Below are 113,051 nucleotides of genomic sequence, written 5' to 3' on the forward strand. Positions count from 1 at the left end.
CGGTCATCGTCACGCTGTTCCTGGTCCTGTCTCGCCCTGCATCAGATCAAAGAGACGTGCACCTCATCGGTCTCACCGGAGTCTGACAGACAGGGCCGGCGCGTCCGTCGTCCTCACTGTGCTCCGTGACGGCGATGCGGTCGCGGAGGTCATGTCAGATGCCATCGGCCGGCTCGACCACGACGCCGTCTGGGTACAGGCGAGCACCGTAGGGCCACGGAAAGCCGACGCGCTGGCCGGTCTGGCTCGTGATCACGGTGTTGCGTACCTCGACGCACCGGTATCGGGAAGCACCGCTCCCGCACGGCAGGGCAAGCTTGTCTGGCTGGTTGCCGGCCCCGAGGACGTCCTTGAACGGGTGCGTCCGCTGCTCGACGATCTCGGTTCGTCCGTGCTCCACGTCGGGACGGGGGTTGAGGGAAACGCCGTCAAGCTTGCGGTCAACGCCTGGATGGCCGCCTCGACGGTTGCCATGAGCGACGTCCTTGCGCTGTGCGACGATCTCGGCGTGGACCACGCGACGTTCGTCCGGGTGCTTGAGGCGGGCCCGCTCGCCATGCCGTACGAGTTGCAGAAAGTGCGCGTCATGGACGATGCCTCGTACGCGCCCGGATTCGCGGTGCAACTCGCCCTGAAGGACATCGAACTGGCCGCGGCAGCCGCCGCCCCCAGCCCTCTGCTCCAGGCCGTCCGAGAGCGCCTGGAAGCAACCGTCGCAGCCGGCCACGCCCACGACGACCTCGCCGCCGTCGACTACCTCAGGAAGCCGCCGTCGTAGTCCGCCTGCGAATCCTTGCTCACCGGCCCCTTGCCGGCCGTATACCGCGTCCGGCCGGTCAGCTGCGGGGCCGCATCGTTCGAGCCGTCTTCCAGGATTGAGGTACAGAAATGACGATTGCCGCCCAGAACCGCCCGCGTATCGGCTGGATCGGTGTCGGCCGCATGGGCTTCCAGCTGGCGGCCCGGCTGCTGGACGCGGGGCACGACGTAGCCGTCTACAACAGGGCCCGTGCCAAGGCCGAACCGCTGGCTGAACGGGGAGCGACGATCGCCGACCGGCCGGCTGATCTGGCCGACCGGGACGTCGTCTTCACCATGGTGACCGCCTCGACCGCCCTGGAGGCGGTCACCACAGGCCCCGGCGGCGTGCTGACCTCGTCGGATGCCGCGCCGGGGGTGCTGATCGACTGCTCCACGGTGTCCACTCAGGGGTCCGCGCTGATCCGGAACGAAGCCGCCAAGCGGGGGACCGACTTCCTGGCCGCCACGGTGAGCGGGAACCCGAAGGTGATCACCGCGGGCAAGCTGACGGTCGCGGTCTCTGGCTCACCCGAGGTGTTCGGTCAGGTTGAGCCGTTGCTGGCTCTGCTGGGGCGTGGGGTGACCTATGTCGGTGAGGGCGAAGTCGCCCGTCTCGTCAAGATCGCGCACAACGTCTTCCTCGGAGTCGTCACCCAGTCGCTCGCCGAGATCACCGTCCTCGCGGAGAAGGGCGGTGTCAGCCGTGCCGCATTCCTGGAATTCCTCAACGACTCCGTGATGGGCTCGGTCTTCACCCGTTACAAGTCGCCCGCACTGGTCAACCTGGACTTCACCCCGACGTTCACCATGCCGCTGCTGCGCAAGGACTTCGACCTGGGGCTCTCCGCGGCCCGCGAGCTGGAGGTCCCGATGCCGCTCGCCGCCACCACGGCTCAGCTCATCGCGGGTGCCATCGGCGCAGGGCATATCGAAGAGGACTTCGCCTCCTTGATCCTCGAACAGGCCAGGAACTCCGGCATCACGCTGGAGGCCCAGAACGTGCCAGTGGATGACGGCCTGTCACCGCAGACCTGATGATGACGGTGTCGCCGCGGTCGGCGAGTCGATGTGCCAGAACGCGTCCCGGGGGAGCCGCTTACTCGGACGATGATCGAGGTGGTCACGAGTCAGGGGCTCCCTTCGACGGACATGCAGCCACTCAGGGGTCTCATGAAGACCACCTTCAGCTCACCGCTCCTCCTCCCAAGGCACCCAAGGCATAAGTCACCGCTTATGCCGCGGCAACAATGAGCAGTTGACGCGCTGCGGTCCAGGCCACCCGGCGACGACCGGAACCGATGCCGAGAACCGCGCCGACGGCAAGCGAGGCGAGTGCTGTCACAGCCACGGAGGCGGCCACCGCCGGGCCTCCAGCGGTGAAGAACCAGGGCAGCAGCGGCACGATCGCGCCGACCGCGAACAGGAGCAGCGAACTCACTGCGGCGACCACAGGCGAACCGGCTTCCTCGGCGCTGACGCCGAACAGGATGCGCAACGCCGTCTCCCGGTTGGTGCGTTTGGCCGTGGCGACTCCCCAGCTGGCCCGAGTTGCGGTCTCGGCGTCGAGGCCACGGTCACGTATATCTTGCGCCATGTGTGCCAGCACAACAGGCGGTGAATGTGTCCACGCCCGGTGCAGCGCATCCTCCATCCCTCCGGCGATCTCCCGCTGACCATGCAGGGAGACCCACTCACCAGCCGCCATCGACAGCGCACCGGCGAGCAGACTGGCCAGTCCCGACAGTCGTACCGTGCCTGCACCGGCATGTGCGCAAGCCAGGCCCAGGATCAAGCACAGGTTGGTGACCAGGCCGTCGTTGATGCCCAGTACGGCAGCCCGGATGCCGCCACTTGGTGTGCCGGTGTGCCGGCCTCACGTCCACCGTTCCGGCGGCCGCCCGCGCGCGGGGCGGCCGCCGTCGGGCGGCCAGGCGGTGTCCGACACCGCCTGGCCCACGCCTAGCCCCCGACAAGCCTGATGTCCTGCTCCTGTACCGCGTGGAAGCGGGGCAGCGGCAGGCCGGTGGCACTCAGCTCCATCAGGGTGGCCTGGACGTGCGCCCGGCCTGTGGTGTACGCCTCCTCGACGGTCTCCGAGTTGGTCCAGCGGTGCTCGGCGCCGTCGCAGACCGCCAGGGTGCCGCCGACACCGTGGCGCACGCGGGTGTCGCCCTGGGACACCGAGGAGGACACGAAGACGGGGCCGCTGCTGCGAAGACAGCGGTAGGTGCCGGAGAGGGTGATGGTGCCGTCGGCCGTGAGGTGTCCGGTCGGGTCGACGGTCACCTCGTCGTACGGACCGGAACGGGCGCCCGCGGCGGGGGCGGCGGACAGGAGCAGGGCGGCGCCGAAGACCACCCCGAAGACCTGGCGCACGGACATGGAGTACCTCCTGGAGTGGGGGGAATCCACACGTACCGGGAGGCGGTGCCGAGGGGCGTGATCTTCACCCCTTCGTGGCGAGTCCGCACCGACCGTCTTCGGCGTGTCCGGGGGTTGTCCGCGTGGTGTCACGCTTTTCGGCAGGCGGTTCCGATGAGTCGGCGGGCGGAGCAGGGTCTTACTCGACGAGGCGACAACCGGCCGCCCATCCCTCATTCGGAGGTGCGCCATGTGTTCCCATCAGCCGACATGCCCGTCGTCCGACACCACCGTCGCGCACGTGGTCGCCGCTCATCCGGAGCAGGGTTGGAACCTTCTCTGCAACGGCGTGATCGTGTTCGACGACACCGGCGAGCTGCTCCCCGACGGCAGCGTGGTCGCTCCGCACCGCGTCCCGATGGAGCGGCTCGCCATGGCGGCCTGACACAGGGCCGCCGCGGGGGTCACGGGAGCACGGCGAAGCCGTCCAGTTCCACGAGGGCCGCCTCGTTCCAGAGGCGGGTGATTCCCACGACCGCCATCGCGGGGTAGTCGCGGCCCGCCAGGTTCCGCCAGATGCGGCCGAGTTCGGCGGCGTGGGCGCGGTAGTCGGCGACGTCGGTGGCGTAGACGGTGACGCGAGCCAGGTCGGCCGGGGTGCCGCCGGCGGCCCGCAGGGCGGTGAGCAGGTTGGTGAGTGCCTGCTCGAACTGCTCGGGCAGGGAGTCGCCGGCCACCTTCCCGTCGGCGTCCAGGGCTGTCTGACCCGCCAGGAAGACCACCCGCGACCCGGTCGCGACGACGGCGTGCGAGAAACCGGTGGGTGCGGAGAGGGTGGGCGGGTTGATCCGTGAGAGCTCGGGGGGGTCGCTGCGCTCAGTGGTCACGGGGCCTCCACGGTGGCGTACAACTCCTTGGCGATGATGCCGCGCTGCACCTCGCTCGCGCCCTCGTAGATCCTCGGGGCGCGCACCTCCCGGTAGAGGTGTTCGAGGAGATGGCCACGGCGCAGGGCGCGGGCGCCGTGCAGCTGGACGGCCGTGTCGACGACGTACTGCGCGGCCTCGGTGGCGAGCAGTTTCGCCATGGCGGCGCGGTGCGGCACGTCCGGTGCGCCTTCGTCGTACGCCGTCGCCGCCGCGTACACCATGAGGCGGGCCGCCTCGGTGCGCAGGGCCATCTCGGCGACCTGGTGGGAGACGGCCTGAAGGTCCTTCAGCTTGCCGCCGAAGGCGTCCCGCCCGGCCGTGTGTGCGAGCGTCGCGTCGAGGGCCGCCTGCGCCATGCCGACCGCGAAGGCGCCGACGCTGGGCCGGAAGAGGTTGAGGGCGCCCATGGCGACCCGGAAGCCGCGGTCGGGTTCGCCGAGGACGTCGTCCGCGGTCACGGACACGGCGTCGAAGGCGAGTGTGCCGATGGGGTGCGGCGAGAGCATGTCGAGGGGGGTGCCGGTCAGGCCGGGGCGGTCGGCGGGCACCAGGAAGGCGGTCACGCCACGGGCGCCGGCACCTGGGGTGGTACGCGCGAAGACGGTGTAGAAGTCGGCCTCGGGGGCGTTGGAGATCCAGCACTTCTCACCGGTGAGCCGCCAGCCCGACGGGTGGTCGGACTCGGCCGTGAGCGACAGCGCCGCCGCGTCCGAGCCCGCATCCGGCTCGGTCAGGGCGAAGGCGGCCACCGTGGTGCCGGCGCGGACGCCGGGGAGCCAGCGGGCGCGCTGGGCCTGCGTGCCGTGCGCGTGCACCGGATGCGCACCGAGGCCCTGCAGGGCGAGCGCCGTCTCCGCCTCCGTGCAGACGTACGCCAAGGACTCCCGCATCAGGCACAGGTCGAGCGCGCCCGAGGTGAACAGACGATCGATCAGGGAGAGTTGACCGAGTTCGACGACGAGTTCCCGGTTGACGCGGCCCGGTTCGCCCTTCTCCGCGAGCGGGCGCAGCCGCTGCTCGGCCGCCGTACGCAGCTCCGCGCACCAGGCGGTCTGTGCGGGATCGAGCGAGAATGCGGTCATGGCCGGTCCCCTCTCCCTGACGGCGAACCCGGGCCGGGCGAGCTGTCCACCCGACCGTATCGCGGACCGTTGACTGTCGTCACCAACACGATACGCTCGATGCGCGAGCCCACCACGACAAGGGGGCGAACCGCCATGGACCAGAGGGACGCCACAAGCTGTACGGACCCCGAGAGCGCCGCGGCCTCGGCAGGCCCCGCCCCCACCGCCCACCGCGACACCTTCGCCCGCGACCACCTCCCGCCCCGCGCACAATGGCCCGAGCTCCGCTTCGATCTGCCCGAGCTGCGCTACCCCGAACGGCTCAACGCCGCCGCCGAACTGCTCGCCCGCACGGATCCCGGCCGCCCGGCCTTCCGAACGGCGGACGGCGACGTGTGGACGTACGGTCAGCTGCGCACCCGGGTCGACCGGATCGCGCACACGCTCACCTCCCGCCTCGGCGTCGTCCCCGGCAACCGCGTCCTGCTGCGCGGCCCCACCACCGCCTGGCTGGCCGCCTGCTGGCTCGCGGTGCTCAAGGCGGGCGCGGTCGCCGTCACCGTGCTCGCCCAGCAGCGCCCGCACGAGCTGCGCACGGTGTGCGAGATCGCCCGGGTCGGCCACGCCCTGTGCGACGCGCGCGCGGTCGAGGACCTGGCGAAGGCCGACATCCCCGGGCTGCGCATCACCCCCTACGGCGGCGGCTCCCCCGACGACCTGCTGCGTCTGCCGGCACCCGAGAAGCCGTACGCGCCCGTGGACACGGCGGCCGACGACGTGGCGCTGATCGCCTTCACCTCCGGCACCACGGGGCGGCCCAAGGGCTGTATGCACTTCCACCGCGACCTGCTCGCCATCGCGGACACCTTCTCCAAGCACGTGCTGCGGCCGCGGCCCGACGACGTCTTCGCAGGCAGCCCCCCGCTCGGCTTCACCTTCGGGCTCGGCGGGCTCGTCGTCTTCCCGCTGCGGGCCGGAGCCAGCTCCCTGCTGCTGGAACAGGCGGGGCCCAGACAGCTGTTGCCCGCGATCGCCGAGCACCGCGTCTCCGTGCTCTTCACCGCGCCGACCGCGTACCGTGCGATGCTCGACGAACTGGACGGTCACGACACCACGTCGCTGCGGCGCTGTGTGTCGGCCGGCGAGAACCTGCCCGCCGCGACCTGGCGGGCCTGGTACGAGCGCACCGGGCTGCGCGTCATCAACGGCATCGGCGCCACCGAACTGCTGCACATCTTCATCTCCGCCGCGGACGACCGGATCCGCCCGGGAACCACGGGAGTTCCGGTACCGGGCTGGCACGCGCGCGTGCAGGACGCGAACGGCGCACCCGTGCCCGACGGCGAGCCCGGGCTGCTCGCGGTGCGGGGCCCGGTCGGCTGCCGCTATCTCGCCGATCCTCGGCAGAGGGAGTACGTCCAGGGCGGCTGGAACGTCACCGGCGACACCTACGTCCGCGAACCCGACGGCTACTTCCGCTATGTCGCACGCGCCGACGACATGATCATCTCGGCCGGGTACAACATCGCCGGGCCCGAGGTCGAGGACGCCCTGCTGCGCCATCCCGACGTGGTCGAGACGGCGGTCGTGGGACGGCCCGACGAGGCGCGCGGACAGGTCGTGGTGGCGTACGCGGTCCTCAGGGCGGCCGCGCCCCGCGACCCGGAGGCACTGCGTGCGTTCGTGACGTCCGAACTGGCGCCCTACAAATGCCCGCGCGAGTTCGTCTTCCTGGACGCGCTGCCGCGTACGGCGACGGGCAAGCTCCAGCGCTTCCGGCTGCGCACGCACCTCGTCGCGGACGCGGCCCCGGACGCCGTCGCCGGCGTCACCTCCGCACCGGCAGAAGGTGATCTTGAGTGACCCGAACGATTTAGAGTGATCAACGTGTCCGATCCGCACGCTCCGCGGTCCCTCATCGTCACGTTCTACGGCGCCTACGGCCGCTTCGCCCCCGGCCCGGTGCCGGTGGCGGAGTTGATCCGACTGCTGGCCGCGGTCGACGTGGACGCGCCCTCCGTACGGTCGTCGGTGTCGCGGCTGAAACGGCGCGGACTGCTCGTTTCGGCCCGTACGGCGACGGGCGCGGCCGGCTACGCCCTGTCGCCGGACGCACGGCAACTGCTCGACGACGGCGACCGGCGCGTGTACGCGACGACGCCGCCCAAGGACGAGGACTGGGTGCTCGCGGTGTTCTCGGTGCCGGAGTCGGAGCGACAGAAGCGGCACCTGCTGCGCTCCCGGCTCGCCGGCCTGGGCTTCGGCTCCGCGGCTCCCGGGGTGTGGATCGCCCCGGCACGCCTGTACGAGGAGACCCGGCACACCCTGGAAAGGCTTCGCCTCGACCCGTACGTGGACTTCTTCCGTGGTGAGCATCTCGGGTTCACGCCGACGGCTGGAGCAGTGGCCCGCTGGTGGGACCTGGCCGCGATCGCCGAACACCACGAGGCGTTCCTCGACCGGCACGCGCGTGTGCTGCGCGACTGGGAGGCCCGTGAGGACACCCCGCTCCAGGACGCGTACCGCGACTATCTGCTCGCCCTGGACTCCTGGCGTCATCTGCCCTACGTCGACCCGGGGCTGCCCGCCGAGCTGCTCCCCGAGGACTGGCCGGGTGCCCGCTCTGCCGCCGTCTTCCGGGCGCTGCACGAACGGCTGCGGGACGCGGGAGCGGTCTTCGCGGGAGTGTGATCCCGCCGGCCTTTCCGGGGCGGTGATGCGCGTGCATCCGTCCGGCGAGACCTCCGTGACCACCGGCATCGATGTGCTCGGCGGTCCGGCCGGACGCCGTCTGCGCGCCCGAGTCGATCAGCGTCCGTCCTGCCGATCAGCGGGACGTCTCGCGGGGCCACGTGATCACCTTTGGGGCGGTCGGCCGGATGGCCGACCGGCCCCGCAGAGTTCAACGTCCCAGCGTGAGCCGCGGCTTGGGAGCGTCCGTGCGTCCCGTCTGAGGGCGTCGGCTGCCCGCCCGGTAGGGCGCCGGCCACTCCACGCCCGGGCCGCTGTACCCCTGCTCCGCCGCCGCGTGCAGCGTCCAATGGGGGTCGTACAGATGCGGGCGGGCGAGGGCGCACAGGTCCGTGCGCCCGGCCAGGATCAGTGAGTTGACGTCGTCCCAGGACGAGATGGCACCCACCGCGATCACCGGGATGCCGATCTCCTGGCGGATCCGGTCGGCGTACGGCGTCTGGTAGGAGCGCCCGAACTCCGGCTGTTCCTCCGCCACCACCTGCCCGGTCGACACGTCGATCGCGTCGGCGCCGTGCGCGGCGAAGGCACGGGCGATCTCGACGGCGTCCTCGGCCGCGGTGCCGCCCTCGGACCAGTCGGTCGCGGAGATCCGTACGGTCATGGGCCGCTCCTCGGGCCACACCGACCGTACGGCGTCGAAGACCTCGAGCGGGAAGCGCAGCCGTTTCGCGAGCTCGCCGCCGTAGGCGTCGGTCCGCCGGTTGGTGAGCGGCGAGAGGAAGCCGGAGAGCAGGTAGCCATGGGCGCAGTGGAGTTCGAGCAGGTCGAAGCCGCTGCGCGCGGCCCGCCAGGCGGCCGCGGTGAACTGCTCACGGATGTCGGTCAGTTGGGCACGGGACAGCTCGCGGGGCGTCTGGCTCCCGGGCTTGTACGGGATCGACGAGGCAGCAACGAGCCGCCAGTTGTCCTCCTCCAGCGGCTCGTCCATGCCCTCCCACATCACTTTGGTCGAGCCCTTGCGGCCGCTGTGCCCGAGCTGCACGCCGATCGCGGTGCCCGGTGCCCGGGTGTGCACGAAGTCGGTGATCCGCCGCCACGCCTCCACGTGCCGACCGGTGTAGAGGCCCGCGCAGCCCGGGGTGATCCGGCCGTCGGCGCTCACGCACACCATCTCCGTCATGACCAGGCCGGCGCCGCCGAGCGCCCGTGCGCCCAGGTGGACGAGGTGGAAGTCGCCCGGGACGCCGTCCTGTGCCGAGTACATGTCCATCGGCGAGACCACGACCCGGTTGCGCAGGGTCAGGCCGCGCAGCCGGAAAGGGGTGAACATCGGGGGTGTGCCGGGCGGGCAGCCGAAGTCCCGCTCCACCGCCTCGGTGAAGTGCGCGTCGCGCAGCCGCAGGTTGTCGTGGGTGACCCGGCGGCTGCGGGTGAGCAGGTTGAAGGCGAACTGCCGGGGGGGCTGGTCGAGGTAGAGCCGGAGGTTCTCGAACCACTCCAGGCTGGCCCGGGCCGCGCGCTGTGTGGAGGCGACGACCGGGCGCCGCTCCTCCTCGTAGGCGGCCAGGGCCTCCCGCAGCGAGGGGTGCTCCTCCAGACAGGCGACCAGTGCCAGCGCGTCCTCCACGGCCAGCTTCGTACCGGAGCCGATCGAGAAGTGCGCGGTGTGCGCGGCGTCGCCGAGGAGGACCAGGTTGCCGTGCGACCAACGCTCGTTGACGACGGTGCGGAAGGTGGTCCAGGTGGAGTTGTTGGACCGCAGGGGCCGGCCGCTGAGCGCGTCCGCGAAGATCTTGGCGCAGCGCTCGATCGTCTCGGCGGTCTCCGACTCGGCGAACCCGGCGGCCCGCCACACCTCCTCGCGCATCTCTACGATGACGGTCGAGGCGTCGGCCGCATACGGATAGCCGTGCAACTGCATCACACCGTGCTCGGTCTCGGCGATCTCGAACCGGAACGCGTCGAAGGCGAAGTCGGCGGCGAGCCAGATGTAGCGGCAGCGGTGCTCCTCGGCCGAGGGCCGGAACACCTCGGTGTACGCCTCGCGCGTGCCGCTGTGCACGCCGTCGGAGGCGATCACCAGGTCGTACGACTCCGAGAGCCGGGCGGGATGCGGGGCCTCGGTGCGGACGCGCAGGTCGACCCCGAGCGAGCGGCAGCGCTCGTGCAGGATCTCCAGCAGCCTCCGCCTGCCGAGAGCGGCGAACCCGTGGCCGCCGGAGGTGTGGCACACGCCCCGGTGCACGATGTCGATGTCGTCCCAGCGCACGAACTCGTCCTTCAGCGCCGCGTAGACGACGGGATCGGCGTGCTCGATGCCACCGAGGGTCTCGTCGGACAGGACCACACCGAAGCCGAAGGTGTCGTCGGGGGCGTTGCGCTCCCAGACGGTGATCTCACGGGACGGGTCGAGGCGCTTGAGAAGGGCGGCGGCGTACAACCCGCCGGGTCCCCCGCCGATGACGGCGACGCGCAGCGGCCTGTGGGCGGACACAGGCCCCCGGTCACCGACCCGCGGACACGTCCCCACCTCCGACACGGGCCCGGCCTGCCGCTCCACCCCACGCTCCGGCACGGGCCCGGCCTGCCGCTCCACCCCACGCTCCGGCACAGGCCCGGCCTGCCGCTCCACCCCACGCTCCGGCACAGGCCCGGCCTGCGCCTGCGCCGGGGGCCCACACGTAACCACCGGCTCCGCCCGCGCCACGACCCCGCGCGCCGCTACAGACCCCGCCCCCTCCATCAGCCCGCGCACCACCACAGACCCCGCCTGCACCACCCGACCGGACCCAGCCCCCGCCACGACCCTGCGCGGCCCCGTTCGTCCACCCCGCGCGCACTCCCTCGTCGGCCCCGCTTGTCCCTCCGGGTCGCAGGCCGCCCTCGGTCGCACCCGCTCCTCCGGCCGAGCCCGACTCTCGTGTGCCGCCGTCATGGCTACCTCCCCCGCCACTTGGGCGGCCGCTTCTCCATGAAGGCGGCGTGGAACTCGGCGTAGTCCTCGCCGTTCATCAGCAGTGCCTGCGTCGAGGCGTCCAGTTCGACGGACGCGGCCAGCGGCATGTCCAGCTCGGCCGTGAGGAGCGCCTTGGTCTGGGCGTACGCGAGCGCCGGGCCGTCGGCGAGGCGGCGGGCCAGCGCCTGGGCCGCCTCGTCGGCGTGGCCCTCCTCGGTCAGCTCGCTGATCAGCCCGATCCGTTCGGCCTCGGGCGCCCGCACGGGCTCACCGAGCATGAGCAGCCGGGTCGCGTGCCCGAGCCCGACGACCCTCGGGAGCAGATAGGCGGCACCCATGTCACCGCCGGAGAGCCCCACCCGGGTGAAGAGGAACGCGAAGCGGGCTGAGGGATCCGCCACCCGGAAGTCCGCGGCCAGCGCGAGGACCGCGCCCGCCCCGGCGGCCACCCCGTGCACCGCCGCGATCACCGGGAAAGGGCACTCCCGCACGGCCCGTACGACCTGCCCGGTCATCCGGTTGAAGTCGAGCAGCTGGGCGGTGTCCATGGACAGTGTGGCGCCGATGATCTCGTCGACGTCGCCGCCCGAGCAGAAGCCCCGGCCCTCACCGGCCAGCACCAGGGCCCGGACGGACTTCTCCCGCGACAGCTCGGCGAGCAGGTCGCGCAGGTCGGCGTAGGCGCCGAAGGTGAGCGCGTTGAGTTTCTCGGGGCGGGCCAGGGTGACGGTGGCGACCCCGTCGGCGTGGACGCATCTCAGGTGACGCCAGTCGGCGGTGCGGGCGGCTGAGCCGGTGAACGGACTCATGACGTGCGGCCTCCTCGGACGGGGGCGGCTGTCTGCACTGGTGCTCTGTGACGAAGTTATCACTCATTCGTGACTGTCGTCACGATAGCGCGATAGTACGAGGCGGCAGCCCCGCCGGGCGCCGTGTGACAGCCGCCCAGCTCGCGTCACACCTCGTCGACAGGCCGGTAACAACGGGCTCTGCCACGCGAGGCCGGGCGCCGCCCGGGGTAAGCAGCCCCGTACCGGGCCGGTGCCGGGGCCGAAGGAGGTCCCGGGCAAAGCCCGCCGACGGCGCCGCTCGGGGCGCGCCGTACCATGCCTCTTGTTTGAAAGCAGGACGACCTGCGCCATGAACGGACCCGCCTTGTACGAACCTCCCGCACCCGCCTCCTGGCGCGTCGCGCTGCCGCAGACCGCCGCGGCCGTGCCGGTGGCCCGCGCACTGGTCCGTACCGCGCTGGCGGAGCAGCAGCACGCGGCCGACAGCGACACCGCGGAACTGCTCACCGCGGAACTGGTCGCGAACGCCGTGGAGCACGCTGCGGGCGAAGGACCGATAGAGCTGGTGGTCGAGCTGCTGCCGACGGGCTGCAAGGTCGAGGTGCACGACCCCGACCCGGCGCCGCCCGGCACCCTGACCCACCCGGTCGTGGAGGCTCCCGACCCCTGGCAGGAGCACGGGCGGGGCCTGCTGCTGATCCGCAGCCTCAGTTCGTCCTGCGGTCACCGCCCCACCGCGTCCGGCAAGGCGGTGTGGTTCAGACTGCCTGTGGTTCCACGACAGTGGCGTCCGGCGTGACGGCACCCGTCACGAGCCGTGAGCGCCGGCGACCGTAGGGCACGTACACCAGGCATCCGGCCGCCAGGAACACCGCGAACTGGACCCAGGTCGCCGGGCCCGTCTCGTACATCAGGTAGAGACAGAAGCCGATGCCGAGCAGCGGCACCACGGGATAGAGCGGCACGCGGAAGCTACGGGCGAGGCCCGGTTCGCGGCGGCGCAGGGCGATCACCGCGACGTTGACCACGGCCATCGTGGCGAGGGTGCCGATCGTGCACAGGTTGACCACCGCGTCCAGCGAGGCGAAGGCCGCCGGGACCGCGAAGACGACCGCCACGATGAGGGTGCCGGCGACCGGCGTCGAGGTCTTCGGCGAGACGCGCTCGAAGACGCGCGGGACGAGGCCGTCGCGGGACATCGACATCAGGATGCGGCTCTGCCCGTACATCACCGCGAGGACGACCGAGGCGATGGCGACGACCGCACCGAAGGCGATGACGCCGCCTCCGATGGCGGAGCCGGTCACCTGGTTGACGACGTACGACAGCGCCGCGGGCCGGCCACCCACCTCCGGACCGCCGATGGCGCCGATCGCGGCGAGCGCGACCGCGCAGTACAGCACTGTCACGAGGCCGAGGCAGACGAGGATCGCCACGGGGATGTTCCGGCGGGGGTTCTTGGCCTCCTCGCCGGCGGTGGTGATCGCGTCGAAGCCGATGTACGAGAAGAAGGCGGCGGTGGTGCCGGCACCGATGCCGCCGAGCCCGGCCGGGGAGAACGGGGTCAGGTTGCCGTGCTTGAAGGCGGTGAACCCGATGGCGCAGAAGACGACGAGGATGGCGAGCTTGAGCACGGCCATGGCGGCGGTGGCCCGGGCGCTCTCCCGGACACCGCGCACGAGGAGCATGGAGGCCATGGAGATGACGATCACGGCAGGGAGGTTGACCACCCCGCCGTCGCCGGGTCCGGCGCAGAGCGCGGCGGGCAGCTGCCACCCGACGAGGCTGCGCAGCAGTTCGTTGACGTACTGGCTCCAGCCGACCGCGACGGCCGACACGGACACGCCGTACTCCAGCAGCAGGCACCAGCCGACGAGGAAGGCCGTACCCTCGCCGAGGCCCGCGTAGGCGAAGGAGTAGGAGGATCCGGAGACCGGTATAGCGCCGCCCAGCTCGGCGAACGCCAACGCGGTGAAGACGCAGGTGAGGGCGGCGAGCACGAAGGAGACGACGACGGCGGGACCGGCCTGGGCGACCGAGTCGGAGAGGCCGACGAAGATGCCGGTGCCGACGATCGCACCGACGCCGAAGCAGACGAGCTGGAACAGCCCCATATGGCGCTTGAGGCCGTGACCTGCGAGATCGGCGCCGGCCTCGGCGACGAGCAGCTCGGGGGACTTGATGCGGAACGGGTTGGCGGAACTGCCGGGCATACGGATGGTGCTCTTTCGGTGGTGCGGAAGCGACGTGGGGGTGCCCCCCTGCTCGAGCGAAGCCGAGAGCTTGGGGGAGGGTCGCAGCGACGGGCCGCGGAAGGGGTGGTTCCGGGCCCGTCGAGGATCGTACGGGAGGTTTCCGGGTCGGTACGGCGGCGGCGGACGCGCCGGTCAGGCGAGGGTGGCCACCAGGACGGCCTTGATCGTGTGCATCCGGTTCTCCGCCTCGTCGAAGACGACGGAGTGCTCGGACTCGAAGACCTCGTCGGTGACCTCGAGCTCGGTGAGCCCGTGCCGCTCGTGGATCTCGCGCCCGACGTCGGTGCCGAGGTCGTGGAAGGCCGGCAGGCAGTGCAGGAACTTCACGTCGTCGTTGCCCGTGGCGCGCAGCACGTCCATGGTCACGGCGTACGGGCCGAGCAGCGCTATGCGCTCGTCCCAGACCTCCTTGGGCTCGCCCATCGACACCCACACATCGGTGGCGACGAAGTCGGCGCCGCGCACGCCCTCCTTCACGTCGTCGGTGAGCGTGACACGGGCACCGGAGACGGCGGCGAGCTGCCGGGCCACCTCGATGATCGTGGTGTCGGGCCACAGGAGCCCGGGGGCGACGATCCGGACGTCCATGCCGAGCAGGGCGCCGGTGACGAGGTAGGAATTGCCCATGTTGTATCGGGCGTCGCCGAGGTAGGCGAAGGCGATCTCGCTCAGCGGCTTGTCGCTGTGCTCGGTCATGGTGAGCACGTCGGCGAGCATCTGAGTGGGGTGCCACTCGTCGGTGAGGCCGTTGTACACGGGAACCCCGGCGTACGCGGCCAGCTCCTCGACCACGCCCTGTCCGTGCCCCCGATATTCGATGGCGTCGAACATCCGGCCGAGCACCCGGGCGGTGTCCTTGACGGACTCCTTGTGCCCGATCTGCGAGCCGCCCGGGTCCAGATACGTCGTGTGCGCACCCTGGTCGGCGGCCGCGACCTCGAAGGCGCACCGCGTGCGGGTCGAGGTCTTCTCGAAGACCAGGGCGATGTTCTTGCCCGTCAGACGGCGCGTCTCGGCCCCGGCCTTCTTGGCCGCCTTCAGCTCGGCCGCCAGCTCGATCAGAGAACGGAACTCCTCCGCGGTGAAGTCCAGCTCCTTGAGGAAGTGACGTCCGGCGAGGGCGGTCGGGAGTGTCGCCATGGGGGCGCTCCAAAAAGTGCGAGGGGGCGGGACGAACAGGAGGACGAATGAAAGTCTATACGATGTCCCACATTTCTATACGGATGCTTCGGCCGACATCAGACCCGTTCCCTCTCCACCGGACAGCTCATGCACCGAGGTCCGCCCCTCCCCCTGCCCAGCTCACTCCCCGGAATCTCGATCACCTCGATCCCCTGCTTGCGCAGATGGGTGTTGGTGGTCGAGTTCCGCTCATAGGCGATGACAACGCCCGGCTCGACGGCGAGGACGTTGCACCCGTCGTCCCACTGCTCCCGCTCGGCCGCGTGCACGTCCTGTGTGGCGGTCAGCACACGAATCTCGCTCAGGCCCAGCGCGGCGGCTATCGCCCGGTGCATGTGCTCCGGCGGATGGTCGGTGACCTTCAGCTCCTTCTCGCCGGCGCCGGGCTCGATGGTGTACGAGCGGAGCATGCCGAGCCCCGCGTACTGAGTGAAGGTGTCACCGTCGACCATGGTCATCACGGTGTCGAGGTGCATGAGCGCGCGCCGCTTGGGCATGTCGAGGGCGACGATGGTCCGGGCCGAGCCGGCGGCGAAGAGCTTGTGCGCGAGCATCTCCACGGCCTGGGGCGTGGTGCGCTCGCTCATACCGATGAGCACGGCGCCACTGCCGATGACCAGGACGTCCCCGCCCTCGATGGTGGACGGATAGTCGGCCTGCCCCTGGGACCAGACATGGAAGTCCTCGCCGCGGAACAGCGGATGGTGCCGGTAGATCGCCTCGAAGTGGACGGTCTCGCGCTGCCGCGCGGGCCAGCGCATCGCATTGATGGAGACGCCGTCGTATATCCAGGCGGAGGTGTCGCGGGTGAAGAGGTGGTTGGGGAGGGGGCGCAGGAGGAAGTCGTCGAGCTCCATCACATGGAACCGCACGGAGGTCGGCTCCGGATGAGCGTCGAGGAACTCCCGCTTGGTCATGCCGCCGACGAGGGCCTCGGCGAGCTCGGCCGCGGGCAGCGCCTCGAAGGCGGCGCGGAGGTGGTCGGTGGCGAGCGGCCCGTACTCCTTCTCGTCGAAGACCCGGTTCAGGACGAGCGACCGGGCCGCCGGGATCTCCAGGACCTCGGTGAGCAGATCGCCGAAGAGATGGACGACGACCCCGCGGTCGCGCAGCACGTCGGCGAACCCGTCGTGCTCGGCGCGCGCCCGGCGCACCCAGAGCACGTCGTCGAAGAGGAGCGCGTCCTTGTTGCTGGGGGTGAGCCTCTTGAGCTCGAGGTCCGGCCGGTGCAGGATGACGCGGCGCAGCCGCCCGGCCTCGGAGTCGACATGGAATGCCATGTCTCCATCCTGACCATTCGGGTGCGGGTTCACCCTTCGTTCGCGGCGAACCGGAACGTGCGAGGCGGTGATTTCGTCCTCTTGACGATAAGCGGATGCCCTCATTACCGTCTGCATGACGAAAATTGAAGGGCCTACGGGCTCTCGGTACGAGGGGGCATGGGACACATGGCCGCGGGCGGCGCGGACGTGGACGAGCTGACCATGGTCGAGGTCGTTGCGGACGACGCGCAGCGGCTGGTGGCCCTCAACGAGATCTACCTGGGCGCGGCCGGTCACCAGACGGCCCGCTACCGCCTGGGCCTCGACGGCGACGGGGGTGTCGTCGAGGCCCAGGCCTCGTCGGGGGTGCTGGTGGGCACGGGGACCGGTGCGACGGGCCGGCTTCGGTCGGTGTGGCAGGAGCGGGGCGGGCGGCTGCCGCTCCCCGCGCCCACGGAGGACCGGCTGCTCTGGTTCGTCCGCGAGGGCTGGCCCTCCCCCGCCACCGGAACCTCGTTGGTGGCGGGGGAGCTGCCGGCGCCACGACAGCTCAGCATCACCGTCGGTCGGAGCGCCTGATCGTCTTCGGAGACGGGATGGAGGCCGACTCCCTGGAGCTGACCTGGGGACAGTCGGTCCGGGTGGGCGTGTGCGGAGAGCGGCTGCGGCTGGTGGGCTGACGGAATCCCCGTCACAGCCGGGGATCCACCGGCTCCGACTCCAGCGCCAGCACCCCGAAGACCGCCTCGTGCACCCGCCACAGCGGTTCGCCCTCCGCGAGCCGCTCCAGTGCCTCGAGGCCGAGCGCGTACTCGCGCAGTGCGAGCGAGCGCTTGTGGTTCAGGAACCTCTGGCGCAGCCGGGTGAGGTTCTCGGGGCGCGTGTACTCCGGGCCGTAGATGATCCGGAGGTACTCGCGGCCACGGCACTTGATGCCGGGCTGCACCAGTCGGCCGGCAGCGCTGCGCACCACCGTGTCCGCCGGTTTGACGACCATGCCCTCGCCACCGCGCCCGGTCATCTCCAGCCACCAGTCGACACCGGCCCGCACCGACTCCGGGTCCCCGGTGTCCACGAACAGGCGCCGCGTCGTCTGCAGCAGCCCACTCCCGTCGTGTTCGACGAGCCGGTCGATCAGGGCGAGCTGCTCGTGGTGCGACATGGCGGCGAGGCTCCGGCCCTGTACCGCCAGGATCTGGAAGGGCGCCAGACGGACGCCGTCCAGACCGTCGGTCGTCCAGCAGTACCGGCGGTACGCCGCCGTGAACGCCGCCGCGTCCGACGCTCGTTCGCGCTGGCGCGCCAGCACTCCGGTCATGTCCACACCGCGCGCCGCCGCGCCCTCCAGCGCTGCCAGCACCCCCGGGAACACCGCCCCCGACGCCGCGCCGACCGCCGCGTACTGCGTACGCAGGAGCCCCGACGCCTTCACCGACCACGGCATCAGCTCGGCGTCGAGCAGCAGCCAGTCCGTCTCCAGCTCGGCCCAGAGGCCCGCCTCGGTGATCGCCGAACGCAGCCGGTCGAGGATCTGCTCCGTGACCGCCTCGTCGTCGAAGAAGGGGCGTCCGGTGCGGGTGTAGAGGGAGCCGGTCGGCCCTCCCCCGCTCTCGGCCGCGCTCGAGCCGGAGGTAACCCCGACCCCGAACCGCTCGCGTGCCGCCTCCGCGTCCCGGCACACCAGCGCCACCGCCCGCGAGCCCATGTGCTTCTCCTCGCACACGACCCGCGCGACCCCGTCCTCCTGGTACTGCGCGAAGGCCTCGGCCGGGTGCTCCAGGTAACCGTCGACGTGCGAGGTCGCCGTCGGCGCCATGGTCGGCGGGAGGTACGGCAGCAGGCGCGGGTCCACGGCGAAGCGGCTCATGACCTCCAGGGCCGCCGCCGCGTTCTCCTCGCGGACCGAGACCCGGCCGGCGTGCCGGGTCTCCACGACGCGGCGGCCGTACACGTCCGCCAGGTCCAGCGGCCGTCCTTCGTGCCCGCCGGGCGCCTCGGTGGCCAGCGGCCGGGCCGGCTCGTACCAGACCCGCTCCGCGTATACGTCGACCAACTCCCGCTCCGGCCAGCGCAGCGCGGTGAGCTTGCCGCCGAAGACGGCACCGGTGTCCAGGCAGATGGTGTTGTTGAGCCAGGTCGCCTGGGGGACCGGGGTGTGACCGTAGACGACCGCCGCCCTGCCCCGGTAGTCCTCCGCCCAGGGGTAACGCACCGGCAGGCCGAACTCGTCCGTCTCCCCCGTGGTGTCGCCGTACAGCGCGTGCGAGCGGACCCGGCCGGAGGTGCGGCCGTGGTACTTCTCGGGCAGACCGGCGTGGCAGACCACCAGCCGGCCACCGTCGAGAACGTAGTGACTGACCAGTCCGTCGATGAACTCCCGTACCTGCTGCCTGAACTCCTCGCTCTCGCCCTCCATCTGCTCGATGGTCTCGGCGAGCCCGTGCGTGTGCTGGACCTTGCGGCCGCGCAGATGACGCCCGTACTTGTTCTCGTGGTTGCCCGGCACGCACAGTGCGTTGCCCGACGCCACCATCGACATGACCCGGCGCAGCACGCCCGGGCTGTCGGGGCCGCGGTCCACCAGGTCGCCGACGAAGACGGCCGTACGCGCCTCCGGGTGCGCACCGTCGATGTATCCCAGCTTGCCCAGCAGCGCCTCCAGTTCGGACGAGCAGCCGTGGACGTCGCCGATGATGTCGAAGGGGCCGGTGAGGTGGGTGAGGTCGTTGAAGCGCTTCTCGGTGACGACCGTCGCGTTCTCGATCTCCTCCACGCCCCGAAGGATGTGCACCTTGCGGAAGCCCTCCCGCTCCAGATGCCTGAGCGAGCGGCGCAGTTCGCGTCTGTGGCGCTGGATCACCCGGCGCGGCATGTCGGCCCGGTCGGTGCGGGCCGCGTTGCGCTCGGCACACACCTCCTCGGGCACGTCGAGCACGATCGCGATGGGCAGCACGTCGTACTGCTTGGCCAAATCGATCAGCTGACGGCGGGCCTCCTGCTGCACGCTGGTCGCGTCGACCACAGTGCGGCGGCCGGCCGCCAGGCGCTTTCCGGCGATGTAGTGCAGGACGTCGAAGGCGTCCCGGGTGGCGCTCTGGTCGTTCTCGTCGTCGGAGACCAGACCTCGGCAGAAGTCGGAGGAGATGACCTCCGTCGGCTTGAAGTGCCTGCTGGCGAAAGTGGACTTGCCCGACCCCGACGCGCCGATGAGGACCACGAGGGAGAGGTCGGTGACGGGCAGGACCCGTCCCGTGCGGGTCTCGGTCATGCGGCCTTCGCCTCCTTCTCGTTCGTGGCGGTCCTGATGCTGAACACGGCCATCTGGGTGGGCGCTCCGACCTCAGGGTCGTCCGGGCCGACGGGGACGAACTCGACGTCGTAGCCGTGCCGTCCGGCCACGGTCGCCGCCCAGGTGCGGAACTCCTCGCGGGTCCACTCGAAGCGGTGGTCGCCGTGGCGTACGTGTCCGGCGGGGAGCGTCTCCCAGCGGACGTTGTACTCGACGTTCGGGGTGGTCACGAGGACCGTGCGGGGGCGCGCGTGCCCGAACACGGCGTATTCCAGGGCGGGCAGCCGGGGCAGGTCGAGGTGCTCGATGACCTCACTCAGGACGGCGGCGTCGTAGCCCTTGAGCCGGTTGTCGGTGTAGGCGAGCGAGCCCTGGACGAGCTGCACGCGGGCCGCCTGACGCTCGCCCATGCGGTCCAGCCTGAGCCGCCGGGCGGCGATGGTGAGGGCCCGCATCGAGACGTCCACGCCCACGATCTCCGTGAACCGCACGTCCTTGAGGAGGGCCTGGACCAACTGTCCCTGCCCGCACCCGAGGTCGAGCACCCGGGCGGCACCGGACGCGCGGAGGGCGGCAAGGATCGCCTCCCTGCGCTGCACGGCGAGCGGCGCCGGCTTCGCATCCGCCTCCGGCGACTCCGCCTCGGCCGAGTCCGCCTCTTCCGACCCCGACTCGACCGCGCCGCCGGTCACCTCGACCGCGCCGCCGGTCTCCTCGACCGCGTCGTCGATCTCCTCGACCTCGCTGTCGTCGGCCTCGGCCAGCCGCACCAGTTCCAGCTGCTCCATCGCCTGCCGGGTCAGCGACCAACGGCGGGACAGATACCGGCTGGTGATCAGCTTCTGCTCCGGGTGACCGGGCAGCCAGCCCTCGCCGGCCCGCAGCAGCTTGTCGACCTCGTCGGCGGAGACCCAGTAGTGCTTGGCGTCGTCGAGGACCGGCAGCAGGACATACAGATGACGCAGCGCCTCGGCCAGGGTCAGCGTCTCCGCCTCCAGGACGAGGCGGACGTAGCGCGAGTCGCCCCACTCCGGGAACTCGGTGTCGAGCGGGACCGGGTCGGCGGTCACGGTCCAGCCGAGCGGTACGAAGAGGCGTCGTACGAGGTCGGCGCCGCCGTGGGCGGGCAGGGCCGGTACCTCGATGCGGAGGGGAAGCGGCGTGGCCGCGCGCTCCGGGCGGGCGTTGCACACCCCGCGCAGGGCGCTGGAGAACACGCCGCTCAGCGCGACCGCGAGCAGCGAGGAGGCGGCGTAGGGGCGGTCGTTGACGTACTGCGCGAGCGCCGCGTCGGGCGCGCCGCCACGCCCCTTGCCCTTCCCCCGCCGGACCAGCGCCACCGTGTCGATCTCCAGCAGCAGCGCTGCCGTGCAGCGCTGCTCGTCCGCCTCGGGGTAGAACACGTGGGCGGTGCCGTAGGACGTGGAGAACCGCTGCGCTTTGTCGGGGTGCTTGTGCAGCAGGTGCCCGAGGTCGGTGGCCGGGCGGGCGGCTTCGCCGCTCGTGGAGATCGTCAGGAACACATGTCCGAGTCTCCCGGGCTCAAGACCCGGTGACCACCGGTTTTCGATCGGCAGGCCGCCCGCCGGTTCCGCTAACGGCCGGTGTCCTCCTTCTTCCACGGGCCGACGCCGAGTCTGCCTGTGGTGCCGAGGTCGAGCTCCGGTGTCACGATCACCGGGCGGGCACCCGGCTTGGCCCACACGCGCACGTACGGGGCGTCGACGGGGCTGAGGCCGTCTCCGGCTTCGGTCGTGTTGCGCCATGCGAGGACCGCATAGGCGCGCTCGCCGGGGGCGAGGGTGAGGGGCTGGGGCGTGCCGTCGGCGCCGGTGCCGGTGGCGATCTCGTCGCCGCGCACGATGCGCACGCCCGTCACGGGTTCGTGGTCGGCGTCCAGGATCTGGAGCGCGGGGCGGCCGTTCAGGCTGTACGGGCGTGTGCCGCAGTTCTCCAGGTGCAGGCTCACCGCGCGCAGTCCCATGGCGGCGTCGCCCTGGTCGGCGTCGACGCGCACCCCGGAGGCCGGGCAGGGCCCGCCCGACGAGGGGACCTCGTCCACGGGGACAGTCCTCACCTTCTCGATCGCCACGCCCGTCACGGCCGGGGCCTGCACCGGCAGTTCCCCGGTGTCGGCGGTGCTCTTCACCGTCTGCCCCGGCAAAACCACGGCAACGGTCTTGTCCACGGTGTCGACGGCGCCTCGGGACGCCGACAGGAAGCCGAGGGTGACCGTGTAGGTCATGGCCGTCCTGGCGTGGTTGGTGACCGTGAAGTCGGCGGAGAACCGGGCGGGCGCGCAGTCGTGGCCGGACGTCCAGCCGGACAGGCCGGTGATCCGCACACCGCCCTTGGCCGCCTGGGTGCCGGTGGGCAGCGGAAGCGGGGTCCAGGAGGGCTGCGGAGCGGTGCTCGCGGGTGACGGGCCGTCGGTCGGGGCGGCGCCGTACCGGGGCATGCCGGACGGGCACAACGGGTCGGCGCTGACGGCCCCGGGGCCGCCTCCGAGGTGGGTTCCGTCCCTACGCGAGCCGGGCTTCTCCGCACCGCAGCCGGTGAGGACCAGGACCGCCGCCGCGGCGGCGGTCACCGCGGCGCTCGTGGTACGGATCGCCCTGCTCATGACGCCTTGCCGATGATCGTCCGGGCGTTCCTGACGGCCCGCTCGTCCGCTGCGCGCATGTCGTCCAGCTCCTTCCTGCGCTTGCTGATGGCCGCCTTCTGAGCGCGGGATTCGATGGTGTTGAGGTGGCGGGCCTCGCCGGCGGCACCGTCATGACCGGCGAACTGGCATGCCGACAGGGCCAACAGGCCGGTGAGAGCAAGAGGGAGCACTTTACGCACCTGATCATCCGATCAGGCGTGGATCATGTGCGCTGTGATGGAGCCCGCAGTTCCGGCACATGGAGTTCACGTGCCGAGCACATCATCGCGGTCCCTGTGATCGTCGGCCCCGAGTCGCGCCCTAATGGAGGGAGCCCGGGAACACCCGGCCCCCGGCATCACCACGCTCGGCCCCGGCGTCATGGCTCGCCGGCCGGCTCCGGCTCGCTCCGGCCGCGGGACACCCCTCCCGGTCGTCACCGCCGAGGGCCACGGAGGCCGGGCGAGCCACGACGGACGTGTTGATCCAGAAGCAGACGGGACTGCTCGGGTGGGTGCCCCCGTCACAGCCCGGTCACGGCGCGGGCCTGACCTCCCCGCCCGACGGCCCGGGCGGGGAGCCGGGTGACTCGGGCCGTACCGGCTGCGAGCCGTACGGCCGGTACGTACTACGACAGTTGCGACTGGACCCGGGTGGAGATCAGTTCCAGGTGGTCCAGGTCGTGGAGGTCCAGGATCTGCAGGTAGATACGCCGGGAGCCGATCTCGGCGTACCGACCGATCTTGTCGACGACCTCGGCCGGGGTGCCCGCCAGGCCGTTGGCCTTCAGCTCGTCGACCTCGCGGCCGATCGCGGCGGCGCGGCGGGCCACCTCCTGGTCGTCCTTGCCGACGCAGACCACCACCGCGTTCGAGTACGTCAGATCGTCCGCGGCACGCCCGGCATCCTCGGCGGCGGCACGGACCCGGCCGAACTGGCGCTCGCTGTCCTCGATGGAGGCGAACGGGATGTTGAATTCGTCGGCGTACCGCGCGGCCAGCCGCGGGGTGCGCGTCGCGCCGTGGCCGCCGATGAGCACCGGCACCTTGGCCTGGGTGGGCTTGGGCAGGGCAGGCGAGTCGGTGAGGTGGTAGTACTCCCCGTGGAAACTGAAGGTCTTGCCGACCTCGGTCGCCCACAGCCCGGTGACGATCGCCAACTGCTCCTCGAGGCGGGCGAACTTCTCCTTCGGGAACGGAATGCCGTACGCCCTGTGCTCCTCCTCGAACCAGCCCGCGCCCAGGCCCAGTTCGACACGGCCGCCGGACATCTGGTCGACCTGGGCGACCTGGATGGCGAGGACACCGGGGAGACGGAAGGTGGCGGCGGTCATCAGCGTGCCCAGGCGGATGCGCCTGGTCTCGCGGGCGAGGCCGGCGAGGGTGATCCAGGCGTCGGTGGGGCCGGGCAGGCCGTCCACGGTGCCCATCTTCAGGTAGTGATCGGAACGGTAGAAGGCGTCGAAGCCCAGGTCTTCGGTGGCCTTGGCGACGGAGAGGAGGGTGTCGTAGGTAGCCCCCTGCTGGGGCTCGGTGAAGATGCGAAGATCCATGCCTCCATCCTGCACGCTCGAACACCGCTCAACCCCACCTGTCCCACCCACCCCTCCTGACTCCGGTCGGGTGAAAAATCCGTCAATCCGACGACCGGGTGAGCGGCACGGTGACCGGGTCCCTGGGTGATCGTTGCGGGTGCGGAGCCGGACCGCCCGGCACCTGTCGCCGGCGGCCCTGTTTTCGGGCGTCGCCGTGTCCGCGCCTCGGGGGGCACCCGGGCCGAGGAAGCCGTCATGTCGCAGGAAGCCGTGTCCCCGCACAGGGGCCGCAGCAGGAGGCCACCGTCAGCCTCGGAGAGCGACCGCACCTGAGTCTTCCCCGCCTGGGGCTCAGCCAGGAGCCCTGTGTCGTTCCCGTATCTCGCCGTCCCTCGTCGACAGTCTCCGCAGCATCTCCCTGACCCGGTCCCTCGACTCGTCCGCCGCGTCGATGGCCTCCATGCACTGCCAGTAGGTGCCCTCGTCGTCCGCGGCGCTCGCGACCGCGATGAGAGCCATGCCCAGTTCCATGAGGAGCGTGCCGAGGTCGAGGAGGGCTCTGCGCGCGTCACCCAGGTCCGTGAGCTGGGCGGCGCGCAGGTCCGCCACGTCGATGGAGGGTGTGTCCAGGACGCCGCAGCCCCTGCCCGCCAGCTCCGTCAACCCCAGCGCCTCGCCGCGCAGTTCGGGTGGTCCCGAGACCGCCAGCCGACTGCCTATCGCCTGTGCCAGGGCGTACGCCTGCCACGCCTCCGTCATGACCCTGGGCCCGTCCTCGCTCCCCACGAGGGCACGCCTGCTCGTCACGATGAGCCGCACCGCGTCCATGCGCTGCCCCCGCTCTGTCCTGACGTACTACCGCACGTCTGCCCGAACTCCGTTGTTCACTACCCACAGTGAAGGCAGTCCGGACGAAAAGCCAGAGGTAGTCCGAAATCTGTGGACAACCTAAGGGGAGAGGACAACTCCGACAACTCCGGAGAGTGACCATGGGGCTCCCGGTTCCGCGGCGGCACGCCGGCCCTCCCGCGGGGACGGGTTCGCCTCACTCGGCTCCCGGCGGCGGGAACCTCTCCTCGTTGCGGTCGATCTTCGCGTCCAGCGCCGCCAGCGCGTCGATGCCGAGCACCTGGCACAGCTGGAGCAGATAGGCGAGCACGTCCGCGACCTCGTCGGTCACCCGGTGGGCCGTGTCCGGGTCGTCCATCACCCGAGCCGACTCCTCGGGCGTCAACCACTGGAAGATCTCGACCAGTTCGGACGCCTCCACGCTGAGAGCGGCCACCAGATTCTTCGGTGTGTGGTACGGCTGCCAGGCGCGAGCCGCGGCGAACTCCGCGAGCCGCCGCTGCAGCCGCGCCACGTCAAGGTCCTCGCGCTGCCCGGGTTCCTCTGTCACGGCCTCAGGTCTACCACCGTCACGCCGTCCACCCCCGCCGCCCAGGACGCCTCGCTCATCGCGCCCACCAGCCTGATGTGGCCCCGCTCGCACATCCGGGCCGCCAGCTGGAGCAGTTCCCGCGCCTGCCGCCGGTCCATGCATCGGTCGAAGTCGTCCGCCAGCACCGTGAGCGTCTGCAGCGCCGCCGGCACCTCTCCCACCGCGTCGACTTCCAGGACGCCCGGCCCGGTGAGGAGGACAAGGGCAAGCGCCAGATACCGCAGCTCGCCGTCGCCCAGCAGCTTCAACGGCGTGCGCAGTCCCTCGCCCCGGTCGAGCAGCGCGCGGACCGTGCCGTCAGCCAGCGGCTCCGCCACCAGATCGACGACCCGTCCCGCGCACCCGGCCCCGGCCGCCGCGGCCAGCAGCGCGTGCCGCCGGCCGCACTCCGCGCGGGTGCGCAACAGCACCTCCGCGAGGTTGTCGCAGCCCGGCAGCAGCCGGCCCGCGCCCAGCGGAACCGGGGCCCGCATCCAACGGGGGCTCGGGTCGCAGGCGAAGACCGAACGCAGTGCCACCACCATCTGCTCGGCCCCGGCGAGCACCCTGCGCTGGCCGTCCGTCCTGCCGGACACGCGCAGCGGCAGCAGGGCGGTGCCGAGGCGGTCGTCGGGCAGCGGGCCCCGGGTCACTGGGGAGGAGCCCGCCGTGTGCCAGGCCGCCTGCACCGCTCGGCGGTGCGGGTCGCGCAGCGCCGTCTCCAGCAGGACGAGGCCGTCGGACGTCAACCGCTCGCCGACGATGCGCAGTTCGGGCTCGGCCTGGACGGCGATGTCGAGCCGCACAGGTCCCTCCGGGCCGTCGGCCGTGCAGCCGATGCGGAAGCCACGCCGCCGCTGGGCGTCGGGCCGCGCCCGCTCGGGCACGCAGACCACCGGGTCCGGGAACGCCTCCTCGAGCTCCGCTCCGCCCCCGAGCCGCGCCAGCGCCTCGTACGCCTGCAGCGCCCGCGACTTGCCCGAGCCGCTCGGCCCGGTGAAGAGGGTCAACGGCCCCAGCGTGAACCCGGCCCGCCGATGCCCGGCGAACGCGGACAGCCGCAGCTCGGTGACGCACGGCCGGTCGGAGCACGGGTCGGTGGCACCGGCTCGGTCCGGCGGGCACAACGCAGGTGACGCGGTCATACCCGGGACCGTAGGCCCGAGGCGTCGCGGCGAACCGTTTCACCCTCGCGCGCTTCCCACGATCGGGCGACCGGCCGACGGGCGCGGCGACGACCCGCGGTACCGGCCCGCCCGTCGGCCGGGCCTCAGACGCCGGGCACCCCCGCGCCCTCCATCAGGCCTCGCACCTCGGTCCCCGGCGGGGTCAGCAGGAAGACATTGCGGTCGACTCGGTGCATCCCGCTGGAGCGGCCGAAGACCACTCCCGTACTGAAGTCCAGTACCCGCTTGGCGACCTCGGTCTCCGCACCCGTGAGGTCGAGCAGGACGGGCACCCCCGCCATCAGCGTCTCCGCGACCTCGCGGGCGTCCGCGAACACGTTGACCCGCAGGACCACGAAGCGCCGTCGCGCCTCGGTCTCGGCCTCGGGTATCGAGCGGTGGTCGACGGCGGACGGCCAGGCGTCCCGGCCGCGCAACGGAACGACCTGAGCGAGCCCTTCCCACTGTTCGTCGGTGACATCGCGGCTGTTCACCGGTCCTCCCCGCGCTGGCTCGCACTCAATGTCTGCACCGGGCAATTCTTACGCATGATCACCCGTCCGGCCCAGCAGCGACACGGACCGCGACGCCCCCGGTGGTCACCTCGGCCGCACGGCCCCCCGCACGGAGGAGACGTCTGTCCGGCGGATACGCATGCCCCCGGTCGGCCCACCCCCTGCAGGCGGTTCTTACCGCTCTCACACCGGAGTCTTCACCTCCAGAGGCTCGGCATTCATCATGTCCCGTTACGTTCCGGTCGTGCAGTTGGCAGAAGTGAGGCCGTCGACAAGCGGCCGCCGGACACGCCCCCTCGTGGCGCAGGACGAGCCGGACCGGACCCCAGCGCAGTGGCATCGCATCCTGACGCTGCTCGCGGACATCAGTCTGTTCATCGGCACGCGCGGGGTGTGGTCCACCGCCGCCAGCCACCGGCTGGTGATCGCCGCGATCATCTCCGTCTGCTACGCCTCGATCCTGATCACCGGCGTTCTCACGCTGGTGGTGCGGAGCAGCCGCTCGCTGGCGCGCCTCGATCTGATCGTCCTGGTGACGGCGGTCACGCTCGCCTACTGCGCGGTATCCGTGGCACACGACTTCAGCGACGAGTCGATCCTCACCATGCAGGCCGCCCGGGAGCTGCTCCACGGTCACGCGGTGTACGGGCAGCCGTGGCCCTGGCTGTTCGAGCACCACGGCGGCGTCGCCTACACCCCGACGGTGACCGGCGGCTACGACTACACGTACGGCTATCCGCCGCTGACCATGCTGCTGACCGCGCCCCTGTTGTGGATCGGCCACAGCGCGCTGCCGGAGACCCTGGTCACCACGAGCGCGATCGTGGTGGGCGCGATCGTCATGTGGAAAATGCTGCCGACGCCGTGGCGCTCGGCGGCCACCCTGGTGTGCCTGGGCTTCGGCATGATCCCGACGTACGGCCGGCTCGGCTACCCGGCGGTCGTCGCCCTCGCCTTCCTCATCCCGGTGGTGGTGCGCTGGACGCGCATGGGTGCGGGTGGCCTGGCCGACTGGGCACGGGCGGCCTGTCTGGGCGCGGCCTGTGCCAGCCAGCAACTGCCGTGGTTCCTGACGCCGTTCCTGCTCGCCGGGGTCTTCGCTCTGCGGCGCGGCGAGCTGGGGACGCGCGGGGCCGCCCTGGCCGTGGCACGGATCGTCGGCATAGCCGCCGGCACCTGGTTGCTGATCAACGCGTACTTCGTCGTGAGCGAGCCGCGCACCTGGCTCTCGGGCATCGCGCTGCCGATCACCCAGGGTGCGGTGATCCATGGTCAGGGCCTGGTCGACATCTCGCTCTACTTCACCGACGGCAGCGACCGCCTGAGCTGGTACTCGCATGCCAGCATGCTGCTGGCGGCCGGTCTGCTGGCGGTGTTCGTGCTGTTCGTGCGGCGGCTGGGGCCGGCCGCGACCGTACTGCCCTGGTGCGCGTTCTTCCTGGCCACCCGCTCGCAGGACGGCTACTACCTGCTGATGACGCCGCTGTGGCTGGCGGCCGCCGTCACCGTGCCGCCCAGCGCCTTCACCACCGCCTGGCAGCCCCGGCTGCTGGAAGGACGGCGGGCGGCCCGCATGGTGGTGGCCGCGGCCCTGCTGGCCCCGGCCTTCGTGGCCGTGACCGTGGCGGCGACCGGCAGACCGCCGCTGCACCTGCAGGCTGCCGCCGCCTCCCGGACGTCCGGGGCGGTCAGGACCCTCACGGTCAGCGTGAGCAACACCGGCGACGCTGCTCTCCAACCCCACTTCATGGTGACCACCGGGCAGGGCATGAGCCGGTACTGGAAGGTGCTCGACGGACCCTCGTCCGTCGCCGGTCATGGGACGGCCACCTACCGGATCGAGGCGCCGGGGGGCCGCTTCGGCCTGCCCGACAAGAACACCCGCATCCGGCTGCGTGCCTTCTCCGCGTCACCGATGACGCTGTCGAGCCAGGACATTCATCTGCAACGCGAGCCGGCGCCCTCGAAGTGACCGTCCGTCACGTCACCTGTTTCAGCAGCTCCAGTACCACCGGGTCGATCAGCCGGTAGCGGACGACCCGTCCCTCCTTCTCACCCGCGACCATCTCCGCCGTCCGCAGCAGCCGCAACGCCTGCGAGACGGCCGGGTCGTTCATGCCGGTCGCCACCGCGAGGTCGGAGACCGCGAGCGGTCCGGCCCGGTGCAGGGCGAGCAGCAGAGCGAGCCGGCCGGGGTCGGCGAGCAGGGAGAAGCGGTCGGCCCAGGCACGTACGGCCTCGGGTGCGCCGATGGCCTCGATGGCCTCGCAGACCCGGTGGCCGTCGATGGTGCGCCTGCCGGCGCGGTCGGCGGGGACGAGATGCATGCGGGCATTCTCCCAGGCACCTCTGTGTGATCTTCGATACCTCCGGACACCTGCGCAACTGTGCAGTCTTGCAGGCGTTCCCCGCCCGCCCTAAGGTGGGCGGGCCGTGGTGTTCGGGAAGACCGGTGAAAGCCCCCAGGGGCTCAGGCCGGAGCGGCCCTCGCCACTGTGATCGGGGAGTTCCCGTCCCGTGCCACCCGTCCTCGGGTGGCGCCACTGGTCGAGTGTCGACCGGGAAGGTTGGGGCGGGCGCGGTGATCCGTCAGCCAGGAGACCGGCCACGGCATCTCACGAAGTGATCCACGAGGTGCTGGAGCGTGATCGTAATGACCCTGCCCGATCCTGCGTCCTTTCAGTGGCGGCGCGAGGACACCCTGCGGACCGCCGGACTGCTGGCGGTGATCGCGGCCCTGCACGTCGTGGCGTTCGGGGTACTGTTCCTGCTGGTGGTCCCGGAGCACTACGAAGTCGGTTCCAAGGCGTTCGGGATCGGACTCGGCGTCACCGCCTACACGCTGGGCATGCGGCACGCCTTCGACGCCGACCACATCGCCGCGATCGACAACACCACCCGCAAGCTGATGGCCGACGGCAAGCGGCCGGTGTCCGTGGGCTTCTGGTTCGCGCTCGGGCACTCCAGCGTGGTGGTCGTGCTCGCCGCGCTGATCGCCGGAGGCACCCAGCTCGCCGGACGCCTCATGAACGAGACCTCCGGCACGCACCAGGTGCTCGGGGTGATGGGGACGACGGTCTCGGGCTCCTTCCTCTACCTCATCGCCGCCCTCAACCTGGTCGCCCTCAGGGGCATCCTGCGAGTCTTCCGGGCCATGCGGGCGGGCACGTACGACGAGAAGGAACTCGAACAGCACCTGGATTCCCGGGGGTTCATGAACCGCGTCCTCGGCCGCTTCACCAGGTCCATCAGCCGCCCCGGGCAGATGTTCCCGCTCGGCTTCCTGTTCGGCCTGGGCTTCGACACCGCGACCGAGGTCACGCTGATGGTGATGGCCGGCAGCGGGGCGGCCGCCGGGCTGCCCTGGTACGCGATCCTGTGCCTGCCGTTGCTGTTCGCGGCCGGGATGAGCCTGTTCGACACGCTCGACGGCACGTTCATGAACTTCGCCTATCAGTGGGCCTTCTCGAACCCGGTGCGCAAGGTGTTCTACAACCTCACGATCACCGGTCTGTCGATCGCGGTGGCCTTCGTGATCGGCACCATCGAGCTCGTCGGCGTCCTGCACGACAAGCTGGACCTCGGGGACGCGGTGACGGGCTGGATCGCCGGACTCGACCTCGACAACGTGGGCTTCATCATCGTCGGTCTGTTCGTCGTCGTGTGGGCGGCCGCGCTCGCGTACTGGCGGCTGGCGAGGGTCGAGGAACGGTGGACTCCCCGCCCCGCGGACGGGAGTTGACGCCGACGGGGCGGGGCCCCGGTCACTCGGACGCCGACGTGCGGGTGCGGCCGCGGGCGATCGCGAAGCCGGCGGCGGCCAGGCCCAGGACACCGACGACCAGGCCGGCGATGCCGAGCTCCCGGGCGGTGGAGTCGCTGGTGGCGGCGGCCTTGGTCGTGGAACCGCTCGGCTTCTCCTGCGCCGTGCCGGTGGAGGAGGATGTCGCCGTCGAACCGTTGCCCTCGGCCGCGCCCTCGGCGGTCAGATGGAGGACCGGCGCCGGGTTCTCCGGTTCCTCCGCGCCGTTCTGGGTCTCCTCGATCCAGCGGACGACGTTCCCGTCCGAGTAGGTCTGCAGCGTCTTGAAGGTCAACCGGTCGGTGTTGTCCGGGAGCTGGCCGAAGGCGACGTCGAAGTCCTGGTACTGGCCGTGCCGGATGCGCCCGCCGGTCCAGGTGATCTCCGAGACGGCGTCGGTGATGTTGCCGTCGTCCGTCTTGACCGGTGTCTTGAGCTTGGTGGTGGTCACCTGCGCGGTCCAGCCGTCCTGCGGGCTGACCAGCACGCCCAGGATCGGGTGGTCGGTGGGCAGGAAGACCTGCACCTTGGTGGTCGCGGCGGTGTCCTCCTCGTTGGGGACCCGGAAGGTCAGCACGCCGTCCGTGGCGCCCTTGGCGTAGCTCTCGGGGTGCACGGTGACGTGCGCGAAGGCCGCGCCCGCCGCGGTGAGAACGCCGGCGGCGGTGAGAGCGGCGACGATGCCGGCGCGGCGCAGGGTGGTACGCATCGGGGACATGGGTGGGATGGCTCCGTACTCGTGCTCGGTGTCGGGGGGTCAGATCGCGTACGGGGATCCCCGGGGCGGGCCGCGCCGGGACAGGGCGTACCGGAGGAGCGCCTGCCGGAGGAGGTGCTGCCGGTGGGCGCAGGCGGGCAGCGGCCCGACGTACACGGGCAGCGGCGCCGTACGCCACCAGGCGGCGAGGCCCGGGACGAAGGCGGCGGCCTTGCGCAGCAGCGACCACAGGGCGGCCTCGCCGCACCGCAGGCACCAGGCGGCGACCAGGGCCGCGGCCAGGTGCGCGGCGACGGCATGAGGGCTCATCGCGTGCGGCTGGGCGGCCATGTGCATGCCCGCCATGTGCATCGGCGGTTCCGGCGGACCCGCGACGTCGAAGGCGAGGTGGAGTCCGCCCTGTACGACGAGCATCGCGACCGTGATGCCGGGGAGCGAGCGCTCCCGGCCGGCGAGCGCCGTACCGCCGGCGAACACGGGCAGGAACCCGGCCGCGTCCACCCACAGCGGTGGAACGGAGCCGGTGGCCAGCGTGTGTCCCCCGGCGGCGAGCAGCACACACACGACGGCGAACACCGCCGCGCGAACGCTCCGTACCGTCCAGGACACACCCATCGCGTGGGATCCTGCCATGCGGACCCGGCGGCCACCTCTATTTCCGCAGACACGGCGTGTGGGGGCCTGCGGGCCGCGGTCGGGCGGGGGCGGTGCGGGAGCCTATCGTGGCGCCCATGCAGTCCTACACAATCGGCCAGGCCGCCCGTCTGCTGGGAGTGAGCCCGGACACCGCGCGACGGTGGGCGGACGCGGGCCGGGTGGCGACCCGGCGCGACGAGAACGGGCGGCGCGTCATCGATGGCAAGGACCTGGCCGCGTTCTCGGTGGAGCTGGCACGCGGCGGCAGCGGTGATGAGGAAGCCCCGTCGTACACCTCGGTGCGCAACGCCTTCCCGGGCATCGTCACCGCCGTGAAGCTCGGTGACGTGGCCGCCCAGGTGGAGATCCAGGCGGGACCGCACCGCCTCGTCTCGCTGCTGACCCGGGAGGCCGTGGAGGAACTGGGCCTGGAGGTCGGGATGGAGGCCACCGCACGCGTGAAGTCGACGAACGTACATGTCGACCGGACCTGAGCCGGGGCACCCGCCGGGTCAGGTCCACGGGCGGTAACGGCCGTCCACCCGTATCGCGTTGATGCCGCTGACGTACCGCGCCCCGCAGCGGTCCTGCGGCAGCACGAGCTGGGGTCCGGAGCGGTCGAGCGGGGTGTCGTCGATGCCGACCGCCAGGAGCACGGGCGCACGGCCGAAGTCCGGGTCGATCTCGGCCCAGGACAGCAAGGCGTGGTGGCCGTCCGCACCCGTGACGGCGATCAGGAAGCGCAGACGGTCCTTGCGCCGGGCGGGCTCGAACACAGGACCGGCGGCCGACAGCACATCGTGCAGCAGCGGGCCCTTGAACCGGTGGTGCTGTACGCCGCTGGTGGCGCACTCGAAACTGACCCGCACCCGGTGCTGAGGCCAGCCCAGCAGGTCGGGCACGGTCAGCCGCGTCGGACGGGCGAGGTCCCCGGTCAGCGTGAGCTCCGCCGGCACGGCGGCGTCGGCGACCGGTTGCGTCAGGGACTGGCCCACAGGTCACCACCTCCCGGATGACGGTACCCGGGCGGTACCCCCGGGCAAACGCACATGCGACTCTCACTGATCAAAGAGCCAGCTCATGCGATGACACAGGAGGCTTCCGGCTGGCATCTGCGTCAGTATGATCGGCGTATCGGAGGGGTCCGGGAGATCCCTCCCTGCCGAACAGAGGGAGTGGACCCGTGATGACCCGTTCCGCGCGCCGGACCCGCCGGACGCTGCAGGTGACCGGCGCGGGGGCCGCCGCGCTGCTGGCCCTGAGCGCCTGCTCCTCCTCGTCCGACTCGAGTTCCTCCCCCAAGTCGGACTCCTCGGCGTCCTCGGCGTCCTCGGCGCCGAAAGTGTCCGGCACCGTCACCGTCTTCGCCGCCGCCTCCCTCAAGGAGAGCTTCACGACCCTGGGCAAGAAGTTCGAGAAGGAGCACCCGGGCACGAAGGTGTCCTTCAACTTCGGCGGCAGCGACACCCTCGCCGCGAGCATCACCAGCGGCGCCCCGGCCGATGTCTTCGCCGCCGCCAGCCCCAAGACCATGGCCGTCGTCACGGACAAGAACGACGCGGCCGGCACCCCCGCCACCTTCGTGCGCAATCAGCTGGAGATCGCCACTCTGCCCGGCAACCCGGACAAGGTCTCCTCTCTGAAGGACCTCACCAAGTCCGGACTCAAGGTCGTGCTCTGCGACAAGACGGTGCCGTGCGGGGCCGCCGCGCAGAAGGCGCTGGACGCAAGCAACCTGAAGCTCACGCCGGTGTCGTACGAGCAGGACGTCAAGAGCGCCCTGACGAAAGTGGAGCTGAAGGAGGCCGACGCCGCGGTCGTCTACAAGACCGATGTGAAGGCGGCGGATGACAAGGTGGAGGGCGTGGAGTTCCCCGAGTCGGCCAAGGCCGTCAACGAATACCCGATCGTCCTGCTCAAGAACGCGCCGAACGCCGAGGGGGCCGAGGCGTTCATCGCGCTGGTCCGGTCCGACGAGGGCCGCAAGGTCCTGACCGACGCCGGGTTCCTCCAGCCATGACCCGGATCGACATGTCCGACGCCGCTGCCGACACCCTGGCGGGCGGGCCGCTGCACGGGCGTGTCCGCCGCCCCGGGGTGCCTCTGCCGCTGCTGCTGCCCGCGCTGGCCGGCCTGACGTTCCTGCTGCTACCGCTGGTCGCCCTGCTCGTTCGGGCCCCGTGGCGCAGCCTGCCGCACCAGCTCACCAGTACGGAGGTGTGGCAGGCGCTGCAACTGTCCCTGGTGAGCGCGACCGCCGCCACCGCGGTGAGCCTGGTGCTGGGCGTACCGCTGGCCTGGCTGCTGGCCCGGACGGACTTTCCGGGACGCGGCCTGGTACGGGCCCTGGTGACGCTGCCGCTGGTGCTGCCGCCGGTGGTGGGCGGTGTGGCGCTGCTGCTGGCGCTCGGACGCAACGGGGTCGTGGGGCGGTGGCTGGACGCCTGGTTCGGGATCACCCTGCCGTTCACCACCGCCGGGGTGGTGGTGGCCGAGGCGTTCGTGGCGATGCCGTTCCTCGTCATCAGCGTCGAGGGCACGCTCAGGGCCGCCGATCCGCGCTACGAGGAGGCCGCCACGACGCTCGGCGCCTCCCGCTTCACCGCGTTCCGCAGGGTCACGCTGCCGCTGATCGCACCGGGCATCGCGGCCGGCGCCGTGCTGGCGTGGGCGAGAGCGCTCGGCGAGTTCGGGGCCACGATCACCTTCGCGGGCAACTTCCCCGGCCGTACGCAGACGATGCCGCTGGCTGTCTATCTGGCCCTGCAGAACGACCCGGCGGCGGCGATCGCCCTGAGCCTGGTGCTGCTGGCCGTCTCGATCGCGGTCCTGGCGGGGCTGCGGGAGCGTTGGATGAGGGCGTCATGACCCACACCGACCAGATCAGTACCGACAGCGCCCCCGCCGACATGGGTGGCGAGGGGCTCGATGCGCGGGTCGTCGTCGAGCGCGGCTCCTTCCGCCTCGACGTGGCACTGACCGTCGCGCCCGGCGAGGTCGTCGCGCTGCTCGGGCCCAACGGCGCCGGGAAGACCACCGCCCTGCGCGCACTGGCCGGGCTGGTCCCCCTCTCCGGCGGGCATCTGCGGCTCGACGGCGCCCCGTTGGACCGAACGCCGCCCGAGTCGCGTCCCGTGGGCGTCGTCTTCCAGGACTATCTGCTCTTCCCGCATCTGAGCGCACTGGACAACGTGGCCTTCGGCCCGCGCTGCCGGGGCGCGTCCAAGGCCGAGGCGCGGGCGGTCGCGTCCGCGTGGCTGGAGCGCATGGGACTCGCCGACCACGCCCGCGCCAAACCGCGCCGGCTCTCCGGCGGCCAGGCCCAGCGTGTGGCGCTCGCCCGCGCGCTCGTCACGCGGCCCCGGTTGCTGCTCCTGGACGAGCCGCTCGCCGCGCTCGACGCCCGTACCCGGCTCGAGGTGCGGGCCGGACTACGGCGCCACCTCGCCGAGTTCGAGGCGGTGGCGGTGCTCGTCACCCACGATCCGCTGGACGCGATGGTGCTCGCCGACCGGCTGGTGGTCGTGGAGCACGGCCGGGTGGTCCAGGAGGGCACCCCGTCGGGCATCGCCCGCCGTCCGCGCACGGACTACATCGCCCGGCTCGTGGGGCTCAACCTGTACCGGGGGGTGGCGGAGGCGCACACCGTGCAGCTCGACGCCGGCCCCGCGATCACGACCACTGAGGACCTGTCCGGAACCGTCTTCGTGGCGTTCCCGCCGAGTGCCGTCACACTTCATCGGGACCGGCCCAGCGGCTCCAGCGCGCGCAACCTGTGGCGGTGCGAGGTCGCCGGTCTGGAGACGCACGGCGACCAGATCCGCGCCGACCTCATGGGTGAGCTGTCCCTGGCCGCGGACCTGACCACCGTCGCCGCGGCCGAGCTCGGCCTCCATCCGGGCGCCCCGGTCTGGGCGGCCGTCAAGGCGGCGCAGACACACGCGTATCCGGCCTGACACGCCGCGCGGGTACGGCCCGTGAATCCGGCCGCCGTGGGCTCAGCATAGGGACAGAAAAGGACATACCCTACGTCCCGCGAGGCGCGCCCATGAATCTGAGCATCCGCAACCAGATCCCCGGCACCGTGACGATCGTCCTCCCGGGCGAGGTCATGGCGGTCGTCAAGGTCAGATTGACGGGGGGTCAGGATGTCACCGCCGCGGTCACCGCGGAGGCCGTCGACGAGTTGAACCTCGCGCCGGGCGCCTCCGTGCACGCCCTGATCAAGTCCACGGAGGTCGCGCTCGCCACCGCGGCGGTCGAGGGCGTTTCCATCCGGAACCAGTTGCCGGGCACCGTCGACCGAGTCACCACGGGCGGGGTCATGGCATCGGTCAGGATCACGATCGTGGGCGGTGCGCTGACCGCCGTGATCACGAGGGTCGCCTTGGAGGACCTCGGCCTGGCACCCGGCTCATCGGTCGTCGCCCTGATCAAGTCGACGGAGGTCTCCCTCGCCACGGCCTGACCGCTCGCCGCGGCGGGCCGCTGCCGGATAAGGCAGCGTTCACCCGAAGCAGTGATCACGGGAACGTTCGTCACCCGGTTATCGTCTACAGTGCAGCAGACGGTCTACACGATTGTAGTCAGCCGCCGGGTGACGCCACGTCGCGCCCGGTCTCCCGCATGGAAGGGCTCGCGACGATGGCCACACCCTTGTCACTGGGATCACAGCTCGCGGTGAACGTGCTGGACGCCCAGTCCCTGCTCGCGGCCTTCGGGGTGCTGGGCGTGGGCGTCGTGATGTTCGCCGAGACGGGCCTGCTCATCGGTTTCTTCCTGCCCGGCGACTCCCTGCTGTTCACGGCGGGCCTGCTGTGCACCGGCTCCGGCCGGCACGGTGTGCAGCTGTCACTGCCACTGCTGCTGGTCGCCGCGGCCGTCGGCGCGCTCGCCGGGTCCCAGTGCGGGTATCTGCTCGGGCGCAAGGCCGGCGGCGCGCTGCTCGCCCGCAGCCGCTCGGCCCGGTTGAAAGAAGGCGCACAGCGCGCCGAGGAGCTCCTCGACCGGTACGGACACGCGAAGGCGATCGTCCTGGCCCGCTTCGTCCCCGTGGTGCGCACCGTGCTCAACCCGATGGCCGGCGCGCTGCGGGTGCCCGTGCGGACCTTCACGCTCTGGCAGGTTCTCGGCGGCCTCGTGTGGAGCCTCGGCCTCACCCTCGCCGGGTACGCCCTCGGCTCCTCGGTGCCGAACGTCGACAAGTACCTGCTCCCGATGATCGCGGTGATCGTCGCGGTCTCGCTGGTCCCGCTCGCCCTCGAAGTCCTGCGCTCGCGCCGGGCCGCGAAGGACGGTGTCGGCGGATGATGCACGCCTTCGACGGTTCGTGCATGGACGGCTTGGCCTAGCCAGACGGGCGTGGTGGGCCTGGCACACCGCGCCTCCTCCCGGCTGGACTCCTTGATCTACGGCTTGTCCGCGTACTTGTCCGCGTACGGGCTCGGGCTGTTCGCCGTGCTCAGGCCCTGAGCTGGTGGAGCGCGCCACAGCGGCTTCGACACCGCGTCGGTCGCCCTGGCCGGACGGCCGAGCGACGAACGCCGGCGGTGCCCTGGTTTCCCTCGTGAGCACCCCCGGCCGCTGCTGCTCCTCACGGTCCCGGCCGTGGCAACGGTCGTGTGCGCGTGCGCCCGCCTGTCCGGCATCGTCCTGCTGACCGCTCCTCCCCCCGCCGTACGGTCACCAGGAACGTGAAGGTGGTGGGCGCGCCGACCGTGCGGTCAGAGCGCCTTGCGCCGTACGAGCACGCCGAGCACCACGAGACCGGGGACCAGCGGCAACCACACCGTCAGCAGCCGGTAGCCGAGGACCACGGAAGCCGCCGCGCTGCCGGGGGCACCGGCGAGCGCGAGCGCGAGGGCGAGCGCGGCGTCCAGGGAGCCGAGGCCGCCGGGGGTGGGCAGCAGGACGGCCGCACTGCTCGCCGCGAGGTAGGCAAGCGCCACCTGCCCGGGTGGCAGCGGCAGGGCGAGGGACCGGGTGACCGCGATCACCACCAGCGAGTGCATCGAGGCGAAGGCCAGCGACCCGCCCCACAGGGCGGCCGCCCGGCCGGGGAGCCGATGTACGGCCCGCACCTCCGCCAGCACCGCCCGCACGGCACGCCGCAGCGGTCCGCACAGCAGCATCGCAAGCGCCCCTGCCGCGAGGAGCGCGACTGCCACCGTGACCGCGGAGACGCGCGGGAGGCGCAGGAGCCCGGGACCGGCGAGCGCGAGAAGGGCGATCAGCGCGCCGCGCGACACGGCGCCTGCGGTGGCCTTCACCGCGAGCGCGGTCGCCGAGCGGGTCACGGGCAGCCCGCAGCGGGTCAGGAAGCGCAGGTTGACGGCGCCCGCGCCGACTCCCGCGGGCAGAACGTGGTTGGCGGCGGAGGCGGCGAACTGCGCGGCCACCAGGCGCCCGCCCGGCAGCGGCTCGGTCACGGCACCCTGCTGGGCGAGCGCCGAGCACGCCCAGGTCGACACGGTGGCCGTCGCTCCCAGCAGCAGCCAGCCCGGGTCGGCGTCGGCGAGGCGGGCGACGCCCGCCTCGATGACCGGCCAGTGGTGCCTGGCGAGTAAAGCGGCGCAGACGAGGACGACGAGGCTGACGGCCGCGTGCCAGGGGGCGCGCCCGCGCAGTCTCGCCGCCCGGGCCGCCCGGGCCGCCCAGGTCGCCCGGGCCGCCGGTGCAGCGGGGGCGGCCGGTGAAGCGTGTGCGGCCGGGGCCACCTCGGTGGTCGTGGTCGAAGGGGTCATCCGCGTCCGTCCTCGGCCGCCTTGGGGGCGACGTAGATGCGTACACCGTCGAAGGAGTGGGGAATCCAGCCGCGTGCGTACGACGGCGGACGTCCCGCGGCGGTGTCCAGGTACGCGACGGGCATGCGCCGGGCGGTGCGCGCGATGCCGTCGGGGGTGCTGTTCTCGTTGCTGCCGCTCGTCGCCGCCGAGGAGCAGCCGGTGTAGAAGGCGATCGGGACGGCCTCGTTGCCGGTGAGCAGACAGGGCGGCCGGAGGCCGAGGCGGTGCAACTCGGCGGCGGTGCGGGACCAGGCGCGGCGGTCGGCGGTGGTGCGGTCCACCGTGCGGTGCAGCACCGCGTACTGCACGGCCAGATGCCCGGCGAGCCCGATCGCCACGAGTGCCGTGGTGACCGGCCGCCACCGGCCGTCCGGCGCGGTGACGAGGTGGAGGAGGGCGTCGGCGACGGGGATCGCGAGCAGGGCGTAGGCGGGCAGCAGGAAGCGGGGGGCGGCGTACCCGATCAGGAAGAGGTACGGGAAGGCCGCCGTCGCCGCGCAGGCCAGCGGCACCAGGGTGCGGCCCGGGAGCGCCGGGCGCCGGGCCCGGAACGCGATGACCACCGCGAGCACGGCGAGCAGAGGCAGCACGAACCACCAGGCGGTCACCGCCGGGCTCGGCATGGGGCCGGTGCACGGACGGCACAGGGTGCGCCCGCCGAGGCTGCGCACCTGGTCGCCGACGGCAATGTTCCAGCCCAGGCCGCCCTGTATCCGGGAGCCCTCGGAGAGGCGTTGCAGGAGCCCCCCGTAGGTGCGGTAGGCATCCACGATCCACTCGGCCGCTCCGACCGCCAGCCCGCCCACCAGTGCGAGCAGCAGCGGCAGGCGCCGCCATCGGGGCAGGAACATCACCAGGAACAGGAGCGGGGCGGCGGTCCAGACGGCGTCGGTGGGCCGCATCCATGCCATCAGCGCGACGCTCACCGCGACGCCCCACAGGGCCGGCCGGTCGGCGCTGTCCGCGTGGGCACGCAGGAACCAGCCGGTGCCGGCCAGCGCGCCGATCGCGACCCAGTAGTTGGGCATGGCCTGCGGACCGTAGAAGAGGGTCACCCACAGGCTCGCGAACAGTGCGCCTCCGAGGGCGAGGACGCGGACCGGGAAGAGGCCCCGCCAGGCGCTCAGGGCGAAGAACAGGGCGGCGCCGGACAGCACCGCGAGATAGGCCCTGAGCAGTGCGGTGGAGGAGGACCACGAAGTGACCGGGGCGACCAGCAGCGATATGCCCCTGGCGCGCGGCGCGCTGAAGTACGCCGCGGGGGCGTGGGCGCTGACCTGGCTGACGTACACCGTCTCGTCCCAGCCGAGCCCCATGCCGGGCCGTACGAGGAGGAGCTGGGCCAGCGTGAAGACGCCCGCCACAAGGGCTATCAGGCCCTGGCCGCGGTCGCGCCACGACATGCCGGCCACCGACGGCCCGGCGAGCCGGCGGACCCCTGCGAGCGCGGTGTTCGAGCTGTTGGCCATACCCATCCCTCACCCCCTACGGACTGTAGGGGCATCACACCCTACAAGCTGTAGGGGCCGACGGCGGAAATCAGGAAAGAAACAGGTAAAACACGGACAAGCTAACGCGGGCGACCCGGGGATGCAGCGCGAGACGGGCGCTCACCCGGCCGCCTCGCCACCCCGTTACGCCGGTCGAGTGGACCGGGCCCGCTCCGACCCGCGGACGGCCGCTCCGCCGTCGGCACCACGGCTCCCCTACGCGCTGTAAGGTTGCGGGCATGGCTGGCACAGGCCCCCAGGGCAGGGCGGAACGACGCAGCGCCGGTGAACTGGAGAGCGAGGTGCTCGCCACGCTGTGGGCCACCGACCAGGCGCTCACGCCGGCCGAGATCCAGACCGAGATCGGCGGCGGGCTCGCCTACAACACCGTGCACACCATCCTCAAACGCCTGTACGACAAAGGGCTCGTCCTGCGCGACGTGGACGGGCGGCGCGGCGCGTACCGGCCCGCGAAGAACGCGGCCGAACTGACCGCCGACACCATGCACGAGGCGCTCGACCGCGGCCCCGACCCGGTCGCCACGCTCCAGCAGTTCGTCTCCGGCCTCAGCCCCGAGGAGGAGCAGGCCCTGCGCGACCTCCTCGACGGGCGGCCACTCCCCGGCGGACCCGGCGCATGAAGATCGACGTCTATCTTCCGATCCTGCTCTCACTGCTGCTGAGCGCCCTCAGCCCCCTGGTCGGCAGGCGGGTGGCGCCCGCGCTCGCGGCCCGGGTGCTGACCGCGTCCGCCGTGTTCACCGCGGCCGCCACCACCTGGTCGCTGTTCCTGCTCGCGGTCACCCTGGTCAACCAGGCGCCGCCGGTCGTGGCGGACGCCCGCGACGACGGACGCCGGCTGCCCGACCCGGTCCCGGAGGCGATAGCCGTCGCCGCGACCCTGGCCCTCGTCCTGGTCGCCGTGCGCGTGTACCGGGCCGCCCGCGCCGAGCGGGTCACGCGTCGGGCGCTGCGGACCCTGGGCGCCGGTCATCCGCCGGACACGGAACTCGTCGTCGCCGCGTCGCCCGTGCCGCAGGCGTTCGCCATCCCGGGCGGCGGCGGAGCACCGGGCCGGATCCTGGTCACCTCGGCGATGCTGAGCGCCTTGGAACCGGTGGAGCGCCGGGTGCTGCTGGCCCACGAGCGCGCCCATCTCACGCACCGGCACGCGTCCCTGGCGACCGCCGTGGCGCTCGCCGCCGCGGCCTGCCCGCTGCTCGGACCCGTCCGGGTCACCGTCACCTTCCTCGTGGAGCGCTGGGCGGACGAGCAGGCGGCCGACACGGTCGGCGACCGTTCCACGACGGCCCGGGCCCTGGCGCGCGCGGCGCTCAGCGCGCGGCGCCGCCCACCGGCCTGCGCGCTCAACTTCACGGAGCACGCGGTCACCCGCCGTATCGCCGCCCTGCAGGCCGGCCCGCCTCCGCACCTGTGGCCGCTCGCGGCGACGACGCTCGCGCTCGGTGCACTGCCGGGCGTGGGGGCGGCGGACGCGACGGGGGATCTGCTGCAGTTGCTGGAGCATGTGCTGGTGTGAGCGGGCGCCGGCGCGGTCGTACGTGTCCTTCGTGACGATCGCGCCCTCCTCACCACCCGGACCATGCCCCGCACGCGGACGGTCCGGGCCGACCGCAACGACTCGGCGACGCCGGCCGCGCGGGCCGGGCGCACGAGAGGCGTAGATTCGGTGATCCACTCGAACGGAGGAGGCACATGAGCGACGTCATCGGGTTCGCCGGCTCGTTCAAGGACCTTCCCACGACCACCCTCGCCGACCTGCTCGGCCGCGATCAGATCATGGACATCGGCATCCGCCCGCTGTGGCCCTCGACCCCGCGCGTGGCGGGACCGGCGTTCACGGTCCGCTGCCGGCCCGGCGACAACCTCATGCTGCACGCGGCGATCCACCGCGCCCCGCCCGGCTCGGTCATCGTCGTCGAGTCGGGAGACGCAGCAGGTCCAGAAAGTCGTGCCGGTCCACCAGGAATCCGTCGCCTTCAAGGCGCCTGGCGAGGGCATCGCCCGCCCCGTCGTGCCCCGCACCCACACTCGCCGAGATGATGGCGATCCGCCGGCCGGCCGACTCGTCCTGGCTGAGGCGCTGAAGCGGTGACAGCATGCTCGCCCTCGCCGAATTGTCGGAACCGGACACAGTCGATCAGTCTCCTCATTGGCCGGCGCGCCTGGCAGTGGCCATCCTGCTGGAGGCCGTGGTCATCCGCTGCGGGCGAGGGCCGGCGCGTCTGTGGTGCGTTCTGCGGCCAGCCACTGTGCGGCGCTGTCGCGGCGGGCTGCGGTTGCGGCGGTCACCTGGGCGTCCTTGATGCGGGTGCCGGTGGGCAGGGCGAGGGAGGCAAGGAGGCTGTCGGCGGTGCGGTCACCGAGCGCGACGAGCGGGCGCAGGCAGTGGACCCGCACGGTCAGCTCCGGAGCGGACCATTCGTGTACGACCGGTGCGCCGGCCGTGGCGTCGTCGTACTGCTGTGCGGTGAAGGACCCGCCGTCGCCCTTGAGGCCCAGATGCTCGGCGAGGGAGGCCAAGGCGGCGTCGCGCAGCCGCAGCGACTGCCACAGCAGCCGTGCCTCAAGCACGGGAGCGCCGGCCTGGCGCGCCACGCCGTCGAGGGCGTCCAGCGCGTAGGCCGTCGCCAGCCGGCGCTGAGTGCACCGCTCCGCGTCGATCGTCTCCTTGTCCCCCTTGGGGATGTTCGCGGGCGTACCCCGGTCGATCAGCGAGAGGTCCGGGGCGCGGCGTACCTCGGGCGTAAGGGCACCCTCCGCCCACGCGGTGAGCTGCGAGAGCTGGTGTGCCATGAAGCCGGTGCCCACGTCGTGCCGGCCCATCGCGGTGCGGTGCAGGACGCCGGCCCGGGCGTCGTCGCGCAGCCAAGACGCAGGGTCGGTCAGGATCGCGTCGGCGTGCGGGAAGGGCTCGCCCAAGCGCAGCCCGGCGAGCATCGCTGCGGGGCCGCCCGCGCGCCACCGGTCGGCAAAGCCGCCCTTCTCGCCCAGATCCTTGTCCCAGTAGCGCTCCAGATGGGCGATGGCGAACCGCTTGCTGCGCGGCGTGCCCGGCAGGAACGGCCTGTGCGGACGCAACAGTACGGTGGTGCTCGCACCCCACGGGAGGTGCAATCGGCCCGTCTTGGCGCTGGTACGAGTGGCCCAGCGGCGCACCGACCAGCGGAGGTTGAAGCGCGGCAACGGGTCGAACGGCACGCTGGCGGGGTTCTCGCGTCACGCCGCGGCCGGCTCCCGTCGGGTCCGGCGAGGCGGTCGTCGGCCTATTCGAACTGCGTCAGAAGCCGGCCCGCATGAGCATCAGGGCGACCTCGCCCGCGTTCCCCGACAGCGGGCTGACCGCCAGCGTGGTGATCCCGGCGGGGAAGTCGCCGAGTTCCCCCTCGTGCGACCGGCGCCAGGTGACGTTCATGGCGGAGAAGGGGTAGACGGCGCCCCTGCGGCGTCCCGTCGTGCCGCGCGAGTACACCACGAGCGCGATGTCCTGCTCAACCGGTGGTCGCCCCCGCCCTGACCAAGCCCCAGCGAGACCTGCTCGCGAAGCTGGAGATCCCCTCCCCCAAGCAGGTCATCACGCTTCAGCCCGCACCTCGTTGAGCAGCAAGAACACCACCGCCCAGAGAAACGTCCTCCAGGCGGACACACGTATGTCCGCCCTGGTCAGACTCCAGATTCGCCACTCCAGGCCGCCCAATTACGTCGAACCCGGGTCGAAGGCCGGGCGCCGGAGTCGGCCGAGCTCGTCCGCAGCCACCTCGGCGAGGACCTTCCTCGGCCACCCGGTCGGGACTGCCGTGATCGCTCGGCTGTGTCACGTCTGGGTGGAGGGCGCCGGGGCGCCTGGGGACTCGGTTTGGAGCTGGGCCACCGACTCCAGGATCTCGGTGCGCCCCGCGTAGACGCCCGCGGTGCGGGGATAGTGGACGATCACGTCGGTAAAGCCCAGCTCGCACGCCCTGCCCCGCATGTCGTCGAAGCGTGCTTCGCTGGTCAGCGAATAGCCCGGGCAGGAGTCGAGGGAGAGGTGCCGCTGGAATCGGCGGGCGGCTGGAGCTCGTCCATCTGCGCAGCCAGGTTCTCGACCCCTGACCACCAGTCCCGCTCGTCGCCCGCGCCCGCGGGGCCGATCGTGACCCATCCGTCCCCGAACCGGCGGGCGAGCCGCAGGGTGCGTGGCCCGCTGCCCGCGACGATCAGCGGAACCCGGGGCTTGCGCACGCAGCCCGGCGCGGTGCGGGCGTCCTTGGCCGTGAAGTAGGTGCCTGCGTAATCGACATGATCCTGCGTCAGGAGACGGTCGAGCAGCTCGACGAACTCGGCCATGCGGTCGACGCGTTCACGTGGCGGCAGCACCGGGCGGCCCAGCATGGTGGCGTCGACGTCGGTGGCTCCCGCCCCCACGCCGCACAGGAACCGACCGCCGGATATGTCGTCCAGTGCCATCACCTCGCGCGACCAGGGCACCGGATGACGGAAGTTGGGCGATGTGACGAAAGTGCCGAGACCGATGCGGGACGTGCAGGTCGCAGCCGCCGCCAGGGTTGCCGCCGTGCCCAGCCACGGTCCGCCCGCCAGCGTCCGCCATGCCATGTGATCGTAGGTCCAGGCGTGGTCGAAGCCGAGCTCCTCGACCGCACGCCACCTCGATCGGGCCTCCGGCCACGTGTGTTCGGGGAGGATGACTACGCCGATGCGCACCGGTCACGTCCTTCGCCATGGTGAGTGCTGTGGTGGTGATCACACGTTCAGATACGCCAGTACGGCCAGCACCCGGCGGTGGTCGTCCGGTGCCTGTGGCAGGTCCAGTTTGGTGAAGATGGCGGCGATGCGCTTGGAGACGGTGGCCTCCGTGACCACGAGCCGACGGGCGATGGCAGCGTTGGAGCGGCCCTCCGCGATGAGGCCCAGAACCTCCCGCTCCTTGGGACTGAGCCGCTGCAACGGGTCGTGATGGCGGCTCAGCAGCTGGCGCACCACCTCGGGGTCCACCACCGTGCCGCCCCGGGCCACGGTGTCCAGCGCCGAGACGAACTCCTCGACCTCACCGATGCGGTCCTTGAGCATGTACCCCATTCCGGCGCCCTGCCGGTCGGAGGCGAGGAGCTCGGAGGCGTAGCCCTGCGAGACGTACTGGCTGAGCACCAGCACCGCCAGACCGGGATGGTCGGCGCGCAGCCGGCGGGCAGCGCGCAGTCCGTCGTCGGTGTTGTCGGGGGGCATGCGTACGTCGACGATGACGGCGTCCGGTTTGTGTTCGGCCACCGCGGCGATCAGCGTCGGGGCGTCGCCGACCGAGGCGAGCACGGTGTGTCCGAAGCGTTCCAGGAGCCCGACCAGCCCCTCGCGCAGCAGGACGGAATCCTCCGCGATGACCAGCCTCAGTGGTTGCACGGAATCTCCACTCGCAGGACGGTCGGCCCACCGACCGGTGAATGGAGGAACATTCTGCCGTTGAGAACCGCGAGACGGTCCGTGATGCCGACGAGTCCGGTGCCTGCCTCCGCGTCGGCACCGCCGACCCCGTCGTCCCGGATCTCCACCACCAGCTTGCCGTCCCCGAGCCGGCCGCGGACCCAGACGCGGGTCGCCTTGCTGTGTTTGGCGACGTTGGCGAGGGCCTCGCACACCACGAAGTAGGCAGTGCTCTCCACCTGCGCGAAGAGCCGCTCGGGCAGGGCAATGTCGACCTCCACCGGGACCACCGAGCGGCCGGCGACGTCCTGGACCGCCGGTTCCAGACCGCGGTCGGTGAGCACCTGGGGATGGATGTTGTGGATCAGCTCGCGCAGTTCCGTCAGGGCCTGCTTGGCCTGGTTCCGTGCCTCCCGCACCTGCCCGGCGGCGAGCGAGTCCGGGGGCAGATCCAGCTCGGCCAGGCCGAGCTTCATGGACAGGGTGACGAGCCGCTGCTGCGCACCGTCGTGGAGGTCGCGTTCGATACGGCGGCGCTCCACCTCGAAGGCGTCCACGAGACGGGCGCGGGACTCCATGACCTGGGTCAGTTCGCTGTCGTGAGGATCCAGTACGGCGACGGCCATCGCGGCCCGCACGCCCGCCCAGGCCGCGATCGGATACGCCGCGATGGGAAGCAGCACCACGCCGGTGAGCGCTCCGGCCCAGCCGACGGCCGAACTGGCGGTCGGCTGGAAGGGGGCGGTCATCAGGAACAGCGGAATCCCCAGGGACACCAAGGCGATGCCAATGTCCGTCCACCACAGCACCAGCAGCGCGACGAGTCCGTAGCCGAGTTCGCGCAGACCGCCCGCGGCGCGCAGGCGTTCCTTGAGCCTGCTCCACAGCGGAAGGTCCCGCTGCTCGTCGGCGTCGGCCGGCGGCACGGTCATCACGAGCCGCAGGCGCCAGAGTTCGTAGCGCGACACGCCCCCCGCCACGACGGCCGCGGCTGCCAGCAGTACCACGACGGCGAGCGGCCCCAGGACGTCCCACAGGCCATACAGCAGCGCCCCCAGCCCCGCGACACAGGCTCCCATGGCGACGCTGGACAGCAGATAGCCGAGCGACCGCCACGGCCAGGACGAGGTGAGGAAGCTCAACGGGCGTTGCGCGAGGGCTTCCAGCGTATTGCGCGCGATCACGCTGCGACCGTAGCGGTTGACGTCACTCATCGGCATGGGTGCCAGGTCTACTTCTGCTGTCCGGACAGCCCCCAGGCGCGGGCCGTTCCGGTGGCCTCCACCACCCGTGGCCCGGCGGTCGGCCGCTGCCCGCGCCGGACCAGGAGGACGCTCTCGCCGCGCCCGAGCGGGACCCGCACGGCGTGTGGGCCGCTGGGCTGCCAGGGCCTGGGCCTGCCGTTCTCGTCGAGTACCTCGAAGGGGGCTTCGATGCCGTGGTCGAGCAGGAGCGGCTCGCCGGCCTCGCTGCGCACGCGGACCCAGTCGGTACGGCCGTGGCTGCGCGCGGCGTCGACGAGGAAGGCTCCGGGCGCGCGCAGGCCCGCCACCATCGCGTCCGGCCATTCCTGTGGGGTGGCCGGAAACACCCGCAGGGTGCCGCCCCAGGAGTCCAGCAGGAGGTCGACGGCTGCCTGCCCGGCAGCCAGCGGCACGGACACCGCCGTCTCGCCGACCGTCTCTCCCCCGCCCCCGCGGTAGAGCGCTCCGCCGCCCAGGTCCCCCAGGAAGTGCCTCAGGTGCGACAACGCCTCGCTCGCCTCACCCACCGCCGCGGCGAGGCCTGCGGCGGTGACGTAGGAGGAGCCGTGCCAACTGTCGCGCATCGAGGCCCATCGGGCGTAGCTGCGCCGTGCCGGTTCGCTGCGCGCCTGCGGGAGCCCTTCCCGCAGCGGGTGGAGCCACAGCAGGTGCGAGGCGTACGGGTGGGAGCGGGCGAGCGGGGCGCCGCGGCCGATCAATACGCCGTCGGGGCCGGTGGGGTACGGGGTGAGGCGGGCCACGATGTCGCGCCAGCGGTCGAGTTCCGTTTCCTCGAGGCCGAGCCGCCGGGTGGAGTCGATCAGCCCGGAGAGTGCCCAGCGCAGCAGCGCCAGACTGTGAGAAGCGTCGGGCACATCGGCGTAGTGCGGCGAGTGGGTGGCCGGAAGATGCAGCCGCCCGTCGGGCTCCGCCACGAGGAAGTGCGCGTAGAAGCCGACCGCCTTGCGCAACGCGGGGTGCAGCCAGTCGCGGAGGATGCGCTCGTCCATGCTTCTGCGGTACGCCGCCTCGACGGCCGGCAGTCCCCACGAGCTGATGGGGTCGGGGGCCCGGCCACCCTTGGAGCCGACGCCGGGCAGTCCGCCGTACAGATGGCTGTGGCTCGCCGTGCGCGGGCGGTACCCCGTGGCCGCGACCACCGGGTCGAGTCCGAGGTGGTCGGTGGTGCCGAGCAGGGGGTGGCCGAAGCCGGTGACGGGGGTGTCCCGGCGCAGTGCCGCCGCCGACAGATAGATCTGGGTCCAGTAGAACCGCTGCACGGTGCGGTCCGGTACGGAGAGGAAGCCGCGGCGGTAGTGGTCCTGCCACCAGCGGCGGTGCTCGATGTCGAGGCGTTCCGGGGCGGCGAGCGCTCGGCGGACCGCTCCGGCGTCGGCGCCCGCGACCAGGACCCGGGCCGGTCCGCGGGTCTCCTCCTGATACGGGAGCGGGTGGCCGGCGCGCGCGGCAGGCGTCCGCTGCCAGGCGGCTGCCGACTCCGCCCCCTCGGTGGTCAGACGGACCACCAGGACCGCGGCCGCACGGCACGAGAGCGGTGAGGTGCACCCGGCCGCGTGTGGTGGTGATGGTCGCCCTGAGCTCCGCGTGCCACAGGTCCAGCTGCCAGTGGTGCGCGGTGGGCGTCCCCGCGAGCCGCAGGACGATCCCGTCGGCCGGCGACCGCCATGCGTCCGACGTGCCCCGCACCTCGAACGCCAGGAGGTTCGGGGAGTCCCCGCGGCGGACCTGTACGCGCAGGGATCCGTCGCCGAGGCAGGGCGCGTCCTGCCAGTGCTCGGGCGGACGGTCCCAGATCATCCGGGCGTCCCGTACGGACTCCTCGTAGGGGTCGGTCCGTCGGGCCACGTCCGCGGCCCGGGCCGGTGCGCCGCCGAGTCCGACGGCTCCCGCCGCTCCCAGGCCGACGGCCGCCGTTCCCTGCAGGACCGTCCTTCGGCGCGGGGCGGTCATCGGTCACGCCCCGGAACGTTCCGCCCTTCCAGGGCGAGTTTCTCCAGTACGTCGACGGCGGCCGCGGGGCCGTTCAACCGGCCCATACGGGCGGAGAGTTCGTCCAGGGTGCGGCGGATGCCCTGGTCGGTCATCACCTCTTCGAGGGCGGTGACGAAGCGCGGTCCCTCGCTCTCGGCCGGCACGACGACACCCACGCCGGCGGCGGCGAGCCGACGGGCGATCTCCCGCTGATCGGCCGCCCGGGGCACGAGCACCATGGGCTTGCCGAGCGCGAGCCCCTCCAGGGCCGAGTTCATCCCGCCGTGCGAGAGGAAGGCGTCGCAGCGCCCCAGGACGGCGGACTGCGGCACGTACTGACGGGCGATCACGTTTTCCGGCAGCGGCCCCAGTTCGGCCGGGTCGGTGTGCGAGGTGGCGAGCACCACCAGCCAGCGGGTCCCGGCGAAGGCGTCGGCGATCTTGCGGAAGAACTCCGGTCCCCTGGTGAACATGGTGCCGGTGGACACGTACAGGGAGGGCTCGCGCTCGATACGGTCCCAGGGGAGGTCGTCCGAGTAGCCTGCGGCGGACCCGTCGGTGCCCACGGGTTCACGGCGCAGCGGTCCGACGAAGTGGAAGCGCTCGTCGAACGACTCCCGGGCGGGCTGGAGTTCGGGCACGGTGTTGACCAGGGCCTTCGCGGCTCCCGCCGTGACCCGTCGGCGCAGCCCGGGCTGGATCCGTGCGATGCCGAGCAGTTTGACCAGGGTGGCCGCGCGGGGGCCGAGGTGCAGGCGGACCTCGTCCAGGAGCACCTCTTCGCTGATGGCGTAGGTCACGTAGAAGGAGACGAAGGGCACGCCGGCCGCTTCGGCGGCGCGGATTCCCCAGATGGCCATGATGTCGGTGACGACGACGGCCGGATCCCAGGCCGGCCAGCGGCCGACGAGTTCCCTGGTCAGCCGCCGCTGCTCACGGAAGACGTCCCGGATCCGGCGGATCCGGCGCAGGCGGTGACCGAACGTCGGCTGTTCCGGTACGCCCCCCCGGGTCGCTCTCGTGCCGCAGGTCGACGGTGTGGAAGGGCAGTTCGTCGTCCCTGGGGGTCTGCCAGAGCCCCTCGGCGTCCTCGGTGAAACGCATGCGCACGGTCTCGGCCTCGGCGGAAGCCCGCCGCACGGCGTCGTGCAGGGCGGCGACATCGACGGCGCCGTCGATGTCGAAGCACACCCCGCAGTTGTAGAGCGGCTGCCCCGGCTGCAGTTGCTGGGCCACCCAGACGCCGAGCTGGGCGGCGGTCGCGGGTCGGCCCGCCTCGCGTATGTCAAACACCTTCGGCCCGCTCCTTCTCCAGTTCGCCCAGCACGAAGTCGACGAGCTCGCCGATGGTCTGGTGCTCCAGTGCCACGGTCGGCTCGAGCGGAACGCCGAGCCCGTCCTCCAGGTCCGCGGCGAGGGTCACCGCATACAGCGAGTCCAGCCCGTACTCGGCGAGCGGCACGTCCGGCAGAACCTCCGTGTGCGGCAGCCGGGCCTGCACGGCCACGTGCTGCACGACCCACTGCCGCAGCGCGTCCGCGGACCGCGGAAGGCGGGTGTCCTGAGCGCTTTCGGGCACGGTCATGTCGGGCCAGCTCCTCTCCACAGCCCGGTCCAACGGGCAGGGATCACAGGGGAGTTGGGACGTACCGGGAGGGGCGGCGGCTGCCGCCCGGGTCAGCCGGCGTACTCGGGACGCAGTTCTCCGGCGAGCCAGAGCCGGCGCATCTCGGCGCGCTGGATCTTGCCGCTGGTGGTGCGCCGCACCTGGCCGCGACGGAGCAGGACCACGTCTGCGACCCGTACGCCGAACTCCTCGACGACGGTCCTGCGGATCCCGGCGGCCAGTGCCCGCAGTGCGGCGGCGTCGGGCCGGCCGGCCACCTCATGGGTGACGATGAGGCCCTCCTCGGTGTCCTCCTCACCGTCCGTCCCGCCCGGCAACGGGGCAGTGAACACCGCTCCCACGGCACCGAGTTCCGCGTGCCGGGCTCGCAGCTCGTGCTCGATGTCCTGCGGGTAGAGGTTGCGGCCGCGCAGGATCAGCGTCTCCTTGAGGCGGCCCGTCACGAAGAGTTCGCCGTCCCTGACGACGCCGAGATCCCCGGTGCGCAGATAGCCGGCATCGCCGTCGGCGGTACGTGCCTCGAACGTCGCGCGGGTGGCGGACTCGTTGCGCCAGTAGCCGCGGGCCACGCTGTCGCCGCGCAGCCAGACCTCCCCCACCCGCCCGGCGGACAGCACCTCGTGGGTTTCCGGGTCGACGACCCGGACGTCGAAGTCGGCGGCCCGGCCGTTGCCGAGCAGCTCCCGGCCGGGAGCGGGGAAGGGCACCTCGTGGAACTCGTGGCGGGCCAGGCACTCCGTGTCGACGCGGGCGACGGCGGGCATCCGGTGCGCCGCTCCCGAGACGAAGACGGTGGCCTCGGCGAGCCCGTAACAGGGCGACGGCGCCTCGGGGTTCAGGCCGGCGGAGGAGAAACGCTTCACGAACCGGGCCACGGTGGCGGGGTGCACCGGTTCCGAACCGTTCACCGCATGGGTCCAGCGGGACAGGTCGAGCCGGGCGATCTGCTCGTCGCTCACCCGGCGGCAGCACAGTTCGTACGCGAAATTGGGCGCCGCCGACCAGGCGATGTCATAGCGGTCGATCATGCGCAGCCACTGGTAGGGGCTCTTGATGAAGGTGACCGGGTTCAGCAGCGCGCATGTGCTGCCCAGGAAGAGCGCGGGCAGGGTCTGCGCCATCAGGCCCATGTCGTGGTAGTGCGGGGCCCAGCCGCCGAAGCGGGTGCCCTCGTCGATGTCCAGGGCCCAGTACAGGGCCGAGGCGTTGGCGAGCAGGTTTCCGTGGCTGACCATGACGCCCTTGGGGTCACCGGTCGAGCCCGAGGTGTACTGGAGCAGGGCGATCGTGTCGTGCCCCGCGGCCAGCTCCCGCCAGCTGTCGGGGTCGGCCCACTCGTCCGCGTCGGTGGCCAGCAGGTCGAGGTCGGGCAGTTGCTCACCACTCAGCCACTCGGCGACGGCCGGCCGGTTGGCCGAGTCCGTGAGGACGGCCGTCACCTCGGCGTCCGTCGAGATACCCCGCAGACGTCGGCGCTCATGGCCGAAGGAGCCGGGCAGCGGCGCCGGAACGGCCACCATGCCGGCGTACAGGCAGCCGACGAAGGCGGTGATGAACTCCACCGGCGGGAAGAGCAGCAGGATGCGGGATCCGGACGGATACCGGTACTGCAGCTCGGCGGCGATACGGCGGGCATCGGCGTAGGAGTGGTGCAGGGCCTCGCCGCTCTCCGCGTCGCGCACCTGGATGACGGCGTCCTGCTCGGGCCGCTCCCGCACATGGCGGCGTATCGCTTCCACTGCGTTCGATATGTGACTGAGGCTGATCACGATACGCCGTTTCCTCCGTTGCGATAATTCACGTAACAGGACCACGACCGTCGGCCATAAGTTCCACAAAGGCGCTCCGGTTGACTTTCCGTATTCACCTCGGGCACCGACCCGGCGAAGCTATCCCGTATCTCTCAACACGTCAAGCAACCGTTTCCGGCGGACTCCTTATTGCTCTGTGAAGCCACAATCGATCTGCGTCTTTAGGCGCCCGCTTAACCATGGTGACCCCATGGTCGAGCCACTGGTAGCCTGCTTCAAGTTCTCCCGAAGCTCAACATCTGTGCAGCTCAGAGGCGGCCCGTGGTTCAGGAATCACTGCCGGAATATACCGCCGTGGAATTCAAAAGGCTCCACATTCTCGATTCGCAGCGCAGGCCGAGACAGAGGATGGAAGATGGCTAAGAGCGTAGTTGTGGTGGGCGGCGGAACGGCCGGCTGGATGACTGCTTCATACCTGCGGGCCGCATTCGGCGACCGCATCGACGTCACTCTCGTGGAGTCCAAGAACGTATCGTCGATCGGCGTCGGCGAGGCCACGTTCAGTACGGTCCGGCACTTCTTCGACTACCTCGGACTCGACGAACGCGAGTGGATGCCGGAGTGCCAGGCCACCTACAAGCTGGCGATCCGCTTCGAGAACTGGCGCGCCAAGGGGCATCACTTCTACCACCCCTTCGAGCGGCTGCGCGTGGTGGACGGGTTCCCGATCACCGACTGGTGGCTGCACACCAAGCCGGGCAACCGCTTCGACAAGGACTGCTTCCTCATCGCCTCGCTGTGCGACGCCAAGAGCTCGCCCCGCTACCTCGACGGCACCCTGTTCGAACAGGACTTCGCCGAGGACGGAAGCGACGGCCGCCAGTTCCGGACGACGCTCAGCGAACAGAACACGCAGTTCCCGTACGCGTACCACTTCGACGCCACGCTGCTCGCCAAGTACCTCACCAAGTACGGCACGGACCGCGGCGTGCGGCATGTGCTCGACGACGTCCTCGACGTCTCGCTCGACGAGCGCGGCTGGATCAGCCATGTGGTGACCAAGGAGCACGGGGAACTGCACGGCGACCTGTTCGTCGACTGCACCGGCTTCCGCGGCATGCTGCTCAACCAGGCCCTGGGCGAGCCGTTCCAGTCGTACCAGGACACGCTGCCCAACGACAGCGCGGTGGCGCTGCGGGTACCCGTGGACATGGCCGAGCGGGGCATCCGTCCGTGCACCACGGCCACCGCTCAGGACGCGGGCTGGATCTGGACCATCCCGCTGTTCGGGCGCATCGGCACCGGCTACGTCTACGCGAGCGACTACACCACTCCGGACGAGGCCGAGCGCACCCTGCGCGAGTTCGTCGGGCCCGAGGCCGCGGACCTGGAGGCCAACCACATCAAGATGCGCATCGGGCGCAACGAGCGCTCCTGGGTGAACAACTGCGTGGCGGTGGGCCTGTCCAGCGGCTTCGTCGAGCCGCTGGAGTCCACCGGCATCTTCTTCATCCAGAACGCCATCGAACAGCTGGTCAAGCACTTCCCGGGCGAGGGCGAGGCCGACTGGACGAACCTGAGCCGCTCCTACAACCGCCAGGTCGGCCATGTCATGGACGGCGTCCGGGAGTTCCTGGTGCTGCACTACTACGCGGCTGCCCGGCAGGACAACCAGTACTGGAAGGACACCAAGACCCGGCCGCTGCCGGACGCGCTCGCCGAGCGCATCGAACAGTGGCAGGCCAAGCTCCCGGACACCGAGTCGGTCTTCCCGTACTACCACGGCTTCGAGCCGTACTCGTACACCGCGATGCTGCTCGGCCTCGGCGGGCTCCCGGTGCAGGCGCCCCCGACACTGGCCTTCTTCGACGACACCGCCGCCGTGCGGGAGCTGCAGCTCGTGCGGGACCAGGCCGCACAGCTCGTCAGCCGGCTTCCTTCGCAGTACGAGTACTTCGCCCACCTGCACGGACTGCCGCCGGAGCGACGCGCCGCCCGGGTGCGATGAGCGTGCCCCACTGGCTGCCGCTCACCGGCCATGTCGCGCTGGCCGTGGTCGTGGTGCTGGCAGGTGCGCGGCTCGCGCACCTGCTCGCGCGGCGCACCGGCCAGCCGGCCGTGGTCGCCGAGATCGCCCTCGGCATGATCGCCGGGCCGCTGGTACTGCGGCTCGGCGGTGCGGACGCGCTGGACGTGGTGGTGCCCGCCGACGTCCACACCTGGCTGGACTACATCGGGCACGCCGGACTGGCCCTGTTCCTGGTGGGCATCGGCCACGAGCTCAGGAGCCCGTCCGTCTCGGTCAAGGGCCGTTCGATCCTCACGACCACCGCGGGAGCCCTGCTCGTGCCGCTGGTCTGCGGCGGTCTGCTCGCCGTGTGGGTACTGGCCGCTGATGACCCGGCCCTGCGCGGCCACGCTCCCGCGCCGGCGCTGTTCCTGCTGCTCACCGTGGGGCTGTCGGTCACCGCCGTCCCCGTCCTCGCCCGCATCCTGGTGGCGCGCGGCGTGGTGGACACCGCCATGGGGCGGCTGGCGATGGCCTCGGCGGTGGTGATCGACACGGTCGCATGGGTCCTGCTCGCCGTCGCCGTCGGCCTGGCCTCGGGCGGCTCCAAGAACGTACCTCTGCTCGTGCTGGTGGTGTCCGTCTCGGCCGCCGGGTACGTCGCGTTGCGCGTCGCGCTGCGCGGCGGGTCGGCCTCCCGGTTGGCGGCCGGACGTCCGCGTGGGACGCTCGTCGGCATCGCCGTGCTGGCCGCCGGGGCCGCGGCCGCCCTGCGGCACTGGGAGCTGCCCGACATCCTCGGGGCACTGCTGGTCGGCGCCGCCCTTCCGTCCGACGGACCCGACGGGCCCTGGTCCCGTGCCGTGCGCACTGTCTCCGGCGCCGGCCGCACGCTGGTGCCGGTGTTCTTCGTGACGACCGGACTGACCGTCTTCACCCGGGACTTCGACGGGATGCCGTGGGCCGCGATGGCCATGGCGGTTTCCCTGGCGATCGTCGGCAAGGTCTCGGGCACCTACGCGGGAGCCCGGCTCGGCGGGGAGTCCCACTGGGACGGGCTGCGTCTGGGCGTGCTGCTCAACACCCGCGGTCTGACCGAACTCGTGGTTCTCCAGGCCGGGTTCAGCGCGGGCATCCTCACCCCCGACCTCTTCCTCGCCCTGGTGGTGATGACGCTCGTGACCACGGCGATGACCGGCCCCGTGTACAGCCTCGTCGAGGCCCGGGCCGCCCGCGGCGGCGCCCCGGCGACCCCGCGGAAGAAGGAGATGGCCCGGCCATGACCGAACCCCTGCTCGACTCCCCCCAGGCGGTCGGGACGGCACCGCCCGCCGCCCCGGACTTCCGTTCCCTGATGTCCACCTTTCCGACGGGCGTCGCCGTGGTCACCACCATGGGCCCGGACGGCCGCCCCTGGGGCATGACCTGTTCCTCGGTGACGAGCATCACCACCGACCCGCCCACTCTGCTGGTCAGTCTGCGCAGGGGCAGCCCGACCCTGACCGCGCTGCAGCAGTGCTCCGCCTTCGCGGTGAACCTGCTGCACCACCGGGGCCGGCCTGCCGCCGAACTGTTCTCCTCGGGCGACCCGGACCGTTTCGACCGGGTCGCCTGGCGCGGTGGCAGCACTCTGGGCGGCCCTCATCTGCTCGACGACGCGCATGCCGTCGCGGACTGCCGGGTGGAGCGGACCCTCTCCGTCGGCGACCACATGGTGGTCTTCGGCGAGGTGTTCCGGATCGAGCGGCACCAGCCCACCACTCCCCGCCCCCTGCTCTACGGACTGCGTCAGTACCGGTCGTGGTCCGCCGCCGACCCGTTCGAAGGGGACGCCCGGTGACCGCAGCCGTCGAGGTCCGCCAACTGGTCAAGCGCTACCCCCGGCGGGATGTGAACGCCGTGGACGGGCTGTCGTTCACGGTCGCCCCCGGCGAGGTCTTCGGGCTGCTGGGGCCGAACGGGGCGGGCAAGACCACCACCGTGGGTGTGCTCACCACCCGGGTCCGCGCGACCAGGGGCACCGTGCGGGTGGCAGGTGTGGACGTGCGTCGTGAACCCGTCATGGCCCGGGCACAGTTGGCCGTGGTGCCGCAGGGCAGCAATCTGGACCGCGATCTGACACCTCGCCAGAACCTGCTCTTCCACGCCGCCTATCACGGCTTCTCGCGGGCCAGACGACGGGCCCGCGCCGCCGAACTGCTCGACGAGTTCGGGCTGGCGGAGCAGGCCGACGTCAAGGTCGACTGGTACTCCGGCGGCATGGCGCAACGCCTGATGATCGCCCGGGCGTTGATGCACGAACCACGGGTGCTCTTCCTCGACGAGCCGACCACCGGTCTCGACCCGCAGGCCCGCCTGTTCGTCTGGGAGCGGGTCCGCACCCTGCGCGAGCGGGGCGTGACGGTGGTGCTGACCACGCACGACATGAAAGAGGCGGCCGACCTGTCCGACCGGGTGGGCATCGTCGACCACGGGCGGCTGCTCGCGCTCGACACACCGGAGGTGCTCACCCGCGGTGTCTCCGGCCACTCCGTCATGGAGATCACGGCGGTTCCGGGTCCCGCGGACAGCGCCGACGAACTGCTCGCGGCGCTCACCGTCCTGGACGACGTCGAGCGCGGGGAGCGGATCGCGCAGGGCGTCCGGGACCGGCCCGGCAGTGTGCTGCTGCGGCTGTATCTCGCCAAGGAACCGGCGTCCCTGCTGGCACCTGTCGTCGCCGTCCTCGACTCCCGCTGCGCCGTACTGGCCGACGTCCGCCTCGGCGAACCCAGCCTGGAAGACGTATTCATCGAGCTCACCGGAAGAGGACTGCGATGACCACCGCGCAACCCACGGCAGCACCCGAGAGCGCCGGGCGGGGGGGGGGGGGGGCGGGCCCGCCCCCCCCCCCCCCCCGGCCGGGGGGGGGGGGCGGCCCCCCCCCCCCCCCCCGCCGCCCGTCCGTTGCCCGGGTGTTCCTCGCCATCCTGTGGCGTGACACCTTCGTGACCGGCAAGGAGTTCGGTCTCCTGCTCGTCCAGATCGCGCTCACGCCGCTGTTCATGCTCTTCATCTTCGCCAAGGTGCTGGGCACGCTGAACTACGTACGGCCGGAGTTCGGCGATCTGCTGCTGCCGGGCATCGCCGCGCTGGCCGCCTTTCTGACGGCGTTGCAGAGCGTCGCGTATCCCCTGGTGATGGAGTTCGGCGTCACAAAGGAGATGGAGGACCGGCTGCTGGCTCCGCTGCCGGTGTACATGGTGGCGGTCGAGAAGCTGCTCATGTCCATGGTGCGCGGGATGATCGCCTCGGCCTGCGTCTTCCCGATGGGGGCGCTGGTCCTGGGCGGCGCGCCCTGGCGTGCGTCCGGGGTACCGCTGCTCCTCGCCGTGCTCGCGCTGGGCTCCTGGGCCGGCGCCGCCATCGGCATCACGGTGGGCACCCTCGTCCCCCCGCACCGGATCAGCATCATGTTCGCGGTCATCATGGCGCCGCTGATGTTCACGGGTGCCACGCAGTATCCCTTGGTATCCCTGGACGAGATCGGCTGGTTCCTGGTGATCAGCGCCCTCAATCCGCTGACGTACGTCTCCGAGGGGATGCGGGCCGCCCTGGTGCCGTCCATTCCCCATGTGGAGCCGTGGCTGTGCCTGCTGGCCCTGACCGGCTACGCACTGCTGTTCACGGCCGTGGGCATCGTCGCCTTCCGGCACCGGGCGCAGAAGTGAGCCCGGAATTACAGCTGGGTCTACCCCAGGTCTCCAGTCAGCGCCCCTGCGGCGGACCACCTGCACAAGGTTGGCTTTGAGCATGACGAATTCGACTGACACCGTCCAACTGTGGTCCGTGACCAAGCAGTACGGCTCGGGGACGCAGACCGTCACCGCGCTGGACAATGTCACCACCACGTTCGCCCGCGGCACCTTCACCGCGGTGATGGGTCCCTCCGGGTCCGGCAAGTCCACGCTGCTGCACTGCGCGGCGGGCCTCGACCGCGTCACCGACGGCAAGGTGATCATCGATGACACCGATCTGAGCGACCTCGACGAGACCGCGCTCACCCTGCTGCGGCGTGACCGCGTCGGGTTCGTCTTCCAGGCGTTCAACCTCGTCTCGGCGCTCACCGCCGAACAGAACGTCGCCCTGCCGCTGCGCCTCGCCGGGCGCAAGCCGGACCGGGGGGACCTGATCGCGGCCCTCACCGAAGTGGGTCTCGGGCACCGCGGCCCGCACCGCCCCAGCGAACTCTCCGGCGGCGAGCAGCAGCGGGTGGCCATCGCCCGGGCCCTGATCACCCGCCCCGCCGTGCTCTTCGCCGACGAACCGACCGGCGCCCTGGACACCAAGACGTCCCGTGACGTGCTGGCGCTGCTGCGCGGCGTCGTCGACCGCCACCAGCAGACGGTGGTCATGGTCACCCACGACCCGGCGGCCGCCGCCTACGCGGACCTGGTGCTGCTGCTCGCCGACGGCCGGATCGTGGACGAACTGCGGGGCCGCAGCACCGTCGACACGATCGCCGCCCGTATGGCCGCTCTGGAGGCCGTCGCATGCTGAGTCTCGCCACCATCCGCCAGCGCTGGGTGTCCTTCATCGGGACCTTCACCGCCCTGTGCCTCGGCGTGACCATCCTCTGCATGACCGCGCTGGTGCTCGCCTCCGCCACCCCCGAGGCGCCCAAGCGCTACGCGGGCACCGAGGTGCTGGTGCAGAGCCCCGGAGCCGACCAGTCGGACGGCACCTTCACCGAGAACCTGCCCTGGTCGCCCGAGCGCACCAACAAGCTGGTCACCGAGCTGAGTTCGGTGCCAGGTGTCGCCGCGGCGGTGCCCGACCGGTCCTTCTACGCCCAGGCAGTGGTCGACGGCAAGCCGGTGGACGACCCGGGCGGGGAGCTGCGCGGTCACCCCTGGGCCAGTGCGGCGCTGGCGCCGGACAAGCTGACCTCGGGCCGCGCCCCGCAGGCGGACGACGAGGTCGCCCTGGACAAGTCCCTCGGTCTGGCCCCCGGTGCCTCGGTGACCCTGCTCACCGCCAAGGGACCGGCCCCGTACACGGTGTCCGGCACGGTCGACTCCGATGCCTTCTACCTCACGGACGCCGCCGCCGAACCCCTGTCCGGCGGTGTGCGGGTCATCGGCCTGGTCACCGACAAGGGCGCGGACGCCACCGCGGTGGCGAGCGCGGCCGAGAAGGTCGTGGGCAAGGACGACAAGGTGCTCGCCGGCGGCGGCCTGACGGACCTGGAGGCCAAGACCGCGGCGAAGACCCGCTGGATCGGCATGCAGATCCTGATCGCCATGGCCGGACTGACCGCGTTCGTCTCCATCTTCGTGGTCGCCTCGACGTTCGCGTTCAGCATCGTGCAGCGGCGCCGGGAGTTCGGTCTGCTGCGCACCGTCGGCGCCACTCCGCGCCAGATCCGCCGGATGATGTACGGCGAGGCGCTCGGCGTGGGGGTGGTGGCGGCGACGACCGGGCTGGTCCTGGGCTCGGTGCTCGCCCCGGTGCTCGGCGGTCTGCTGGTGGACGGCGGCCTGGAGCCGGCCGGCTTCACCGTGCGCATGCAGGCGCTGCCCCTGATCGGCTCCTTCGCGCTCGGTCTGCTGGTCGCCCTGCTCGGAGTCTGGTCGGCGTCCCGGCGCGCGGCCCGGATCGCCCCGCTGGAGGCGCTGCGCGAGGCCGCGCTGGAGAAGCGGCCGATGACGCGTGGCCGGTGGATCGGCGCGGTCGGCTTCACCGCCTTCGGACTGATCCTGGTGCTCGTCGCGGCCGGCAGCTCCTCGGACGAGATGATCAACAACGCGCTGTACGCGGCGATGGCCCTGATCGTGGGCCTGACGCTGTTCGCCCCGGCGGTCATCCCGCTCGTGGTCAAGGCCGTATGGTGGCCACTGGGCCGACTGCGGGGCGCCACCAGCATGGTCGCCAGGGAGAGTTCGCTCACCGCGGTGCGGCGCACCGCTTCGACGGCGGCACCGGTGCTGGTCACCGTGGGCTTCGCCGTCCTGATCGCCGGCATGTTCCAGATCAAGGCCAGCGGTTACGCGCTGGAGGAGACCGTCCGCCAGGACGCGACGTCCGTGGTCACCCCGAAGGGCACCCCGGGCCTGACGGACGCCGCGGTCGCCACGGTGTCCGACGGGGCGTCCCTGCTGCCCACCCAGCTCTACGTGGGAGGCACCAACCACATCGGTGCGATGGGTGTGAGCGAGGGCGCCTTCGAGAAGGCGCGGGAGAAGATGACCGTCAAGTCCGGTTCGCTGGACGGCCTCCAGGGCCAGAACACCATGATCGTGCGGTCCTCGACCGCGGCCTGGCTCGGCTGGACCACCGGACGGACCGTGCCCGTCACGTTCGAGGACGGCAGGACCACGAAGGTCGAGGTGGTCGCGGAGATCACGGACGACTCGTCGACGGCCAGCGTGCTGCTCACCCGTGACACGGTGCGCGCACACTCCCCCTCCGCGCTCACCGAGGTCGTGTACGCGACCGGCTCGCAGCGGCCCGTGGTGCCGGTCGAGCTCGGCGCGGAGGCCCTGAGCACGTCCGACTACGCGGCACGCACGGACGCCGAGGACGACCGACTGGTGCAGATCTTCCTGATCATCCTGATCGGGATGTCGCTCGGCTACACCTGCCTCGCCATCGCCAACACCCTGATGATGGCGACCGCCGACCGCGCCGGGGACTTCGCGGTGCTGCGGCTGTCCGGGGCGACCCGGCGACATGTGCTGCGGATCGTCGCCGCGGAGTCGGCGCTCTCCGTGGGCATCGGCGCCGTACTCGGACTGGGCATCGCACTGGTCACCCTGCTCGGTATCAGGTCGGGACTGTCCGCTCAGCTCGGCACCCAGGTCAATCTCAACCTGCCCTGGCCGACGATTCTGCTGACGGTCGGGCTGTGCCTGGCCCTGGCGCTGGTCTCCAGCGTCCTGCCGGCCCGGATGGCTCTCCGCAGGACCGGTGCCCGGGCCGCTGCCTGACGGCCCTCAGACTGGTGCCCCGGGATGCGCTCACCCCCGTCGCTCCCGGGGCACCGCCCGTTCACGAAGGGCGGGGCCCGCGGCATCCGGTGCGGTGCATCGCAAGGCGGCGAGCCGCCCGCGTACCGGGTGTACGCGGGCGATCCCGACAACGCAGCGGTGGGGGTCCCTCCCGCTCGGGCGAAGCCCGGAATGGGGAGCCGTGCCAGGCATCACGGGCCCGGCTCCCTCCCACTCGGACGAAGCCCGAAGTGGGGAGCCGTGCCAGGCCTCGCGGGCCGGCGGGACCTTCGAAAGACCCCTACGGGGCGAGAGCCCCGCGCAGCGCGTCGAGGGCCCGCGCGGCTACCTGCGGAGCGGCGTGGCTGTGCCGGGGCAGTTCCACGGCGGCGATCCCGCGATAGCCGGTCTCCCGCAGCGCGACCAGCGTGCCCCTCAGATCCAGTTCGCCCGTGCCGAATTCGAGGTGCTCATGGACTCCCTGCCGCATGTCGTCCAGCTGCACATTGACGAGCAGACCCGCGGCGCGGCGGATGCAGGCCGCCGCGTCGACGGGCTCGACCGCGACGCAGTGGCCGACGTCCAGGGTGATGCCCAGCAGTGCCGGGTCGCCCAGTTCCGCCCTCAAGGCCAGCGCCTGCTCCAGGTGCTGGACGAACATGCCGGGTTCCGGTTCCAGGCCGAGCGGCACCCCGTACCGCTCGCACTCGTCCAGCACCGACTCGACACCCGACTTCACGCGCAGCCACGCCGTGTCCGCGGCGACGGTGGAGGGTCTGATCCCCGACCAGAACGAGACGCAGTCCGCATCGAGTTCGGCCGCCACGCGCACCGCGCACGACGTCACGGAATGCGTGGGCGGCAGCGACGAAATCCGGGCGAGCCAACTGCACCGGCGTTATGAGACAGCGTGCGACCCGAGGCTCAACCGGAGCCAGTCGCTCGATCTGGCGTTTCTCGTGGCCGAGATGCTCCGCGAACGTGCCGCCGGACCCGAGCGCGACATCACTTCGGAGGCACCCGGGCCGGCGAGGGAGGTGTGACGGAAAACGGCCCGGATCCCGCACGGAACCGAACCGCTCAGAGCATCCCGAGCCGCGTTAACCCGCCGTTATGCTGCCGAAAACCGGGCCTGACCAAACCAGTCCAGGGGCGCGCTCTCCGGCTCATCCAGGCACTGATCACCGCTGTCGAGGCCCAGCACGCCTGTTCGGCAGGAGCGGCAGGAGCCGCACCCCGGTCTCACCGTCGACGCAGAGCATCACCCCACTTCACCATCACGGCGCAAGGACAGGCAGTGGGGTTCCTCGTCCTCCAGGAACAGGACCGGAAAGAGCACGTCGCCACCGAGAAAGAACTCGCCGAGGCCAAGAAGTACTCCTGGGTCAGGATCCCTCGCTTCGACCACACCCCGGCCGAACGTCTCCGCATCGTGCTCAGCGGCGGCCAGCCGCACCGGGCCGGCGAATGGGCCGACACCCCCACGCCCTCTTGAGGACCAGCTCGCGGAGATCGTGCAAGAGGTCGGTCTCCGCGGAGAGGCGGCCGAACGCAAGCGTCAGGCCGACCTGGAGGAAGCACAGCAGCAGCGCCTGCGCTGGGAAGCCGCGAAGCGACGGGCAACGACCGAATGGGCAGAGGCATACCGTGTCCGGCACCTCGAAGCGCAAGAAGAAGCGTGGCGGCGCGCAGCGGGCCTGGCCGAGTACGGCAGCGCGCTCCGCCTCCACGCGGAGAGTCTGCCGACCTGGCCGGCCAGGGACGAAGCCGAGGCATGGATCTCATGGGCCGAGAGCCACATGACACGCCTGAACCCCCTCAACGGTTCACCGTTGCTGCCGGAGATCCCTGAACCCCGCCCCGAGGATCTCAAGCCGTTCATGCGCGGCTGGAGCCCCTACGGACCCACCTACTGAGCGCCCGCTCCGCCAGACATCCGGCCCACCGAACTACGGAGGCAGCATGCCTGCCGCCGCAATCAGCGGCGCCGGAATCCGGCTGATTTTCCTCAAGTTCCCGCAAAGCCAGCCCTCGGGAAGAGCGCATCCCACGTCGCATGACCTCCCCGAACAGCCAGGTGACGCCCCGCCAGAACGAGCGTCATTTGAGCGTCACGAGCGTCATTTCAGCGTCAAGATATCGCCCGTAACACCCACAGCGCACATAATGCACACGCATAAAATCGCAGGTCAGGACCCCTTCGCGGCCGGTTCAAGGATCGCCACGCACTCCACATGATGCGTCATCGGAAACAGGTCGAACGCCCGCAACGTCCGCACCCGGTACCCGCCCTCCCGGAAGTACGCCAGGTCCCGTGCCAGTGCCGCCGGATCGCAGGCCACGTATGCGATCCTCCGCGCCCCCAGAGACGAAAGGTGCTCGACCGTCTTCCGGCCTGCCCCCGTCCGCGGCGGGTCGAGGACGATCAGGTCGACCTCAGTGATGCCGGTGCGCGGCAGGACCGACTCGACCTTGCCCTGTTCGATGCGGACGCGGTCGAAGTCGGCCAGGTTGTGCCGGGCGTCCTCCACCGCTCGCTTTCCGGACTCGATGCCGAGCACCGCGCCCTTCTCACCGAGCCGGTCGGCGAGCGCGCCCGCGAAGAGGCCGACGCCGCAGTACAGGTCCAGCGCCGTCTCGCCCTTGCGCGGCAGCAGCCCCTGCATCACCGCCGTCACCAGCGTGTCCGCCGCCTTCGGGTGGACCTGCCAGAAGCCGCCGGCGCCCACGCGGTACGTGCGTCCGTCGGCGCGTTCGCGGACGAAGGGGCGGCCGTGGACGCGATGCACCCCGCCCGACCTCTCGTCGACCCGCAGCACCGACACCGGCCGGTCCAGCGCCACCAGCGGCAGCCGTGCGCCCGGCTCAGGCGTCAGGATCACCTGGCGGTCCTGCGATCCCGTCGCGGCGATCGCCTCGACGGAGTCCATGCCCGTCCAGTCCCGCTTCTCGACGCCCAACTCGCTGACGCCCTCGGCGGCGATCATGCAGTGGTCGATCGGCTCCACCTCGTGCGAGCGGTGTCGGCGCAGCCCCGCCCTGCCGGACGCGTCCACCGCGTACTGAACCCGCGTACGCCACTGCGGCACCGCACCCGCCGGCAGCTTGTCGCCCTCGGCCGGCACCACCGTGCCGTCCCAGCCCGCCTCCTCGGGCGTGAGGCCCGCGAGCCGGCTGAGCTGCTCGGCGATCACCTCGCCCTTCAGCCGGCGCTGCGCGCCCGGCTTGGCGTGCTGCCAGTCGCAGCCGCCGCAGCGGCCGGGGCCCGCGTACGGACAGGGTGCGTCTATGCGGTCCTTGGACGCCTCGAGCACCCGCACCGCGTCCGCGCGCAGGAAGCGGGCGCCCTCCTCGCCCTCCGTCACCCGCGCCACGACCCGCTCACCGGGCAGCGCGTGGCGGACGAAGAGGACCTGGCCCGCGTCCGTGCGGGCGATGCAGTGACCGCCGTGGGCGACGGGGCCGATCTCGACCTCGTACTCCTCCCCCACCAGCGACTTCTTCGGTTCTGCCTGCATGGCGGGACGACTCCAGATACGAGAAACGACTACGAGATACGGGCAACGACTGCGAGATACGAACAACGACCACGAAACGACGACGCGACCGGCTCGGCCGGACAACAGCCCACCAGTCTACGTGGGTGTTGTCCGGCCGTTCACCACAAGCCCGGGCGGCCTCAGACCTGCGAAGCCGACGACTCCTTGGCCCGTTCCTCCGCCGGACCACGTCGCACCGCGCCCGGCGCGTTCCACTCCTGCCGCCTGCGGGCCCGCAGCTTCGCCGCCTCCGAGGACTGCAGCTGGTACGGCACCGAGGTCACCATGACACCCGGCGTGAACAACAGGCGGCCCTTGAGCCGCAGGGCACTCTGGTTGTGCAACAGATGCTCGTACCAGCGGCCCACCACGTACTCGGGGATGATCACGGACACGGCGTCGCGCGGGGACTCGCGGCGCAGGCTCTTGACGTACTCGATCACAGGGCGCGTGATCTCGCGGTACGGCGAGTCGAGGATCTTCAGCGGTACGTCGATGCCGCGCCGCTCCCACTCGTCCCTGAGCGCCTTCGTCTCCGCCGGGTCGACGTTGACGCTGAGCGCCTCCAGGGTGTCCGTACGCAGCAGCTTCGCGTAGGCGAGGGCGCGCAGCGTGGGGCGGTGGATCTTGGAGATGAGCACCACCGAGTGGACCCGCGAGGGGCGGACGCTGTCGTCGCTCGGACCCTCGGGGGCGGCGAGCTCCTCGGCCACGCCGTCGTAGTGCCTGCGGATCGCGGTCATCGTCGCGTAGAAGATGCACATGCCCAGCAGGGCGACCCAGGCGCCGTGCGTGAACTTCGTGACCAGGACGACGACCAGCACCAGGCCGGTGAAGAAGGCGCCGAAGGCGTTGATGGCCCGCGAGCGCACCATGTGGCGGCGCTTGGCCTGGTCCTTCTCGGTGGCCAGGTGGCGGTTCCAGTGCTTGACCATGCCGGTCTGACTCAGCGTGAACGACACGAACACACCGACGATGTACAGCTGGATCAGCCGGGTCGAGTCGGCGCCGTAGATGACGATCAACAGGGTGGCCGCGCCCGCGAGCAGCACGATGCCGTTGGAGAAGGCGAGGCGGTCGCCGCGGGTGTGCAGCTGGCGGGGCAGATAGCGGTCCTGCGCAAGGATCGAGCCGAGCAGCGGGAAGCCGTTGTAGGCGGTGTTCGCGGCGAGGAAGAGCACCAGCGCGGTGGCCGCCGCGAGCACGACGAACAGGAGGCTGCCCTTGCCGAAGACGGCCTCGGCGACCTGCGAGATCACCGGGTTCTGCACATAGCCGGAGCCCAGCGCGACACCGTTGTGGAGCAGGTCGGCGGCCGGGTTCTCTGCCATGTGCACCTTGGTCGTCGTGGCCAGGGCGATGATGCCGCAGAACATCGTGACGGCGAGCAGGCCCATCATCGCCAGTGTGGTCGCCGCGTTCTTCGACTTGGGCTTGCGGAACGCCGGGACGCCGTTGGAGATCGCCTCGACGCCGGTGAGCGCCGCACAGCCGGAGGAGAAGGCGCGCAGCAGCAGGAAAACCAGCGCGAAGCCCGCTATGCCCTGGTGCTCGGCTTTGATCTGGTACGAGGCAGTGGGCGCCCGCATGGTGTCGCCGAGGGCCAGCCCGCGGAACGCGCCCCACATGATCATGATGAAGACGCCCGCGACGAAGACGTACGTCGGGATGGCGAACAGCGTGCCGGACTCCTTGACCCCACGCAGGTTCATCAGCGTGAGCAGCACGACCACGGCGACCGCGCAGGACACCTTGTGCTCGACGACGAACGGGATCGCCGAGCCCAGGTTCTCGATGCCCGACGCGATCGACACGGCCACCGTGAGGACGTAGTCGACGAGGAGGGCGCTGGCGACGGTCAGACCGGCCTTGGGGCCGAGGTTGGTGGTCGCCACCTCGTAGTCCCCGCCACCGCTCGGATACGCGTGCACGTTCTGCCGGTAGGAGGCGACCACCGTGAACATCAGCACGACGACCGCGACCGCGATCCAGGGGCTGAAGTGGTAGGCCGACACGCCCGCGATGGACAGGACCAGCAGTACTTCCCCCGGCGCGTACGCGACGGAGGACAGCGGGTCGGAGGCGAAGACGGGGAGTGCGATGCGCTTCGGCAGGAGCGTTTCCCCGAGCCGGTCACTGCGCAGGGCGCGCCCGATCAGGATGCGTTTGGGCACGTCGGTCAGTTTGGACACAACAGAGGATCGTAAGGGTTCGAACTGGGGACCCTCCACCCTCCGATGGAGATATGCCTCACGAGTGAAATCGCAGGGGGGCGGCGCTGCGGATTCCGCAGGTGCGGGATCCCCCATGCCTATATGACAGAACCCGTTCAGTTGCCGCCTTCGGAGGTTCCATGCATGCGACCGCGGAGTACCTCGCCGCCGCCGCCCGTTCGTCGGCCTCGGATTCCTGACTCCTCTCGGCTTCCGCGGCATCGGTTGCCAGTGATCGCACAAAGGCGTCCGGCGCGCGTGCACAGGGGTGCCCTACGCGGACCGTGCGTGTGTAGCTTGGGCGGCGGTCTGAGACCCTGTCCTTGGCGTTTCGACTGAGCCGTGACCATTGACACCGGAAGGACGGTCGTGCACATCGTCATCATGGGCTGCGGAAGAGTGGGTTCCGCTCTTGCCCAGACCCTGGAGCAACGGGGGCACACGGTCGCCGTGATCGACCAGGACCCCACCGCCTTCCGACGGCTGGGCTCCGGGTTCGGCGGCCGCCGCGTCACCGGAGTCGGCTTCGACCAGGACACCCTGCGCGAGGCTGGTATCGAGGACGCCGGTGCTTTCGCCGCGGTCTCCAGCGGCGACAACTCGAACATCATCGCCGCGCGCGTGGCCCGCGAGATGTTCGGCATCGAGAACGTCGCGGCCCGTATCTACGACCCCCGCCGTGCCGAGGTCTACCAGCGTCTCGGCATCCCGACCGTCGCCACGGTCCGCTGGACGGCGGACCAGATGCTGCGCCGTCTGCTGCCGTCGGGGGCCGAGCCGCTGTGGCGCGACCCCACCGGCGGCGTCCAGCTCGCCGAGGTGCACGCCTCGCCGAAGTGGGTCGGCCACAAGATCAGCACACTGCAGGAGGAGACGGGCGTCCGGGTGGCGTTCCTCACCAGGCTGGGCGAGGCCATGCTGCCCACCTCGCAGACGGTGCTGCAGGAGGGCGACCTGGTGCACGTGATGATGCGGACGGACGACGTCGACAAGGTCGAGACGGCGTTCACCGAGGGGCCTGAAGGGGAGGGCGGTCACTGATGAGGGTCGCCATTGCCGGTGCCGGTGCCGTGGGTCGTTCGATCGCGGGCGAGCTCCTGGAGAACGGGCACGAGGTCCTGTTGATCGACAAGGCGCCGACCGCGATCTCGGTCGAGCGCGTCCCCCAGGCGGAGTGGCTGCTGGCCGACGCCTGCGAGATCACGTCCCTGGACGAGGCGGCGCTGCAGCGCTGCAACGTGGTGATCGCCGCGACGGGCGACGACAAGGTGAACCTGGTCGTGTCCCTGCTGGCCAAGACGGAGTACGGCGTCCCGCGCGTCGTCGCCCGCGTCAACAACCCCAAGAACGAGTGGCTCTTCAACGAGGCATGGGGCGTGGACGTGGCCGTCTCCACCCCGCGCCTGATGTCGGCGCTGGTCGAGGAGGCGGTGAGCGTCGGCGACCTGGTCCGGCTGCTCCGCTTCAGCCACGGCGACGCGAACCTGGTCGAGCTGACCCTGCCCCCGGAGTCGGCCCTCGCCGGCACGCAGGTCGGCGACGTCCAGTGGCCGGAGGACACGTCCCTGGTGACGATCATCCGCGGTACCCGGGTCCTGACGCCGTCCCAGGAGGACTCCCTGGAGGCAGGCGACGAACTCCTGTTCGTGGCGGCCCAGGCCCGCGAGGAGCAGCTGGAGGAGTTGCTGTCGGTGCGGCGCGAGGACGGCTAGGACCGGCCGGGACCTGTCCGACGATCATGTACGGAGCCAGAGGTGGCCGTCCGCCGCGTGACCCTTGCGCAAGCGGGCGGCCTGGCACGCCCTAGGACACGGCCCGGCGGCGACGGCGGTACACCACCGCTCCGGCCACGGCCGCCACGGCGACCAGGACCGTCGGGATCAGCACCGCGGGCCGCACAGCCGACCGGTGCGGCGGAGCCGGTGACGCCTCCGGCGGGATGCCGGCGATGTCGTTGCCGGGCGTGCGGTCGTAGGGGTTGTACGTCCGGATGGTGCCGTGGGCGCCCGGCACCTGCCGGTCGATGCGGAAGCGGAAGCCCACGGTGGTCGTCCCGTCGCCCCCCGGCCAGAACACGTCGCTGTTGAGATCGCAGACGAAGGCCCCGCCCGGCTTCTCCGGCCGGTTGCACGCCCACTTCCCGTCCGTGTCCTCGAAAGTGAACGGGACGGACGTGACCGTGGTGCCCTTCGGCGGGACCACCTCGAAGCGGCCCTTCTCGTCAACCAGCCTGCCGGGGCCGAGATCGCGCACCCCGAGCGTCACGCTCACCGTGTCGCCGACCCGCCCCCGCACGGTGCCGGTGACCGCCGCGTAGTCGGCCTGCACGGTGGTCTCCACGACGGTGACGGCGCCGGTGCCGTCGCGGAGACCTCGTTCGGGCGTCCTGGCCAGCGTGAGCGGGGCGCCTGTACCGCGTACCGTGAGCTCGGCGGGCTGCTGCGGGTCGGACGACCAGGAGTAGTCCAACGTGCCGGTCAGCTCCTCGGGGACGGCCGTGAAGGTGAAGGGCGAGCTCGTGCGGTAGGCGGTGCCCGGGGCGGCCTTCGTCGGGAACGTGCACCAGGCAGAGGTGAACGTCGGGTTGTAGGAGCAGTTGCGGGGACGAGACGTCAGCACCAAGCCGCCCTGCGCGTTGATCCGTAGGGCGATGCCGCGCTCCGTGGAGAAGCGGCTGGGGTTGGAGAACCTCGGCGTCAGCGACGCGGACTTTCCCGGCTCCAACCCGGCCACCTTCCCCTGCTCATCGGGCGAGTACAGCGTGGGCCCCCCGACGATCATGCGGGTGGTACCGGTGACGGAGGTCGCGTCGTCCGCGCTCGCGGTGTACGTGACCGTCCCGCTGTCGCCCGGCTCCGTCCCGTCCACGCCGTGGACGGTGAAGGGCGGCATGCTCTCCCCGTCGTTCTGCAGGGTGCCGTACTCGCACGTCCACACCCAGCCCCCGCCGGTGCAGTTGTTGCCGCTGCCCTTCCCCACACGGGCCACCCCCTCCAGCCCCGACGCGTCCACCACGACCTTGATGTTCCGGGCCGGTTCGGTGTTCCCGGGCACGACGGCGACGGGCAGGACGAACCCGCTGTTCCCGGCCTCGGCGCCCTCGTCGGCGTTGTACATGATGAAGGTGCCAGGGGCCTCGAGCCGCAGCTCGACCTCGCCGGACCCGTCAGCGACGGCGGGCGCGGCGGCCGTGAGGAGGAGTGCGGCGAGGGGCGCGACGAAGGCTCCCCACCACCTGCCCTTCCGCGTGCGTGCGGCCGGTATCGGCATGCGGGGCACTATGCCATCCGCCTCCGGCGGCCCCTGGGAGGGGCCGACCGTCGTGGGACGGCTTCCACGCAGACCGCTCCGGCCCGGTGCCGTTCGTCGCGACCGATCCGGACGAGAGCCTGGCTGCCCGGCTCGACGCCGACCCCGTCACCGGGCGCCGTACCCTCGACCTGTCACCTGTCACCTGTCACCTGTCCTACGGTGAAGGACGGCATTCTCGGGCCGTACGACCTGGTCCACGCCCCGGCTGCGTCCATCACCCGCCCAGCGCCGCGTCAGCGAACACGACGCACCAGCGGCCCGCCGGCCGGCGACCCGGCGGCCAGTGGAGCCCAGGGTGTCCGTCCCCGACCGGCAAAGAACCCGGAACCCGGTCGTGACCCACGTTCGGGCCACGACCCGGCAACTGGCGGTGCGGCTGGGTGGTCGAAGTCGGCTGAGCACCGCTGGGCCGTTACCGGGGGCGGGTCAGCCGGCGGAGCGCTCGTCGGTCGAGCGGCGGCGCAGCGCGGTCTGCTGGACGGCGGGCGGGTTGTAGGCCATGTCGAGCACCCCGATGTCGGTGCCGGGAGGCACGATGGCGTCGATCCGGTCGAGGACCTCGTCGTTCAGCGTGGTCTTCGCACCGGCGAGAAGGTCATCGAGGTGCTCCATGGTGCGCGGGCCGATGATCGCGGAGGTGACGCCGGGGTGGGCGATCGCGAAGGCCATGGCCAGGTGCGTCAGCGACATCCCCGCCTCTTCGGCGAGGGGGATGAGCTGTTCGACGGCGTCGAGCCGCCGCTCGTCGCTCAGGTGCTTGAAGCCGAAGCCGGCCCGGTGACTGTCGCTCTGCCGGCCCTTGCGGTAGCGGCCGGTGAGCAGGCCCCCCGCGAGGGGGCTGTAGACCAGGGTGCCCATGCCGTAGCGCTCGCAGACGGGCAGTATCTCGCGTTCGATGCCGCGGTTGAGGATCGAGTACGTCGGCTGCTCGGTGCGGAACCGCTCCAGGACGCGCCGCTCGGCGACCCACTGTGCCTCGACGATGTCCGAGGCGGGGAATGAGGAGGTGCCGATGGCCCGGACCTTGCCCGCGCGTACCAGGTCGCTGAGGGCGGAGAGGGTCTCTTCCACGTCGGTGTCCGGCGCGGGCCGGTGGATCTGGAACAGATCGACGTGGTCGGTCCCCAGGCGGCGCAGGGAGTCCTCCAGCGCGCGGACCAGCCAGCGCCGCGAGTTGCCCTGCTGGTTGGGGTCGTCCCCCATCGGGAGGTGGGCCTTGGTGGCCAGCACGACGTTGTCGCGGCGGCCCTTGAGGGCCTTGCCGACGATCTCTTCGGACTCGCCGCGTGAGTAGGCGTCGGCGGTGTCGACGAAGTTGATGCCCGCGTCCAGCGCCTTGTGGATGATGCGTACGGAGTCGTCGTGGTCGGGGTTGCCTATGGCGCCGAACATCATCGCGCCCAGGCAGTAGGGGCTGACCTTGATGCCGGTTCGGCCCAGCGTGCGGTACTGCATGGTTCTCCTCGTGCGTTGACCGGTGCCCGCTGCAGCGCGATACGCTTGCGTAAGCGGAACGGCGTTCCGCCAAGACGATACGGAACGTTGTTCCGGTTAGCAAGAGGAGTGCACCGTGCCCGATGGCCCGACGGATGGGGGGCGTTCCCGCCAGCGCGTGCGCGCCGACGCACAGCGCAGCATCGACACGCTGCTCACCGCGGCTGCCGAGGTGTTCACCGCCTCCGGCGTGGACGCCCCCGTGCGACAGATCACCGCCAAGGCGGGCGTGGGAGCAGGCACTCTCTATCGGCACTTCCCGCAGCGCTCGGACCTCATCGCCGCGGTCTTCCGCCACGAAGTCGACGCCTGCGCCGACGCCGCACCCTCCCTCGCAGCCCAGCACGAACCGGTCGAAGCGCTCGCCCGGTGGTTGCAGCGCTTCGCGGGCTTCATCGCCACGAAACGCGGACTCAGCGCCGCCCTGCACTCAGGAGACCCGGCCTACGACAGCCTGCCCTCCTACTTCCAGCAGCGCTTCGAGCCCGTCCTCGGCGCACTCCTCGACACCGCGGCGAAAGCCGGCCGCATCCGCTCCGACATCGATCCCGAAGACCTGCTGCGCGCCGTAGGCAACCTGACCCGGCCCGCCCAGGAAGACGACGGACACACGCAGCGCATGATCGCCCTGCTCATCGACGGACTCCGCTACGGCACCCACACTCAGGAAACCCGCTGAGTGAGTGTTTGAGGGTGTCTGAGGCCGGTCAACAATTGCTGCACATGCCGCTGTGCGGTGGATGGGCCCTGTGACACGCCCGGCTCCCTCTTCTTCGGCACCGCCACCACCGCAGTGCTGGTGATCCGTCTCCGCACGTGATCGTCCGGACAGGTCCTGGCCGAAGTGGAGTCCGGGGGCGCAGATCCGGGGCGCCCGCACCACACCGGGACTAGGACTCCCGGCGGTGCCGCCCCGCAGACGCCTCGCGTTCCCCCGCAGACGCCTCGCGCTCCCCCGCAACAGTCTTCTGCTCCTTCGCGGCGGCCTCCTCCGCCTCCATCTCCGCGAAGACATCGATCGGCGCCGGCGCCTTCGCCAGGAACACCCACGTGAGCCAGACGGCGAGCAGGAACGGCGGGATCTTCAACGCGACGAGGATCCAGCCGAGTTGGGCGGTGTTGGCCCACCAGTACAGGGGGAAAAGGATCGCGCACTTGGCGAGCAGGATCAGCCCCCAGGCCCAACTCGCCTTGGTGTACGCCTTCTTGCGGCCCGGGTTGCGGGTGCGCCAGGAGAGGTTCTCCTTGAAGACGGGACCGAGGATCAGGCCGATCAGGGGGACTCCGGCGAGCGTGGTGATGATGTACGCCAGGGCCAGCCCCAGCGTGTAGAGCATGCCCGGCAGATAGAAGTCCTTTGCGTTGCCGGTCATCATCGCGAAGACCACGCCGAACGCCACGCCGAACACACCGCTGAAGGCGTGCTTGACGGTGTCCCTCCTGACCAGGCGCACGACCACCAGCAGCAGTGACACCGCGAGCGCGGCGATCGCCGACCAGTGCAGGTCCTTGTTGATCGTGAAAATGGTGACGAAGAGGAGGCCGGGCACCACGGTCTCGACCATGCCGCGGGCCCCGCCGAACGCCTCGAAGAGCGCGGCCTCGGTCACCGCCCGCGAATCGTGCTGGGCGTCTTCGGTCGGCTTCTCGAGTGACGTCACCGGCTACTCCCGTCCGAGTGGTCTGAGTTCGTATTTCGGATTGAACAGCACTCTGCGGCCCCGGCTCATCGAGATCCGGCCCGACGCGATCAGCTTGCGTCCCGGCTCTATGCCGACGATGGAGCGCCTGCCGAGCCACACCACGTCCAGGGCCGCCGAGCCGTCGAACAACTCGGCCTCCAGCGCCGGCACACCGGCCCGCGGGCGCAGCGTGACCGTGCGCAAGGTACCAGTAACCGTGACGATCTGCCGGTCGTGGCAGTCGCCGATCCGCGTACAGCCCGCGGTCTCGGCGTCCTCGCGCAGTTCCTCCGACTCCAGGTCCTCCTGCGACGAGGAAAGCCGGTCGAGCATGCGCCGGAGCCGGCTGACCGGCTTTTCGGAACGAGGAACGGCAATCATACCGAAAGCGTACCGGGGTGCGCCGACACGGACGCACCCATGGCGCCGCCCCTGCCTCCCCGGCTCACCTCTCGAACCGGTAGCCCATGCCGGGTTCGGTGATGAAGTGCTGCGGATGCGACGGGTCCGACTCCAGCTTCCGCCGCAGCTGGGCCATGTACACCCGCAGGTAGTTCGTCTCTGTCCCGTAGGACGGCCCCCACACCTCCTGCAGCAGCTGCTTCTGGCTGACCAGGCGGCCCGTGTTGCGCACGAGCACCTCCAGCAGATGCCACTCCGTGGGGGTGAGACGTACGTCCCTCCCGGCGCGGTTGACCTTCTTCGCGGCCAGGTCGACGGTGAAGCCCTCGGTCTCCACGATCACGTCGTCCTCGCCGCTCCCGTTCGGCTCGGCCCGGCGGACGGCGGCACGGAGGCGGGCCAGCAGCTCGTCCATGCCGAACGGCTTGGTGACGTAGTCGTCGGCTCCCGCGTCCAGCGCCTCGACCTTCTCGTCCGAGGAGTGGCGGGCGGACAGCACCAGGATCGGTACCCGGGTCCAGCCGCGCAGACCCTTGATCACCTCGACGCCGTCCATGTCCGGCAGCCCGAGGTCCAGCACCACGGCATCGGGGTGGCGGGCGGCGGCGAGCTGGAGCGCTGTCGTGCCGTCGGGGGCCGCGTCGACCTCGTACTTGCGCGCCTTCAGGTTGATCACGAGGGCGCGCACGATCTGCGGTTCGTCGTCGACCACGAGCACCCGGGTCATGTGGTTTGCCTTTCTGGTTCGGCGTGTCGTACGGGGCCGTGCAGGCTCTCCACAGCCCGGAGAGTGAGGACCATCGTGAGCCCGCCGCCGGGGGTGTCCTCGGCGTTCAGGGTGCCGCCCATGGCCTCGGCGAAGCCGCGGGCGACCGCCAGGCCGAGACCGACGCCGGCGCCGCGCGGGGCGTCGCCGTAGCGCTGGAACGGCTCGAAGATCCGTTCCTTCGCATCGTCGGGCACTCCGGGACCACGGTCGACGACGCGGACCTCCACGCGGTCGGCGAGGACGCTCGCGGAGACCAGCACGGGCGCCCCCAGGGGGCTGTACTTGACCGCGTTCTCGACGAGGTTGGCGACCGTGCGCTCCAGGAGCCCGGCGTCCACCTCGACCATCGGCAGGGTCTCCGGGATGTCCAGCTCCACGCTGTCCTCGGGCACCCCGCCGAGCGCCATCGGGACCACCTCGTCCAGATCGACCTCCCGGATCAACGGGGTGACGGTGCCGGTCTGCAGCCGCGACATGTCCAGCAGGTTGCCCACCAGGTGGTCGAGCCGGTCGGCGCCCTCCTCGATCGCCGCCAGCAGTTCGGCGCGGTCCTCCTCGGACCACTCCACGTCGTCCGACCGCAGCGAGGTCACCGACGCCTTGATGCCCGCCAGCGGGGTGCGCAGATCATGGCTCACGGCAGCCAGCAGTGCGGTGCGGATGCGGTTGCCCTCGGCCAGCGCGCGGGCCTGTTCGGCCTCCTGCTGCAGCCGCTGACGGTCCAGGGCGACCGCGGCCTGCGCGGCGAAGGCGGCCAGCACCCGGCGGTCCGCAGCGGGCAGGACGCGACCGGACAGCGTCAGCGCCATGTGGTCCCCGACCGGTACGTCCACGTCGGCGTCCTCCGGTCGTCCGATGGGCGCGCCCGAACCCACGCGGCCGGCGCAGGTCCACGGGTCGACCTCGCTCGTCCGTTCCAGCAGCGCCGCCGACTCCATGGCGAAGGTCTCGCGCACCCGTTCCAGGATCTCTTCCAGACTGGTCTCGCCGCGCAGCACGCTGCCCGCGAGGAAGGAGAGGATCTCCGACTCGGCGCGCAGCCGCGCCGCCTGGTGCGTACGGCGGGCCGCCAGATCCACCACGGAGGCCACCGACACCGCGACCGCGACGAAGATCACGATGGCGACGATGTTCCTCGGATCGGCGATGGTCAGCCGGTGCAGCGGGGGTGTGTAGTAGTAATTCAGCAGCAGCGAGCCCAGCGCCGCCGAGGCGAGCGCCGGAAACAGCCCGCCGAGCAGGGCCGACGCCACGGTCAGCGCCAGGAACAGCAGCATGTCGTTGGCGAGACCGAGGTGAACGTTGTTCAGCAGCAGCGCGAGCCCGACCGGCCCGACGACGCCGACCAGCCAGCCCGCCACGATGCGCGTACGGCCGAGGCGCGCTCCCCGGGCCACCGGGAGACCGCGCCCCTTGGCGACCTCCTCGTGGGTGACGATGTGCACGTCGAGGTCGGGGCCCGACTCGCGGGCCACCGTGGCGCCGACGCCCGGTCCGAAGACGTACTGCCAGGCCTTGCGGCGCGAGGAGCCGAGGACGATCTGGGTGGCGTTGGCGCCGCGCGCGAAGTCCAGCAGGGCCGCCGGGATGTCGTCGCCCACCACGTGGTGGAAGGTGCCGCCCAGGTCCTCGACGAGGGTGCGCTGGACGGCCAGCTCCTTGGGGGAGGCCGAGGTGAGTCCGTCGCTGCGGGAGATGTAGACGGCCAGCACCTCGCCGCCGGCGCCCTTCTCCGCCAGCCGCGCGGCCCGGCGGATCAGGGTCCGCCCCTCCGGGCCTCCTGTCAGGCCCACGACGATCCGCTCGCGCGAGCCCCAGATCGTCGACACCCGGTGCTCGCTGCGGTACTCGGTCAGGTACTCGTCGACCCGGTCGGCCACCCACAGCAGTGCCAGCTCCCGCAGCGCGGTCAGGTTCCCGGGCCGGAAGTAGTTGGACAAGGCCGCGTCGACCTTGTCCGACTTGTAGATGTTGCCGTGGGCCATCCGCCGTCGCAGCGCCTGCGGCGACATGTCGACCAGCTCGATCTGGTCCGCGCGTCGCACCACCTCGTCCGGGATGGTCTCGCGCTGCCGTATGCCCGTTATGGACTCGACGACGTCACCGAGGGACTCCAGGTGCTGGATGTTGACCGTCGAGACCACGTCGATCCCGGCGGCCAGCAGCTCCTCGGCGTCCTGCCAGCGCTTGGCGTTGCGGGAGCCCGGGACATTGGTGTGGGCGAGTTCGTCCACCAGGGCGACAGCGGGGGCCCGACGCAGGACGGCGTCCACGTCCATCTCGGTGAAGACCGAGCCTCGGTGGACGAGCTCCTTGCGGGGTATCTGCTCCAGGCCGTGCAGCATCACCTCGGTGCGCGGGCGGTCGTGGTGCTCGACGAAGGCCACCACGCAGTCCGTGCCGCGCTCGACGCGCCGGTGTGCCTCGGACAGCATGGCGTAGGTCTTGCCCACGCCCGGTGCCGCACCGAGGTAGATCCGAAGCTTGCCGCGTCCCATGGCCCCATTGTCTTCCCGTCGCAGCTGTGGACGCTGCGTACGCTGCGTCGACCTTACGGCCAATAATCACGGCAAATGGGACGTGCGTCCTGAGGCGGGACGTCTTTGACGGAACCCTGATACGTCCACCGGACCCTGCGGACGGTACGGCGGCCGAGGCCGGAACCGGTCAGGCGCCACGGCCGCCGTACGCAGGTCAGGCGGGGTTGTCCCCGTGCGTCAGGGTCTCCCAGGCCACGAAGAGGTTGTTGCTGCCCGCCGGACGATTCTGCTGGGTCAGCGCCTGGGTGTTGGTCATCGCGATGCCCAGGCGGTTGTGGAGGGCGTTGTAGCCGACCTCGGTGACCGGTCCGAGGCCGAGGGTGAGCGAGCCGCCGCAGAGCCAACTCGGCACGGTGGCGCCCAGCTGGTACTTGGACTGGAAACCGAGCGCCTGCCGCAGCCGCTCGCCGACGTCCGTGCCGTACAGGTCCTGCCCCTGGATCCGGCTGGTCTCGGCGATGTGCGAGATGGCGGCGACGCCGTACCCGGTGTGCGTGAAGTCGCGGCAGGTCTCCTGGGTGAGTCCGGTGACGAAGGTCGACTGCCCCTGCCAGTAGCTGACGATCTTGTCCTTGGTGTCGAGGTTCTGGCTGGGCACGGTCTTGGGCAGATCACCGTCGGATGCGAGGTAGACGTAGGCGGCCGTTCGGGTCCGGAACTTCGCCACGGCCTTGTCGTACGACGACTTGTCCTCGAGGAAGACGGAGATGCCGACGGCGGCGTCCATCATCGACAGTTCCCAGTTGCCGTTGGAGTTGGAGCCGTTGATCACCTCGGGCAGGTAGACGTCACGGAGCACGGTCGCGAAGCGGCCGGAGTTCGCCCACGTTCCCGTGTAGGTGTACTTGATGATCTCCGCGGCCTTGGGCCAGGAGGAGCCCGCCCAGCCGGTCTGCAGGGGCGCGTTGCTGTTGGTGTGCTCCTTGATGACGGCCGACCAGGCGTCCATGAGCTGGATGGACTTCTTCGCGTACCGGTCGTCGCGGGTGATGTACCAGGCGAGGGCGTTGGTGTACGCGGCGATCGCGTCCTCGCGCTCGTCGGTGCAGCCGTAGTTCGGATTCGAGTACGAGCCACACTCGACGGTGGCGCGGGGCTTCGCCGTGCGGTTCAGATCGGCGTACTTGCTCGCCATCATCTGGTCGAAGGCACCCTTCCAGGGCTGGGCACCTGCGTCGACCTTGCCGCGGGCGAAGTCCAACTGGGCCCTGGAGACGGTGACTCCGGGGTGGACGAAGGTGGTGGGGGCGGCGTCGGCGCGGTGGGCTCCCGGCCGGAGCAGGAGACCGCCGACCAGAGCGGCGACCAGCGTGACGAACAGCAAGGCCCGGGATCTGCGGCGATGACGTGGGGGTGCAGCAGGCATACGACAGCCATCCGTTCTCATACATGAACGATGAGCGTCTTTTTGAACGCTCGCGATGGCCGGAGACCATAGGTACAGACCAACTGCCCGTCAAGGGTCCGCACACGAGGACACGAAGAGGCCGTACCCCTCGACGGGGTACGGCCTGTTGTCGGTTTGTCCGTGAAGGTGTCAGCGGACCTCGGTGATCTCGGGTCCGCGCTGCAACTGCCCCATGCCGCCGGAGAAGCGAGAGCCGGCCTCCTCCTGCTGCACGCCCTCGGGCACCATCTGCGCGTCGTTCGGCAATTTCAGGACGATCGGATCGCGCGGCGCCATCGGGCCCTCGCCACGAACCACGACCGTGTCCCGGAAGATCTGCTCGAGCAGGCCCGCCGCCTGCGGCTGCACGGCGCCCTGACCAGAGATCACACCGCGCAGGAACCAGCGGGGACCGTCCACACCCACGAATCGCACGACCTGGAAACCGCCCGTGCCGTCCGGCAACTGCACCGGTACCTGAGCACGCAGCTCCCAACCCAGCGGCCCCTCGACCTCGTCGACGATGCCACCCTGCTGGGTGATACCGCTGGCGATCTCCTCACGCACCTCGCCCCAGATGCCCTCACGCTTGGGCGCGGCGAAGGCCTGCAACTGGACGGCGCTGTCCCGCAGCACGACGGTCGCCGCGACGATCGCGTCGCCCGCGACCTCGACCCGCAGCTCCATGCCCTCGACCCCGGGCACGAACAGACCTCCCAGGTCCACCCGGCCATCGCCGGGCTCGCGGACCTCGGAGCTGTCCCAGGGGCCGTCGGGACGCGGCTCCGGTTCGAGCCTCACGCGCTCGCGCTCGACCTCTTCGTCCGCCTCAGTGTCGACACCGTCGACGACCTGCTCGGCCTCGCCGGCCGCGTCCTCGGCGGCACCCTTCTTGTTGCGACGTCCGAACACGTCACTGTCCTTCCCGGTCGGATACGACCGAAGCGTATCGATTCCCACCCGCCCCGCCGCCCACGGCGCCATGACCGCCGGTGGACCCGAAGCCCCCCGCGGCCCGCGCCGAGTCGGGAAGCTCCGCCACCTCCTGGAAGCGGACCCTCTCGACCTGCTGGACGACCAGTTGGGCAATCCGGTCGAAGCGCTCGAACCGCACGGACTCGCGCGGGTCGAGATTCACCACGATCACCTTGATCTCTCCACGGTACCCGGCATCAACCGTCCCCGGGGCATTCACAAGGGCGACACCGCAGCGGGCGGCGAGACCGGAACGCGGATGTACAAAGGCCGCGTACCCCTCAGGCAGCGCGACAGACACGCCCGTGGGCAGTACGGCCCGCTCCCCGGGCTTCAGCTCACAGCTCTCGGTGGTGCGCAGATCGGCTCCCGCGTCGCCGGGGTGAGCGTACGCCGGAAGCGGTACGTCGGGGTCGATGCGCCGGATCAGCACGTTCACGGGGTCGCTGCTCACGGGTTCACCTCGAAGGCTCGGGACCGCCGGACCTGGTCCGGGTCGCTCATGGCCGCCTGGATCTCCTGCGGGCGGCCGTTGTCGATGAAGTGGCCGACCTTCACCTCGATGAAGAGGGCCTCCGCACGGACCGCGACGGGCCCGCCGGGGCCACCGATCCGTCCGGTCGCCCGCGAGTAGATCTTCCGGCCGGCCACCGCCGTCACCTCGGCCTCCAGATACAGCACGGTACCCACGGGCACCGGCCGTGCGAAGTCGGTCTCCAGCCGTCCGGTCACCGCGATGGTGCGCAGCAGCCAGTTCAGCGAGCCGAGGGTCTCGTCGAGGGCGGTGGCGAGGACCCCGCCGTGGGCAAGACCGGGTGCGCCCTGGTGGGCGGGCTGGACGGTGAACTCGGCGGTGATGGAGACGCCCTCGCCGGCTCGCGCCTGAAGGTGGAGTCCGTGAGGCTGTTCTCCCCCGCATCCGAAGCACTGCTCGTAGTGCGCGCCGAGCAGCTCGCCCGGCGCGGGGGCGTCGGGGTGCCGTATGGGCGCCACGGCGTCATCAGGGGGCGTCAGAGCTGCGGAAGTTCCACTCACAGGCGCAGACCTTACCCGCGCGTGAACGTATTCCGGACACCGTGCCAAGCTTGGCTCCATGCTGCTCTCCGCGTCGCCGTACGAAGAACGCCTCACCGCGCCCCGCTCCTGGTGGCTGATGTGCCTCCTGATCGGCGTCGCCATGGCCCTCGTCCTGGTCCCCTTCGGCACGCTGCCGCTGCTCGGCGGACTGGTCGGCGGCACCGCCGCCGCGGCGGTCGTGGCGAGCTCCTACTGCTCCATCCGCATCCGCGTGGTGGGCGGCTCGCTGATCGCGGGCGAGGCGAAGATCCCGGTGTCAGCGCTCGGCGAGACGGAGGTCCTCGACGCGGACGAGGCCCGCGCCTGGCGCACGTACAAGGCGAACACGCGCGCCTTCATGCTCCTGCGCGCGTACATCCCGACGGCCCTGAAGGTCGAGGTCACGGACCCGGCGGACCCGACGCCGTACCTCTATCTGTCGACCAGGGAGCCGGAACGCCTGGCGGCGGCGATCAAGGCGGCCCGGGCGGAAGGGTAGCGGCGGGGCCGCACAGGCCCCTCAGTCCTCGAGCTGCAGAGGATGCTCCGGCTTCTCCAGTGGCGGCAGCTCCGGCAAGGCATCCCACGGCACCTGCGCCTTCCGCAGGTCCTTCCGGACCCGCTCCGCTAGCCGCCTGGTGTCCCGTCGGTTCATGACCGCCCCCACCGCTGCCCCCACCATGAAGGGCATCAGGTTCGGCAGGTCCCGCACCACGCGCTTCATGATCTGCTGTCGCAGTTCCCGCTTCATCTGCCCGCCGAGGGCCGCGTCCACTGTCGACGGTTTGGTCACGTCGATGCCGCGTTCCGCGGACCAGGACTTCAGGTACGCGGTGCTGCGCTGGATGAGGGCCCCGGGCGGCCGCAGCCCGTACACCTCATGCAGTTCGGCGATCAGCTTCAGCTCGATCGCCGCGACCCCTGTGATCTCCGCGGCCAGTTCGGTCGGCATGGCCGGCGGCACCGGCAACATGGCCGCGGCTCCGATCCCGGCCCCGACCGTGGCCGTCGCTCTCGCCGCGCCCACGACGAGCCTGTCGGCGAGTTCCTCGGGTCCGAGGCCCGGGAACTGCCTGCGGAGGGTCGCGAGGTCCCGTACGGGGATCCGCGGAGCGATCTCGATGATCCGGTCGGCGAGGTACCCCAGGCCCGCCCTGGCCTGGCTGCCGCCCTTGCGGACGCCTTCCCGGAATCCGGCCCGGACGGCGGCCGCACGGCGCCGTGCGGGAACCGGAGGGCCGGCCGGCGCCTCGGGCCCTACTGGGGCCGCGGGGGCGCGTGCCGGTTCGAGCGAGGCTGTTCCCGTATCGGAAGAGCCCCGCTCGTCGTCACGCACGCCGTGGGAGCCTTGCTGGGGCTCCTGGTCCGCTCCCCTGCGCGGGAAGCGGCGCTTCCGGGGAGGGGTCGAGCCGTTCACGGCCGACCCGGCCTCAGTCGCAGTCGCGGCAGATCGGCTGACCGTTCTTCTCGCGGGCCAGCTGGCTGCGGTGGTGCACCAGGAAGCAGCTCATGCAGGTGAACTCGTCCTGCTGCTTCGGCAGCACGCGGACGGCCAGCTCCTCGTTCGAGAGGTCGGCGCCCGGCAGCTCCAGGCCCTCGGCGGCCTCGAACTCGTCTACGTCGACGGCCGAGGTGGACTTGTCGTTCCGCCGGGCCTTCAGCTCTTCAAGGCTGTCGGAGTCGACGTCGTCATCGGTCTTGCGTGGAGTGTCGTAATCGGTTGCCATTTCGCTCTCCCCCTCTGGGTGTCTGCGGGTGTCTCCAGCGCACGTAACGCGTGAGAGGCCGGACTTGTGCCCGCCTCGAGGCGGAGATTTTGCCTCACATCAAGGTCTGTTACTCAATCGACACCCAACCGGACTCCTCAAGAGTGATCGGGTTGGATGGCGAACCGGACCGTACACGGTCCGAGTACCACACTTCAAAGGCATCTCCCCGTGTACTTCCCGTGATCAAGGGCCGGGAAAACCCGGATTTTCGGGCTTTATGGGCGCCCACGGAGTCACGGAGAGTAGATGGCCGGAATGACATCGCTGTGATCGATCACACACAGGCTGCCCGCATCCTGGATCAGAAAATTCCGCGCAAAGCGAACATCGGCCCGGCACGGCGCCCTGGTCAGGTGGGCAGGGTGACACGCATCACCAGGCCACCGCCTTCACGGGGCTGCGCGGTGATGTGACCGCCGTGGGCGCGCGCGACGGACCTCGCGATGGACAGGCCGAGGCCCACTCCCTTGTCGCTGCCCGTGCGCTCCGTACGCAGCCGTGTGAAGGGCTCGAAAAGGTTGTCGATCTCGTAGGCGGGGACCACCGGTCCGGTGTTGGAGACCACCAGGACCGCCTGCCCGTGCTGCACCTCGGTCGTCACCTCGACCCAACCGCCTTCCGGGATGTTGTAGCGCACCGCGTTCTGGACGAGGTTCAGAGCGATCCGCTCCAGCAGGACCCCGTTGCCCTGGACGACCGTCGGGACGCGCTCGCCGCGGATCTCCACGCCCTTGGCCTCCGCCTCGGCGTGCACCTGGTCGACGGCCTGCGAGGCCACCTCCGCCAGGTCCACGGGCTTGCGCTCGACGATCTGGTTGTCGCTGCGGGCGAGCAGCAGCAGTCCCTCCACGAGCTGCTCGCTGCGCTCATTGGTGGCGAGCAGCGTCCTGCCGAGCTGCTGCAGCTCGACGGGCGCTCCCGGGTCGGACAGGTGCACCTCGAGGAGCGTGCGGTTGATCGCCAGCGGAGTGCGCAACTCGTGCGAGGCGTTGCCGACGAACCGCTGCTGGGCCGTGAAGGCCCGCTGCAGCCGCTCCAGCATGTCGTCGAAGGTGTCCGCCAGCTCCTTGATCTCGTCGTCCGGACCGTCCAGTTCGATACGGCGGGACAGGTCCGAGCCCGCCACCGCGCGCGCGGTACGGAGAATCCGGCCGAGCGGCGAGAGCACGCGGCCGGCCATCGCGTACCCGAAAGCGAAGGCGATCACAGCAAGGCCGAGCAGGGCCAGCAGCGAGCGGCTGAGCAGGTTGTCCAGGGCATGCTGACGCTGCTCGTTCACGCAGGCGTTCATGGCGTTGTTGAGCTCGCTCGCCGTGGGGGACGAGGGGAAGTTGCAGGTGTCGCTGGCGACCTGGCCCGAGAGGATCTTGAACGGCAGTTCGCTGCCCACGTTGAGCGCGTGCGCCGCGAACAGGTAGATGATCGACAGCAGCAGAATGCCGGCGATCAGGAACATGCCGCCGTACAGCAGGGTGAGCCTTATGCGGATGGTCGGGCGCAGCAAGGGGAAGGGGAGCTCGGGCCTGCGAGGGTCCCAGGTGGGCTTGGGAGGTGCCGTGGGCGGCGCGGGTGTCGTGGCCACGGTCATCAGATCCGATATCCCGAGCCGGGCACGGTGACGATGACCGGGGGCTCGCCGAGCTTGCGGCGCAGCGTCATGACGGTCACCCGCACGACGTTGGTGAACGGGTCCGTGTTCTCGTCCCAGGCCTTCTCCAGGAGCTGCTCCGCCGAGACGACCGCGCCCTCGCTGCGCAGGAGGACCTCCAGGACGGCGAACTCCTTGGGGGCGAGCTGGACCTCCTTGCCCTCGCGGAAGACCTCGCGGCGGTTGGGGTCGAGCTTGATCCCGGCACGCTCCAGGACGGGCGGCAGCGGCATGCTCGTACGCCGGCCGAGGGCGCGCACACGCGCGATGAGCTCGCTGAACGCGAACGGCTTGGGGAGATAGTCGTCGGCGCCGATCTCCAGACCCTCCACGCGGTCGCTGACGTCGCCCGACGCGGTCAGCATCAGCACGCGGGTGGGCATGCCGAGCTCGACGATCTTGCGGCAGACGTCGTCGCCGTGCACGAGCGGGAGGTCCCGGTCGAGGACGATCACGTCGTAGTCGTTGACGCCGATGCGCTCCAGGGCGGCCGCACCGTCGTACACGACGTCGACGGCCATGGCCTCCCGGCGGAGTCCGGTGGCCACCGCATCGGCGAGCAGTTGCTCGTCCTCGACGACGAGTACGCGCACGTCGCTTGTCCTTCCTCTGTCCACCCGCGTAACCCGATTGCGGGCAGCCCGCGGGCAGGTCTGTCATGGATGACCTCCATCCTGCCCTTTTCGGCCATAAACCGGCTGTAAGACGGGGGGCCGCCCGGGAAGCCGGTGCGGGAGTGCGGGAATGAGAAATTTTCTCGCGTGGTTGAGGTTTCCGCGGAAGGGAGCGGGGGGAGGACGGCTTTACACCCCGCGATCACGCTCTGCATGTGGCACACCACGATGTGGTCGGCTGCTCACCGCTTCCCGTAGGGCGGGCGTGGGTGTCCGGCACCGTCGCCGCCCAGCCAGGGCAGCGCTGGGCACCCAGTAGACGTGATCGCCCCTTCCCAAGGGCACACCCCTGTGCCAACGACCCACGACCCAGGACGAGGGGGCGCAGCATGGACGCATTCACCGCAGGACTTCTGCAGCGCATACGGGCGACCGAGTCCGACTTGACGCGGGCTCGCGAAACCGGCGACGACTTCCTCGCGGAGGTCGAACAGTCGGAGCTCGACGACCTGCATCGCCTTGCCGCCGAGCACGGTGTGGAAGTCGGCGCGACGCGCGTCTGATCAGCTCGCACGAAGCGGGCTCCGGCAGATCCAGGCCGGGGCCCGCTTCGCGTCCTACGCCGCCCTGGAGCACCGCGATGCGCCCTGGCGGCGGGTCCCAGAAGGCCACGGGCTGCAAGAACGCCACGGGGCCAAGGGGGGACCTCAGGCTCGGCTGAACGGGGGCACGGTCACCCAAGAGGTCGGGACACACGGGACGCCCGCACAGCCCGCCGGAGACATCCGGACGACCAGCACTCCCGAGCGAACGGACCGCCTGGGAGGACTGCAGGACCGGAACCCCGAGCGGATCGGCGGCCGGAACGCCAGGACGCCAGGACGCCCGAGGGAGCGGACCGGCCAAGACGGCCGCGCGATCGGGAACCTCCGAGCGGATCAACCGCCGGAACGCCCGACGGCCCGGATGCCCGAGCGAGCAGACCGGCCAAGACAACCGCACGTCCCGAACACCCCAGCGGACCGGCCGCCAGAAAGCCCCAACGACCCGAACGCCCAAGCGCGCAGACCGGCCACGACAACCGCACGACCAGAACACCCCAGCGGACCGGCCGCCAGAAACCCCGGCGCCCCGGATGTCCGAGCGGGTCAGCCGCCGCAACGCCCGGAAGACCCGGATGTCCGAGCGGGTCAGCCGCCGAAACGCCCGGACGGCCCTCGGCCACGCCTCCCGAGCCCGGCCGCAGAGGTCTGCGACCGGGACGTCCGGCCGACGGGCCCGGGGTTCGGGGCAGGCGGGCCGATCTGTCGAGGGCCGAGCAGGTGCCGCCGGAGGCTCCACAGGCCCGGTCTCCGACCGGGCGCCGGGTTCTTCAGTCGTGCCATGCCCCCAGTTCGTCCAGCCTTGCCTGGAGTCGTTCGAAGAGGCCGGGTGGGGCCGCGATCGTCAGGGCCGGGGAGACCGGCTCTCCGGAGCGGCCGCCGGTCAGGGCACCCGCCTCGCGGGCGATCAGGTCGCCCGCCGCGTAGTCCCAGGGGTTCAGCCCCCGCTCGTAGTACGCGTCCAGGCGGCCCGCCGCCACGTCGCACAGGTCGATCGCGGCGGAGCCGCCCCGGCGGATGTCCCGCACCTCGGGGATCAGCCGCCGGACCACCTCGGCCTGCTGGGCCTTGCGCTCGGCGAGGTAACCGAAGCCGGTGCCCACCAGGGCGAGGCCGAGCTCCGGCGCGGGGCGCACTCGCGCGGGGCGGTCGTTCACGAACGCGCCCTCTCCCAGAACGGCCCGGAAGACCTCACCCCGCATGGGTGCGTGGACCACCCCGACGAGCGTCTCCCCGTCCTTGCGGGCCGCGATGGAGATCGCCCAACTGGGCAAGCCGTAGAGGTAGTTGACAGTGCCGTCGATCGGGTCGATCACCCACTCGACGCCACTGCTGCCCTCGACGCTGGCCCCCTCCTCTCCGAGCAGGCCGTCTTCCGGCCGGCGGTCCGAGATCAGCCCGGTGATCAGCTTCTCGGCGGCGATGTCCATCTCGGTGACGACGTCGATGGCGCTGGACTTGGTGGCGGCGACCCCGAGGTCGTCGGGGCGCCCGTCGCGCAGGAAGGCGCCCGCGCGGGTCGCGGCGTCCAGCGCGATCTCCAGGAGTTCGGCCCTCAGCCGGTCGGACGGCTCGGACTGCTCGGACTGCTCGGTCACGGTGCTCCTCACGCGTACGGGCTGTCGGCGCCCGCGGCGGCGGGCTTGGGGGTGCGGGCCGGGCAGCAGCCCACCGGACAGACGTTGTGGCTCGGGCCCAGGGCGCCCAGGGCGCACGGGGTCACCTGCTGCCCGCGCTCGGTCGCGGCGCGCTCGAGGACCAGGTCGCGGATCGCGCCGGCGAACCGAGGATCGGCCCCCACGGTGGTCGAGCGGCGCACCGGCAACCCGAGCTCCTCGGCCTTCGCCTGCGCCTCCGTGTCGAGGTCGTACAGCACCTCCATGTGGTCCGAGACGAACCCGATGGGCGCCATCACGACCGCCGGGACCCCGGCGCCGTGCAGTTCCTCCAGGTGGTCGCAGATGTCCGGCTCCAGCCACGGGATGTGCGGGGCGCCCGAGCGCGACTGGTAGACGAGCCGCCAGGGGTGGTCGACACCGGTCCGCTCGCGCACGGCCTCGGCGATCAGCTGCGCCACGTCCAGGTGCTGCTTCACATACGCCCCGCCGTCCCCGTGGTCCTCGACCGGGCCGGAGGTGTCTGCCGCGGAGTCGGGGATGGAGTGTGTGGTGAAGGCGATGTGCGCGCCGGCCCGGACGTCCTCCGGCAGGTCGGCGAGGGACTTCAGCACACCCTCGATCATCGGCTCCACGAAACCGGGGTGGTTGAAGTAGTGCCGCAGCTTGTCGACCCGCGGTGGCCGAAGGCCCTCGGCCTCCAGGGTGGCCAGCGCCCCCGCGAGGTCCTCGCGGTACTGGCGGCAGCCGGAGTAGGAGGCGTACGCGCTCGTGGCGAGGACCAGGATCCGTCCGTGTCCGTCGGCGACCATCTCGCGCAGGGTGTCGGTCACATAGGGCGCCCAGTTGCGGTTGCCCCAGTAGACGGGCAGGCCGAGGCCGTGGTCGGCGAAGTCCTCGCGGAGGGCGTCCAGGAGGGCGCGGTTCTGGGCGTTGATGGGGCTGACCCCGCCGAAGAGGAAGTAATGCTGCCCCACCTCCTTCAGGCGCTCCTTGGGGATGCCCCGGCCCCGCGTCACGTTCTCCAGGAACGGAACCACATCGTCCGGCCCCTCCGGGCCTCCGAACGAGAGGAGCAGCAGGGCGTCGTAGGGGTTGGCGTCGAGTGCGTCGGGCATGACTACGATCCTGCCACCCGCCACCGACAACACTCCCGCCACCCGCCCGTCCTGGCAGCGCGCGCCCAGCGAAGATCGACCAGGAGTTCGGGGAGCGGTCATCCGCGGGTCCGGGTTCGGATCGCTGAAGGCACCCACTGGACACCGTCCGAACAGTGGTGCGGACGCGATGTCAGGCATACGTTAGGGTTGCCTGACTCGTAAGGCGCATGCTCGCATTTCACGCCTTACCGGACGCATCGGAGACTCCGTGCCCAGCCCCTACCGCGCCCTGTTCGCCGTCCCCGGCTCCAAGGGCTTCTCCGCCGCCGGCTTCCTCGGCCGGATGCCGCTGTCGATGATGGGCATCGGCGTGGTCACGATGATCTCCCAGCTCACCGGGCGCTACGGGCTCGCGGGCGCGCTCTCCGCCACCATCGCGCTGTCCGCCGCCGCGGTCGGCCCGCAGATCTCGCGCCTCGTGGACCAGTACGGGCAGCGACGGGTGCTGCGCCCGGCGACGCTCGTCGCGCTGACCGCTGCCGCGGGGCTGCTGTTGGCCGCGCACCTGACCTGGCCGGACTGGGTGCTGTTCGTCTGCGCCTCGGGCATCGGCGCGGTGCCGAGCCTCGGCGCCATGATCAGGGCCCGCTGGGCGGCGCTGTACCGGGGCTCCCCCCAGCTGCACACCGCCTACTCCTTCGAGTCCGTGGTCGATGAGATCTGCTTCATCTTCGGGCCGATCATCTCCATCGGCCTGTCCACGAGCTGGTTCCCGGAGGCCGGGCCCTTCCTCGCCGCGTGCTTCCTCGCGGCCGGCGTCTTCTGGCTGACCGCCCAGCGTGCCACCGAGCCCGAGCCGCACCCGAGTGAGCGGCACACCGGCGGCACCGCGCTGCGCTCGCCCGGACTGCAGGTCCTCGTGGCCACCTTCGTGGCGACCGGAGCGATCTTCGGCGCCGTCGACGTGGTGACCGTCGCCTTCGCCGACGAGCGGGGCCACAAGGCAGCCGCGAGCGTCGTACTGGCGCTCTACGCGGCGGGTTCCTGCGTCGCCGGCCTCGTCTTCGGGCTGCTGCGCTTCACCGGGGCGCCGGAACGAAGATGGCTGCTGGGCATATGTGCCATGGCCGTGAGTATGATCCCCCTCCTACTGGTCGGAAACTTGCTGTTTCTGGCTGTGGCGCTGTTCGTTGCAGGCCTGTCCATCGCACCCACGATGATCACCACGATGGCCCTCATCGAGCGGCACGTACCACGCGCGCACCTGACCGAGGGAATGACCTGGGTGTCCACCGGGCTCGCGGTCGGCGTCGCGATCGGCTCCTCAGCGGCCGGCTGGGTGATCGACACCGCCGGCGCGGGGACCGGGTACGGGGTTCCGGCGGTGTCCGGGGCCGTCGCGGTCGCAGTCGGTTTCCTCGGGTATCGCCGGCTGAGCAGGCCGGTTCCGCAGCGGGGAGGGTCCCTTGAGCACCACAGTGAGCGGGAAGAGCGGCACGTGGCGTAACTGGGCGGGCAACGTCACCGCCCGGCCCCTGCGGGAGGTCACCCCCGCCTCGGTGGAGGAGCTCTCCGCGGCCGTACGGACGGCGGCCGAGGACGGTCTGAAGGTGAAGGCCGTCGGCACCGGGCACTCCTTCACGGCTGCCGCCGCGACCGACGGCATGTTGATCCGCCCTCAACTGTTGACCGGCATCCGCCATATCGACCGTGAGGCCGGCACCGTCACCGTCGAGGCCGGCACCCCGCTCAAGAGACTCAACGTCGCGCTCGCGCGCGAGGGGCTGTCGCTCACGAACATGGGCGACATCATGGAGCAGACCGTCTCCGGCGCCACCAGCACCGGTACGCACGGAACCGGCCGTGACTCGGCCTCGATCGCCGCCCAGATCAAGGCACTCGAACTGGTGACGGCGGACGGCTCGGTGCTCACCTGTTCCGAGAAGGAGAACCCGGACGTCTTCGCGGCGGCACGCATCGGCATCGGCGCCCTGGGGATCGTCACCGCGATCACCTTCACGGTGGAGCCGATCTTCCTGCTCACGGCGCGCGAGGAGCCGATGCCCTTCGACAAGGTCCTTGCCGACTTCGACGAACTGTGGGCCGAGAACGAGCACTTCGAGTTCTACTGGTTCCCGCACACCGGAAGCACCAACACGAAGCGGAACAACCGCAGCGCGGGCCCCGAGAAGCCCGTCGGACAACTGAGCGGCTGGTTCGAGGACGAGTTCCTCTCCAACGGCGTCTTCCAGGTGGCGAACTGGGTCGGCCGCGCCGCACCGGCCACCATCCCGGCCATCGCCCGCATATCCAGTCGCGCCCTGTCGGCCCGTACGTACACCGACATCCCCTACAAGGTCTTCACGTCGCCGCGCCGGGTGCGGTTTATGGAGATGGAGTACGCCGTTCCGCGCGAGGCACTGGTGGAGACGCTGCGCCAACTGAAGGCCATGGTCGACCGTTCGACCCTCCGCGTCAGCTTTCCCGTCGAGGTCCGCACCGCACCGGCCGACGACATCGCCCTGTCCACGGCATCCGGACGGGACAGCGCCTACATCGCCATACACATGTTCCGCGGTGCGCCCTATCAGGCATATTTCACCGCCGCCGAGCGGATCTTCACGGCCCACGAGGGGCGCCCGCACTGGGGCAAGGTGCACACGCGGGACGCGGAGTACTTCGCCGAGGTCTATCCGCGCTTCGGCGAGTTCACCGCACTCAGGGACCGCCTCGACCCGGACCGGCGATTCGGGAACGACTACCTGCGCCGGGTGCTGGGCGCCTGACCGGGCCCGCATGTGAGAGACGTTCAGATCCAGCCCCTTCCGCCTGCCCGCTTTCCCCCGTCCACATCCGTACCGATGTCCGTCGTCCTCCCGCATGAGATGCGGGACGCATGTCCGAAGGGATTGGATCTGTTTCTACCGATTCGGTGAGGTATGCCGCTTTTGACGGCCGCGAAAACGGCGCATCAGGCGGCCAACTCGCACCCCTTGCCAGAAGTTGGGCGGCGTGCCGATCCACGTACGTGGCCCGAATGGAGTACTGTTGCGAGCCCTGGGTCCGGTCTCCCGCCAGGGCGTCCGGGGCCTTGCCGGACCGCCGGGAGGGGGCTAGTTGCACAGGGTGACGGAGTTGGTCACTTAGCGTTGCGAATAGGTAACCGTGTCATAACGGCGATCCAGGGCCCGTGCCCGACACGCCGGGCAACTCGGCAAGGTTGTGGCAGGCTGCACCCGGGCAGGCCACACTCGACTAGCGGAAGCAGCGACGCACGTGACGTCGGCAGGCACCACCCGGGAGGTCCCCATGCCCGAACTGCGTGTCGTGGCCGTCTCCAATGACGGCACACGGCTGGTGCTGAAGGCTGCGGACAGCACGGAGTACACGCTTCCGATCGACGAACGGCTCCGCGCCGCCGTGCGCGGCGACCGTCCCCGCCTCGGCCAGATCGAGATCGAGGTGGAGAGCCATCTCCGCCCCCGAGACATCCAGGCGCGGATACGTGCCGGTGCGTCCGCCGAAGAGGTGGCGCAGCTCGCCGGGATCCCCGTCGACCGCGTACGCCGCTTCGAGGGCCCCGTGCTGGCCGAGCGTGCCTTCATGGCCGAGCGGGCCCGCAAGACGCCCGTGCGCCGGCCCGGCGAGAACACCGGTCCCCAGCTCGGCGAGGCCGTCCAGGAGCGGTTGCTCCTGCGTGGCGCCGAGAAGGACACCGTCCAGTGGGACTCCTGGCGTCGCGACGACGGCACCTGGGAGGTCCTGCTCGTCTACCGGGTCGCAGGCGAACCGCACTCGGCGAGCTGGACGTACGACCCGCCCCGTCGGCTGGTCCAGGCGGTCGACGACGAGGCGCGTGCGCTGATCGGCGAATCCGACGACCTCTCGGCGCCCGAGCCCAGCTACCCCTTCGTGCCGCGGATCGCGCGTCTGCCGCGCGAGGGCCGGCTGGACCGCGCCCTGGAGCGTCAGGCCGAGCGGCCCGTCCTGCCGTCCCAGTCACCCGAACCCGCGGAGGAGACCACCGGCGAGCGGGACTCGCTCACCAGTCTCCTGGAGGCGGTACCGAGCTTCCGCGGCGACCTGGTCGTGCCCGAGCGGCCGGCGGAACCGCAGGAGGAGCCCGTCCAGGAGCCCGCGGCCGAGGAGCCTCCCGCGGCCTCCGCCGGATCCGCCTACGCCGATGTCCTCATGCCGCGCACGGTCGCCAGCCACCGCGACCGTCTGGTCGGCGCGACGGATCGCCAGGCCGAGGCGGACGGCGTCCGCCCGGGCCGCAGGGCGGCGGTCCCCAGCTGGGACGAGATCGTGTTCGGAACGCGGCGTAAGAAGCAGGAGTAGCCGGACGGAGGAGGGCGGGGTCCACGCGTCGGCGTGGACCCCGCCCTCCTGCTCACTGAGGGTCCGCACCCACCGCGACCGGTCGGCCGGCGTGGCTCGACCACTCCGACCACGACCCGACGTACAGCGCGGCCGGGATACCCGCGATCGTGAGCGCCAGCACCTGGTGTGCGGCGGAGACGCCGGATCCGCAGTAGACACCGACCTCGGTGCCCTCCGTGGCACCCAGCGACTTGAAGCGGTCGGCGAGTTCGGCGGCGGACAGGAAGAGGCCGGTTTCGGTCACGTTCTCCGTCGTCGGCGCCGACACGGCACCCGGGATGTGGCCGCCCACGGGATCGATCGGCTCGACCTCGCCCCTGTAGCGCTCACCAGCCCGCGCGTCCAGGAGCAGTCCCGTCCGGGCGAGCGCCGCGGCACCGTCGGCATCAAGGAGCGGCAGAGTTCCCGGTACGGGCTGGAAGTCGCCGGGCGCGGGCTCATCGGCCCCCGAGGCCAGCGGCCCGTCCCAGGCGGCCAGCCCGCCGTCGAGCACGCGCACGTCCGGGTGACCGGCCCAGCGCAGCATCCACCACGCGCGGGACGCGGCCCAGCCCTGCCCGCCGTCGTACACGACGACCGGCCGGTCCGAGGAGACGCCGGCGGCCCTCATGGCCGCACCGAAACGCTCCGTGTCGGGCAGCGGATGCCGTCCGGCGGGTCCGGACGGATCCGCGAGATCGGCGTCCAGGTCCACGAAGACGGCGCCCGGAATGTGCCCGGCCGCATAGGCGGCACGGCCGTCGAAGGGAGGAGCGCCGCCGGCTGCCGCGGCGGTCAGCTGCCAGCGGACGTCCAGGAGCGTCGGCGGCGGCTGTCCTGCCAAGTCGCTCGCGAGTTCGGATGCGGAGATGATGGCCTTCATGGCCCCCATCCTCGCGCACGGGGTGGCCGAGTCGCCCAGGTCCGGCTACTCTGCTCGGCCGGACAGGGTCCGATCACCCCTTGTACGGGATCGGGCACATGCTGTACAGCCGATGGTCAGCACCCCGCCATCACGCCGAAACGGGCGAGATGTCTCACGTCGGGCATCCTCCGGCCGGAGGGCGCCCGGCCATGGCACGGCCGTAGCGCTTGGTGCGACCGGTGGTGCGAGCATCGGCACGGAGCGTGCGCATGCGCGTGCGCGGCGCATGGGCACGCAGGCGGAAGCTGAACGGCCGCCATGAGGGGCCGAGGAGAGAGTGACCATGACCGAGGCGCGGGGGTCGGCGGGCCTGACCGGCACGACGCACGAGAGGCACGCACCCGGCACACCGTGTTGGGTGAGTCTGATGGTGCACGGGATGGCCGCGACCCAAGACTTCTACCGGGCGCTGTTCGGCTGGGATTTCCGGCCGGGACCCCAGCCGCTGGGTCCGTACGTGCGGGCGCTGCTGAACGGCTATGAAGTGGCCGGCATCGGACAGTTGCCACTGGATCGCCATCTGCCCATCGCCTGGACGCCGTACCTCGGCTCCGACGACGTGGACGCGACCGCCGAGCAGGTACGCAGCTGTGGCGGAACCGTGGGCGTCGGCCCGCTGGACGCGGCCGAGGCCGGGCGGCTGGCGATCGCCTGCGACCCGACGGGCGCGGTGTTCGGCATCTGGCAGGCGGCCGACCACCTCGGCACGGGCCTGACGGGGGTGCCCGGGACCCCGGTCTGGAACGAGCTGCTCACCTATGACACGGCGAGCGTCGCCAAGTTCTACCAGACCGTCTTCGGCTACGAGGAGGAACCGGTCGTCTCCCCCGACTTCGACTACGTCACCCTCCACATAGAGGGCCGTCCGGTCGCCGGCATCCACGGCGTCGGGCACGCACTGCCCCGTGACCGCGGCGCGCACTGGATGACGTACTTCCAGGTCGTTGACGCCGACCGGACGGCCGAGCGGGTCGCCGAGCTCGGCGGGCACGTCGTACGTGCCATGTGCAACACGGCCCTAGGCCGCATGATCACGGTCGCGGACCCGGAGGGCGCGACGTTCTCGGTGGTCAGCCCGCTCGGCTGACCCTTCGGGTGAAACGGTGGGGCGTCAGGTGGACGGCACGGGGAGGACGTCCGGGGAGAGGGCCGCCGCGCGGGCGGTGGCGGCCGTCATGCGGCGCCTGTGGTGGCGACGGCAGAGGACCTCGTACCCGATCTCGTCCGCGGACTGGTTGACGTCGCCGACGACGACCTGGGCGCCCTCGACCACCATCACCCCGCCGACCGTGCGGGCGTTGTGCGTGGCGCGGGCGCCGCACCAGCACAGGGCCTCCACCTGGAGGACCTCGACCCGGTCGGCCAGCTCCACGAGGCGCTGCGCCCCGGGGAAGAGCTTGGTGCGGAAGTCGGTCGTGATACCAAAGGCGTAGACGTCGAGGCCGAGGTCGTCGACCACGCGGGCGAGCTGGTCGATCTGCTCCGGCGCCAGGAACTGTGCCTCGTCAGCGATCACGTAGTCCGCGCGCCCGCCCTGCGAGAGATGCTCGACGACGTACCCGTACAGGTCCTGCCCGTCCGCCACCTCCACCGCGTCCGTGACCAGACCGAGCCGTGAGGAGAGCTTGCCCTCGCCGGCCCGGTCGTCGCGCGTGAAGATCATGCCCTGCAGTCCCCGCGCGGAGCGGTTGTGTTCGATCTGGAGGGCCAGCGTCGACTTCCCGCAGTCCATCGTTCCGCAGAAGAACACCAGCTCGGACATGGGGAGTTGAGGACCTTTCGGGGAAGGGTTCAGGGGCGTGCGGGATCTTCGGGAGCGTACTGGGCGCGGGAGCGCGCCCCGCGCTCAGGTACGCACTTCCAGCAGCGGCACCAGCTGCTCCACGGCCGTCATCGAGCCGTGGTTGCCGACCATCGCCGACTCCTTCGGCTCCCGCTCGGACGCGATGATGAGCACGTCGTCGCGGGCCGCCGCGACCACGTCGCCGATGCGCGCGTACACGCGGTCGTCGATGCGCGGGCCGAACCAGCCCGCCTCGATCGCCTCGTCCCGCGAGGCCACCCAGAACTGCTCGCCGAGCACCTCACGCCAGCAGGTCAGGACGTCGTTCTCGGCGCCCGGCAGGGCGTACACGTGCCGGGCGCGCCCCTCGCCGCCCAGCAGGGCTACCCCGGCGCGCAGCTCCCAGTCCTCGTCGAAGTCGATGCGGTGCCGCTCGTCGAACGGGATGTCGATCATGCCGTGGTCCGCGGTGACGTACAGGGCGGTGCGCGGCGGCAACTGCTCGGCAAGCCGCTGGACGAGCCGGTCGACGTACATGAGCTGGCCGCGCCAGGCGTCCGAGTCGACGCCGAAGCGATGGCCGGCGCCGTCGAGCTCGGCGTAGTATGTGTAGACCAACGCACGGTCGCCGACGGCGAGTTGCTCGGCCGCCAGGTCCATGCGGTCTTCGCCGGTCAGCCGCCCGAGGAACGTTCCGCCGCTGAGCGCGACCTTGGTGAGCGGGGTGTGCTCGAAGGTCGGGGAGGTGACCTGCGCCGTGTGGACGCCGGCCGCGTCCGCGAGCTCGAAGACCGTCGGATACGGCTGCCAGGCGCGCGGCTCCGTCCAGGGCTGCCAGCGGAGCTGGTTCATCAGCTCACCGGTCTCCGGGTTGCGGACCGTGTATCCGGGCAGGCCGTGTGCGCCGGGCGGCAGGCCGGTGCCGACCGAGGCGAGCGAGGTCGCGGTGGTGGCCGGGTATCCCGCGGTGATGGGTCGGCTGGTGCCGCCGCGCGAGGACGCCAGGAGCGAGGTCAGGAACGGCGCGTCATCGGGATGCGCTCTCAGCTGCTCCCAGCCCAGCCCGTCGATCAGGAACACGCAGTTGCGGTCGGCCGCGGTCAGTTCCGGTATGGCGGCGGTCTGGCCGGGGACACCCATCCCCGCGGCCAGGGTGGGCAGGAGATCGGCCAGCGAACCGGTGCCGTACTCGGGGAGCGGCGCGGAGCCGGCGGCGAGCGGCTCCGGGTGGTCGTCCCAGGTGGTCAGGGCCATCAGCGGGTGACGTCCGCGGTCGCCTCGGAGAGGGACTGCGCGAAGGCGAGCGCCTGGCGCACCGTCTCCGGGCCGTCCCCGGCCTCGCTGACGCGCAGGCTGAGGTCGTCCGCCGTCGAGCTGCCCGTGTAGCCGTGGTCCGCCTCACAGTTGGGGTCGCCGCAGGCGGCGGGCTCCAGGTCGATGCGGGAGACCGCGCCCCAGCCGATGGTCAGGACGATCTCGCGGGGCAGCTTGCCCGGCGTGTACGACTCAGGGTTGGCGACGACGCGGCTGACGACGACCGACGAGATCCGGCCGAGCTTCACCGATTCCGTGGATGTCGTCGCGTACGGCGTCGGGGAGGTGTCGTCCGCGGCCTGCTCATCGGTGTGGCTGACGATGAAGCGGGTGCCGGTGAGGACCAGCACGGTCACGTGGCGGCGCACCTCGTTCGCGTCGAACGTGGTCTCCTGGTGGACCAGGTACGACCGGATGGGCTCGCCACCCACCGCGGCATCCACCGCCTCGGCAACGAGAGCCGGGTAGTAGCCGCTGCGCTCGATCGCCGTGCGCAGCCCCTGGGTCGTCGTACTGGTCTTGGCCATGACGTCCATCCTACGGTGGCGCACTGACTGCGAGGCACCGCTCGCCACCGGTCAGTACACCGGCAGCCTCCTCGGGCCGAGGTCGTCGCGGGCGGGAGGGGGCGCGAGCCGCACGGTGGCGCCGAGCACGCTGAGGCCGCGGGTGGCGACGACGACGGGCTCCAGGGTGACGGCGACGACCTCCGGATGGTCGTCGACCAGCCGCGACACGCGCAGCATGAGCTCTTCCAGGGCAGGCGTGTCCACAGGGGCGGAGCCGCGCCAGCCGAACAGGAGGGGGGCCGTCCGGATCGACCGGACCAGGGAGGTGGCATCACGGTCGGTGACCGGAATCAGTCGGTGCGCGGTGTCACCGAGGAGCTGCGAGGCGGCCCCGGCGAGCCCGAACGACAGCACGGCCCCGGCCGCCGGGTCGATGACGGCCTGGAGGATCGTGTCGACGCCGCGTGGCGCCATTCCCTGGACGACCGGCCGCAGCTCCTGTGGTCGGCCGAACAGCCCGGTCAACTCCGTGTACGCCCGCCGCAGTTGTTCCTCGTCGGCCAGGTCGAGCCGTACGCCGCCCAGGTCGGCGCGGTGCCGCAGGTGCGGGGCGGTGGCCTTGAGGGCCACCGGGTAGCCGATCGCGCGGGCGGCCTCGACGGCGGCCTCGGGCGTGGGCGCGGGCAGCGCCCTGCGCACGTGGATGCCGTACCGAGTGAGCAGGTCACAGGTCTCGTCGGTGCCGAGCGTCAGCCCCTGCCCGCGTGCGAGCAGCCCGTGGATCAGCTCGGCCGTGCCCTTCTCGTCGATGTCGTCGTACTCGGGCACCTTGCCCGGTTCGACGACCTCGCGGCGCCACTGGGCGTACTTGACGGCTTCGGCAAGGGCCCGGACGCCGCGCTCGGCGGCGGGGTAGGCGGGGATGAGACGGGCCTCGTCCGATGCCTCCACCGCGGCGGGCAACCGTTCCGCCGGCCGTGGAAGGTCGCCGCGCTGTGCCTGTGGTGACGTACTGGCCGCCGCGGACAGCGCCTGCGCTATCCCACCCAGCTCCACGTGCACCACGAGCACGGGCTTGGCGGGAGCCGTGGCCGCCGCCGACCGCAGCGCGTCCGCCAGCGCGGCGTCCCGTGTCGAGGCCTCGCCGACTGCCGGTATCGCCGTCACCACGACGGCGTCGCACCCGTCGTCGGCCAGCGCCGCGACCAGCGCCCGGTGGAAGTCCTCGGCCGACGCCCCCGTCGTCAGGTCGAGCGGCGGCAACGGCCGCAGCCCCTCGGTCAGGCACGCGTCGTACGTCAGCAGCCCCAGCGACTCCGAGTTCCCGAGGATCGCCACCCGCGGTCCCGCCGGCAGCGGCTGCCGGGCCAGCAGCAGCCCCGCGTCCACCAGTTCCGTGATCGTGTCCACCCGGATCACGCCGGCCTGCCGCAGCAGCGCGGACACCGTGGCGTGCGGCAGCCGCGTGGCCCGTACGGCATGGCCCTGCGGGGCGCCGCCGTGCCGCGCCCCCTGCACCACGACCAACGGCTTGGCGGCCGCCGTGCGCCGCGCGAGCCGGTTGAACTTGCGCGGGTTGCCGATGGTCTCCAGATACATCAGGGCGACATCGGTGTCCGGGTCGTCGTACCAGTACTGGAGCACGTCGTTGCCCGACACGTCCGCCCGGTTCCCGGAGGAGACGAAGGTGGAGACACCGGTGACCCCGGTGACCCCTCCCCCGCGCCGGTGCAGCCGCGACAGGAGGGCGATACCGATGGCGCCGGACTGCGCGAAAAGTCCTATGCGTCCGGGGCGCGGCATCTCGGGCGCGAGGGACGCGTTGAGCCGGACCTGCGGCGAGGTGTTGATGATCCCGAAGGCGTTGGGCCCGATGGTCCGCATCCCGTACGACCGCGCCTGCCGCACCAGCTCCCGCTGCCGCTCGCGACCGTCGGGACCGCTCTCGGCGTATCCGGCGGATACGACCACCAGCCCCTGCACCCCGTGTTCGCCGCACTCGGTGACGACCTCGGGGACGCGCTCGGCGGGGACGGCGACGACGGCGAGGTCGACTGGCTCGGTGATGTCGCTGACCGAGCGGTGGGCGGGCACCCCGTCGAGTTCCTTCTGTCCTTCGGGGAAGGCCCTGTTCACCGCGTACAGGCGGCCCGTGTACCCGCCGTCCTTCAGGTTGTCCAGAACGCTGCGCCCCACTCCCCCGGGAGTGCGGCCCGCACCGATGACGGCAACCGAGCCGGGAGCGAGCAGCCGCTGCACGGACCGCGCCTCCGCCCGCTGCTCCCGGGCGCGCTGCACGGCCAGCGACCGGTCGGTGGGCTCCAGGTCGAATTCCAGGCGTACGACGCCGTCCTCGAAGCTGCGCTTCTGCTGGTACCCGGCGTCCGTGAACACCTTGATCATCTTCGTGTTGGCGGGCAGCACCTCCGCGGCGAACCTGCGGATGCCGCGCTCCCTCGCCACCGCGGCGATGTGCTCCAGCAGGGCCGACGCGACCCCGCGACCCTGGTGCGCGTCCTGCACCAGGAAGGCGACCTCGGCCTCGTCGGCGGGCGCGGAGGCGGCCATGCCGTCGGCGCCAATGCGGTCATAGCGTACGGTTGCGATGAACTCGCCGCCGACCGTGGCCGCGAGTCCCACCCTGTCCACAAAGTCGTGGTGCGTGAAGCGGTGGACGTCCTTGGCGGACAGGCGGGGGTACGGCGCGAAGAAGCGGTAGTACTTCGACTCGTCGGAGACCTGCTCGTAGAAGCTGACGAGGCGCTCGGCGTCATCGACGGTGATAGGCCTGATGCGCGCGGTGCCGCCGTCGCGCAGCACCACGTCGGCCTCCCAGTGGGCGGGGTACTCGTGCCGGTCCGACGCGGTCTGCATGGGCCCCAGAGTAAGGCTCGCGTCCGACACCGGCGCGAGGCAGGCTGAGGGCACCGAACCGGGCCCGCCATGGGACCGACCCACGCCCCTTCCTGGGCGCGCTTCACATATGGAACACTGGTCTAGACAACCCTGATACACCTGAAGGGCAGCATCACATGGCTGAGCGCCGCGTCAACGTCGGCTGGGCCGAGGGCCTCCACGCCCGCCCCGCCTCCATCTTCGTCCGGGCAGCCACGGCCTCCGGCGTCCCCGTGACCATCGCCAAGGCCGGTGGCAACCCCGTCAACGCTGGGTCCATGCTCGCGGTTCTCGGCCTGGGTGCCCAGGGTGGCGAGGAGATCGTCCTCGCCTCGGACGCGGAGGGCGCGGACGCCGCGCTGGACCGTCTGGCCAAGCTGGTCGCCGAGGGTCTCGAGGAGCTTCCCGAGACCGTCTGACCCTTCGGGTGTCACCGCACGGCGGAGCCGCGTCGCCCTCACGGCGGACGCGGCTCCGCCGTGTTCGCTCCCCTTCACGGAAGCCGTTCGCGCGGCGCGCCGGTGCCGCGATCACGCAGCGCATGCACATCGAAGGGGACGCAGCCGTCGGGCGTCACGCACGGGCTCTCCTCCGCTCCGGGGAGTTCCCGGCGCACAGAGTTCTCGTGCGGACCGCCACCCTGCGTCGCCACCCGCGCGGGGAATTCGGCAGGCCACGCGAAAAGCGCGCAAGGGCACACGGAAATCGCACGCAACGGATTTCCGGGACGCGCGAAAACAAGGGCAGCCGAAATAGACCTCCGCCGAATATCCCTCTTTGTATACGGCGCCTGTGTTAATGCCGCAGCCCCGACATGTTTACGGCATGTTGCGAAGTTCTCACACTGTCCACCCGGTCTCCCACACCGGGAAAGCGCAGCCGGTGCGCGGACGTCGCGCGCTCGGTGTGCAGCGCCGTGATCGCCCGCGCCCGCTCGCTGTCCCCGCGCGCGACGGCGTCCACGATGCCGCCGTGCTCCGCCCAGGACTCCACGGGGCTGGCCGGCGCCTCGACCGCGTACATCCAGGCGATCTTGTGCCGGAGTTGGGCGAGCGTGGAGGTCAGCGCGGGGCTCCCGCAGGCCTGCGCGAGCGTCTCGTGGAACCACCCGCCCAGGGAGCGCAGATCGTCGCTGTTGCCCCTCCTGGCCCGCTCCTGGCCCAGTCTGACCAGGCCGCGCAGCACCTTGAGGTGGGCCTCGGTGCGGCGCTGCGCGGCCCGTGCGGCACCCAGCGGCTCCAGCAGCATCCGCATCTCCAGCAGGTCGGCGGCCTCCTGCTCGGTGGGCTCCGCCACGCACGCGCCCGCGTGCCTGCGGGTGATGACGAAGCCCTCGGCCTCCAGCGTGCGCAGCGCCTCGCGCACGGGGACACGGGAGACGCCGTACCGGCGCGCGAGCAGTTCCTCGGTGAGCCGGCCGCCGCGCTCGTAGACACCCGCGACGATGTCATCACGAATCGCCGTGCATACCGAGTGCGCCGGAATACGCATGTCCGACCTCCGCCTTAATCCCCGTGAAACGTCGTCGAGTGACACGTGTTCAACCGACTCTATTGCAGCGGGCCGGAATTTCCGACGGCGGGCCTGAATCCATGGATATTTTTTGGACAGACGGCAGTTCGAAACGACGACGGCCCCGGCTCATGAGCCGGGGCCGTCACGTTCGCGCGGAACCGTGGAAGGCAGGTGTCAGACGTTCACACCGTGTGACCGGAGGTATGCCAGGGGATCGATGTCCGAGCCGTACTCCGGGGACGTACGAGCCTCGAAGTGCAGGTGCGGCCCGGTGACATTGCCCGTGGCCCCGGAGAGGGCTATCTGCAGGCCCGGGGTGACCCTCTGGCCCACGGAGACGCCGATGGACGACAGGTGGCCGTACTGCGTGTAGGTGCCGTCGTTCATCTTGATGACGATCTGGTTGCCGTACGCGCCGCCCCAGCCCGTCTCGACGACCGTGCCGGAGCCGACCGCGTGCACGGGCGTACCGCTGGCGGCGTGGAAGTCGATGCCGGTATGGCTGCCGGAGGACCACAGGGAGCCGCCGCTCTTGTAGCCGGTGGAGACGTAGGAGTTGAAGATCGGCGCCACGAACGCGTTCAGGCGTCGGCGCTCGGCCTCCCGGGCGGCCCGGGCCTTGGCCTCGCGCTCCTTCGCGGCCTTCTCCGCGGCCCGCTTGCGCGCGGCCTCCTCGGCCTTCTTCTGCTCGGCGGCCTGCCTCTGAGCGGCGGCCTGGGCATCGATCTTCTGGGCGACCGAGTCGCCCAGGGAGACGGCCCGCATCAGTCCTGTCTGCTCGACGGAGTTGCCGGCGGCGAGCGCCGGGGCGGCCAGGGCACCGATGACGCCGGTGGTGGTGAGCGCCGCGACGCCCACGGCGTTCGTGGTCGTGCGCTTCACGCGGCCGGGACGACGGTGCTTCCCGTTGGCGCAGGTGAACGCCATGAAATGGCTGGTCCTTTCCTTCCCTCTCGCCTACCGGGTTAGCTGACGGGTTCGGAGCAGGAAGGTCTCCTACGGGCTCGCGCCCGATTCACCCCAGGGACTTGGGCCCGCCGACCGCGAAGGCGGCGACAGGAGGGTGGGTCCCCGGCTCCCCTGGCTCGCGCCGTACGGGGACTCGGCGATGACTGTCCGGTGCCGCGGATGCGGCGCACTGCCTGACGGCAGCCCGGAAGACGCTAAGAGGGCCACCTTTCCAACACCAAACCGATCAGAGCGTTTGTAGCGCATCCCACAGGGCAGAGAGGCAGCCTCTATGGCAATACGGACAAACCGCCAAGAAGGCAGAGGCCCTGGTGACAGAAAAGTCACCAGGGCCTCGCGAGGTCACTGCTCGACGCGCGTATGCCCTTCAACGGGGCCACGCCCACCCGGGGGGTCTGCCCCGCGCGCGTGCGGCGTCGCTCTACTCGGCCGCCACGACGCTCACTTCACCGATACCGAGCGCCTTGACGTGCTCCTCGATCTGCGCGGCGTCGCCCACCAGGACGGTCACCAGACGGTCCACCGGGAACGCGTTCACGACGGCAGCCGTGGCTTCCACCGTGCCCGTGGCGGCCAGTTCCTGATAGAGCGTCGCCTGGTAGTCGTCGGGAAGGTGCTGCTCGACCTGGTCGGCGAACGTGCTCGCGACGGCCGCAGCGGTCTCGAACTTCAGCGGTGCCACGCCCACCAGGTTCTGCACCGCGACGTCGCGCTCGGCATCCGTGAGGCCCTCGGCGGCGAGGGTGCGCAGCACCTTCCAGAGGTCGTCGAGCGCCGGGCCGGTGTTCGGCGTGTCGACGGAGCCGCTGATGGCGAGCATCGCGGCGCCCGTGCCGTCGGGCGCGGAGCGCAGCACCTGGCCGAACGCCCGCACCCCGTAGGTGTAGCCCTTCTCCTCACGCAGGACCCGGTCCAGGCGGGAGGTGAGGGTACCGCCGAGGCAGTACGTGCCGAGCACCTGGGCGGGCCACACGCGGTCGTGCCGGTCGGCGCCGACCCGGCCGATCAGCAGCTGCGTCTGGACCGCGCCCGGGCGGTGCACGATGATCACGCGGCCGGTGTCGTCGGCGGTCACCGGGGGCACGGGACGCGGCTTGGCAGGCGCGCCCGTCCAGGCGCCGAGGGTCTCCCCGAGGAGTGCGTCGAGGTCGAGCCCGGTGAGGTCGCCGACCACGACGGCGGTGGCCGTCGAGGGGCGCACATGCCGCTCGTAGAAGGCGCGGACGGCGGCGGAGTCGATGTTCGCGACCGTCTCCTCGGTGCCCTGGCGCGGGCGCGACATGCGCGAGGACGCCGGGAAGAGCTCCTTGGAGAGCTCCTTGGCGGCGCGGCGAGCCGGATTGGCGGTCTCGTGCGGGATCTCGTCCAGTCGGTTGCGTACCAGGCGCTCGACCTCGCTGTCCGCGAACGCCGGCGACCTCAGGGCGTCGGCGAGCAACCCGAGCGCCTTCGAGAGGCGGGAGGCGGGCACTTCGAGGGAGAGACGGACGCCGGGGTGGTCGGCGTGCGAGTCGAGGGTGGCGCCGCAGCGCTCCAGCTCGGCGGCGAACTCCTCGGCGGAGTGCTTGTCGGTGCCCTCGGAGAAGGCGCGCGCCATGATCGTGGCGACGCCGTCGACGCCGGCCGGCTCGGCGTCCAGGGGCGCGTCGAGGAGCACCTCGACGGCGACGACCTGCTGACCGGGACGGTGGCAGCGCAGCACGGTCAGGCCGTTGTCGAGCGTGCCGCGCTCGGGCGCAGGGAACGCCCAGGGCCTGGCCTCGCCGGGCCGGGGCTGCGGGTGGAACTCCATGGTCGCGAGCTCGGTCACTTCGCCGACTCCTCGTTCTCGTCGGTGGTTTCGGCGGCTGCCTGGGCCTCTGGTTCGGCCGCGACGGGCTCGTACACGAGCACCGCGCGGTTGTCGGGGCGCAGACGGGCCTTGGCGACCTCCTGCACCTCCTCGGGCGTGACCTCGAGCACGCGCCGGACGGCGGTCAGGGCGAGCTGCGGGTCGCCGAACAGCACGGCGTACCGGCACAGTTCGTCGGCGCGGCCTGCGACCGTGCCGAGCCGGTCCAGCCACTCGCGCTCCAACTGGGCCTGGGCGCGCTCCATCTCCTCAGTGGTGGGGCCCTCCTCGGCGAACCGGGCGAGCTCCTCGTCGATGGCCGTCTCGATGACCGGCACCTCGACGTCTCCGGACGTCTTCACGTCCAGCCACCCCAGGGAGGGCGCTCCGGCGAGCCGCAGCAGGCCGAACCCGGCGGCGACAGCGGTGCGGTCGCGTCGTACGAGCCGGTTGTAGAGGCGCGAGGACTCGCCGCCGCCGAGGATGGTGAGGGCAAGGTCGGCCGCGTCGCACACGCGTGTGCCGTCGTGCGGCAGCCGGTAGGCGGCCATCAGGGCGCGCGCCGGGACCTCCTCCTCGACGACCTCGCGCAGCTGCTCGCCGATGACGTCGGGCAGCGAGCCGTCGCGCGGCTCGGGCTTGCCGTCGTGGGACGGGATGGACCCGAAGTACTTCTCGATCCAGGCGAGCGTCTGCTTGGGGTCGATGTCTCCGACGACGGAGAGAACGGCGTTGTTGGGCGCGTAGTAGGTGCGGAAGAAGGCGCGCGCGTCCTCCAGGGTGGCCGCGTCCAGGTCCGCCATCGACCCGATCGGCGTGTGGTGGTACGGGTGGCCCTCCGGGTAGGCGAGCGCGGTCAGCTTCTCGAAGGCCGTGCCGTACGGGACGTTGTCGTAGCGCTGGCGGCGCTCGTTCTTCACGACGTCCCGCTGGTTCTCCATGGACTCGTCGTCGAGGGCGGCGAGCAGGGAGCCCATACGGTCGGCCTCCAGCCAGAGGGCGAGCTCCAGCTGGTGGGTGGGCATGGTCTCGAAGTAGTTGGTGCGCTCGAAGCTCGTCGTGCCGTTCAGCGAGCCGCCGGCACCCTGGACCAGCTCGAAGTGGCCGTTGCCCTTGACCTGGCCCGAGCCCTGGAACATCAGGTGTTCGAAGAGGTGGGCGAGGCCGGTGCGCCCGTGCACCTCGTGGCGTGAGCCGACGTCGTACCAGAGGCACACCGCCGCGACCGGGGTCAGGTGGTCCTCGGAGAGCACCACGCGAAGCCCGTTGGCCAGGCGGTGCTCGGTCGCTGTCAGGCCCCCGGAGCCTGCCTCGGCTGTGGCCGTGTGACCCATGGGCATGTACATCCCTTCGCTCGCGGAAGCTGTCGCGGAAACCCGCGGTTTCCTGCCGGTCCTGTCACTGTATGCAAGCGTGCCGACCAGTGGACAAGTTCCCGGGCGGCGTACGCCGAGAGCGAGACCGCGATTACGGCGGGTGGAGGGCGAAACGCGGGGTTGACGGCGGGGGCAACCGGCACCGGACGGGCACCGCGACGGGAGTCCCGGGACACCTTCTGCCTGGGCGAAGTGCGCTGGGAGACGGGTACTGGTCCGTGTTGTCGGTGCGGCGGTCCACAATGGTCCGCGTCAGATTCGTTCATGCCCCGCACAGACTGTGAAGGAGCCGGCAGCGATGGCCCGCCGCAGCACGAAGACCCCGCCGCCCGACGACTCGTACGAGGAGAAGATCCTCGACATCGACGTAGTCGACGAGATGCAGGGCTCCTTCCTCGAGTACGCGTACTCGGTCATCTACTCCCGGGCCCTGCCGGACGCACGCGACGGCCTCAAGCCGGTGCACCGGCGGATCGTCTACCAGATGAACGAGATGGGGCTGCGCCCCGACCGCGGCTACGTGAAGTGCGCCCGTGTCGTCGGCGAGGTCATGGGTAAGTTGCACCCGCACGGCGACGCGTCGATCTACGACGCCCTGGTGCGCATGGCCCAGCCCTTCTCGATGCGCGTCCCCCTGGTCGACGGCCACGGCAACTTCGGCTCGCTGGGCAACGACGACCCGCCGGCCGCCATGCGGTACACCGAGTGCCGCATGACCGAGGCGACGAGCCTGATGACCGAGTCGATCGACGAGGACACGGTCGACTTCGCACCCAACTACGACGGCCAGGAGCAGGAGCCCGAGGCCCTCCCGGCCGCGTTCCCGAACCTCCTGGTGAACGGCGCGTCCGGCATCGCGGTCGGCATGGCCACGAACATGCCGCCGCACAATCTCGGCGAGGTCATCGCGGCCGCCCGCCACCTGATCCGCCACCCGAACGCGGATCTGGACACCCTGATGAAGCACGTCCCGGGCCCCGACCTGCCTACCGGCGGACGGATCGTCGGCCTCTCGGGCATCCGGGACGCGTACGAGACGGGCCGCGGCACCTTCAAGATCCGCGCCACGGTATCCGTCGAGGACGTGACGGCGCGCCGCAAGGGCCTGGTCATCACGGAGCTGCCCTTCACGGTCGGCCCGGAGAAGGTGATCGCCAAGATCAAGGATCTGGTCGGTTCGAAGAAGCTGCAGGGCATCGCCGACGTCAAGGACCTCACCGACCGTGAGCACGGACTGCGCCTGGTGATCGAGATCAAGAACGGCTTCGTGCCGGAGGCGGTCCTCGAGCAGCTCTACAAGCTGACGCCGATGGAGGAGTCCTTCGGCATCAACAACGTCGCACTGGTCGACGGCCAGCCGCTCACGCTGGGCCTCAAGGAACTGCTCGAGGTCTATCTGGACCACCGCTTCGACGTCGTCCGGCGTCGCTCGGAGTTCCGCCGCGGCAAGAAGCGTGACCGGCTTCACCTGGTCGAGGGCCTGCTCACGGCACTGGTGGACATCGACGAGGTCATCCGCCTGATCCGCTCCAGCGAGAACTCGGCGCAGGCCAAGGAGCGCCTGATGGAGCGCTTCTCGCTGAGCGAGGTCCAGACGCAGTACATCCTCGACACCCCGCTGCGCCGCCTCACCAAGTACGACCGGATCGAGCTGGAGGCGGAGAAGGACCGGCTCAACGCCGAGATCGCGGAGCTGACCCGGATCCTGGAGTCGGATGCGGAGCTGCGCAAGCTGGTGTCCGCCGAACTGGCCACGGTGGCCAAGAAGTTCGGCACGGAGCGGCGCACGGTGCTGCTGGAGTCCGCCGGCGCCCCGGCGCCGACGGTCCCGCTCCAGGTCGAGGACGCCCCGTGCCGAGTGCTGATGTCGTCGACGGGCCTGCTGGCGCGCACTGCGAACGGCGACCCGTTCGAGGAGGACACCGACGGCAAGCGCGCGAAGCACGACGTGATCGTCTCCGCTGTTCCAGCGACGGCGCGCGGCGAGGTGGGCGCGGTGACATCCGGCGGACGGCTGCTGCGACTGAACGTGATCGACCTCCCGCAGCTGCCGGAGACGGCGACCCGGCCGAGCCTCTCCGGGGGCGCGCCCGTCTCGGAGTTCATCTCCCTGGAAGCGGACGAGACGGTGGTCTGCCTGACCACGCTGGACGAGGCCTCCCAGGGCCTCGCGCTCGGCACAGAATGGGGCATCGTCAAGCGTGTGGTCCCCGACTACCCCGCGAACAAGGAGGAGTTGGAGGTCATCACCCTCAAGGAGGGCGACCGGATCGTCGGCGCGGTCGAACTGCGCACGGGCGAGGAGGACCTGGTCTTCATCACGGACGACGCACAGCTGCTGCGTTTCCAGGCGTCCCAAGTGCGGCCGCAGGGTCGGCCCGCGGGCGGCGTGGCGGGCATCAAACTGTCGGACGGCGCGAAGGTGCTTTCCTTCACGGCGGTGGACCCGTCGGAGAACGCGGTGGTCTTCACGGTCGCCGGCTCGCGTGGCACGCTGGACGACTCGGTCCAGACGACCGCCAAGATGACGCCGTTCGACCAGTACCCGCGCAAGGGCCGGGCCACGGGCGGCGTGCGCTGCCAGCGGTTCCTGAAGGGCGAGGACTGCCTGTCGTTCGCCTGGGCGGGCGAGACCCCTGCCCGGGCGGCGCAGAAGAATGGCATGCCGGCCGAGCTGCCGGAGCTCGACCCGCGGCGCGACGGCTCGGGTGTGTCGCTGCCGAAGACCGTCGCGGCGGTGGCGGGACGGGTGTGATCAGCCCTCGAGGTCACCGAGGCTCGTGAGAGCCTCGGTCTCCTTGTCCTGCACATAGCGAAGGACGCCCCACATGCTGTGCTCGTCGGCCTGTGGGGCGTCGTCGCTGCACCCCTCCAGCTCCTTGCGCAGGGCGGCGGTGTCGATGCCCGACCCGATGAGCACGAGCTGGGTGAGCCGCTCGCCGCCGGCCTCCCACGGTTCCGGGTAGAAGCGCAAAAACCGCCCCACCGCATGCACGGCGTACCTGTTGCGTGGATCGGCGGCGCCGAAGTCGACGTACCCCTTGATCCGGTAGAGGCCCTCAGGCCTGCTGTCGAGGAACTCCAGCAGCCGCCGGGGGTTCATGGGCACGTCGGAACGGAAGGACAGGCTGTCGTACCCGGCGTGCAGATGGGCGTGGTGAGGGCCCTCATCCCCGTACTCATCCCCGTACTCATCCCCGTGCTCGTCGTCGTGCCGGTGGAGGTCGTCGAAGGAGAGCTGCCCGATCCGTTCCTCGGCGGGCCTGCAGTCGAAGAGGAACTCGGGGTCGATGCGCCCATAGGCGGCCGGGACGACGGCGGCGCCGCCGGTGAGCGACTGGACGAGCCGCAGGACCCGCTCGCTGTCGTCGGCCCGGTCCGTCTTGTTGACGACGACGAGATCGGCGAGGGCGAGATGGCGGTCGAGTTCGGGATGCCTCTCCCGGGTGGCGTCGAACTCCACCGCGTCGACGACCTCGACCAGTCCGCCATAGACGACCCTGGGCTGCTCGCTGGCGAGCACCATGCGGACGAGTTCCTGGGGTTCGGCCAGGCCGCTCGCCTCGATGACGATGACATCGATGCCGGCGGAGGGCTGGGCAAGTCGGTCGAGACAGAGGTCGAGTTCACTCGCGTCGACAGCATAGCAGAGACACCCGTTGCCCAGGGAGACGGTGGAGTCCCCGAGCGCCCCGGCGACGGCCATGGCATCGATCTCGATGTCCCCGAAGTCGTTGACGACGGCGCCGATGCGGCTACCGGCGCTGTGGTGCAGAAGGTGGTTGAGCAGCGTGGTCTTGCCCGAGCCCAGGAATCCGGCGAGTACGACGACCGGGATCTGCTGCGGACTCGACGACTGGCTCAACGTGCGCCCCTTCCCACACCGATGCGTGCGCCGCATCGCGTTTCCGGCCCCTGTACGAGTGCGGCTCACGGACCGGCTCTCACCGGAACGGGTCGTCTCTCGTACGAGGATTGAATGCCGACCCAGGATACGAGTGGGTGGAAACCCAGCGAAGTGAACGATTGTTAGCGGCGCTCGCGGGGCACACGTTGGGCATGGCGCCGGGAAACGCGACCCGCACTTCCCTCCGTGCGCCTCCTCTCCGCCTCCCCGCCGATCAGAGCCGCTCGGCACCCTGGGAGACGGCAAGCGCGCCGCCCATCGCTCGCCGGTCCCCACCAGTCGACCCGCACCCGACGACCGGCGGACGGTCGACGACCGGCGGACGGTCGCCTGATTCGGGGGTTGACATGGCCACACAGAGGCACGGGGTACAGGGGCTGGGCGCCGCCACCGCGGCGGGGCTCGGGTTCGCGGTCGGCATGGTGATCGCTCTGGCCGTCCAGCGACGACGGTACGAGGAACTGCGCCTCCGGATCGAACGTGCACAGCAGGACGGCCGCCAGGAAGCACGGCTTGCCGAGCAACAGCGCCTGCAGTCCTACCTGTTGGACAAGGCACTGAGCGACCCCGACCTGGCCGCGGTCATGAGCACGATCGAGGAAGTGGACCCCACGCGGCGCCGGCAGTATCTCTTCGCCAACGCGATGTACACGAACACCCTTCTCGCCTACCGGGTGGGGGTGGTCACCTGGGAGGAGCTCCACGGTCACCTTCGAATCATTTGCCGTAATGCCATGTTTCGCGACTACTGGGATGCAACACGTCATCATCGGGCAAGTCTCAAGGAGTCGTCGGACGAAGCGCGCGTAGGCCACATGATGGACACGCTTATCCGCGATCTGGATGAAGCCGACACCGAGGAGTGGTGGGTCGTGGGTGAACCGCCCACGGAGTAGAGCCCTTGCGACCGCAGCGGTTAACACCCCATGGCCGACCGCCAGTTGGCCCAGGCTGAGCCATTCGAGTGACGTGCGGTCGGCTACCCTGTCCCAGCCCTGAACTGTCTAAACACGAGGACTGGGATCCCCTTGAAAATCGTGCGCCGCATCGGTGCGTCCCCACGCGAACGAGGCAGCCTCTCCGGTGAGAGTTGCCCCGACATCTTCGAACTCAGTGACGGCAACTTCGCCGTCATCGGGACCGAGGCCACCGCGGCACTCGACAACGAGCTTCCCGCCGACGCCGCAAGAGCCGACTACGAACGGATCGTCGTCGTCAGCCGAGAGACGCTCGTGCGCGCCAAAGCCGACATTCCTGACGCATAGCACTTTGACGGCAGGGCGAAAACGGTAGTCTTCCGGCAACTCCAGGGCCCTCCCCGCCCACACCTTTGGGGTCACACGCTTTCGCCCCGACTTCGCGCCGCCCACATACGCTCGCGCCCCCGCGTACCAACCCCGACGCGTCAGAGGCGCTTCGATCGAGTCGGTCAAGGCTCACCTCGCCGCCGCTCGAACAGATCCTTCGAGGTCCGACGTCAGACCGGCGCCGGGCCTCTTCCCGTTCTCGTGAGGTCCCCGGGCGGTGCAGCGGGATGATGCCGCACCGCCACCCCGTGCGCCGGTCAGGCCACCGCCGGCACGGCGACCGGCGGCAGCGGGCCCACGTAACGGGCCGCCGGACGGATGATCTTCGAGTCCTCCGCCTGTTCCAGGATGTTGGCGCTCCAGCCGACCACGCGGGCCGTCGCGAAGGTCGGGGTGAACATCTCGCGCGGGAGGCCGCAGAGCTCCATCACCACCCCCGCGTAGAACTCCACGTTCGTATGGAGTTCGCGACCGGGCTTCAGTTCGGCCAGGATGGCCTCCACCCGGCGCTCGACCTCGATGGCGAAGTCGACCAGCGGGCCGCCGAACTGCTCCGCGATGCTGCGCAGCATCCGCGAGCGCGGGTCCTCCGTGCGGTAGACAGGGTGGCCGAAGCCCATGATGCGGTCACCGGCGAGGACGCGTTCGCGGATCCAGGGGTCGATGCGCTCGGGCGTGCCGATCGCGTCGAGCGTGTCGAGGGCGCGGCTCGGCGCTCCACCGTGGAGCGGGCCGGACAGGGCGCCGACGGCGCCCACCAAGGCCGCCGCCACATCGGCCCCCGTGGAGGTGATCACCCGGGCCGTGAAGGTTGATGCATTGAATCCATGGTCGATGGTGGAGATCAAGTACTGCTCGACGGCCCGTGCGCGCGCAGCGTCAGGCTCCGAACCGGTCAACATGTACAGGTAGTTGGCGGCGTACGGCAGGTCCTCCCGCGGCTCGACCGGCTCCAGCCCGCGGCCCAGTCGGTACAGCGCCGTCAACAGCGTGGGGACGGCCGCGGCGGCCGCGAGCGCGTCCTGACGGCGCTGGTCCGGGCCGATGTCGTACACCGGCCGGAAGCCCTTGGAGGCGCCGAGGAGAGAGAGCGCCGTGCGGAGGCCCGACAGGGGGCCGGAGCGGCCACTCGCCGCCGCCACGGCGGCAAGCGCCTCCCGTACGTCGTCGGGCAGGCGGCGCAGCCCGGCGGTCCGCGCGGCGAACGCGGACCGCTGCGCCGCGTCCGGCAGCACGCCGTGGACCATGAGGTGCCAGACGTCCTCGAAGTCGCGGGTCTGCGCGAGTTCGACGGCCGAGTACTGGCGGTAGTGATAGAAGCCCTCCAGCCCCCTCACATCACCCAATGCGGTGTCGGTGACGACGACGCCCGCGAGTCCCCGCGGCACGTCGACGGAGGTGGATGCGGCCCTGCTGATCGGCATGTTTCCTCCTTGAACTTGACTCGACTGTCTATGATTGACTCAATCACCGTCAATATTGATTCAATCAATACATCGTCCATGGATACGGTGGCGGCCATGAGGGATCAAGAAGCGGAACACGGTCACGACGGGCCTCGGCTCACCACCAAGGAGGCCGCTGAACTGCTCGGCGTGAAGCCCGAGACCGTCTACGCGTACGTCAGCCGTGGCCAGCTGAGCAGCAGGCGCGAACCGGGCGGCCGCGGCAGCACCTTCGACGCCAAGGAAGTGGCAGCTCTCGCGCGACGCAACAGACGTGAGCCGAGCGGGAGTTCGCCCAGTGCCGACGAGCTCTCGGTCCGTACGAGCATCACCTTGATCGACAAGGACCGGTACTACTTCCGGGGCGTCGACGCCACCGAGCTGGCCGCACTCCACTCCTACGAGGAGATCGCCGAGTGGCTGTGGACCGGACGGCTGCGGCCCGGCATCACCTTCACCGCCCCGGACGCCGCCGTCACCGTCGCCCGCCGCGCGGTGAACGCGTTGCCCGAACACAGTGGCCCCACCGACCGGCTTCGAGTGGCGGCGATCGCCGCGGCCACCGCGGACCCGCTCCGCTTCGACCTGTCACCGGACACGGTCCTCGGCACCGCCCGCACCCTCATCCCGACACTCGTCGCCGCGCTCCCGCCGCTGCGGCACGACCACCGCGACGAGGGCCCGCTGGCCCGGCGTCTGTGGGGGCGCCTCACCGGCCGTGCCGCCGACGAGGCGTCACTGCGCGCCCTGGACACGGCACTCGGGCTGCTCGTCGATCACGACCTCGCCGCCTCTACCCTCGCGGTCCGCGTCGCCGCGTCGGCCCGCGCGCACGCGTACGCCGCCGTCTCGGCCGGCCTCGGAGTGCTGGAGGG

Annotated in this window: 104 protein-coding genes, 3 pseudogenes and 2 riboswitches (1 of these 109 running past the window's edge); of the genes and pseudogenes, 42 read left to right on the forward strand and 65 right to left on the reverse strand. The window is 71.0% G+C overall.

Annotated elements, in window-relative coordinates:
• The first annotated feature begins 82 nt into the window (after positions 1-82).
• Complete coding sequence (locus tag ACZ3TS_RS12280) at positions 83-778, forward strand: NAD(P)-dependent oxidoreductase (protein WP_467616930.1); 696 nt, start codon at positions 83-85, stop codon at positions 776-778.
• Positions 779-888: 110 nt separating this feature from the next.
• Complete coding sequence (locus ACZ3TS_RS12285) at positions 889-1,836, forward strand: NAD(P)-dependent oxidoreductase (protein WP_467616545.1); 948 nt, start codon at positions 889-891, stop codon at positions 1,834-1,836.
• A gap of 196 nt (positions 1,837-2,032) precedes the next feature.
• Here the strand turns inward: ACZ3TS_RS12285 and ACZ3TS_RS12290 are convergent, their stop codons facing one another.
• Positions 2,033-2,644 carry a VIT1/CCC1 transporter family protein gene (locus ACZ3TS_RS12290; RefSeq protein WP_467616933.1) on the reverse strand — a complete coding sequence of 204 codons (612 nt, stop codon included), beginning with the start codon at positions 2,642-2,644 and terminating at the stop codon, positions 2,033-2,035.
• A gap of 116 nt (positions 2,645-2,760) precedes the next feature.
• On the reverse strand, positions 2,761-3,183 hold the full coding sequence (locus tag ACZ3TS_RS12295; RefSeq protein WP_467616547.1) for a DUF6299 family protein: 423 nt from the start codon (positions 3,181-3,183) through the stop codon (positions 2,761-2,763).
• Positions 3,184-3,412: 229 nt separating this feature from the next.
• Between ACZ3TS_RS12295 and ACZ3TS_RS12300 the strand changes: the two genes are divergently transcribed.
• Positions 3,413-3,607: a DUF5999 family protein gene (locus ACZ3TS_RS12300; RefSeq protein ID WP_467616549.1), complete on the forward strand. Its 195-nt coding sequence runs from the start codon at positions 3,413-3,415 to the stop codon at positions 3,605-3,607.
• Between the two features lie 19 nt (positions 3,608-3,626).
• Here ACZ3TS_RS12300 and ACZ3TS_RS12305 read toward each other — a convergent pair whose 3' ends face one another.
• Together ACZ3TS_RS12305 and ACZ3TS_RS12310 are read right to left on the reverse strand one after the other, a co-directional pair.
• A complete protein-coding gene (locus ACZ3TS_RS12305; RefSeq protein ID WP_467616551.1) occupies positions 3,627-4,049 on the reverse strand; it encodes a RidA family protein in 423 nt (140 codons plus the stop codon).
• Complete coding sequence (locus ACZ3TS_RS12310; protein WP_467616554.1) at positions 4,046-5,173, reverse strand: acyl-CoA dehydrogenase family protein; 1,128 nt, start codon at positions 5,171-5,173, stop codon at positions 4,046-4,048. Before ACZ3TS_RS12310 ends, ACZ3TS_RS12305 begins: the two co-directional genes overlap by 4 nt.
• Positions 5,174-5,308: 135 nt before the next feature.
• Here ACZ3TS_RS12310 and ACZ3TS_RS12315 point away from each other — a divergent pair, with 135 nt between their 5' ends.
• Both ACZ3TS_RS12315 and ACZ3TS_RS12320 read left to right on the forward strand, forming a co-directional pair.
• Positions 5,309-7,018: an AMP-binding protein gene (locus tag ACZ3TS_RS12315; RefSeq protein WP_467616555.1), complete on the forward strand. Its 1,710-nt coding sequence runs from the start codon at positions 5,309-5,311 to the stop codon at positions 7,016-7,018.
• Positions 7,019-7,033: 15 nt separating this feature from the next.
• A complete protein-coding gene (locus ACZ3TS_RS12320; RefSeq protein ID WP_467616558.1) occupies positions 7,034-7,846 on the forward strand; it encodes a PaaX family transcriptional regulator in 813 nt (270 codons plus the stop codon).
• Positions 7,847-8,057: 211 nt separating this feature from the next.
• On the opposite strand, the gene ACZ3TS_RS12325 is transcribed toward ACZ3TS_RS12320, so the two are convergent.
• A complete protein-coding gene (locus ACZ3TS_RS12325; RefSeq protein WP_467616559.1) occupies positions 8,058-10,343 on the reverse strand; it encodes a bifunctional salicylyl-CoA 5-hydroxylase/oxidoreductase in 2,286 nt (761 codons plus the stop codon).
• A 443-nt stretch (positions 10,344-10,786) separates the two neighbouring features.
• Positions 10,787-11,614, reverse strand: a complete 828-nt coding sequence (locus ACZ3TS_RS12330; protein ID WP_467616562.1) for an enoyl-CoA hydratase family protein — start codon at positions 11,612-11,614, stop codon at positions 10,787-10,789.
• A 331-nt stretch (positions 11,615-11,945) separates the two neighbouring features.
• Between ACZ3TS_RS12330 and ACZ3TS_RS12335 the strand changes: the two genes are divergently transcribed.
• A complete protein-coding gene (locus tag ACZ3TS_RS12335) occupies positions 11,946-12,395 on the forward strand; it encodes an ATP-binding protein (RefSeq protein ID WP_467616564.1) in 450 nt (149 codons plus the stop codon).
• On the opposite strand, the gene ACZ3TS_RS12340 is transcribed toward ACZ3TS_RS12335, so the two are convergent.
• From ACZ3TS_RS12340 to ACZ3TS_RS12350, 3 genes are all read right to left on the reverse strand, one after another.
• The gene (locus ACZ3TS_RS12340; RefSeq protein WP_467616566.1) at positions 12,355-13,809 is read right to left on the reverse strand and encodes an amino acid permease; all 1,455 of its coding nucleotides are present in this window, start codon (positions 13,807-13,809) and stop codon (positions 12,355-12,357) included. The genes ACZ3TS_RS12335 and ACZ3TS_RS12340 overlap by 41 nt on opposite strands.
• 174 nt (positions 13,810-13,983) lie before the next feature.
• Entirely contained in the window at positions 13,984-14,991 is a 1,008-nt protein-coding gene (gene argF, locus ACZ3TS_RS12345) for an ornithine carbamoyltransferase (protein WP_467616568.1), read from the reverse strand.
• A 98-nt stretch (positions 14,992-15,089) separates the two neighbouring features.
• A complete protein-coding gene (locus ACZ3TS_RS12350; protein ID WP_467616570.1) occupies positions 15,090-16,313 on the reverse strand; it encodes an arginine deiminase in 1,224 nt (407 codons plus the stop codon).
• A gap of 180 nt (positions 16,314-16,493) precedes the next feature.
• On the opposite strand from ACZ3TS_RS12350, the pseudogene ACZ3TS_RS12355 reads away from it, so the two are divergent.
• Positions 16,494-16,975, forward strand: a pseudogene (locus ACZ3TS_RS12355) (hypothetical protein); the annotation flags it as partial.
• An 11-nt stretch (positions 16,976-16,986) separates the two neighbouring features.
• On the opposite strand, the gene ACZ3TS_RS12360 reads toward ACZ3TS_RS12355, so the two are convergent.
• From ACZ3TS_RS12360 to ACZ3TS_RS12400, 9 genes are all read right to left on the reverse strand, one after another.
• A complete protein-coding gene (locus ACZ3TS_RS12360) occupies positions 16,987-19,563 on the reverse strand; it encodes a polynucleotide kinase-phosphatase (protein WP_467616572.1) in 2,577 nt (858 codons plus the stop codon).
• A complete protein-coding gene (locus ACZ3TS_RS12365; RefSeq protein WP_467616574.1) occupies positions 19,560-21,107 on the reverse strand; it encodes a 3' terminal RNA ribose 2'-O-methyltransferase Hen1 in 1,548 nt (515 codons plus the stop codon). Before ACZ3TS_RS12365 ends, ACZ3TS_RS12360 begins: the two co-directional genes overlap by 4 nt.
• 71 nt (positions 21,108-21,178) lie before the next feature.
• Positions 21,179-22,207 (reverse strand): DUF4232 domain-containing protein, encoded by a 1,029-nt coding sequence (locus ACZ3TS_RS12370; RefSeq protein WP_467616577.1) that lies wholly within the window; start codon positions 22,205-22,207, stop codon positions 21,179-21,181.
• Positions 22,204-22,419: a hypothetical protein gene (locus tag ACZ3TS_RS12375; protein WP_467616578.1), complete on the reverse strand. Its 216-nt coding sequence runs from the start codon at positions 22,417-22,419 to the stop codon at positions 22,204-22,206. The genes ACZ3TS_RS12370 and ACZ3TS_RS12375 overlap by 4 nt, the downstream gene beginning before the upstream one ends.
• A gap of 437 nt (positions 22,420-22,856) precedes the next feature.
• Positions 22,857-23,780, reverse strand: a complete 924-nt coding sequence (locus tag ACZ3TS_RS12380; RefSeq protein WP_467616580.1) for an LLM class F420-dependent oxidoreductase — start codon at positions 23,778-23,780, stop codon at positions 22,857-22,859.
• Positions 23,781-24,113: 333 nt separating this feature from the next.
• Positions 24,114-24,590, reverse strand: coding sequence for a DUF6099 family protein (locus ACZ3TS_RS12385; RefSeq protein ID WP_467616582.1), 477 nt, complete (start codon positions 24,588-24,590; stop codon positions 24,114-24,116).
• A gap of 217 nt (positions 24,591-24,807) precedes the next feature.
• Positions 24,808-25,161, reverse strand: coding sequence for a nucleotide pyrophosphohydrolase (locus tag ACZ3TS_RS12390; protein ID WP_467616584.1), 354 nt, complete (start codon positions 25,159-25,161; stop codon positions 24,808-24,810).
• Entirely contained in the window at positions 25,158-26,327 is a 1,170-nt protein-coding gene (locus tag ACZ3TS_RS12395; RefSeq protein WP_467616586.1) for an AAA family ATPase, read from the reverse strand. The genes ACZ3TS_RS12390 and ACZ3TS_RS12395 overlap by 4 nt, the downstream gene beginning before the upstream one ends.
• A gap of 125 nt (positions 26,328-26,452) precedes the next feature.
• Positions 26,453-26,842, reverse strand: a complete 390-nt coding sequence (locus ACZ3TS_RS12400; RefSeq protein WP_467616588.1) for a cell division protein SepF — start codon at positions 26,840-26,842, stop codon at positions 26,453-26,455.
• A gap of 319 nt (positions 26,843-27,161) precedes the next feature.
• On the opposite strand from ACZ3TS_RS12400, the gene ACZ3TS_RS12405 reads away from it, so the two are divergent.
• Complete coding sequence (locus ACZ3TS_RS12405) at positions 27,162-28,835, forward strand: hypothetical protein (protein WP_467616590.1); 1,674 nt, start codon at positions 27,162-27,164, stop codon at positions 28,833-28,835.
• A 7-nt stretch (positions 28,836-28,842) separates the two neighbouring features.
• Here ACZ3TS_RS12405 and ACZ3TS_RS12410 read toward each other — a convergent pair whose 3' ends face one another.
• Positions 28,843-29,190 carry an ArsR/SmtB family transcription factor gene (locus ACZ3TS_RS12410; RefSeq protein WP_467616592.1) on the reverse strand — a complete coding sequence of 116 codons (348 nt, stop codon included), beginning with the start codon at positions 29,188-29,190 and terminating at the stop codon, positions 28,843-28,845.
• Positions 29,191-29,280: 90 nt separating this feature from the next.
• Positions 29,281-29,487: riboswitch (cobalamin riboswitch) on the forward strand.
• Positions 29,488-29,516: 29 nt separating this feature from the next.
• On the opposite strand from ACZ3TS_RS12410, the gene nicT reads away from it, so the two are divergent.
• Entirely contained in the window at positions 29,517-30,605 is a 1,089-nt protein-coding gene (nicT, locus tag ACZ3TS_RS12415; protein ID WP_467616935.1) for a Nickel transporter NicT, read from the forward strand.
• 22 nt (positions 30,606-30,627) lie between these two features.
• Here the strand turns inward: nicT and ACZ3TS_RS12420 are convergent, their stop codons facing one another.
• Together ACZ3TS_RS12420 and ACZ3TS_RS12425 are read right to left on the reverse strand one after the other, a co-directional pair.
• Complete coding sequence (locus ACZ3TS_RS12420; protein ID WP_467616593.1) at positions 30,628-31,383, reverse strand: YcnI family copper-binding membrane protein; 756 nt, start codon at positions 31,381-31,383, stop codon at positions 30,628-30,630.
• 39 nt (positions 31,384-31,422) lie between these two features.
• Complete coding sequence (locus ACZ3TS_RS12425) at positions 31,423-32,016, reverse strand: hypothetical protein (RefSeq protein WP_467616595.1); 594 nt, start codon at positions 32,014-32,016, stop codon at positions 31,423-31,425.
• Positions 32,017-32,114: 98 nt separating this feature from the next.
• Here ACZ3TS_RS12425 and ACZ3TS_RS12430 point away from each other — a divergent pair, with 98 nt between their 5' ends.
• Complete coding sequence (locus ACZ3TS_RS12430; protein WP_467616596.1) at positions 32,115-32,513, forward strand: TOBE domain-containing protein; 399 nt, start codon at positions 32,115-32,117, stop codon at positions 32,511-32,513.
• An 18-nt stretch (positions 32,514-32,531) separates the two neighbouring features.
• On the opposite strand, the gene ACZ3TS_RS12435 is transcribed toward ACZ3TS_RS12430, so the two are convergent.
• Complete coding sequence (locus ACZ3TS_RS12435; protein ID WP_467616599.1) at positions 32,532-33,014, reverse strand: molybdopterin-dependent oxidoreductase; 483 nt, start codon at positions 33,012-33,014, stop codon at positions 32,532-32,534.
• Positions 33,015-33,205: 191 nt separating this feature from the next.
• Here ACZ3TS_RS12435 and modA point away from each other — a divergent pair, with 191 nt between their 5' ends.
• The 5 genes from modA (at position 33,206) to ACZ3TS_RS12460 (ending at position 37,329) form a co-directional block, all read left to right on the forward strand.
• The gene (gene modA, locus ACZ3TS_RS12440) at positions 33,206-34,039 is read left to right on the forward strand and encodes a molybdate ABC transporter substrate-binding protein (RefSeq protein WP_467616601.1); all 834 of its coding nucleotides are present in this window, start codon (positions 33,206-33,208) and stop codon (positions 34,037-34,039) included.
• Positions 34,036-34,887, forward strand: a complete 852-nt coding sequence (gene modB, locus ACZ3TS_RS12445; protein ID WP_467616604.1) for a molybdate ABC transporter permease subunit — start codon at positions 34,036-34,038, stop codon at positions 34,885-34,887. Before modA ends, modB begins: the two co-directional genes overlap by 4 nt.
• Complete coding sequence (locus ACZ3TS_RS12450) at positions 34,884-35,975, forward strand: ABC transporter ATP-binding protein (protein ID WP_467616606.1); 1,092 nt, start codon at positions 34,884-34,886, stop codon at positions 35,973-35,975. Before modB ends, ACZ3TS_RS12450 begins: the two co-directional genes overlap by 4 nt.
• Before the next feature lie 92 nt (positions 35,976-36,067).
• Positions 36,068-36,487, forward strand: coding sequence for a TOBE domain-containing protein (locus ACZ3TS_RS12455; RefSeq protein WP_467616608.1), 420 nt, complete (start codon positions 36,068-36,070; stop codon positions 36,485-36,487).
• Between the two features lie 176 nt (positions 36,488-36,663).
• Complete coding sequence (locus tag ACZ3TS_RS12460; protein ID WP_467616611.1) at positions 36,664-37,329, forward strand: DedA family protein; 666 nt, start codon at positions 36,664-36,666, stop codon at positions 37,327-37,329.
• Positions 37,330-37,742: 413 nt separating this feature from the next.
• Here ACZ3TS_RS12460 and ACZ3TS_RS12465 read toward each other — a convergent pair whose 3' ends face one another.
• Positions 37,743-38,762: a lysylphosphatidylglycerol synthase domain-containing protein gene (locus ACZ3TS_RS12465; RefSeq protein ID WP_467616613.1), complete on the reverse strand. Its 1,020-nt coding sequence runs from the start codon at positions 38,760-38,762 to the stop codon at positions 37,743-37,745.
• Complete coding sequence (locus ACZ3TS_RS12470; protein WP_467616615.1) at positions 38,759-40,273, reverse strand: hypothetical protein; 1,515 nt, start codon at positions 40,271-40,273, stop codon at positions 38,759-38,761. Before ACZ3TS_RS12470 ends, ACZ3TS_RS12465 begins: the two co-directional genes overlap by 4 nt.
• A gap of 260 nt (positions 40,274-40,533) precedes the next feature.
• Between ACZ3TS_RS12470 and ACZ3TS_RS12475 the strand changes: the two genes are divergently transcribed.
• The 3 genes and pseudogenes from ACZ3TS_RS12475 to ACZ3TS_RS12485 all read left to right on the forward strand — a co-directional run.
• Positions 40,534-40,935: a BlaI/MecI/CopY family transcriptional regulator gene (locus tag ACZ3TS_RS12475; protein WP_467616618.1), complete on the forward strand. Its 402-nt coding sequence runs from the start codon at positions 40,534-40,536 to the stop codon at positions 40,933-40,935.
• On the forward strand, positions 40,932-41,834 hold the full coding sequence (locus tag ACZ3TS_RS12480; RefSeq protein ID WP_467616620.1) for a M48 family metalloprotease: 903 nt from the start codon (positions 40,932-40,934) through the stop codon (positions 41,832-41,834). Before ACZ3TS_RS12475 ends, ACZ3TS_RS12480 begins: the two co-directional genes overlap by 4 nt.
• Positions 41,835-42,010: 176 nt before the next feature.
• A pseudogene (locus tag ACZ3TS_RS12485) lies at positions 42,011-42,247 on the forward strand (RraA family protein); the annotation flags it as partial.
• Between the two features lie 264 nt (positions 42,248-42,511).
• On the opposite strand, the gene ACZ3TS_RS12490 reads toward ACZ3TS_RS12485, so the two are convergent.
• From ACZ3TS_RS12490 to ACZ3TS_RS12540, 11 genes are all read right to left on the reverse strand, one after another.
• Positions 42,512-43,516, reverse strand: coding sequence for a pPIWI_RE module domain-containing protein (locus ACZ3TS_RS12490; RefSeq protein ID WP_467616622.1), 1,005 nt, complete (start codon positions 43,514-43,516; stop codon positions 42,512-42,514).
• Positions 43,517-43,595: 79 nt separating this feature from the next.
• The gene (locus ACZ3TS_RS12495; RefSeq protein ID WP_467616624.1) at positions 43,596-43,790 is read right to left on the reverse strand and encodes a hypothetical protein; all 195 of its coding nucleotides are present in this window, start codon (positions 43,788-43,790) and stop codon (positions 43,596-43,598) included.
• Positions 43,791-44,129: 339 nt separating this feature from the next.
• Positions 44,130-44,285 carry a hypothetical protein gene (locus ACZ3TS_RS12500; protein WP_467616625.1) on the reverse strand — a complete coding sequence of 52 codons (156 nt, stop codon included), beginning with the start codon at positions 44,283-44,285 and terminating at the stop codon, positions 44,130-44,132.
• Positions 44,286-44,308: 23 nt separating this feature from the next.
• The gene (locus ACZ3TS_RS12505; protein WP_467616627.1) at positions 44,309-45,016 is read right to left on the reverse strand and encodes an LLM class flavin-dependent oxidoreductase; all 708 of its coding nucleotides are present in this window, start codon (positions 45,014-45,016) and stop codon (positions 44,309-44,311) included.
• A gap of 39 nt (positions 45,017-45,055) precedes the next feature.
• Positions 45,056-45,709, reverse strand: a complete 654-nt coding sequence (locus ACZ3TS_RS12510) for a response regulator transcription factor (protein ID WP_467616628.1) — start codon at positions 45,707-45,709, stop codon at positions 45,056-45,058.
• The gene (locus ACZ3TS_RS12515) at positions 45,697-46,914 is read right to left on the reverse strand and encodes a sensor histidine kinase (RefSeq protein WP_467616631.1); all 1,218 of its coding nucleotides are present in this window, start codon (positions 46,912-46,914) and stop codon (positions 45,697-45,699) included. The genes ACZ3TS_RS12510 and ACZ3TS_RS12515 overlap by 13 nt, the downstream gene beginning before the upstream one ends.
• 47 nt (positions 46,915-46,961) lie before the next feature.
• Positions 46,962-48,500, reverse strand: coding sequence for a glycosyl hydrolase family 95 catalytic domain-containing protein (locus ACZ3TS_RS12520; RefSeq protein ID WP_467616633.1), 1,539 nt, complete (start codon positions 48,498-48,500; stop codon positions 46,962-46,964).
• Positions 48,501-48,941: 441 nt separating this feature from the next.
• Positions 48,942-49,826, reverse strand: a complete 885-nt coding sequence (locus tag ACZ3TS_RS12525) for a nucleotide disphospho-sugar-binding domain-containing protein (protein ID WP_467616636.1) — start codon at positions 49,824-49,826, stop codon at positions 48,942-48,944.
• 73 nt (positions 49,827-49,899) lie between these two features.
• Positions 49,900-50,259 carry a condensation domain-containing protein gene (locus tag ACZ3TS_RS12530; RefSeq protein ID WP_467616638.1) on the reverse strand — a complete coding sequence of 120 codons (360 nt, stop codon included), beginning with the start codon at positions 50,257-50,259 and terminating at the stop codon, positions 49,900-49,902.
• Positions 50,252-50,551, reverse strand: a complete 300-nt coding sequence (locus tag ACZ3TS_RS12535) for an acyl carrier protein (RefSeq protein WP_467616641.1) — start codon at positions 50,549-50,551, stop codon at positions 50,252-50,254. The genes ACZ3TS_RS12530 and ACZ3TS_RS12535 overlap by 8 nt, the downstream gene beginning before the upstream one ends.
• Before the next feature lie 92 nt (positions 50,552-50,643).
• Positions 50,644-52,362, reverse strand: coding sequence for a fatty acyl-AMP ligase (locus tag ACZ3TS_RS12540; protein WP_467616643.1), 1,719 nt, complete (start codon positions 52,360-52,362; stop codon positions 50,644-50,646).
• Between the two features lie 397 nt (positions 52,363-52,759).
• Between ACZ3TS_RS12540 and ACZ3TS_RS12545 the strand changes: the two genes are divergently transcribed.
• The 7 genes from ACZ3TS_RS12545 to ACZ3TS_RS12575 all read left to right on the forward strand — a co-directional run bounded on the left by ACZ3TS_RS12545 (position 52,760) and on the right by ACZ3TS_RS12575 (position 61,320).
• A complete protein-coding gene (locus ACZ3TS_RS12545; RefSeq protein ID WP_467616645.1) occupies positions 52,760-54,352 on the forward strand; it encodes a tryptophan halogenase family protein in 1,593 nt (530 codons plus the stop codon).
• Positions 54,349-55,635, forward strand: coding sequence for a cation:proton antiporter (locus ACZ3TS_RS12550; RefSeq protein WP_467616648.1), 1,287 nt, complete (start codon positions 54,349-54,351; stop codon positions 55,633-55,635). The genes ACZ3TS_RS12545 and ACZ3TS_RS12550 overlap by 4 nt, the downstream gene beginning before the upstream one ends.
• Positions 55,632-56,192: a flavin reductase family protein gene (locus ACZ3TS_RS12555; protein ID WP_467616650.1), complete on the forward strand. Its 561-nt coding sequence runs from the start codon at positions 55,632-55,634 to the stop codon at positions 56,190-56,192. The genes ACZ3TS_RS12550 and ACZ3TS_RS12555 overlap by 4 nt, the downstream gene beginning before the upstream one ends.
• Complete coding sequence (locus tag ACZ3TS_RS12560; RefSeq protein WP_467616652.1) at positions 56,189-57,172, forward strand: ABC transporter ATP-binding protein; 984 nt, start codon at positions 56,189-56,191, stop codon at positions 57,170-57,172. Before ACZ3TS_RS12555 ends, ACZ3TS_RS12560 begins: the two co-directional genes overlap by 4 nt.
• A 134-nt stretch (positions 57,173-57,306) precedes the next feature.
• Positions 57,307-58,062 (forward strand): ABC transporter permease, encoded by a 756-nt coding sequence (locus tag ACZ3TS_RS12565; RefSeq protein WP_467616654.1) that lies wholly within the window; start codon positions 57,307-57,309, stop codon positions 58,060-58,062.
• An 82-nt stretch (positions 58,063-58,144) separates the two neighbouring features.
• A complete protein-coding gene (locus tag ACZ3TS_RS12570; RefSeq protein WP_467616655.1) occupies positions 58,145-58,891 on the forward strand; it encodes an ABC transporter ATP-binding protein in 747 nt (248 codons plus the stop codon).
• Positions 58,885-61,320: an FtsX-like permease family protein gene (locus ACZ3TS_RS12575; protein ID WP_467616658.1), complete on the forward strand. Its 2,436-nt coding sequence runs from the start codon at positions 58,885-58,887 to the stop codon at positions 61,318-61,320. The genes ACZ3TS_RS12570 and ACZ3TS_RS12575 overlap by 7 nt, the downstream gene beginning before the upstream one ends.
• A 301-nt stretch (positions 61,321-61,621) precedes the next feature.
• Here the strand turns inward: ACZ3TS_RS12575 and ACZ3TS_RS12580 are convergent, their stop codons facing one another.
• Entirely contained in the window at positions 61,622-62,167 is a 546-nt protein-coding gene (locus tag ACZ3TS_RS12580; RefSeq protein WP_467616661.1) for a sugar phosphate isomerase/epimerase family protein, read from the reverse strand.
• Here ACZ3TS_RS12580 and ACZ3TS_RS12585 point away from each other — a divergent pair.
• The 3 genes and pseudogenes from ACZ3TS_RS12585 to ACZ3TS_RS12595 form a co-directional block, all read left to right on the forward strand.
• A pseudogene (locus ACZ3TS_RS12585) lies at positions 62,151-62,303 on the forward strand (3-deoxy-7-phosphoheptulonate synthase); the annotation flags it as partial. The gene ACZ3TS_RS12580 and the pseudogene ACZ3TS_RS12585 sit on opposite strands and share 17 nt — an antisense overlap.
• Positions 62,304-62,617: 314 nt before the next feature.
• The gene (locus tag ACZ3TS_RS12590; RefSeq protein WP_467616663.1) at positions 62,618-62,815 is read left to right on the forward strand and encodes a hypothetical protein; all 198 of its coding nucleotides are present in this window, start codon (positions 62,618-62,620) and stop codon (positions 62,813-62,815) included.
• 19 nt (positions 62,816-62,834) lie between these two features.
• The gene (locus tag ACZ3TS_RS12595; protein WP_467616666.1) at positions 62,835-63,236 is read left to right on the forward strand and encodes a hypothetical protein; all 402 of its coding nucleotides are present in this window, start codon (positions 62,835-62,837) and stop codon (positions 63,234-63,236) included.
• Positions 63,237-63,509: 273 nt separating this feature from the next.
• Here ACZ3TS_RS12595 and ACZ3TS_RS12600 read toward each other — a convergent pair whose 3' ends face one another.
• Both ACZ3TS_RS12600 and ACZ3TS_RS12605 read right to left on the reverse strand, forming a co-directional pair.
• Positions 63,510-64,838 (reverse strand): class I SAM-dependent RNA methyltransferase, encoded by a 1,329-nt coding sequence (locus tag ACZ3TS_RS12600; RefSeq protein WP_467616669.1) that lies wholly within the window; start codon positions 64,836-64,838, stop codon positions 63,510-63,512.
• 161 nt (positions 64,839-64,999) lie between these two features.
• Entirely contained in the window at positions 65,000-67,051 is a 2,052-nt protein-coding gene (locus tag ACZ3TS_RS12605) for an APC family permease (protein WP_467616671.1), read from the reverse strand.
• A 390-nt stretch (positions 67,052-67,441) separates the two neighbouring features.
• On the opposite strand from ACZ3TS_RS12605, the gene ACZ3TS_RS12610 reads away from it, so the two are divergent.
• The gene (locus ACZ3TS_RS12610) at positions 67,442-68,113 is read left to right on the forward strand and encodes a potassium channel family protein (RefSeq protein ID WP_467616937.1); all 672 of its coding nucleotides are present in this window, start codon (positions 67,442-67,444) and stop codon (positions 68,111-68,113) included.
• Positions 68,113-68,784 (forward strand): potassium channel family protein, encoded by a 672-nt coding sequence (locus ACZ3TS_RS12615; protein WP_467616673.1) that lies wholly within the window; start codon positions 68,113-68,115, stop codon positions 68,782-68,784. The genes ACZ3TS_RS12610 and ACZ3TS_RS12615 overlap by 1 nt, the downstream gene beginning before the upstream one ends.
• 91 nt (positions 68,785-68,875) lie before the next feature.
• On the opposite strand, the gene ACZ3TS_RS12620 is transcribed toward ACZ3TS_RS12615, so the two are convergent.
• Together ACZ3TS_RS12620 and ACZ3TS_RS12625 are read right to left on the reverse strand one after the other, a co-directional pair.
• Positions 68,876-70,342: a hypothetical protein gene (locus ACZ3TS_RS12620; protein ID WP_467616676.1), complete on the reverse strand. Its 1,467-nt coding sequence runs from the start codon at positions 70,340-70,342 to the stop codon at positions 68,876-68,878.
• A gap of 468 nt (positions 70,343-70,810) precedes the next feature.
• Entirely contained in the window at positions 70,811-71,839 is a 1,029-nt protein-coding gene (locus ACZ3TS_RS12625; RefSeq protein ID WP_467616678.1) for an aldo/keto reductase, read from the reverse strand.
• Positions 71,840-71,954: 115 nt separating this feature from the next.
• On the opposite strand from ACZ3TS_RS12625, the gene ACZ3TS_RS12630 reads away from it, so the two are divergent.
• A complete protein-coding gene (locus ACZ3TS_RS12630; RefSeq protein WP_467616680.1) occupies positions 71,955-72,557 on the forward strand; it encodes a TetR/AcrR family transcriptional regulator in 603 nt (200 codons plus the stop codon).
• 211 nt (positions 72,558-72,768) lie between these two features.
• On the opposite strand, the gene ACZ3TS_RS12635 is transcribed toward ACZ3TS_RS12630, so the two are convergent.
• The 8 genes from ACZ3TS_RS12635 to ACZ3TS_RS12670 all read right to left on the reverse strand — a co-directional run bounded on the left by ACZ3TS_RS12635 (position 72,769) and on the right by ACZ3TS_RS12670 (position 80,668).
• The gene (locus ACZ3TS_RS12635; RefSeq protein ID WP_467616681.1) at positions 72,769-73,539 is read right to left on the reverse strand and encodes a DUF3159 domain-containing protein; all 771 of its coding nucleotides are present in this window, start codon (positions 73,537-73,539) and stop codon (positions 72,769-72,771) included.
• A 3-nt stretch (positions 73,540-73,542) separates the two neighbouring features.
• Positions 73,543-73,941 carry an OB-fold nucleic acid binding domain-containing protein gene (locus ACZ3TS_RS12640; protein WP_467616683.1) on the reverse strand — a complete coding sequence of 133 codons (399 nt, stop codon included), beginning with the start codon at positions 73,939-73,941 and terminating at the stop codon, positions 73,543-73,545.
• Between the two features lie 64 nt (positions 73,942-74,005).
• Positions 74,006-74,689 carry a response regulator gene (locus ACZ3TS_RS12645; RefSeq protein ID WP_467616687.1) on the reverse strand — a complete coding sequence of 228 codons (684 nt, stop codon included), beginning with the start codon at positions 74,687-74,689 and terminating at the stop codon, positions 74,006-74,008.
• Positions 74,686-77,229 carry an ATP-binding protein gene (locus ACZ3TS_RS12650; RefSeq protein ID WP_467616689.1) on the reverse strand — a complete coding sequence of 848 codons (2,544 nt, stop codon included), beginning with the start codon at positions 77,227-77,229 and terminating at the stop codon, positions 74,686-74,688. The genes ACZ3TS_RS12645 and ACZ3TS_RS12650 overlap by 4 nt, the downstream gene beginning before the upstream one ends.
• A gap of 196 nt (positions 77,230-77,425) precedes the next feature.
• On the reverse strand, positions 77,426-78,637 hold the full coding sequence (locus ACZ3TS_RS12655) for an alginate lyase family protein (protein ID WP_467616692.1): 1,212 nt from the start codon (positions 78,635-78,637) through the stop codon (positions 77,426-77,428).
• A gap of 171 nt (positions 78,638-78,808) precedes the next feature.
• Positions 78,809-79,570, reverse strand: coding sequence for a DUF3710 domain-containing protein (locus ACZ3TS_RS12660; protein WP_467616695.1), 762 nt, complete (start codon positions 79,568-79,570; stop codon positions 78,809-78,811).
• 1 nt (position 79,571) lies between these two features.
• On the reverse strand, positions 79,572-80,087 hold the full coding sequence (dut, locus tag ACZ3TS_RS12665; protein ID WP_467616698.1) for a dUTP diphosphatase: 516 nt from the start codon (positions 80,085-80,087) through the stop codon (positions 79,572-79,574).
• Positions 80,084-80,668: a PaaI family thioesterase gene (locus ACZ3TS_RS12670; RefSeq protein ID WP_467616700.1), complete on the reverse strand. Its 585-nt coding sequence runs from the start codon at positions 80,666-80,668 to the stop codon at positions 80,084-80,086. The genes dut and ACZ3TS_RS12670 overlap by 4 nt, the downstream gene beginning before the upstream one ends.
• 58 nt (positions 80,669-80,726) lie before the next feature.
• Between ACZ3TS_RS12670 and ACZ3TS_RS12675 the strand changes: the two genes are divergently transcribed.
• Positions 80,727-81,188: a DUF3093 domain-containing protein gene (locus tag ACZ3TS_RS12675; protein WP_467616702.1), complete on the forward strand. Its 462-nt coding sequence runs from the start codon at positions 80,727-80,729 to the stop codon at positions 81,186-81,188.
• 21 nt (positions 81,189-81,209) lie between these two features.
• Here ACZ3TS_RS12675 and ACZ3TS_RS12680 read toward each other — a convergent pair whose 3' ends face one another.
• The 4 genes from ACZ3TS_RS12680 to ACZ3TS_RS12695 form a co-directional block, all read right to left on the reverse strand.
• A complete protein-coding gene (locus tag ACZ3TS_RS12680; RefSeq protein ID WP_467616704.1) occupies positions 81,210-82,106 on the reverse strand; it encodes a hypothetical protein in 897 nt (298 codons plus the stop codon).
• Between the two features lie 13 nt (positions 82,107-82,119).
• On the reverse strand, positions 82,120-82,416 hold the full coding sequence (locus ACZ3TS_RS12685; protein WP_005481602.1) for a DUF4193 domain-containing protein: 297 nt from the start codon (positions 82,414-82,416) through the stop codon (positions 82,120-82,122).
• A gap of 391 nt (positions 82,417-82,807) precedes the next feature.
• A complete protein-coding gene (locus tag ACZ3TS_RS12690; RefSeq protein WP_467616940.1) occupies positions 82,808-84,040 on the reverse strand; it encodes a sensor histidine kinase in 1,233 nt (410 codons plus the stop codon).
• 5 nt (positions 84,041-84,045) lie between these two features.
• Positions 84,046-84,699 (reverse strand): response regulator transcription factor, encoded by a 654-nt coding sequence (locus ACZ3TS_RS12695; RefSeq protein ID WP_467616706.1) that lies wholly within the window; start codon positions 84,697-84,699, stop codon positions 84,046-84,048.
• 410 nt (positions 84,700-85,109) lie between these two features.
• Between ACZ3TS_RS12695 and ACZ3TS_RS12700 the strand changes: the two genes are divergently transcribed.
• Positions 85,110-85,283 (forward strand): hypothetical protein, encoded by a 174-nt coding sequence (locus ACZ3TS_RS12700; protein WP_181923169.1) that lies wholly within the window; start codon positions 85,110-85,112, stop codon positions 85,281-85,283.
• A gap of 809 nt (positions 85,284-86,092) precedes the next feature.
• On the opposite strand, the gene ACZ3TS_RS12705 is transcribed toward ACZ3TS_RS12700, so the two are convergent.
• Positions 86,093-86,920 carry an inositol monophosphatase family protein gene (locus ACZ3TS_RS12705; RefSeq protein WP_467616708.1) on the reverse strand — a complete coding sequence of 276 codons (828 nt, stop codon included), beginning with the start codon at positions 86,918-86,920 and terminating at the stop codon, positions 86,093-86,095.
• An 8-nt stretch (positions 86,921-86,928) separates the two neighbouring features.
• Entirely contained in the window at positions 86,929-88,056 is a 1,128-nt protein-coding gene (locus tag ACZ3TS_RS12710; RefSeq protein ID WP_467616709.1) for a ferrochelatase, read from the reverse strand.
• A 250-nt stretch (positions 88,057-88,306) separates the two neighbouring features.
• Here ACZ3TS_RS12710 and ACZ3TS_RS12715 point away from each other — a divergent pair, with 250 nt between their 5' ends.
• The 3 genes from ACZ3TS_RS12715 to sepH all read left to right on the forward strand — a co-directional run bounded on the left by ACZ3TS_RS12715 (position 88,307) and on the right by sepH (position 92,379).
• Complete coding sequence (locus ACZ3TS_RS12715) at positions 88,307-89,545, forward strand: MFS transporter (RefSeq protein WP_467616712.1); 1,239 nt, start codon at positions 88,307-88,309, stop codon at positions 89,543-89,545.
• Positions 89,505-90,824 carry a D-arabinono-1,4-lactone oxidase gene (locus ACZ3TS_RS12720; protein WP_467616714.1) on the forward strand — a complete coding sequence of 440 codons (1,320 nt, stop codon included), beginning with the start codon at positions 89,505-89,507 and terminating at the stop codon, positions 90,822-90,824. Before ACZ3TS_RS12715 ends, ACZ3TS_RS12720 begins: the two co-directional genes overlap by 41 nt.
• 523 nt (positions 90,825-91,347) lie before the next feature.
• The gene (gene sepH / locus ACZ3TS_RS12725; protein ID WP_467616716.1) at positions 91,348-92,379 is read left to right on the forward strand and encodes a septation protein SepH; all 1,032 of its coding nucleotides are present in this window, start codon (positions 91,348-91,350) and stop codon (positions 92,377-92,379) included.
• 52 nt (positions 92,380-92,431) lie between these two features.
• Here sepH and ACZ3TS_RS12730 read toward each other — a convergent pair whose 3' ends face one another.
• A complete protein-coding gene (locus ACZ3TS_RS12730) occupies positions 92,432-93,283 on the reverse strand; it encodes a sulfurtransferase (protein ID WP_467616718.1) in 852 nt (283 codons plus the stop codon).
• Between the two features lie 325 nt (positions 93,284-93,608).
• Here ACZ3TS_RS12730 and ACZ3TS_RS12735 point away from each other — a divergent pair, with 325 nt between their 5' ends.
• The gene (locus tag ACZ3TS_RS12735) at positions 93,609-94,412 is read left to right on the forward strand and encodes a VOC family protein (RefSeq protein WP_467616720.1); all 804 of its coding nucleotides are present in this window, start codon (positions 93,609-93,611) and stop codon (positions 94,410-94,412) included.
• Between the two features lie 24 nt (positions 94,413-94,436).
• Here ACZ3TS_RS12735 and ACZ3TS_RS12740 read toward each other — a convergent pair whose 3' ends face one another.
• From ACZ3TS_RS12740 to ACZ3TS_RS12755, 4 genes are all read right to left on the reverse strand, one after another.
• Entirely contained in the window at positions 94,437-95,087 is a 651-nt protein-coding gene (locus ACZ3TS_RS12740) for a thymidine kinase (protein WP_467616722.1), read from the reverse strand.
• A gap of 84 nt (positions 95,088-95,171) precedes the next feature.
• Positions 95,172-96,362: an alkaline phosphatase family protein gene (locus tag ACZ3TS_RS12745; RefSeq protein ID WP_467616724.1), complete on the reverse strand. Its 1,191-nt coding sequence runs from the start codon at positions 96,360-96,362 to the stop codon at positions 95,172-95,174.
• The gene (locus ACZ3TS_RS12750; protein WP_467616726.1) at positions 96,362-96,949 is read right to left on the reverse strand and encodes a DUF5998 family protein; all 588 of its coding nucleotides are present in this window, start codon (positions 96,947-96,949) and stop codon (positions 96,362-96,364) included. The genes ACZ3TS_RS12745 and ACZ3TS_RS12750 overlap by 1 nt, the downstream gene beginning before the upstream one ends.
• Before the next feature lie 51 nt (positions 96,950-97,000).
• Positions 97,001-99,805: a bifunctional acetate--CoA ligase family protein/GNAT family N-acetyltransferase gene (locus tag ACZ3TS_RS12755; RefSeq protein ID WP_467616728.1), complete on the reverse strand. Its 2,805-nt coding sequence runs from the start codon at positions 99,803-99,805 to the stop codon at positions 97,001-97,003.
• 158 nt (positions 99,806-99,963) lie between these two features.
• Here ACZ3TS_RS12755 and ACZ3TS_RS12760 point away from each other — a divergent pair, with 158 nt between their 5' ends.
• Entirely contained in the window at positions 99,964-100,245 is a 282-nt protein-coding gene (locus ACZ3TS_RS12760) for an HPr family phosphocarrier protein (RefSeq protein ID WP_366479307.1), read from the forward strand.
• A 376-nt stretch (positions 100,246-100,621) separates the two neighbouring features.
• On the opposite strand, the gene ACZ3TS_RS12765 is transcribed toward ACZ3TS_RS12760, so the two are convergent.
• From ACZ3TS_RS12765 to ACZ3TS_RS12780, 4 genes are all read right to left on the reverse strand, one after another.
• A complete protein-coding gene (locus ACZ3TS_RS12765) occupies positions 100,622-101,317 on the reverse strand; it encodes a GntR family transcriptional regulator (protein WP_467616730.1) in 696 nt (231 codons plus the stop codon).
• Between the two features lie 198 nt (positions 101,318-101,515).
• Positions 101,516-102,268 (reverse strand): M23 family metallopeptidase, encoded by a 753-nt coding sequence (locus ACZ3TS_RS12770; RefSeq protein WP_467616733.1) that lies wholly within the window; start codon positions 102,266-102,268, stop codon positions 101,516-101,518.
• A 12-nt stretch (positions 102,269-102,280) separates the two neighbouring features.
• Positions 102,281-102,459, reverse strand: a riboswitch (cyclic di-AMP (ydaO/yuaA leader).
• A gap of 272 nt (positions 102,460-102,731) precedes the next feature.
• Positions 102,732-104,120: a M16 family metallopeptidase gene (locus ACZ3TS_RS12775; protein WP_467616735.1), complete on the reverse strand. Its 1,389-nt coding sequence runs from the start codon at positions 104,118-104,120 to the stop codon at positions 102,732-102,734.
• Entirely contained in the window at positions 104,117-105,481 is a 1,365-nt protein-coding gene (locus tag ACZ3TS_RS12780) for a M16 family metallopeptidase (protein ID WP_467616738.1), read from the reverse strand. The genes ACZ3TS_RS12775 and ACZ3TS_RS12780 overlap by 4 nt, the downstream gene beginning before the upstream one ends.
• A 334-nt stretch (positions 105,482-105,815) precedes the next feature.
• On the opposite strand from ACZ3TS_RS12780, the gene ACZ3TS_RS12785 reads away from it, so the two are divergent.
• Positions 105,816-108,272, forward strand: coding sequence for a DNA gyrase/topoisomerase IV subunit A (locus ACZ3TS_RS12785; protein ID WP_467616740.1), 2,457 nt, complete (start codon positions 105,816-105,818; stop codon positions 108,270-108,272).
• On the opposite strand, the gene ACZ3TS_RS12790 is transcribed toward ACZ3TS_RS12785, so the two are convergent.
• Complete coding sequence (locus ACZ3TS_RS12790) at positions 108,273-109,382, reverse strand: CobW family GTP-binding protein (RefSeq protein ID WP_467616743.1); 1,110 nt, start codon at positions 109,380-109,382, stop codon at positions 108,273-108,275.
• A 389-nt stretch (positions 109,383-109,771) separates the two neighbouring features.
• Here ACZ3TS_RS12790 and ACZ3TS_RS12795 point away from each other — a divergent pair, with 389 nt between their 5' ends.
• Positions 109,772-110,320: a DUF6082 family protein gene (locus ACZ3TS_RS12795; RefSeq protein WP_467616746.1), complete on the forward strand. Its 549-nt coding sequence runs from the start codon at positions 109,772-109,774 to the stop codon at positions 110,318-110,320.
• A 132-nt stretch (positions 110,321-110,452) separates the two neighbouring features.
• The gene (locus ACZ3TS_RS12800) at positions 110,453-110,689 is read left to right on the forward strand and encodes a hypothetical protein (RefSeq protein ID WP_467616748.1); all 237 of its coding nucleotides are present in this window, start codon (positions 110,453-110,455) and stop codon (positions 110,687-110,689) included.
• 299 nt (positions 110,690-110,988) lie between these two features.
• On the opposite strand, the gene ACZ3TS_RS12805 is transcribed toward ACZ3TS_RS12800, so the two are convergent.
• Positions 110,989-112,155, reverse strand: a complete 1,167-nt coding sequence (locus tag ACZ3TS_RS12805) for a citrate synthase (protein ID WP_467616751.1) — start codon at positions 112,153-112,155, stop codon at positions 110,989-110,991.
• 96 nt (positions 112,156-112,251) lie between these two features.
• On the opposite strand from ACZ3TS_RS12805, the gene ACZ3TS_RS12810 reads away from it, so the two are divergent.
• On the forward strand, positions 112,252-113,051 hold the 5' portion of the coding sequence (locus tag ACZ3TS_RS12810; RefSeq protein WP_467616754.1) for a citrate synthase. The gene runs 457 nt beyond the window's last position; the window shows 800 of its 1,257 coding nt (coding positions 1-800); it begins with the start codon at positions 112,252-112,254; its stop codon lies off the right edge, out of view.

The organism is Streptomyces sp. NPDC022910, from assembly GCF_055561075.1.

Excerpts from the sequence above, each read along its gene's own strand:
- ACZ3TS_RS12285 (WP_467616545.1), top strand. The coding sequence starts at position 889 with ATGACGATTGCCGCCCAGAACCGCCCGCGTATCGGCTGGATCGGTGTC.
- ACZ3TS_RS12295 (WP_467616547.1), bottom strand. The coding sequence starts at position 3,183 with ATGTCCGTGCGCCAGGTCTTCGGGGTGGTCTTCGGCGCCGCCCTGCTC.
- ACZ3TS_RS12300 (WP_467616549.1), top strand. The coding sequence starts at position 3,413 with ATGTGTTCCCATCAGCCGACATGCCCGTCGTCCGACACCACCGTCGCG.
- ACZ3TS_RS12310 (WP_467616554.1), bottom strand. The coding sequence starts at position 5,173 with ATGACCGCATTCTCGCTCGATCCCGCACAGACCGCCTGGTGCGCGGAG.
- ACZ3TS_RS12315 (WP_467616555.1), top strand. The coding sequence starts at position 5,309 with ATGGACCAGAGGGACGCCACAAGCTGTACGGACCCCGAGAGCGCCGCG.
- ACZ3TS_RS12330 (WP_467616562.1), bottom strand. The coding sequence starts at position 11,614 with ATGAGTCCGTTCACCGGCTCAGCCGCCCGCACCGCCGACTGGCGTCAC.
- ACZ3TS_RS12335 (WP_467616564.1), top strand. The coding sequence starts at position 11,946 with ATGAACGGACCCGCCTTGTACGAACCTCCCGCACCCGCCTCCTGGCGC.
- ACZ3TS_RS12340 (WP_467616566.1), bottom strand. The coding sequence starts at position 13,809 with ATGCCCGGCAGTTCCGCCAACCCGTTCCGCATCAAGTCCCCCGAGCTG.
- argF (WP_467616568.1), bottom strand. The coding sequence starts at position 14,991 with ATGGCGACACTCCCGACCGCCCTCGCCGGACGTCACTTCCTCAAGGAG.
- ACZ3TS_RS12350 (WP_467616570.1), bottom strand. The coding sequence starts at position 16,313 with ATGGCATTCCATGTCGACTCCGAGGCCGGGCGGCTGCGCCGCGTCATC.
- ACZ3TS_RS12360 (WP_467616572.1), bottom strand. The coding sequence starts at position 19,563 with ATGACCGAGACCCGCACGGGACGGGTCCTGCCCGTCACCGACCTCTCC.
- ACZ3TS_RS12370 (WP_467616577.1), bottom strand. The coding sequence starts at position 22,207 with ATGAGCAGGGCGATCCGTACCACGAGCGCCGCGGTGACCGCCGCCGCG.
- ACZ3TS_RS12380 (WP_467616580.1), bottom strand. The coding sequence starts at position 23,780 with ATGGATCTTCGCATCTTCACCGAGCCCCAGCAGGGGGCTACCTACGAC.
- ACZ3TS_RS12385 (WP_467616582.1), bottom strand. The coding sequence starts at position 24,590 with ATGGACGCGGTGCGGCTCATCGTGACGAGCAGGCGTGCCCTCGTGGGG.
- ACZ3TS_RS12395 (WP_467616586.1), bottom strand. The coding sequence starts at position 26,327 with ATGACCGCGTCACCTGCGTTGTGCCCGCCGGACCGAGCCGGTGCCACC.
- ACZ3TS_RS12410 (WP_467616592.1), bottom strand. The coding sequence starts at position 29,190 with ATGCATCTCGTCCCCGCCGACCGCGCCGGCAGGCGCACCATCGACGGC.
- nicT (WP_467616935.1), top strand. The coding sequence starts at position 29,517 with ATGACCCTGCCCGATCCTGCGTCCTTTCAGTGGCGGCGCGAGGACACC.
- ACZ3TS_RS12420 (WP_467616593.1), bottom strand. The coding sequence starts at position 31,383 with ATGTCCCCGATGCGTACCACCCTGCGCCGCGCCGGCATCGTCGCCGCT.
- ACZ3TS_RS12425 (WP_467616595.1), bottom strand. The coding sequence starts at position 32,016 with ATGGCAGGATCCCACGCGATGGGTGTGTCCTGGACGGTACGGAGCGTT.
- ACZ3TS_RS12430 (WP_467616596.1), top strand. The coding sequence starts at position 32,115 with ATGCAGTCCTACACAATCGGCCAGGCCGCCCGTCTGCTGGGAGTGAGC.
- modA (WP_467616601.1), top strand. The coding sequence starts at position 33,206 with ATGACCCGTTCCGCGCGCCGGACCCGCCGGACGCTGCAGGTGACCGGC.
- modB (WP_467616604.1), top strand. The coding sequence starts at position 34,036 with ATGACCCGGATCGACATGTCCGACGCCGCTGCCGACACCCTGGCGGGC.
- ACZ3TS_RS12450 (WP_467616606.1), top strand. The coding sequence starts at position 34,884 with ATGACCCACACCGACCAGATCAGTACCGACAGCGCCCCCGCCGACATG.
- ACZ3TS_RS12455 (WP_467616608.1), top strand. The coding sequence starts at position 36,068 with ATGAATCTGAGCATCCGCAACCAGATCCCCGGCACCGTGACGATCGTC.
- ACZ3TS_RS12460 (WP_467616611.1), top strand. The coding sequence starts at position 36,664 with ATGGCCACACCCTTGTCACTGGGATCACAGCTCGCGGTGAACGTGCTG.
- ACZ3TS_RS12465 (WP_467616613.1), bottom strand. The coding sequence starts at position 38,762 with ATGACCCCTTCGACCACGACCACCGAGGTGGCCCCGGCCGCACACGCT.
- ACZ3TS_RS12470 (WP_467616615.1), bottom strand. The coding sequence starts at position 40,273 with ATGGCCAACAGCTCGAACACCGCGCTCGCAGGGGTCCGCCGGCTCGCC.
- ACZ3TS_RS12475 (WP_467616618.1), top strand. The coding sequence starts at position 40,534 with ATGGCTGGCACAGGCCCCCAGGGCAGGGCGGAACGACGCAGCGCCGGT.
- ACZ3TS_RS12480 (WP_467616620.1), top strand. The coding sequence starts at position 40,932 with ATGAAGATCGACGTCTATCTTCCGATCCTGCTCTCACTGCTGCTGAGC.
- ACZ3TS_RS12500 (WP_467616625.1), bottom strand. The coding sequence starts at position 44,285 with ATGCGGGGCAGGGCGTGCGAGCTGGGCTTTACCGACGTGATCGTCCAC.
- ACZ3TS_RS12525 (WP_467616636.1), bottom strand. The coding sequence starts at position 49,826 with ATGGCCATCTGGGGAATCCGCGCCGCCGAAGCGGCCGGCGTGCCCTTC.
- ACZ3TS_RS12535 (WP_467616641.1), bottom strand. The coding sequence starts at position 50,551 with ATGACCGTGCCCGAAAGCGCTCAGGACACCCGCCTTCCGCGGTCCGCG.
- ACZ3TS_RS12545 (WP_467616645.1), top strand. The coding sequence starts at position 52,760 with ATGGCTAAGAGCGTAGTTGTGGTGGGCGGCGGAACGGCCGGCTGGATG.
- ACZ3TS_RS12550 (WP_467616648.1), top strand. The coding sequence starts at position 54,349 with ATGAGCGTGCCCCACTGGCTGCCGCTCACCGGCCATGTCGCGCTGGCC.
- ACZ3TS_RS12555 (WP_467616650.1), top strand. The coding sequence starts at position 55,632 with ATGACCGAACCCCTGCTCGACTCCCCCCAGGCGGTCGGGACGGCACCG.
- ACZ3TS_RS12570 (WP_467616655.1), top strand. The coding sequence starts at position 58,145 with ATGACGAATTCGACTGACACCGTCCAACTGTGGTCCGTGACCAAGCAG.
- ACZ3TS_RS12575 (WP_467616658.1), top strand. The coding sequence starts at position 58,885 with ATGCTGAGTCTCGCCACCATCCGCCAGCGCTGGGTGTCCTTCATCGGG.
- ACZ3TS_RS12600 (WP_467616669.1), bottom strand. The coding sequence starts at position 64,838 with ATGCAGGCAGAACCGAAGAAGTCGCTGGTGGGGGAGGAGTACGAGGTC.
- ACZ3TS_RS12615 (WP_467616673.1), top strand. The coding sequence starts at position 68,113 with ATGAGGGTCGCCATTGCCGGTGCCGGTGCCGTGGGTCGTTCGATCGCG.
- ACZ3TS_RS12620 (WP_467616676.1), bottom strand. The coding sequence starts at position 70,342 with ATGCCGATACCGGCCGCACGCACGCGGAAGGGCAGGTGGTGGGGAGCC.
- ACZ3TS_RS12625 (WP_467616678.1), bottom strand. The coding sequence starts at position 71,839 with ATGCAGTACCGCACGCTGGGCCGAACCGGCATCAAGGTCAGCCCCTAC.
- ACZ3TS_RS12640 (WP_467616683.1), bottom strand. The coding sequence starts at position 73,941 with ATGATTGCCGTTCCTCGTTCCGAAAAGCCGGTCAGCCGGCTCCGGCGC.
- ACZ3TS_RS12645 (WP_467616687.1), bottom strand. The coding sequence starts at position 74,689 with ATGACCCGGGTGCTCGTGGTCGACGACGAACCGCAGATCGTGCGCGCC.
- ACZ3TS_RS12650 (WP_467616689.1), bottom strand. The coding sequence starts at position 77,229 with ATGGGACGCGGCAAGCTTCGGATCTACCTCGGTGCGGCACCGGGCGTG.
- ACZ3TS_RS12655 (WP_467616692.1), bottom strand. The coding sequence starts at position 78,637 with ATGCCTGCTGCACCCCCACGTCATCGCCGCAGATCCCGGGCCTTGCTG.
- ACZ3TS_RS12675 (WP_467616702.1), top strand. The coding sequence starts at position 80,727 with ATGCTGCTCTCCGCGTCGCCGTACGAAGAACGCCTCACCGCGCCCCGC.
- ACZ3TS_RS12685 (WP_005481602.1), bottom strand. The coding sequence starts at position 82,416 with ATGGCAACCGATTACGACACTCCACGCAAGACCGATGACGACGTCGAC.
- ACZ3TS_RS12700 (WP_181923169.1), top strand. The coding sequence starts at position 85,110 with ATGGACGCATTCACCGCAGGACTTCTGCAGCGCATACGGGCGACCGAG.
- ACZ3TS_RS12710 (WP_467616709.1), bottom strand. The coding sequence starts at position 88,056 with ATGCCCGACGCACTCGACGCCAACCCCTACGACGCCCTGCTGCTCCTC.
- sepH (WP_467616716.1), top strand. The coding sequence starts at position 91,348 with ATGCCCGAACTGCGTGTCGTGGCCGTCTCCAATGACGGCACACGGCTG.
- ACZ3TS_RS12730 (WP_467616718.1), bottom strand. The coding sequence starts at position 93,283 with ATGAAGGCCATCATCTCCGCATCCGAACTCGCGAGCGACTTGGCAGGA.
- ACZ3TS_RS12735 (WP_467616720.1), top strand. The coding sequence starts at position 93,609 with ATGACCGAGGCGCGGGGGTCGGCGGGCCTGACCGGCACGACGCACGAG.
- ACZ3TS_RS12740 (WP_467616722.1), bottom strand. The coding sequence starts at position 95,087 with ATGTCCGAGCTGGTGTTCTTCTGCGGAACGATGGACTGCGGGAAGTCG.
- ACZ3TS_RS12745 (WP_467616724.1), bottom strand. The coding sequence starts at position 96,362 with ATGGCCCTGACCACCTGGGACGACCACCCGGAGCCGCTCGCCGCCGGC.
- ACZ3TS_RS12750 (WP_467616726.1), bottom strand. The coding sequence starts at position 96,949 with ATGGCCAAGACCAGTACGACGACCCAGGGGCTGCGCACGGCGATCGAG.
- ACZ3TS_RS12755 (WP_467616728.1), bottom strand. The coding sequence starts at position 99,805 with ATGCAGACCGCGTCGGACCGGCACGAGTACCCCGCCCACTGGGAGGCC.
- ACZ3TS_RS12760 (WP_366479307.1), top strand. The coding sequence starts at position 99,964 with ATGGCTGAGCGCCGCGTCAACGTCGGCTGGGCCGAGGGCCTCCACGCC.
- ACZ3TS_RS12765 (WP_467616730.1), bottom strand. The coding sequence starts at position 101,317 with ATGCGTATTCCGGCGCACTCGGTATGCACGGCGATTCGTGATGACATC.
- ACZ3TS_RS12770 (WP_467616733.1), bottom strand. The coding sequence starts at position 102,268 with ATGGCGTTCACCTGCGCCAACGGGAAGCACCGTCGTCCCGGCCGCGTG.
- ACZ3TS_RS12780 (WP_467616738.1), bottom strand. The coding sequence starts at position 105,481 with ATGCCCATGGGTCACACGGCCACAGCCGAGGCAGGCTCCGGGGGCCTG.
- ACZ3TS_RS12785 (WP_467616740.1), top strand. The coding sequence starts at position 105,816 with ATGGCCCGCCGCAGCACGAAGACCCCGCCGCCCGACGACTCGTACGAG.
- ACZ3TS_RS12795 (WP_467616746.1), top strand. The coding sequence starts at position 109,772 with ATGGCCACACAGAGGCACGGGGTACAGGGGCTGGGCGCCGCCACCGCG.
- ACZ3TS_RS12805 (WP_467616751.1), bottom strand. The coding sequence starts at position 112,155 with ATGCCGATCAGCAGGGCCGCATCCACCTCCGTCGACGTGCCGCGGGGA.